Origin of the sequence: Shewanella sp. LZH-2 (assembly GCF_016859145.1) — a bacterium.
Taxonomy (GTDB): Bacteria; Pseudomonadota; Gammaproteobacteria; order Enterobacterales; family Shewanellaceae; genus Shewanella; species Shewanella xiamenensis.
On sequence record NZ_CP069350.1, the window covers coordinates 230,687 to 345,769 of the forward strand.

Below are 115,083 nucleotides of genomic sequence, written 5' to 3' on the forward strand. Positions count from 1 at the left end.
AAAAAGGGACCATCCTAGGCATGTTTAACATGTTCTCGGGTGGTGCTCTTTCCCGTGCTTCTATCTTTGCATTAGGTATCATGCCGTACATTTCGGCATCGATTATCATGCAGTTATTGACTGTTGTGCATCCTGCACTCGCTGAATTGAAAAAAGAAGGCGAGTCTGGACGTAAAAAAATCAGTCAGTACACACGATGGGGTACGTTGGTGCTGGGTACATTCCAGTCGATCGGTATTGCAACAGGGTTACCAAACTTAGTCCCTGGCCTAGTGGTCAATATTGGATTCGGTTTCTACTTTGTAGCGGTTGTGAGCTTAGTGACAGGGACTATGTTCCTGATGTGGCTAGGTGAGCAAATTACCGAACGAGGTATAGGTAACGGTATCTCGATTTTAATTTTCGCAGGTATTGTTGCTGGATTACCTTCCGCTATCGGCCAAACGGCTGAGCAGGCGCGTCAAGGTGACCTGAATGTGTTAGTGTTGTTGTTGCTCGCGGTAATTATTTTTGCTGTGACTTATTTCGTGGTGTTTGTAGAGCGTGGTCAACGTCGTATCGTCGTTAACTATGCCAAGCGTCAGCAAGGCCGTAAGGTATTCGCTGCGCAATCTACTCACTTGCCACTGAAAATAAACATGGCGGGTGTAATTCCTCCAATTTTTGCGTCAAGCATTATTTTGTTCCCAGGCACACTGGCTCAGTGGTTTGGTCAAAATGAGTCTATGTCATGGTTAAGTGATTTTTCATTGGCCGTGTCACCTGGACAACCGCTTTACTCATTATTGTATGCAGCAGCGATTATCTTCTTCTGTTTCTTCTATACAGCGTTGGTATTTAATCCACGTGAAACAGCAGACAACCTGAAGAAGAGTGGTGCATTCATCCCTGGGATCCGTCCTGGAGAACAGACTTCGCGTTACATTGATAAAGTAATGACTCGCCTAACATTAGCTGGCGCGTTATACATTACCTTTATCTGTTTAATTCCGGAGTTCATGCTAATTGCGTGGAAAGTACAGTTCTATTTTGGCGGTACTTCACTACTAATTATGGTAGTCGTAATCATGGACTTCATGGCTCAGGTTCAGACCCATATGATGTCACATCAGTATGAGTCTGTGATGAAGAAAGCTAACCTAGTTAACAAAGCGAATTTAGATCGTTTTGGTCGCTAAGTAAGCTTTACGGAGTGATGAAATGAAAGTTCGAGCTTCCGTGAAGAAGATCTGCCGTAACTGCAAGATCGTCAAGCGTAGTGGCGTTGTGCGCGTTATCTGTGTTGAACCAAAACACAAACAGCGTCAAGGCTAAAAGTGAAATTGTTCAGCCCACTGTTGGGCTGAACAAATATTGTTTGCAAATCTGTCAACTGTCGAGTATCCTTTCGGGCTTTTCGCAGTTGGCCTTTAACTTAAGGAGTGCATAGTGGCCCGTATCGCTGGCATTAACATTCCTGATCAAAAGCATACAGTCATCGCATTGACTGCAATTTTCGGCATCGGCCGTACTCGCGCTAGAGCAATCTGCGCAGCTACGTCAATTGCTGAAACTGCTAAGATCAAGGAATTGAGCGAAGCTCAAATCGACACCCTACGCGAAGAAGTTGCCAAATACTTAGTAGAAGGTGACTTACGTCGTGAGATTTCTATGAACATCAAGCGTCTTATGGATCTTGGTTGTTATCGTGGTCTCCGCCATCGTCGTAGCCTGCCTCTTCGTGGGCAACGTACTAAGACCAATGCGCGTACGCGTAAAGGTCCACGTAAACCAATCAAGAAGTAACGGGAAGGTAGACAATGGCTAAAGTTCCGTCACGTTCTCCGCGTAAGCGCGTACGTAAACAGGTTGCAGATGGCATGGCTCATATCCATGCTTCTTTCAACAACACAATTGTCACCATTACAGATCGTCAAGGTAATGCGTTGTCATGGGCTACTTCAGGTGGTTCAGGTTTCCGTGGTTCACGTAAATCTACGCCATTTGCTGCACAGGTAGCTGCTGAGCGTGCAGGCGCTGCTGCTCAAGACTACGGTTTAAAAAACCTTGAAGTGTTTGTGAAGGGTCCAGGTCCAGGTCGTGAATCAGCCATTCGTGCGCTGAACGCTGTTGGTTACAAAATTACCAACATTACCGATGTGACGCCGATCCCTCATAATGGTTGTCGTCCTCCTAAAAAGCGTCGTGTATAACGCGTTTCATTAGGATAGTTGGAGAAAGATCATGGCAAGATACTTGGGTCCCAAGCTCAAGCTCAGCCGCCGAGAAGGTACTGACCTTTTCTTAAAAAGCGGTGTGAGAGCAATCGATTCTAAGTGTAAACTGGAATCTGCACCAGGACAGCATGGCGCTCGTAAGCCACGTCTGTCAGAGTACGGTTTACAGTTACGCGAAAAACAAAAAGTTCGTCGTATTTACGGTGTGTTAGAAAAGCAATTCCGTAACTACTATAAAGAGGCTGCACGTCTGAAAGGCAACACTGGTGAAAACCTGTTGCAACTTTTAGAAACTCGTTTAGATAACGTTGTTTATCGTATGGGTTTCGGTGCGACTCGTGCAGAATCACGTCAGCTAGTAAGCCATAAATCTGTTATGGTTAACGGTCGTGTTGTTAACATTCCGTCATTCAAAGTGTCTGCGAATGATGTTGTAAGCATCCGTGAAAAGTCACGCACTCAAGCTCGTATCAAAGCGGCTTTAGAAGTGGCTGGTCAACGCGAGAAGCCTACATGGGTTGAAGTCGACAGCGCGAAAATGGAAGGTGCTTTCAAGCGTATTCCAGAACGTAGCGATTTGTCTGCGGAAATTAACGAACAGCTGATCGTCGAGCTTTACTCTAAGTAAGGCTAACAAACAAGAGAGGACACAATGCAGGGTTCTGTTACAGAATTTCTTAAACCGCGTCTCGTTGATATCGAGCAGGTTAACTCAACACGTGCCAAGGTTACTTTGGAACCGCTTGAGCGTGGTTTCGGCCACACTTTAGGTAACGCGTTGCGTCGCATCCTATTGTCGTCTATGCCCGGCTGCGCGGTTACCGAAGTCGAGATTGACGGCGTACTGCACGAATACAGCAGTAAGGAAGGCGTACAAGAAGATATCCTTGAAATCTTGCTTAATCTGAAAGGATTAGCAGTGACTATCGAGGGTAAAGACGAGGCTATGCTTACATTAAGCAAGTCCGGCGCAGGCCCTGTCATCGCAGCAGATATCACGCATGATGGTGATGTCACTATCGTGAATCCTGATCATGTTATCTGTCATTTAACAGGTAACAATGATATCAGCATGCGTATTCGCGTTGAGCGTGGTCGTGGTTATGTGCCAGCATCTGCTCGTGCACAGACAGAAGACGATGATCGCCCAATCGGCCGCTTGCTGGTTGATGCTTCTTTCTCGCCAGTCGCACGTATTGCCTACAATGTAGAAGCAGCTCGTGTTGAACAGCGTACTGACTTGGATAAACTCGTTATCGATATGACCACTAATGGTACTATTGATCCTGAGGAAGCTATCCGTCGTTCTGCAACCATCTTAGCTGAACAGCTGGATGCGTTTGTTGAGCTGCGTGACGTGACTGAGCCAGAAATGAAGGAAGAGAAGCCGGAGTTCGATCCGATTCTGTTGCGTCCTGTCGACGATTTAGAGCTAACTGTACGTTCGGCTAACTGTTTGAAAGCCGAAGCGATTCATTACATCGGAGATCTGGTACAGCGTACTGAAGTTGAGCTGCTGAAAACCCCTAACTTAGGTAAGAAATCTCTTACTGAAATTAAGGACGTTTTAGCTTCTCGCGGACTGTCGTTAGGTATGCGTCTGGAAAACTGGCCTCCAGCTAGTTTAGCAGACGACCTATAAGTCTCAGGTTTGTACAGATTTAGGTTATAAGGATTAGGTCATGCGCCATCGTAAGAGTGGTCGTCAACTTAACCGCAACAGCAGCCACCGCCAAGCTATGTTCCGTAACATGGCAAGCTCACTGGTTCGTCATGAGATCATCAAGACAACCGTAGCTAAAGCGAAAGAACTGCGTCGCGTAGTTGAGCCTCTGATAACACTTGCTAAGAGTGACAGCGTTGCAAACCGTCGTTTAGCGTTTGCACGTACTCGCGACGCTGAAGTCGTCGGTAAGTTATTCACTGAATTGGGTCCACGTTACCAGGAACGTCCTGGTGGCTACACCCGTATCCTTAAGTGCGGTTTACGTGCTGGTGATAAAGCCCCAATGGCTTACATCGAGCTAGTAGGTCGTCCAGAAGCTGCTCAAGCTGTTGATGTTGAAGCTGCTGAGTAATTAAGGTTACAAATTTAAAAGCCGGGCTCTAAGCCCGGCTTTTTGTTTCAGCTCGTTTCAACTTACTCGACCCAAGTCGTTTGTTTCTCGATTTCTTTAGGCAATGTTAAGTGCCATTTACTTAACCCTTTACGGCTAAACATAAATTGTCCTAGGTCATCTGTTACTGGGAATATGTTTTCCGGTTTCTCACCTGCGAGGATCCTTGAGGCCATTTTGGCTGCGATCTTGCCGTGCTGGTAACCATCGAGAACATAGCCGCCGATATTGCCGTTGTTGTATACGCTAAATCCCCAAAAACCAAAATTGGGTACTGGCGTGTTAGCTGAAACCCATCCTAATAATTCTTCAGCATCAACCGACTTATCTTTGTCATCCCTCACTGCATGATAAAGTGCAACGACTATCGCACTAAAGCCATTGTCTTTAGCTGCAATGACTTGCTTTTGCCATTCACTAAGTTGATTTAGTTGTAATATTTCAACTTCCACATCGCTCAACATGCTCAGTTGCTGCTTACTGATATATTCCGCTGCAAGTTTAGACGTATCACTTTGATCGAACAGAACTAAGATTTTTCGGTGCTTTGATATTGGTAATATTCGTTGCAGTAATAGCAGAGAGCGTCTGAGTAGAGGTCTTTCAAGCACACCCGTAAAACGCTTATATTCATTTAAGTGATATTCTCTTGGGTTCATATTAATGCCAAGGTATACCACTGGAATTTGGCTTGAGTTTAACCGTTGGTGTAGATAATTAACGGCATTATCATCTGCTAGGATCACTAACTGTGGTTTTTGTTGTTGAATAAATTGCCATGCCAGTTCTGCCCGTTTTGCATGAAGATTTTTAGGTAGCCGTTTTGTGTCCATTTCAAAGTGATTTACCTCATTGAGAGGTGTCAATGTATCGAGTATGGCTTGATAATACTGCTTATCCCACGTGTAACCTTGGTGATAGCTCTCGATGACAACCACCTTGGCCGCATATGCCATTGGTATGAAACATGCCAGCATTAAGGTAAAAATCTGTCGCCATCTTTTAATTAATAACTTAATTAAATTCATGGAGAGATACCTAGTGGAATATAGCTTTGAGTATAGTCCAACCTCGAGTATCCGGCGGGCAATAAAAAAGCCTCATAATGAGGCTTTAAATATTCTTTCGGCGATGTGCTTACGTTATTGTGCTGTCGCTTTCTGCTGGCTGTAATCTAGCTTCTCATGTTTTTGCCCCATTGCTTCTGCAACTTCTGGAGGCATGTAGTTTTCATCATGTTTTGCTAAGACTTCAGTTGCGGCCAACTTACCATCTTCCCCTAATACACCTTGGGCGACGATGCCTTGTCCTTCGCGGAATAGATCCGGTAATAGATCGTCATAGGTCACTAGAATTTCGCCACCTAAGGAATCGTGTACTGCAAATTGCACATGTAGGCTGTTTGGATCACGTACCATAGAGCCTACCGTTACCATGCCACCTACTCGAATACGTTGGCCCGCTTCGGGTTTAACGCCTGTATCGGTTTTACCGTTTACGATTTCTGACGGTGTATAGAATAAGTTTAAGTTGGAGTTCAACGCATACAGCAGCAGTGAAGCAATCGCGGCTACGCCACCGATTAGTGCTATAGCTAACGTCAGTCTCTTTTTGCGTCTTGGGTTCACGATTTGTTACTCCTAGTTTCTTTGAGGCGCTCTTCGCGGTTCATCTTTTTCGCTATTTCAATCAAAACCTTACGCTTTTGGCGTGCGCTAGTGATGATCAGCGTCGATACACAGAAGAAGGTCACACCATAGGCAAGCCATACATAAAAGGCATAGCCACCCATGTTGAAAAAATCACTGATAGAATCGAATTGCATTATTTGACCTCCTCAGCTTTAGCAAGTTCACGTACCCAAGGGCGCATGCCGTTTCTTGCTAAGATTTCTGCTCTAAATCTCACAATAGTGATAGCGCCTATCATAAGCCCGAAACCTAAAATATTGATTAAAAGTGGGTATAACATGTCGCTCGACATGGTCGATTTAGAGGTAATTTTGATGGTTGATGGTTGATGCAATGAGCTCCACCATTCAACGGAATATTTAATAATGGGGATATTAATTACCCCTACGATTGCCAAGATCCCTGCTGCACGTGCAGCGAGTACTTTATCCTCAAAGGAAGCGTAGAGGGAAATCACACCTAAGTAGAGGAATAGTAGTACTAATTCAGAGGTCAGACGCGCATCCCATACCCACCAAGTGCCCCACATAGGTTTGCCCCAAGCGGCACCAGTAAAGAGTGCTATAAAGGTGATGACAGCTCCTATAGGAGCAATAGACGCAGCTGCCCAGTCTGCTAATTTGACTTGCCAGACAAGACCAATAAATGCTGCTGTCGCCATACCCATGTAGGCCGCCATTGACATTGATGCAGCTGGTACATGGATAAAGATAATACGGTAGCTATCTCCTTGCTGGTAATCTGTCGGGGCAAACAATAAACCCCATACGGTGCCAACTGTAAGGAAAAGGCAGGCTAAGGTGGCAAACCATGGAAATAATGTTCCTGATAACTTATATGCGCGTTCAGGATCCGCGTAAGGGTGTAACCATTTCCACATTTTAGTTAGTACTCACTCGCAGAGATGCACCGATTGCAAAAGGTGCTAAGGTTAACGAACCGATCAACATGGCGCCAATTATAGCGAGCTGACCGTCATAGGGTAAATTCATTCCTGCCGCATCAATGGCGCTGGTCGCGAAAATGAGCACTGGAATATAAAGTGGCAGAATCAAAAGGCTTAATAGTACGCCGCCTTTACGTAGACCAACGGTTAATGCCACGCCAATAGCACCTAAGAGTGACAACACTGGGGTGCCTAAAGCCAGTGTGGCAATCAATGCACCATAACTATTAGCATCTAAGTTCAGTAGCACGGCCAGCAGTGGGGCAATAATAATCAATGGAACACCCGTAAGTATCCAGTGGGCTAACACTTTGGCTAAGACTAAAACAGACAAAGGTTGTGGGCTAAGTAGCATCTGTTCTAAGCTGCCGTCACTAAAGTCAGCTTTAAATAGACGCTCCAGCGACAACATGGATGCTAACAATGCCGCAACCCAAATAATCCCTGGGGCAATACGGGCTAGCATTTGTGGTTCTGGGCCAATGCCGAGTGGAAATAGGGTTACAACCATAATGAAGAATAATAGGGGATTAAAAATATCACCACGGTGTCGAATGGCAATCTTTAGATCCCGCTGAAGTAACGTTAAAAACGCTTGAGTAAAGCTGATGCCTCTTTTCATTATGCCAAACCTTATACGAAGCGATAATCTAGACGAATTTTACGAAGCCTATCATCTTTGATAATGCCCATATCTTGGTGAGTGGTCAGGATCACACAGCCACCATTATCCGCATGTTGAATAAATAACTGTTCAAGCTCTTCGACGCCTTTTTTATCGATTGCGGTAAAAGGTTCATCTAGGATCCACACCTTACAATCATTGTGCCAAAGCCTTGCCAATGCTGTTCGGCGATGTTGGCCCGCGGACAAATGCCCAGCAAGCGCTTCCTCAAAACCTGATAGATTTACTTTAGCTAATATGGCAGACGTATCAAAATCATCATAGCCACTGATTCTTAAATTGAAGTTAAGGTTTTCCTCAGCGGTTAATTCGGATTTCACTCCCGCAAGGTGGCCTAAATACAGTAGATCTTCGTTATATTCGTCACGACAGCGGTTGATATCTTCATTTATATAGAAGGTTTGCCCCGCATAGGGACGAGATAGACCTGCTAATATGCGTAATAAACTGGTTTTGCCGGCACCATTAGGGCCTTCAATCTGGACGATATCGCCAGCATTAATCTCAAAACTTAATTCATCAAATAGAATGCGTTCTTCACGGATGCATGTCAGCTTGCTCGCTGATAACAGTGTGTTTACTGAAGTTATATTTGTCACTGAACCCTCTATCTCAAGCCGGAAGGAAACACAAGTGATTCTAACACAAACGATATTGCGGGTTTACACTTGCTTGGGACTAGATGTCAGCAATTTGATGTGGTTCCAATAACCGCAATATTTCTCGTACAAATCGAACTTTTTTAATAGTTGCTAATATATTAACGAATTTGTCACGCTTGTCGCCTTATATCATTTGTGCTGAGATTCTAATCACAAAAAGATGAGATTTATTGAAGTTTGTAGTAATCTTAGTCCGCTATAATGAGTCTGCCTCAAAGGGCAGCGCGAGCTTTGTACGTATTTGCATTAGGAACATTGAACATGAAAAAACTGTTAGCAATGACTGCAGTCGCTGCTTTGACTATGTCAGTCAACGTTTCAGCTCAAGATGCTGAAGCTATTTTCAACAAGGCATGTACCGTGTGCCATAGCATGGGTGTTGCTGGTGCTCCAAAAGCGCACAATGCAGCGGAGTGGGAACCACGTTTAGCTAAAGGTGTTGATAATCTAGTTAAAAGTGTAAAAACAGGTTTAAACGCAATGCCACCAGGTGGTATGTGTACTGATTGTACTGATGATGATTACAAAGCAGCTATCGAGTTTATGTCTAAAGCTAAGTAATTTTTTGCAGTGTTAAAAAAAACCGGCATTAGCCGGTTTTTTTATGTCTGCGCTAAGCTGAAACTTAGTGCTAGGTGCGAATAACTTATTGCACTTGGGTATCCAGTACTAAGTTTGCCGTTTCACCCACATTAACTTTGCTGATTTTTCCTTGAATATCACCCGCCTGAGGTTTGATATTGCCATGCTTGGATAAGACGGCAATAACTTCAACGCTAGCAGTTTGGCTTAATTTTACATCGCCCCCCATGCCTGTGCTGTCGTCTAGTGTCACTGTAACAGGCAATGATTTTGCACTAACTTTGGTTGCTGCTAGCGGTACTTTAGGACCTTCAGTTGCACGTGCAAAGACAAAGATAGTGTCTTCTGGGCTCGCTTTAGCTGCAAGTTCAGGTGAAATTGAAATTTCAATACTTACTGATTTGCTTGTGACTTTTGCCTGCTTGTGTACATCATCGTTAGGCATACCTGTCGTTTCGGCTTGCATACGTAAGTTAGCTGTTTCGATGGCATTCATCAGTGCGGCGCGATCCACATCTGTGCGGTCACTATTAAGAATGGTCTGCCATGAATCAATGGCTTTTTGGTACTTAGCAGTAAAGAAAGCATCCATACCAACTAACAACAGTGTTGATGGATCCTGTGGATCTAATGCTAGCGATTCGTCTATTAAGGCTTGAATTTCTGGTGTCATTTGCTGACCGGCTTTGTAGTACAACGCCGTGGCCTTTGGTCCGATTAACTCGGCATGTTTGCCCACTAAATCCATCACTTTGTCGAAGGCCGCGACTGCTTTATCAAATTGGTTAGCCGAAATATATGCATGACCTAGACTAAACCAAGCCTGACTATTTTCTGGCTCGGCTTGCACTTGGGCTTCCATCATTTGTACGCGCTGCCCCATGATTTGCGCAGTATCCATACCAGCATGTGGGTTAGCCGCTTGGGTATTGCCAATATTTTCAAAGGCCCCTAATTGCTGATAAAGGTAACCTGAGATCGCAATCAAGCATACCGACATGACTGATGGCCAAAGGATACTTTTAGGTTTGATTTGATTGACAAGGGAATCATCGCTCGCTTGTTTGATGTCTTGGAGTAAACTGATTTCGAGTTCTTTCTTAAGCGCATCAAATTCTGCTTGGTCGAGCAGTTCTTCATTAAGTTCTTTCTCAAGGGTGGAAAGACGTTCATTGAACAATTCGAGGTTCGTTTGTTTGCGAACACCAGCTTCCTCAGTACGCAATAACTTTTGCTGTCTGAAATGTGGGATCCAGATCAGTGTTAAGCTGACCAACACAACAAGCGCAATAAAAATCCAAAATGTCGTCATTGTTTCTATATTCACTTTAGTTTGCATAAAAGCGGTTGTTACCGCTGGCTTGGAAGCAAGATTATACGTAAAGATTATTCATTGAACAGTAATATAAGACCTTCACAACTGTGAAAGCTGAGAGTTGGGCACTGGTTCACAAATTGTTCCATCTGGTAAATTTTATATGAAACTTAAGGCTCATTTATCTGTCACATGCAAAACTGTAGGCCTGCGGTGGCTCCATTTGGGCAAAAATCGAGAATGAGACAAGTCACCCAGTTTTGTATGAAAGAGGCAGACAGGAACAATAGCAAATACTAAAATGAACCAAATTTCGTGCATTTGTGTGAACAGCATGTTGTGCGTTGGTTTGGAATTTTTCTAAATCAACATATTATTAGAGACTGAGGAAAACCCATGATCCCAGAACTTGGACACTTTTCGCTGATTATAGGAGTGGCATTCGCCTTCTTGTTAACCAGCGTTCCCCTTATAGGTGTTGCCCGTAAAGACCAATACCTAGTGAGGTATGCTTGGCCGTTAGCCTACGGAATGTTCTTTTTTATTGCTTTATCCGTAGTATCGCTTGGTTATAGCTTCGCCGTTGATGATTTCTCCGTGGCCTACGTGGCACATCACTCTAATTCTCAGTTACCTATTTTCTTTAAGATTGCGGCCGTATGGGGCGGTCATGAAGGGTCTCTGTTGTTCTGGGTGTTTGCGTTATCGACTTGGGCCGCTTCTGTCGCATTATTCAGTAAAGGCTTAGAAGAAGTGTTTACTGCAAGGGTGCTGGCTGTATTGGCGCTGATTGTGATTGGTTTTAGCTTATTTATGCTGCTCACTTCTAGCCCATTTGAACGTTTATTTCCAATGCCAGCCGAAGGTCGCGACTTGAACCCAATGTTGCAGGATGTAGGCTTAATCTTCCATCCGCCAATGTTGTATTTAGGTTATGTGGGTTTCTCTGTAAGCTTTGCGTTTGCAATTGCTGCATTGATGAGTGGCCATCTTGACTCGGCTTGGGCTCGTTGGTCTCGTCCTTGGACCTTGGCTGCTTGGATTTTCCTCACTGGCGGTATTGCATTAGGTTCTTGGTGGGCATACTACGAATTAGGCTGGGGTGGCTGGTGGTTCTGGGATCCAGTAGAAAATGCCTCCTTTATGCCTTGGTTAGTGGGTACGGCATTAGTGCATTCGCTGATTGTGACCGAAAAACGTGGTGCGTTCCGTAACTGGACAGTATTGCTGTCAATCTTTGCATTTTCGTTAAGTTTACTGGGTACCTTTATCGTGCGTTCCGGCGTACTGACATCGGTTCACTCATTCGCAGCCGATCCAAGCCGCGGTATGTTTATTCTGTTATTACTTGGCTTAGCTATCGGTGGTTCGCTCACTTTGTTTGCCTTCCGCGCAAGTGAAATGAGCAGCCCAGCACGCTTCGAATTGAAATCAAAAGAAACCATGCTGTTAGTCTGTAACGTGTTGCTGACTGTCGCTGCTGGTACAGTCCTGTTAGGGACGTTATATCCACTGCTGATCGATGCTTTAGGTATGGGCAAGATCTCTGTTGGACCTCCATATTTTAATGCTGTGTTTGTACCGATCGTGCTCGTGCTGTTTGCGTTTATGGGCGTGGGTCCGATCATCCGTTGGAAGAAATCAAAAGCGGGTGAGTTAAAACGCCAATTGCTGGTGCCTGCATTAGTATCAGCCGCGATTGGTATCGTGACGCCATTTATTGTCGATGGTGCTTTTAACGTGTGGGTTGCTTTGGGTATCGCCGCTGCTGCTTGGATTGTGTTGGCAACCGCAAGAGCCGCTTACAATATCGTGAAGCCTAAAGATGGTGAATTAAGCGTGGCACGTATGGGCCGTAGTGAGCTGGGTATGATCTTAGCTCACTTAGGTATTGCTGTGTCGGTTATCGGTGCCACTATGGTATCTAACTACTCGGTTGAGAAAAGTGTGCGTATGGGGCCTGGCATAAGCCAAGAGCTTGCGGGTTATACCTTTAAATATCTTGAGACTAAGAACGTCGTTGGTCCTAACTACACCGCACAACAAGGTCAAATTGAGATCTACAAAGGCGATAAGCTGCTGACGTTACTCAAGCCTGATCGTCGCCAATACAATGTGCGTACTATGGACATGACCGAAGCCGGTATCGATTGGGGTCTGTTCCGTGACTTATATGTCACCATGGGCGATCCAATCAGCAGCACTGAATTTGCTGTGCGTTTGAACTACAAGCCTTTTGTTCGTTGGTTATGGTTTGGAGCAATATTCATGATGGTCGGTGGTTTCTTTGCCGCATCGGATAAACGCTATCGCTCAAAAGTGGCTGCTACCGTTAAGCCGCAAACTGAAAAAGCGAAATTTGCTACCGCGCAATAATTGGGGAATGTATGAAGAAGTTGGTTCTGTTTATCCCATTAGTCATTTTTCTTGGCATGGGGGTATTTTTATACAAAGGATTGTTTTTAAATCCGCAGAAACTGGATTCAGCTCTGGAAGGAAAGCCTATTCCGGCTTTCCAACTGGAACGTCTCGAAACACCAAACGAGATGATTACCAATGAGCAACTGAAAGGAAAAGTCTCATTACTTAACGTTTGGGCTACTTGGTGCCCCTCTTGTAAGTATGAACACCCTTTCTTAGTCATGCTGAAACGTCAGAATATTCTGCCTATCTATGGGATAAACTACCGTGACGAACGTATCCCCGCGCTGGAAGAATTAAAACGCCAGGGTGATCCTTACAATATTAATATTTTTGATAAGGATGGACGCTTAGGCTTAGATCTTGGCGTTTACGGTGCACCGGAAAGCTTTATTGTTGATCATAATGGCATTATTCGTTATCGCTACGCAGGGCCTATTGACCAGCGTGTATGGAGTGAAACTCTCTATCCTATGATTCAACAACTCCAAGCTGAAGCGGCGAAGGATGGTGCAGCGTGAGAATTTTGACAAAAATCATTGGTGGCTTGGTGTTAATGCTGAGTATGGTGACAACCGTAATGGCCACACCTGTAGATACTTACGAATTTAAATCACCCGAAAACCAAAAACGAGGTTTGTCATTAGCGCATGAGTTGCGTTGCCCGCAATGTCAGAACCAAAACTTGATCGATTCCAACTCGCCAGTTGCACGAGATCTGCGCCTTGAAGTGTATAAAATGGTTGATGAAGGCAAAGGTGACGATGAAATCATCGAGTTTATGACCAGCCGTTATGGTGAGTTTGTACTCTACAAACCGAAAATGGAAACTAAAACCTATATTCTTTGGTTAGGTCCAGTGGGTTTGTTATTGCTCGGTCTTATCATTGGTTTCATCTTTATCCGCAAACAACGTATCGGTGGCACGACCGAGCCTGAGATCAGTGCCGAAGATCAAAAAGCGCTTGATGCTTTATTAAAGCGTGATAATAAATGAAGTCATTTGCTTTAGCTGCAATCCTAGCGAGTTTGTCTGTTGCCTTTGCTGGTGGTGCCCATGCGTACCCCGGCATGCAGCAGGCAAATAAACCGATTGAGTCGACAGTCGATCTGATTAACGTTCTTCCACAGACTTATCCTATCGAAGTTGTTGCTTTTAGTGATGCGAATGGAAAGCCTATCGACTTTAGCCAATACAAAGGTAAAGTCGTGATGGTCAACATGTGGGCGACCTGGTGTCCTCCCTGCGTAAGGGAGTTGCCCGCAATTGAGCGTTTGGCGACAAAGTTTAAAGCGGATCAGTTTGCGTTATTGCCTATCTCTATCGATGCTGGTGGTAAGCAACAAGTGCAGCCTTTTCTCACATCATTAGGAATGGCAAACTTTAATTCCTATTACGATCCTACGCAAAACTTAGGGCAGGTGTTCCCACTGGATACCATTCCTGCAACCTTTATTCTCGATCAAAATGGCCAATTGATCGCGTTTGTGCGCTCCTTTGTCGATTGGGATGACGCAAAAGCCGTATCGCTAATCCAAAGTTTTATCGATAAAGGCGCTAAAAAGCTGAATTAAACAGCATATAGAGCGTAAATAGAGCACCGTTGTAGAAAAGATCGCCATGCGATCTTTTTTCTTTTAAAAAGCGCTTGCACAAAAAGTTTCGCTGCCTATAATGCGCATCCACTGACACGGCAGACAGCGAAAGCAAACGCGGTTACAGTGCGAATCGAATGCAAAATGTGCAGTTGATTCGAAAGCCTCAAGAAGTTTGCAAAAACGCCTTGACGCGACAAGGGAAATGCGTACAATACGCAGCCCTGACCCAGTGAGCGGTAACGCGAAGTGAATGGTCAAACGCTCTTTAACAATCTAAACAAGAAATCTGTGTGGACACTCACAGGTGTTGAGTTAATCGAAATTACTCTGCCGTTTGGCGAGTAATCAAAGAATTAAATCAATGAATGAGTGTTCATAGCAATATGTACATACAGTAATGTATGAATTGAAACGCGATGCTTCTTAGTGAGCAAAGCGAATCAAAACAGTAGAATTCATTGAGTCGTTTAACGCGAGTTAAACAAAAAACTTTTAATTGAAGAGTTTGATCATGGCTCAGATTGAACGCTGGCGGCAGGCCTAACACATGCAAGTCGAGCGGCAGCACAAGTGAGTTTACTCATGAGGTGGCGAGCGGCGGACGGGTGAGTAATGCCTAGGGATCTGCCCAGTCGAGGGGGATAACAGTTGGAAACGACTGCTAATACCGCATACGCCCTACGGGGGAAAGAGGGGGACCTTCGGGCCTCTCGCGATTGGATGAACCTAGGTGGGATTAGCTAGTTGGTGAGGTAATGGCTCACCAAGGCGACGATCCCTAGCTGTTCTGAGAGGATGATCAGCCACACTGGGACTGAGACACGGCCCAGACTCCTACGGGAGGCAGCAGTGGGGAATATTGCACAATGGGGGAAACCCTGATGCAGCCATGCCGCGTGTGTGAAGAAGGCCTTCGGGTTGTAAAGCACTTTCAGTAGGGAGGAAAGGGTGAGTCTTAATACGGCTCATCTGTGACGTTACCTACAGAAGAAGGACCGGCTAACTCCGTGCCAGCAGCCGCGGTAATACGGAGGGTCCGAGCGTTAATCGGAATTACTGGGCGTAAAGCGTGCGCAGGCGGTTTGTTAAGCGAGATGTGAAAGCCCTGGGCTCAACCTAGGAATAGCATTTCGAACTGGCGAACTAGAGTCTTGTAGAGGGGGGTAGAATTCCAGGTGTAGCGGTGAAATGCGTAGAGATCTGGAGGAATACCGGTGGCGAAGGCGGCCCCCTGGACAAAGACTGACGCTCATGCACGAAAGCGTGGGGAGCAAACAGGATTAGATACCCTGGTAGTCCACGCCGTAAACGATGTCTACTCGGAGTTTGGTGTCTTGAACACTGGGCTCTCAAGCTAACGCATTAAGTAGACCGCCTGGGGAGTACGGCCGCAAGGTTAAAACTCAAATGAATTGACGGGGGCCCGCACAAGCGGTGGAGCATGTGGTTTAATTCGATGCAACGCGAAGAACCTTACCTACTCTTGACATCCACAGAAGAGACCAGAGATGGACTTGTGCCTTCGGGAACTGTGAGACAGGTGCTGCATGGCTGTCGTCAGCTCGTGTTGTGAAATGTTGGGTTAAGTCCCGCAACGAGCGCAACCCCTATCCTTATTTGCCAGCACGTAATGGTGGGAACTCTAGGGAGACTGCCGGTGATAAACCGGAGGAAGGTGGGGACGACGTCAAGTCATCATGGCCCTTACGAGTAGGGCTACACACGTGCTACAATGGCGAGTACAGAGGGTTGCAAAGCCGCGAGGTGGAGCTAATCTCACAAAGCTCGTCGTAGTCCGGATTGGAGTCTGCAACTCGACTCCATGAAGTCGGAATCGCTAGTAATCGTGGATCAGAATGCCACGGTGAATACGTTCCCGGGCCTTGTACACACCGCCCGTCACACCATGGGAGTGGGCTGCAAAAGAAGTGGGTAGCTTAACCTTCGGGGGGGCGCTCACCACTTTGTGGTTCATGACTGGGGTGAAGTCGTAACAAGGTAGCCCTAGGGGAACCTGGGGCTGGATCACCTCCTTACCTATACGACTAACTCGATGTTTGTTGAGTGTTCACACAGATGGCTTGTTGAACTTCCTGTAAGGGAAGGGAGAGCGACATGCACCGCGAGCCGGTATGCATTGTTCTTTAACAATTTGGAAAGCTGATAGTAATTAATACAATGATGTCTGTCGTTGTGTTAATACGAAAAAAAATTGAGTTCTTAAAACACTTGTTAAGTGTCTTGAATATTCAAGTCTAAGGCGAGTCCATCTTCTTGGTCGAAGATGAGACAAGTAAAACCAGCTGGTCGCAACAATTCAAGTGGCTCACGCAAGTGAAACCTATTTGGGTTGTATGGTTAAGCGACTAAGCGTATACGGTGGATGCCTTGGCAGTCAGAGGCGATGAAGGACGTAGTAACTTGCGAAAAGCGTTGGCGAGCTAGTAACAAGCATTTGAGCTAACGATGTCCGAATGGGGGAACCCGGCCGCATAAGCGGTCATCATGTGGTGAATACATAGCTACATGAGGCAAACGAGGGGAACTGAAACATCTAAGTACCCTTAGGAAAAGAAATCAACCGAGATTCCCCTAGTAGCGGCGAGCGAACGGGGATTAGCCCTTAAGTCAGAGGGGTGTTAGTGGAATGGTCTGGAAAGTCCAGCGGCACAGGGTGATAGCCCCGTACACGAAAACTAACCTTTGATGAAAACGAGTAAGGCGGGACACGTGATATCCTGTTTGAATATGGGGGGACCATCCTCCAAGGCTAAATACTCCTGACTGACCGATAGTGAACCAGTACCGTGAGGGAAAGGCGAAAAGAACCCCTGTGAGGGGAGTGAAATAGAACCTGAAACCGTATACGTACAAGCAGTGGGAGCGGTACTTGAGACCGTGACTGCGTACCTTTTGTATAATGGGTCAGCGACTTACGTTTTGTAGCGAGGTTAAGCGAATAGCGGAGCCGTAGGGAAACCGAGTGTTAACTGCGCGTTTAGTTGCAAGGCGTAGACCCGAAACCCGGTGATCTAGCCATGGGCAGGTTGAAGGTTGAGTAACATCAACTGGAGGACCGAACCGACTAATGTTGAAAAATTAGCGGATGACTTGTGGCTGGGGGTGAAAGGCCAATCAAACCGGGAGATATCTGGTTCTCCTCGAAAGCTATTTAGGTAGCGCCTCGAGCGAATACCATTGGGGGTAGAGCACTGTTAAGGCTAGGGGGTCATCCCGACTTACCAACCCTTTGCAAACTCCGAATACCAATGAGTACTACTCGGGAGACAGACGGCGGGTGCTAACGTCCGTCGTCAAAAGGGAAACAACCCAGACCGTCAGCTAAGGTCCCAAAGTGTATGTTAAGTGGGAAACGATGTGGGAAGGCTTAGACAGCTAGGATGTTGGCTTAGAAGCAGCCATCATTTAAAGAAAGCGTAATAGCTCACTAGTCGAGTCGGCCTGCGCGGAAGATGTAACGGGGCTAAACATACCACCGAAGCTACGGGTGCAATTCATTAGAGTTGCGCGGTAGAGGAGCGTTCTGTAAGCCGTTGAAGGTGAAGGGGTAACCCACACTGGAGGTATCAGAAGTGCGAATGCTGACATGAGTAACGATAAAGGGGGTGAAAAACCCCCTCGCCGAAAGACCAAGGGTTCCTGTCCAACGTTAATCGGGGCAGGGTGAGTCGACCCCTAAGGTGAGGCCGAAAGGCGTAATCGATGGGAAACAGATTAATATTTCTGTACTTCCGCTAACTGCGATGGAGAGACGGAGAAGGCTAGGCTAGCGCGGCGTTGGTAGTCCGCGTTTAAGGTGGTAGGTGGGTGACTTAGGCAAATCCGGGTCACTATACACTGAGAGCTGATGACGAGTCCCCAAGGGGATGAAGTAGTTGATGCCATGCTTCCAGGAAAATCTTCTAAGCTTCAGGTTAGCGGGAATCGTACCCCAAACCGACACAGGTGGTCGGGTAGAGAATACCAAGGCGCTTGAGAGAACTCGGCTGAAGGAACTAGGCAAAATGGTACCGTAACTTCGGGAGAAGGTACGCTCTTGTTGGTGATGAGACTTGCTCTCTAAGCTGACGGGAGTCGCAGATACCAGGTGGCTGCAACTGTTTATCAAAAACACAGCACTGTGCAAACTCGCAAGAGGAAGTATACGGTGTGACGCCTGCCCGGTGCCGGAAGGTTAATTGATTGGGTTATCGCAAGAGAAGCTCATGATCGAAGCCCCGGTAAACGGCGGCCGTAACTATAACGGTCCTAAGGTAGCGAAATTCCTTGTCGGGTAAGTTCCGACCTGCACGAATGGCGTAATGATGGCCACGCTGTCTCCAGCCGAGACTCAGTGAAGTTGAAATTGCGGTGAAGATGCCGTATACCCGCGGCTAGACGGAAAGACCCCGTGAACCTTTACTATAGCTTGGCACTGAACATTGACCCTACATGTGTAGGATAGGTGGGAGACTATGAAGTTGGAACGCTAGTTCTGATGGAGTCGTCCTTGAAATACCACCCTTGTAGTGTTGATGTTCTAACTTGGCCCCATTATCTGGGGTAAGGACAGTGCCTGGTGGGTAGTTTGACTGGGGCGGTCTCCTCCCAAAGAGTAACGGAGGAGCACGAAGGTTGGCTAAGTACGGTCGGACATCGTACGGTTAGTGCAATGGCATAAGCCAGCTTAACTGCGAGACAGACACGTCGAGCAGGTACGAAAGTAGGTCATAGTGATCCGGTGGTTCTGAATGGAAGGGCCATCGCTCAACGGATAAAAGGTACTCCGGGGATAACAGGCTGATACCGCCCAAGAGTTCATATCGACGGCGGTGTTTGGCACCTCGATGTCGGCTCATCACATCCTGGGGCTGAAGTCGGTCCCAAGGGTATGGCTGTTCGCCATTTAAAGTGGTACGCGAGCTGGGTTCAGAACGTCGTGAGACAGTTCGGTCCCTATCTGCCGTGGGCGTTGGATGATTGAGGGGAGTTGCTCCTAGTACGAGAGGACCGGAGTGAACGAACCGCTGGTGTTCGGGTTGTCATGCCAATGGCATTGCCCGGTAGCTATGTTCGGAATCGATAACCGCTGAAAGCATCTAAGCGGGAAGCGAGCCCCAAGATGAGTCATCCCTTGGACTTTAAGTCCACTAAAGAGCCGTTCGAGACTAGGACGTTGATAGGTCAGGTGTGTAAGCGTTGTGAGGCGTTGAGCTAACTGATACTAATGACTCGAGAGGCTTAACCATACAACCCAGATGGGTTTTGCTAAGTAGCACTTAGACGAATAGAAACACTTAAGAAGTGGTACTCAATACAGCTTTCCGAATTCATTTACTGCCCACATAAGATGGGGAGTAGATACCAAATTTGCTTGGTGACAATAGCATTGTGGTCCCACCTGATCCCATCCCGAACTCAGAAGTGAAACGCAATCGCGCCGATGGTAGTGTGGGGTCTCCCCATGTGAGAGTAGGTCATCGCCAAGCGCCTAAATAAACAATGAAGCCAGCTGAATAAGCTGGCTTTTTTGTTTTAGGTGTTTGCCATCTTTAGATTGTGATTTTGAAATCACTCATTCCAATTTTCAGCCTCTTTCGCTCACACACCCCTGATGTGCGCTAAATCGCGACTGACTACCTTATTTTCTTCACACTACTGAACCATATCTCCCAAAGGTCAACTCTTGCTATTACTTCAGAGGTTACTTACCTTATGCAGTAACTTATTGGGGTAGCTAAGGATCTATGATGAAGTTAGAGATGATTTGTACTGGGGAAGAGGTGCTGTCGGGTCAGATTGTTGATACTAACGCTGCTTGGTTTGCCAGCACTATGATGGAGCATGGCATTGAGATCCAGAGGCGCGTTACAGTCGGGGATCGTCTCGAGGACTTAATTGCGGTTTTCCAAGAGCGTAGTTTGCATGCCGATGTGATTTTAGTGAATGGCGGCTTGGGGCCGACCAGTGATGATATGTCTGCCGAGGCAATGGCTAAGGCTAAAGGCGAGCCTCTGGTTGAGAATCGTGAGTGGCGTCAACGTTTAGAAGATTGGTTTACGCGCAATAATCGCGAGATGCCAGTGAGTAATTTAAAGCAGGCAATGCTGCCTGAGTCTGCGGTGATGGTGGATAACCCCGTTGGCACGGCTTGTGGATTTAGAGTGAAGTTGAATCGAGCCTGGTTGTTCTTCACTCCTGGTGTGCCATTTGAACTCAAGCATATGGTGAAGGAACAGTTTATTCCTTTTATCCGTGCAGAGTTTGACCTCGACGCTAAGGTGGCGCTGAAGAAGTTGCTGACCATAGGTCATGGCGAGTCTTCCCTTGCCGACAAAATCGAGCCATTGGAGTTGCCTGAGGGAATTACCATTGGCTATCGCTCCTCAATGCCACATATTGAGATTAAGATCTTTGCCCGCGGCGAGAAGGCGATTGCTTTGCTGCCACGGGTGACTGGGCACATCAAAATGGTGCTGGGGACTGCGGTCGTCGCCGAAGATAAAGCGACGCTTGCCGAAGAGATCCATGCTAAGTTGCTGAATTCTGGATTGACCTTGAGTGTTGCTGAGTCTTGTACGGGTGGGATGATTACCAGTCAGTTAGTGGATTTCCCGGGCAGCTCTTCCTATTTGCAACACGGTCTGGTGACTTACAGTAATGAGTCTAAGGTGCGAGTATTAGGTGTTAATCCGGCGACGTTGGACGATCACGGCGCAGTCTCTATTCCAACGGTTGAAGAAATGGCTAAGGGCGCGCGTGCTATTTTAGACAGTGATTTTGCCTTAGCGACCAGTGGGATAGCGGGACCTGATGGCGGAACCGAAGAAAAGCCCGTTGGTACGGTGGCAATTGCCTTGGCAACCCGCAGTGGCGTCTACAGCCAAATGATAAAACTGCCGCGACGTTCGCGGGATTTAGTGCGTAGCTTAAGTGCGGCGGTAGCCTACGATATGTTAAGACGTGAATTACTCACCGAAGCTGTGATTGTGGATTATCAATCGATAGGGCGTTTCAGCAAGTAACTCTTTGGATACTTACGGGTTTTAGTCAGTCTAGCTTGACTAACAAAAATGCTCCCGAGGGAGCATTTTTTTATGGCGAATGGTTTGCAACGCAAGCCGTTATTTAGTGAACTTAAGGACTAATTTGCCAGGGACGACTTGAATGCTCTCGGTCATCTTGGCCATCAGCGCTTGGTTACTATCCTTCGTATCGAGCACATAAACGGGCTGATTCTCGAGGAAATGCCTTAAGTAGCCCATCACTTGTGGTGTCGCGCTACTGATGGCTTTCTCGATATCCTTGGGTGTTGACTCGACTTTCACCAATTCAAGCTGGCGTAGGTAGACGCTGTGGGTGGCACTGTCATACCAAGGCTTGGCCTCAAAGGTTGTTGAAAGTTGCGCCTTCAACGGATAAATAGGGTTAGTGATGGACACCTGAGTGGTCGCACTTACGCTCATAGTGTCAGGCTTGTCACCGAGTCTGACACTGATGTCGTTAATGCGCACTTGCGCGCCCACGAGTTGATTACCTTGTTTCACCTCAAAATGGATCTCTTTGCTGAGATACTGCTCCATTTCATGCTCGCTGATACTGTACTGCGTGACGCAGCCGCCAAGCAGTACAGATAATCCCAAGCAAAGGCTAAGCGTGAGTTTTTTCATTAACCTGTGTTTCTCATGCCCGCCGCGACACCGGCAATCGTCAGCATTAAGGCGAGTTGCACGTGTTCGGAAGCGGGAGCTTCGGTTGTTTCCTTGCGGGTACGAGCTAATAACTCGGTCTGCAGGAAGTTTAATGGATCGATATAGGGATTGCGCAGTTTGACTGATTCGCGATTCCACGGTGTATGCGCCATTAAGGTATCCGATTTAGTCAGCTCCAGCACCACTTTAATGCCGAGATCTAAACGCTGGCGTAAAGTTTCGCCTAAGTGGTGGAGATTGGGCGGTACTAAGCAGGTTTCATAGTAACGCGCTAAGTTAGGTTCCGCCTTGGCGTACACCATTTCTAGCATGGAAATCCGCGTGCTAAAGAAGGGCCATTCGCGGTCCATATCTTGTAGCAAACCCATTTCTCCACGTTCGCAGGCAGCCAGTAATGCTTCACCGGCGCCGAGCCATGCTGGCAACATTAAGCGGTTTTGAGACCAAGCGAAAATCCAAGGAATGGCACGTAAGCTCTCGATACCGCCATCGACACGGCGTTTTGCTGGGCGACTGCCTAATGGTAATTTGCCTAGTTCAACCTCCGGAGTGGCTGCACGGAAATAAGGCACAAAATCCGGCTCTTCACGGACAATACCGCGGTAAGCACTCACTGACTCCTCTGCAATTCGCTCCATGCAATTGCGCCATTCCTGCTTAGGCTCGGGCGGCGGAAGCAGAGTCGCTTCTAACACCGCTGAGGTGTACAGGGCTAAGCTTTGCACCGCCAATTTAGGCAGGCCGAACTTAAAGCGGATCATCTCACCTTGCTCGGTGACGCGAATACGGCCATCAACTGAGCCGGGCGGTTGTGACAGAATCGCTTTGTGGGCAGGACCGCCGCCACGACCAATACTGCCTCCACGACCATGGAACAGCGTCAGCTTAACGCCAGCCTGTTTACAGACGGCGACTAACTGCTCCTGTGCGCGATATTGCGCCCAAGCGGCTGCCATTACACCCGCATCTTTGGCTGAGTCGGAGTAGCCGATCATCACCTCTTGCATGCCTTTGGTATAACCACGGTACCAGTCGATATCGAGCAGTGCGGTAATACATTCGGCGGCGTTGTTTAAGTCGCTTAAGGTTTCAAATAGCGGCACAACCCGCATTGGATGCGTGCAGCCAGTTTCTTTGAGCAGTAATAATACGGTTAATACATCTGAAGGCTTGCTCGCCATCGAGATCACATAGGAGCCCAACGCCTTAGCAGGATGTTTAGCAATTAAACGGCAAGTGTTAAGCACTTCGGCCACGTCGGCGGAAGGTTGCCAGTTGCTCGGGATCAGCGGACGACGGTTACTGAGTTCACGCAGCAAGAAGGCTTGTTTTTCGGTTTCATCCCAATGATTAAAGTCACCCATACCTAGATAGCGGGTTAACTCTGCAAGTACATCGCAGTGACGGCCGGCGTCTTGGCGAATGTCGAGCCTAAGCATATGAATGCCAAAACAAGCGAGACGGCGCAAAATGTCGAGCAGTAAACCGTTAGCAATCAAACGCATGCCGCAGTCACATAAACTCTTATACAGCATCTCTAGCGGCGCTTTAAGATCGCTTTCTTGCCAAATCAGCGTCGACTTATCCACTTCAGGATTGTGGCCCTCAATGCGGGCATTTAAGTAATCTATGGTGTCACGCAGTTTTTGTCTTAATGAGCGCAGCACAAAACGATAGGGTTCGCAGCTATTGTTGGTATAAGCCTTTAATTCATCATTGGCTTCTTCCATTGACAGTTCACCCACTAGCAACACTATATCCTTGAGGAATAAACGTGCCGCAGCATGGCGATTACGGTCTAACACTTCTTGGGTGACTTTGGCGGTCACAAAGGGGTTACCGTCGCGATCACCACCCATCCAGCTTGAGAATCGCACTGGTGCAATATCGATAGGCAATTGCTGGCCAGTGCGCTCTTGTACTTGATCGTTGAGCTGCCTTAAAAAGTCGGGGACGGCGTGCCAGAGAGATTCTTCAATCGTCGATAATCCCCAGCGGGCTTCATCCACTGGCGTTGGGCGCTCACGGCGAATTTCATTGGTGTGCCAGATTTGGGCGATTAACTGGCGCAGACGCAGATTAATTTGGCGACGTTCTCTATCGGATAATTGATCGTTTTCTTGCTCGGCGAGGCAATCCACAATCGCCGCATATTTTTGGATCAGTGTGCGGCGAGAGATTTCCGTTGGATGTGCGGTGAGGACTAAGTCGATATCAAGCGTCTTTAAGCAATCCAACATCTTGGTTTGATCGATACGGCCATTCAGCATACGGCCAAGCAACTGTTCGACCGGATCCGGTACACAAACCAGTTCATCACAGTTACGGCTAATAGTATGAAATTGTTCGGATAAGTTTGCTAGGTTGAGGAATTGGTTGAAGGCTTTGGCAAAAGGCACTAACTCTTCATCGGGGAGTGCGGTCAGCAGTTCTAGCATTTGCTCCCGTGCCGCCTCATCGCCACGGCGGGAATCTTTTGCAAGTTTACGAATTTGCTCAACCTTCTCGAGGAAAGAATCACCGAGGTGGGTGCGCATTGTATCGCCAAGGATCTGCCCTAACATACTCACGTTTGATCTTAACGACGCATACATGTCGGTCACATTGTCTGCCACATTACCTGCCATAGTTACTCCGAATAGAAAAACATCAAAATCCGCTTTGTATTAGCCCGCTAGCACAATACCCACCACAGAGGGCAATGGTCAACAGCAGAACTTATAACTTATACGACTGGCTTATCTGATATGCAACTAATCACGATAATTGCTGAAGAATATTCAATATAAATGCGAGCTAACGCAATATTTTATTATGTTTAGCCAAAGTGAATATGAACTGCATTATTTTGGCTTTGCGTACATGTATATCAGGTGTTAATAAAAAGGACTGATTTTTCAGTCTTTCATCCATAGATAACTGAGTTATAAAGAAGTTAGTGAGGTATTGTGTCATTTGCTAAGCGTGCTTGAACGAAGATTAAAGATAAAATTTAATAAAAATATATATTCACATATATTGCATAAATAGATCTTTGTGGTAGTCTAACCTGCAGTTGAGATGAGTCACCCATTGTGACCTGTAGAGTAAATATCATGATGTATAGCGTTAAGCCGTCAGTGAATAAAATAACGAGCCATTACGATTTCCCACGACGATAGTCCTGTCATCATAGATATGCGCTGTTGCGTATACGCTATTCATCTATTCTTTAAGTCTCTTTGATTTGGTTTATAAAAATACATATGAAAAATATCGCCATTATCGGCGCCAGTGGTTACACAGGTGCACAACTCACTGCTTTAGTCCATGCGGAGTCTGAATTATCAATTCAAGGCCTGTATGTCTCTGAAAATAGTTTAGATAAAGGTAGAGCTTTAGCAGATTTGTACCCTGTCTACAGCCACATTGACTTAGCTCTGTCACCATTGACTGAAGAAGCGAAGACTAAGATCGTCGCCGAGGCGGATGCCGTGGTGTTGGCGACCGAGCACTCGGTGAGTTTGCATTTAGCGGCTTGGTTCTACAACCAAGGTTTAGCCGTGTTTGACTTAAGCGGTGCCTATCGTTTCAGTGATGTGGCGCAGTATCCTAAGTGGTACGGTTTTGAGCACGAATATCCCGAGGTGCTAGCCAAGGCTGTTTATGGTCTTGCCGAGTGGAATGCCAAAGAAGTCGCCGCAACTAAGATGATTGCTGTGCCAGGTTGTTACCCAACAGCATCATTAACCGCTTTGAAACCATTAAAGAATTTACTGACCTCCGCCTATCCGGTGATCAATGCGGTCAGCGGTGTGACGGGCGCGGGTCGTAAGGCGCAGTTGCATACCAGTTTTTGCGAAGTGAGCCTCACACCCTACGGCGTATTAGGCCACAGACATCAACCCGAAATTGCCACTCAACTGGGGCAAGAGGTGATCTTCACGCCGCACCTTGGCAACTTCAAGCGCGGCATTTTAGCAACCATCACGGTACAGCTAAAACCGGGCACCACCACCGCCGATGTGGCTACGGCATACAGTGTTTATGACCAAGCTCCGCTGGTGACGGTGAAACAGAACCAGTTCCCGAAAGTGGATGATGTAGTGCTGACTCCGAATTGCCACTTAGGTTGGAAGTTTGATGAGAACAGTGGCTACTTAGTGGTTGCCAGTGCCATCGACAATTTGATGAAAGGCGCGGCGAGCCAAGCCCTGCAATGCATAAAGATTCACTTTAACCTTTAACCGTTCATCCTTAGTTAAGAGAGTCGTCAAGATGTCTACCAACAACTCAGTATTAGTTCTTAAAGTCGGCGGCGCCCTGCTGCAGTGTGAAATGGGGATGGCGCGTTTAATGGATACCGCCGCAGTAATGATCGCAAATGGTCAGCAGGTGCTGATGGTGCATGGCGGTGGCTGTTTGGTCGATGAGCAATTAGCCGCAAACGGCATGGAAACCGTCAAGTTAGAAGGCCTGCGGGTGACCCCGCCTGAGCAAATGCCGATTATTGCCGGTGCACTGGCTGGCACATCAAACAAGATCCTCCAAGGCGCAGCGACTAAAGCTGGGATTGTGAGTGTGGGCATGAGCTTAGCCGATGGCAACACGGTATCGGCTAAGATTAAAGATGAGCGTTTAGGGTTAGTGGGCGAGGTTTCTCCTAAGGACGCCACTTACCTTAAGTTTATTTTGTCCCAAGGCTGGATGCCGATTTGTAGCTCAATTGCCATGATGGACGATGGCCAAATGCTGAACGTGAACGCTGACCAAGCGGCGACGGTATTAGCTAAATTGGTCGGTGGCAAGTTGGTGCTGTTATCGGATGTGTCTGGCGTACTCGATGGTAAAGGTCAATTAATCCCTTCACTGAATGGTAAGCAGATTGCGGATTTGGTGAAGCAAGGTGTGATCGAAAAGGGAATGAAAGTAAAAGTAGAAGCTGCGCTCGAAGTGGCGCAGTGGATGGGGCAGGCGGTTCAAGTGGCCTCATGGCGTGATGCAAGCCAATTAGTCGCATTAGCAAAAGGTGAGGCCGTGGGCACACAAATCCAACCATAAGCGGAGTAGGTTATGAAGCATTTACTATCGATAAAAGAGTTAACCCAGCAGCAGTTGCTGGATCTGATTACCTTGGCCAAGACGATTAAAGCGAATCCCGCAGAATATCGCCATGCACTGGACGGTAAGAGTGTGGTGATGTTATTTGAAAAGCCATCTCTGCGTACTCGTGTTAGCTTCGATATCGGTATTAATAAGCTCGGTGGCCACTGTTTATACCTAGACCAGCAAAATGGTGCCTTAGGTAAGCGGGAATCGGTCGCTGACTTTGCTTCTAACCTGTCCTGTTGGGCCGATGCCATTGTGGCGAGAACGTTCTCCCACACGACTATCGAACAATTAGCTAAGTTTGGTAGTGTGCCCGTGATTAATGCACTTTCGGATTTATACCATCCTTGCCAAGCTTTAGCCGATTTTTTAACCTTGGCCGAGCATTTTGAAAATATCAGTGATGCTAAGTTAGCGTATGTGGGTGATGGTAATAACGTTACTAACTCATTGATGTATTGCGCGGCCATTCTCGGTGCCACCATGACAGTGATCTGCCCTGCGGGTCACTTTCCTGATGGCTACGTTGTGGCCGAAGTGCAAGAGCTCGCGAGCCGATATGGCGGCAAGGTTGTACTGACTTCAGATATTGATGCGATTGAAGGTCACGATGCTATCTATACTGATACTTGGATTTCCATGGGAGATCCAACACCGTTAGCGGAAATTAAGGATAAGTTTGCACCTTATCAGGTCAATAAGGCCTTGATGGCGAAAGCGGGTGCTCACTTCTTTATGCACTGTTTACCCGCTCACCGCGGTGTTGAAGTGACCGATGAGGTCATGGATGGCGAAGGCTCCTTGATCCTGCAACAAGCTGAGAATCGGATGCACGCCCAAAATGCAGTACTGGTAACCCTATTTAGTTAATTTAACCCTGTTTAGCAGCCTACTTTCTCCAAGGTGAGAAACGAGTTATAGGAATTTAAGATGTCTATCGAGAACAAAAATACTGGCGTGAAAAAAGTCGTTTTAGCCTATTCGGGTGGTCTAGATACTTCGGCCATTATTCCTTGGTTAAAAGAAACCTACGACAACTGTGAAATCATCGCCTTTTGCGCTGACGTTGGTCAGGGTGAAGAAGAGTTAGTGGGTCTGACTGAAAAGGCATTAGCCTCAGGCGCGTCTGAATGCCATATCGTCGATCTGAAAGAAGAATTCGTTAAAGATTACATCTACCCAACCATGGCAACGGGGGCGATTTACGAAGGGACTTACTTGTTAGGTACTTCAATGGCGCGCCCAATCATCGCGAAGGCGCAGGTTGAAGTGGCGCGTAAAGTGGGTGCCGATGCCCTGTGCCACGGTTGTACCGGTAAGGGTAACGACCAAGTGCGTTTTGAAGGTTGCTTTGCGGCATTAGCGCCTGATTTAAAAGTGATTGCACCATGGCGTGAATGGACCATGCAGAGCCGTGAAGATCTGCTGGCTTACTTAGCTGAGCGTAATATTAAGACTTCAGCTTCTGCCACTAAGATCTACAGCCGTGATGCTAACGCATTCCACATTTCCCACGAAGGTGGCGAGTTGGAAGATCCATGGAACGAGCCAAGCAAAGGTGTGTGGACGCTGACTGCCGATCCGGAAGATGCGCCAAACGAAGCAGAATATGTGTCACTCGAAGTTGAACATGGCCGTGTGACTAAAGTAAATGGTGAAGCTTTAACGCCTTACGCTGCACTGATGAAGCTGAACGCCATCGCTGCACCACATGGCGTGGGTCGTATCGATATCACCGAAAACCGTTTAGTGGGCATGAAGTCTCGTGGTTGCTACGAAACCCCAGGCGGCACTGTGATGTTTGCCGCGCTGCGCGCGATTGAAGAGTTAGTGCTTGATAAAACCAGCCGTACTTGGCGCGAGCAAGTGGGTGCCCAAATGGCACACTTAGTGTACGACGGTCGTTGGTTTACACCTCTGTGTAAGTCGCTGTTGGCGGCATCTGAGTCTTTAGCCGAGTCTGTCAACGGTGAAGTTGTGGTGAAACTCTACAAAGGTCACGCGATTGCCGTTAAGAAACGTTCGCCAAACAGCTTGTACTCTGAAGCGTTTGCGACCTTCGGTGAAGATCAAGTGTACGACCAAAAACATGCTGAAGGCTTTATCCGTCTGTACTCGTTAGCGAGCCGTATCCGCGCGCTCAACGCTAAGTAATAGGCAGACTCAAAGGGCGCCTAGCGCCCTTTTTTATATCTTAAGTTTTAATAGCTTTAACGTATTCAAAGCAGTGACCGAGGGGATTGAGCATGGCTTTATGGGGTGGAAGATTTCAGGGCGAAACCAGCGCGCTATTTAAATTATTCAACGATTCACTGCCGGTGGATTATCGTTTGTTTGAGCAGGATGTAGTTGGCTCTATCGCTTGGGCCGATGCAATTGCTAGCGTTGGCATTATCACTGCCACTGAATGCAGTGACTTGAAGAAAGCGTTGAACGAGCTGCTGGTGGAAGTGAAGGGCGATCCTGCGATTATTCTCGCCTCGGGCGCGGAAGATATTCACAGTTTCGTGGAATCTGCGTTGATCGCCAAAGTCGGCGATCTGGGAAAAAAACTCCATACGGGCCGTAGCCGTAACGACCAAGTCGCTACCGACTTAAAACTCTGGTGCCAATCCGAAGGTGCGGCATTAGTGGCTCGCCTACAAACCTTACGCAGCGAACTTATCGCGCTCGCGGAGCGTGAATTCGACGCTGTAATGCCAGGTTACACTCACTTGCAACGCGCTCAACCTGTGACCTTCGGCCATTGGTGTTTAGCCTATGTGGAAATGATTGAGCGTGATCTTAGCCGCTTAACCGATGCCTTAAAGCGCGCCAATACCTGTCCGCTCGGTTCGGGTGCATTGGCGGGCACAGCCTATCAAATGGATAGATATGCGCTTGCAGCAGCACTGAACTTTGCTTCGCCAACCTTAAACAGTTTGGATAGCGTGTCGGATCGCGACCATGTGGTTGAGCTGTGCGGAGCAGCCTCTATCAGCATGATGCACTTAAGCCGCATGGCCGAAGATTTGATTTTCTTTAACTCGGGTGAAGCGGGCTTTATCTCATTAAGTGATGAAGTGACCTCGGGGTCATCGTTAATGCCACAAAAGAAAAACCCCGATGCGCTGGAGCTTATTCGCGGTAAAACGGGCCGTGTGTACGGCAGTTTAGTGGGTATTCTCACCACGATGAAGGCATTGCCACTGGCCTACAACAAAGACATGCAGGAAGACAAAGAAGGCCTGTTCGACGTGGTCGACAGCTGGGCTATTTGCTTGGATATGGCGGCATTAGTCTTATCTGGCTTAGTCGTTAACCGCCCGAATGCGCTGTTAGCCGCGCAGCAAGGTTATGCCAACGCGACCGAATTGGCGGATTATCTGGTGTCTAAGGGCATGCCGTTCCGTGAAGCGCACCATGTAGTCGGTGTGGCAGTAGTTGCGGCGATCGCTAAGAAGATCCCGTTAGAAGGTTTTACGCTCGCCGAGTTTAAAACCTTTGCCGATATCATCGAAGATGATGTGTATCCCAACCTTACCATCGAAGCCTGTTTGGCAAAACGTGATGTCCTCGGCGGCACAGCGTTGACTCAAGTTAAGCAAGCGATTGCGGCTAAAAAAGCGGGTTAATGGCAAAGTAGGTTAATCTTAGGTGAGCAATAAAAAACGCGACTCAAGGTCGCGTTTTTTTATTGCTATTTACGGCTATTGGAACAGGTCATCCGCTGGCGCATCGATGAAGAGATTATTTTCATCTTGGCTTTCACTGATATATTCCTTCGGTTCAGTGCCCGAGATAAAGTATTCAAAATCACTGGTGTAATCAGTTTTACGAGTGAGCTTGCCTGTTGCAAGGTCGATCCGCACCGAGACGATTCCTTCTGGTGGAATCGCCGTGGTTTCTGGGACGCCTTTAAGCACGTTATTCATAAATTCGTTCCAGCCAGGCCCTGCGGTCTTAGCACCGGCTTCGGTCCCAGTGATTTGATCTTTTTCACCATTAGCGTTCCAAGCGGTTCTACCTAACTGGCGACCATGATCGTCAAATCCGACCCAGAAGGTGCTAGTTAACGTTGGGCCAAAACCACTGAACCATGTATCGCGAGATTCGTTGGTTGTACCTGTTTTACCAGCAATATCATGACGTTTGATTAATTGAGCCGCCCGCCATGCCGTACCTTGCCAGCCCGTGCCTTTGCTCCAATCACCCCCACCCCATATCACACTCTTCAGCGCTTCGGTGATCAGGAATGCCGTTTGTTCAGAGATAATTTGCGGTGCATAACGACCTGTTTGCTCAAAGCAATGGGCAACAGCTGCATCAGTTTGAGCCGTTGGTTCACCAAAGCTCATTGGATCGCTGTTAGGCTGCACTTGGCTATTGTTAGGCTTACAGGCTAAGGTCGGATTGGCTTTTTCAATCACATTGCCGAAGGAGTCTTCTACCCGCTCAATATAGAAAGGTTCAACCAAGAAGCCACCATTTGCAAACACGTTGAAAGCCGCTGCGACTTGTAAGGGCGTTACCGAAGGTGAACCGAGGGCTAAGGACTCGTTTCGTGGTAAGTCGTTAGGGTCAAAACCGAACTTAGTTAACTCGGCAATAGCTGCATCTAAACCAATATGGCGCATGGCACGAACAGACATGACGTTGATCGATTGCGCTAAGCCCACACGTAAACGCGTTGGGCCACCATAGATATCGGGTGAGTTTTTCGGCCGCCACGCAGTACCTTGGCTAATATCGGGTTTATTAATTGGCGCGTTGTTAATCAGAGTCGCGAGTGTAAAGCCTTTTTCTAATGCCGCAGCATAGATGAAAGGTTTAATATTCGAACCTAATTGGCGTTTAGCCTGAGTTACCCGGTTGTATTGGCTTTGGCTAAAGCTGTAACCACCCACTAAAGTACGGATAGCGCCATTTTCCGGATCGAGTGACACTGTGGCACTCGCTACTTCGGGGACTTGCGATAATTGTAAGTACTGGCCATTGTCGCGGATCCAAATACGTTCGCCTACTGTCAGCATGTCTGAAGCCGATTTAGGTACCGCACCTTGGCGTTTATCGTTAATAAATTTACGCGCCCATTTCAAGCCATCCCATTTGATGACTTTGGTTTCACCTTTAGCGGTTAATACACTGGCTTGCTGTCCATCAATGCTTAATACCGCGGCAGGTTGTAACTCTTGGACGGGTGTGACTTTAGCCAGTTCAGCTTTGATTTGTGCATTATCAGGCTTAGCGCCTGTCCACAAAACAGCAGCAGGACCGCGGTAGCCATGACGTTCATCATAGGCATAAACATTATTGCGTAATGCTTGCTGCGCTAACAGCTGGAGATCGGATGAAATCGTGGTGTAGACGTTATAGCCATTGGTATAGGCTTCTTCTTCACCATATTTTTGCACCATGTAATCCCGGGCCATTTCAGAAATATAAGGGGCATAGAGATCGATTTCGGCACCATGATATTTGGCTACGAGTGGCTCCTGGAGTGCGGTTTGGTACTCCGTTTTGCTGATATACCCCACTTCATTCATCCGCATCAACACCACGTTGCGACGAGCGAGAGCGCGGGAAGGTGAAGTAATGGGGTTAAGCGTTGAGGGGGCCTTTGGCAAGCCAGCAATCATACTCATTTCAGACAGAGTCAGATCTTGGACGTTTTTGCCAAAATACACTTGAGCGGCTGCGCCAACGCCATAGGCTCTTTGGCCTAAATAGATACGGTTAACGTACAGCTCTAAAATCTCATCTTTCGTTAACAACTGCTCAATATGGTAGGAAATAAAAATTTCCTTCACCTTACGAATAATGGTTTTGTCGCGGGTTAGGAAGAAGTTACGTGCCACCTGCATGGTGATAGTACTTGCTCCTTGCTTTTTTTCGCCGGTTGTTAACATGACGATTGCTGCGCGGATTACCCCGACAGGATCGATACCACCATGCTCATAAAAGCGCGCATCTTCGGTGGCAAGGAAGGCTTGTAACAGCGGTTTGGGGACTTCTTCCAGTTTTAAGGGAATACGTCGTTTTTCACCAAACTGAGATATGAGTTTGCCATCACTACTGTAAATGCGCAAAGGTGTTTGTAATTGCACATTTTTTAGTGTCGAAACATCCGGCAGATCCGGCAAAACATAAAAGTATGCTGCAACAATGGCGCCTACGCCCAAAAGGGCTAGACTGAATAGAGCTATAACAATACGTTTTAACCACTTCACCTAAATTGATCCTAATGTTCAGTTAAGTGCGACAGTATATAAGGCGCGAACGTTTGGGTGAAGCAAAAACGTGACGGCCCTAAAATAGCGTTTGTAAAATCTTGAAACATTCTATACAAATACGTATAACGGGTTGATTTTGTGCTAATCTCTCATACTGAAATATAAATAATAAAGTGACAACGGATTATGCTTTCAAATTTATGGAAGCGTCAGGCTCCGCAAATGGTCGGAATTGATATTGGTTCCCATGAAGTAAAGGCCATTTTGCTGAGTAAGACTGCTGATGGATACAAAATATTAAGTCACGTAGCGGTTCCCGTAAAAAAGGGTGCTATTAACGATCATGATATTCGTGATACCGATGCCGTTGTTGAATGCCTCAAACAGGTAAAGCGTGCTTTGCCTAAATCGGTTAAATATGCTGCGGTTGCGGTTTCTGGTTCTGCTGTAATGACTAAGGTCATCTACATGGATGCCTCGCTTAGCGAAGAGGAAATGGAAGCGCAAATTGAGATTGAGGCTGATAACTTAATCCCCTATTCCCTTGATGAAGTCAGCATTGATTTTGAAACCTTAAACGTCAACAGTACCGATCCTTCTAAGGTCGATGTATTACTCAGTGCTTGCCGTACTGACAATATCGATGCCAGAGTTGATGCGCTTGATGAAGTCGAGCTAGAGACTAAAGTCGTTGACGTTGAAGGCTATGCCTTAGGTCGAGCGGTTGAGTTAGTCCTAGGCCAATTACCTGAAGGGGCTCGCCAGAAAGCGGTTGCCATGGTCGATATCGGCGCGAATATGACTACTTTCTGCGTTGTCGAGTCTGGCGAAACTACATTTATCCGTGAACAAGCCTTTGGTGGTGAGTTATTTACTCAGTCGATTCTCTCTTTTTATGGCATGTCTTATGAGCAGGCAGAAAAAGCAAAAATCGAGGGTGATTTACCGCGTAATTATATGTTTGAAGTGTTATCTCCCTTCCAAACGCAATTACTGCAGCAAATTAAGCGAACGCTGCAAATTTATTGTACTTCAAGCGGCAAAGATAAAGTCGACTATCTCGTCTTATGTGGTGGCACATCTAAACTAGAAGGCATGGCTAACTTATTGACCAATGAGTTAGGTGTTCACACCATAATTGCCGACCCTTTCCAAGGATGCCTGCACGCGGATGAATCCGTTAAAAATATACTGCAACCTAGCATTAGCAAATATATGGTTGCTTGTGGCTTAGCCCTGAGGAGCTACGGTCAATGGCGAACATAAACCTGCTTCCTTGGCGTGAAGAAGCGAGAGAAAAGCAGAAACGCGATTATATCGGCATATTGGCTGCGGTATTTTTGGGCTCAGCAATCTTAGTCTATGCAGCGCTGGCTTTACTCGAGATGATGACTGATGAGCAGCGAGCAAGAAATGCTTATTTACAGTCAGAAATTCAGCAGCTCGAAGCTCAAATTGCCGAGATTAAAAAGATCACTGAACGTAAAAAAGATATTGAGCGTCGAACAGAAATTATTTTAAATCTTCAGCAATCCCGTAATTTGCCGACACACGTATTAGACGAGCTAGTGCGTATTGTTCCGCCAGGAATTTATCTATCGAGTCTTGAGAAAAAAGGCAGTTTGTTGCTCATTGAAGGTCGCAGTGAGTCGAATAATAACGTAGCAAATATGATGCGTAAGGTAAAAGCGTCTGAGTGGTTAACCGATCCCAATATGCAATCGATCGTTACCCAAGATGATGAGTTAAGACAATTGCAGAGCTTTAGTTTAAGGGTGAGCATCAAAGGAGCCATTGCTGAAGAGCCCGCAAAAGCGGCAAAAGGAGCGAGTAAATGAAGCTCGATCTCAGTCAGTTTAATGATATTGATTTTGAAAATATCGGAAGTTGGCCAAAACAAGTAAAAGTATTTTTCGCTATTTTGCTGGCTCTTTGCGTATTTGCAGCGGGATATTTTGTGGTGTTGTCTGATGCAATCGATGTGATTAATAATGAACAAAACAAAGAGTTACAGCTAAGAGACGATTTTCAAAACAAATATCAACTGGCCGCTAATTTAAAGCTCTATCGTGAACAACTTGCCGTAATGGAAGGGCAATTTGCCGAATTGCTGAAAATGTTACCTTCAGAAAACGAGATGCCCGGTTTGCTTGATGACTTAACCTTTGCAGCAACGGATGCTGGTTTACGGATTAAAAGTTTAAATTGGGAAGCTGAAATTCAGCGAGATTTTTATATCGAATTTCCAATTAAGATGTCAGTCACTGGTGATTATCACCAGATTGGCAATATGGTGAGTGGTGTTGCTAAGTTACCTCGTATTGTTAGTTTGCATGATTTTACGATCAAACGTGATGATAGCGGTACTTTAACCATGGACATTCTTGCTAAAACCTATCGCTTTAAAGAAGGGGCAGAGTTACCCCCCGAAAAGCCTGCTAACAAGGGGAAGAAATAATGAAACTCTTACCTCTGTTAGGGATAAGTCTTTTTTTAATCGGGTGTGTTGGCGATCGTAGTGATTTAGAGCTATTTGTTACTACAACTAAAGCACAGCATGTGGCGCATATTCCACCCTTAAAAGAACCGCCAAAGTTTGAGCATTTTGCCTACCAGGCTGAGTTAATGCGTAGTCCCTTTGTTCCGCCTTCTCGCGAATTAACCGAAGAAGTCGTTGATACCAGTAAAAACTGCTTACAACCGGATTTAAAACGTCGTAAAGGCCGTTTAGAAACTTATGCTTTAGACAACCTAAAAATGCGCGGTACGTTAAGTGAAGCTAATGTAACTTGGGCGCTGATTGAAACGAATGATGGCAGTGTATATCGGATGGGCGTGGGTGAGTATCTAGGGTTGTTTAACGGACGTATAGCGAAAGTGACTCCACAGAATGTGGAAGTTGTAGAATTAATTCCAGATGGTACGGGTTGTTGGTCAGAGCGTACAAACAACATCGAACTTTCTGGAAAATAACAAGCGAAGGATGAGGGAACAATGAAATCTTCTGCCGCGATAAAAATCCCGTTATCGTTTTTATCTTCAGGCTTAGTTAAGTCTGTTATTGGGATCGCATTACTATTTGGATTTTTGCCATCGAGCTTTGCGGCAAATCGGCTAATGGATGTGAAATACCATGCTTTAGTCGATCATCAGTTAGAGGTTGAGTTAATATTTGAGGATGCGATTTCGGCTCCACAAATTGATTCAAATGCATCGCCTGCTGAGCTGGTATTGACCTTTGATGATAGTATTTCTGGTCTTTCTAAAGATCGCTTACCGATTAATCAGGTCGGTGTTAAAGATCTAGTGACCTCGCAGCAAGATGCGCGTTTAACAGTGACTTTAGGTTTATCCAAAGTCAAACCTTATCAAGGTAGCGTAGTTGGTAATTCTTATCGCTTAACCATTAATGATGAGGTTGTGAATTCTCTGGCAACAGCAAATAGCCCATTTGTAAATAGTATTAAAAATATTGATTTTCGACGTAATGAAAATGGCGGTGGCGATTTATTAGTCTACCTAAATAGCCGCTCTGTTGCGGCCAACGTTGAGCAAATTGGTGCCAAACTTGAGGTTCAGCTTTACAACACTGACATCAACAATGACTTGTTGTATGTGATGGATGTACAGGATTTTTCTACGCCAGTTAAAAACTTTGAAACCTTTAAAGATGACTTAACGACTCGCATCATAGTTGATGTATCGGGTAATTATGAGTTCAATTATAAGCAGGAAGATAACCTCTTTAGGTTGTCGATTAATAAGGTTGAACGTACTGTAGCGACTAAAGATATTAAGAAATATAACGGTAAGACCCTTTCATTAAACTTCCAGAATATTTCTGTTCGTACCGTATTACAGATTATTGCTGACTATAACAACTTTAACTTAGTGACCAGTGATACTGTTGAGGGAGATATTACTCTTAGGCTTGACGATGTACCTTGGGACCAAGCACTGGATTTGATTTTGCAAACCAAAGGACTCGATAAACGCATCGAAGGTAATATTTTGATGGTGGCGCCGAGTGAAGAACTTGCGATTCGCGAAAGTCAAAATCTCAAAAGTAAACAGGAAGTTAAAGAGCTTGCGCCGCTTTATTCTGAGTATCTGCAGATTAACTATGCCAAAGCGACCGACATTGCTGAGCTATTAAAAGGCACTGACTCAAGTTTATTGTCTCCTCGCGGTTCTGTGGCCGTTGATGAGCGTACCAATACGGTACTCGTCAAAGATACCGCTGAAATCATCGAAAACATTCATCGTTTGGTTGAGGTGCTTGATATTCCGATCCGCCAAGTGTTGATTGAATCGCGTATGGTTACCGTAAAGGATGACGTGTCTGAAGATTTGGGTATCCGCTGGGGAGTGACTGATCAGCAGGGTGATAAAGGGACCTCTGGTTCTCTAGAAGGGGCCGGCGATATTGCCAATGGTACGATACCAAGTTTAGATAATCGTTTGAATGTGAACTTGCCTGCGGCCGTCACTAACCCAACTAGCATCGCCTTCCATGTGGCTAAGCTCGCCGACGGTACTATCTTGGATCTAGAGCTCAGTGCACTAGAGCAAGAAAACAAAGGTGAAATTATTGCTAGTCCTCGTATCACGACCTCTAACCAAAAATCGGCGTATATTGAGCAGGGTGTTGAAATTCCCTACGTACAATCCACGTCAAGCGGTGCGACCTCGGTGACCTTTAAAAAGGCGGTGTTGTCACTAAGGGTGACACCACAAATTACACCGGACAATCGTGTGATTCTGGATCTTGAGATTACGCAGGACTCACAGGGCAAAACGGTGGATACGCCGACAGGTCCAGCAGTAGCGATTGATACACAGCGTATTGGTACTCAAGTACTTGTCGACAATGGCGAAACCATTGTATTAGGTGGTATCTACCAGCAGAATTTGATTAGCCGGGTTAGCAAGGTACCTATTTTGGGAGACATTCCTTTGGTCGGTTTCTTATTCCGTAACAGTACCGACAAGAATGAGCGCCAAGAGCTATTGATTTTTGTAACACCTAAAATTGTGAATGAGAAACTCTAACTCTATGTAGTCGTTCGGATAAAGCCAGCACCACTTGCTGGCTTTATTATTTATAAAATACAATTCTTACCATAAATAGCGAGCATCACTTGCCAGACTAGACATTAAACTGAGATAATCCTCGGTCAAGTCTCATAAGAGCAAGGTAACATACAGTAGGTCGGCTTGATCATGAGTCGATATAGGCATACTTTTCATTAAGATTCAGACGTACAAGAAATGGCTGAAAAACGTAATATTTTTCTGGTAGGCCCAATGGGCGCAGGTAAAAGCACAATTGGTCGCCATCTGGCGCAAATGCTGCATTTAGAATTCCACGATTCAGATCAAGAGATTGAGCAACGCACTGGCGCTGATATTGCTTGGGTGTTTGATGTAGAAGGCGAAGAAGGTTTCCGCCGTCGTGAGGCTCAGGTTATTGCTGATCTGTCTGAAAAACAGGGTATTGTCCTTGCCACTGGTGGTGGTTCAGTTCAGAGCAAAGATATCCGTAATCATTTATCTGCTCGCGGTATTGTGGTTTATCTCGAAACCACTATCGACAAACAGGTTGCGCGAACTCAAAGAGACAAGCGTCGCCCATTACTGCAAGTAGATGATCCGCGAGAAGTATTAGAGAGCCTCGCAGAAATCCGTAACCCTCTGTACGAAGAAATTGCTGATGTGATCGTTAAAACTGATGATCAAAGTGCAAAGGTTGTTGCGAATCAAATCGTTGAGAAATTAGGTTTCTAGGCAGAATGACACAACAAATTCAGGTTAATTTAGGTGAACGTAGTTACCCCATTTACATTGGCCAGAGTTTGATGAGTGATAGCGAGACTTTGTCTCGCTATCTGCTGAAAAAACGTATCCTTATCGTCACCAATGAAACCGTCGCGCCCTTGTATCTAAACCAGGTTCAAGACACGATGGCTTCGTTTGGTGAGGTATCTAGTGTCATCCTTCCCGATGGCGAACAATTTAAAGATTTAACGCATTTAGATGTTATTTTTTCGGCTTTACTGCAACGTAATTATGGCCGAGATTCTGTGTTGGTGGCCCTCGGTGGAGGGGTGATTGGTGATATGACGGGGTTTGCCGCGGCATGTTATCAACGTGGTATCGATTTTATTCAAATCCCTACAACGCTTTTATCCCAAGTGGATTCTTCGGTTGGCGGCAAAACGGCGGTCAATCATCCTTTGGGTAAAAATATGATAGGGGCTTTTTATCAGCCACAAATTGTCATTATTGATACTGACTGTTTAAAGACCTTGCCGGCGCGTGAGTTTGCTGCGGGGATGGCGGAAGTTATTAAATATGGCATTATGTGGGATGCTGAGTTTTTTCAATGGCTTGAGGATAATGTTCAAGCACTAAAAAGCTTAGACACTCAAGCCTTAGTCTATGTGATTTCCCGCTGCTGCGAAATTAAAGCTGATGTGGTCAGCCAAGATGAAACAGAGCAGGGCGTGCGCGCGCTTTTGAACCTTGGACATACCTTTGGTCATGCTATTGAGGCTGAGATGGGCTATGGTAACTGGTTGCACGGTGAGGCCGTTGCTGCTGGCACAGTCCTTGCTGCTCAAACCGCTAAGTCTTTAGGATTGGTTGATGAGTCAATTGTCCGTCGTATTGTGCAATTGTTTCAAGCCTTCGATCTTCCTGTAAAAGCGCCGGAATCAATGGATTTCGACAGTTTTATTCAACATATGCGTCGCGATAAGAAAGTGTTAGGCGGTCAGATCCGGCTGGTACTTCCAACGGCCATTGGTCGAGCGGAAGTATTTAGTCAAGTCTCTGAATCTACCCTAGAACAGGTTATCTGCTGCGCATAAACCTTGTGTGGTGGATGAGTGACATTTCAGGGGCAAGTCTTGCTTCCCTCACAGGAAGCCCTCATACAAAGATTGCATCATGTTGCCAGTTATAGCGACCAATTGCTGGTGCTTGTTGGCGGCCAAGGTTCGGGCAAGACAACGCTGCTCACTGCATTAGCTACCGATTTTGATGATTCAAATGCGGCGCTGGTTATTTGTCCCATGCATGCCGATAACGCTGAGATTCGTCGCAAGATTTTAGTGCAGTTGATGTCATCCCCCATTTTTGATGATGAAATTCCCCTAGCCGAAACCATTCTGCGTGTAGCTCAAAATCAAAGTAAACCGTTACATATCATCATCGATGATGCTCATTTGCTCTCAAAAGAGCTATGGGCAGAATGCATCATACTCAATCAAATTCAGTGTGCGGGACAGCGGATAGCTGTGACCTTAACGGTTCCTCCAGCATTTTTAGCCGATTTATTGCCACAATTACCCGATTCTCTCCGGCGGCAGATCCTGCCTATTAGTATTGAACCGCTAAGTTTGCCTGAGCGGGAAGCACTGTATCAAACCTTGCTGCGATACAGTGACCAAAATCCATTTACTCCAAGAGACATTGTTCGCGCACAACTTGAAAAACAAACGGGTACTCCTCAGGAAGTCGTTACCTTGCTGGAACTGGCGCTACATGGCCAGAGTGAGAAGAAGTCAGCCTGGGTACAATATAAGCTAGCGTTGATTGGACTTTGCAGCTTGTTGATTACCTTTTTGATTTGGTTTGGATTAGCTCAACCCTTTTCCGATGAGCCCGTGCTCGACGTGGTCACTTATCCCGCATTGGATTCCGACGAGTTTTTAGCCCATGGTCAACGGATATTAACGCCCTATTTTAAACAACGTGAGGAGTCGTTAGCTCAGTCTTTATTATCGCAAGCGGCGCTGCAAGCCGATCCTTTGGCGGGATTTCATGGTGAAACTCCAGCCGAGAATGAGTCCGCCATAACACAACCGATTGATGAAGCCACAAGTAAGGCCGAAAACAATGTTGTGACTGCTAGTAACAATACATCACATGAAGATATCGCTAAGAACGATAACGTTCATCCAGCGAAGAACATCACGGCTGCATCAATAACTAATGTAAAAACTCGGCCAACGTCCGGTTATACCATCCAAATAGCTACAGTCTCCCAGCGTGACACAGTCGAGTCGCTGTTGAAAAAACTGCATTCTGTGCCGGATATTCGAGTCGCTAAATACAAACAATTTTGGGTGGTGCTGGTGGGGCAGTTTAGCGACAGTCAATCGGCGCAACAGGCTGCCGCAGAATTGGTCAAACAATATCGTTTGAGTCAACCCATGATAAAAAAATGGGCTGAGCTAGGTGGTTATCAATTACAAGATGCGCTTCCAAGCGGTGAAATTTCAGAATAAACAGAGTACAATCATGGCCTTTATTTTTGTCGGCATTCATCAAGTTAAATGATCAAAAAACATAGAGCCTTCCTGAAATGGGCTGGCGGAAAATTTAAATTGGTGGATGAGCTCTCGAACTATTTACCCACGGGTGAACGTTTAGTTGAGCCGTTTGTTGGCGCAGGTTCGGTATTTTTAAATACTGACTATCCCAGCTATTTACTCTGCGATATCAATCAAGACCTGATAAATCTCTACAACATAGTCAAAGAAAGGCCCTTGGAGTACATTGCGGCTGCTAAGAAGCTATTTGTCGATGAGATGAATCAGAAGGAAGCCTACTATCGCGTGCGTACAGACTTTAATAAATCTCGCGATCCTTTCCTGCGTTCGGTTTATTTCCTGTACCTCAATCGTCATGGTTTTAATGGCTTGTGCCGTTATAACCGCAAAGGCGGCTTTAATGTACCCTTTGGCTCCTACAAGAAGCCTTATTTCCCCGAAAAGGAAATCTTGGCCTTTTCAAAGAAAGCGCAACGCGCCGAATTTAAGTGCATTGGCTATGAAAAAGCCTTTGAACAAATCCGAATTGGTGATGTGATTTATTGTGATCCACCCTATGCGCCATTATCCTCTACGGCGAGTTTTACTACCTATGTCGGTGCAGGCTTTAGCTTAGATGATCAGGCGTTGCTCGCGCGTTATTCGCGGCATATGGCTCTTGAACAGCGCATTCCTGTTGTGATTAGCAACCATGATATTCCGCTGACGCGAGAACTGTATCGCGGCGCGCATCTCGCTAAGATCCAAGTGCAACGCAACATTAGCCAAAATGGTAGTGGCCGCAATAAAGTTGACGAGTTGATTGCTTTATACGATGAGACTTACGATCCGCAAGATGACTAATTACTGATGACGGAAGGTTTCAGTTATTTGCTTATCTAGCTAACGACTTGGCTAACCAGCAAAATAAGGCTGGCAACTAAGGCTATTGCTAACACGATTCCCATCAAAATGTACGGTAATGGTGAATTGGTCTGAAAGTCTTTTTGGCGATTTTTATCTGACTGCACCCCAAAGAAGGCGGCTATCGTACTGTGAAAGACTTGCCAGATCCGGCTTAGCATCAATAGGACTGTTGTGAATTGGCAGGTTTCATGTCATCGATAGGTTTATCTTGATGGCCATGGAGCAGTTCAAGCAAGTCGACAAAATGGAACTGGCTAGAGCGATTTTTGCCAGTAAGCCAAGTCTTCCAACTCAAGGTTTGTGCTTGTTCGGCACAACGGTTATTCGGATGGCTGCTAGGTAAGCTATTGTTGTAACGAGTATCACTACTGCAAGCGCAGGCGGAGGTATCGTTTCCTGCGGTCAGTTTTTCGACACCAAAGGCTAAGGAGGCGACTACCACTGCGGTAAATGCCAACATCATCGACGACTTAAATGTCACCGAGCCTAAAATGTGTGAAAACTGTGTTAACCGCCCTTTCATGATACTTCCCTTGAAATCATCAAATGATCCACGCTAGCTGCCCGAGTATAACAAACTCGCTTAGTTTATGAACAATAATTTATCAATCTTCACTAAAATCTTTCTAACGCTTCAGCTTCTCCTTGGACTTACCGTAGGTTGTGAGTACTGGAATTGAGCTTCTATCTGGCCTCAATCGCGATAAATGTGGCATTTGCTATAGAGGCATGGTCTAGCTAAGGGTAAAATAAGGCACTTTTTGTTCAATAGCAGCGAGTGTCCTATGCGCCCATTTTTAATTGCTCCATCGATTTTATCCGCCGATTTCGCCCGTTTAGGGGATGACGTTAAAGCCGTGTTAGATGCAGGGGCTGACGTAGTGCATTTTGATGTGATGGATAACCACTATGTGCCGAACTTAACCATTGGTCCTATGGTGTGTAAAGCGTTACGCGACTATGGCATTACGGCCGAGATCGACGTGCATTTAATGGTTAAGCCTGTTGATCGTATCGTGCCTGATTTTGCTAAGGCTGGCGCTTCTATTATTACTTTCCATCCCGAAGCCTCTGAGCATATCGATCGTACTTTGCAACTGATTAAAGAATCGGGTTGTAAGGCAGGTTTAGTGTTTAACCCTGCAACACCGCTGCATTATCTTGACCATGTGATGGATAAGTTAGATGTGATCCTGCTGATGTCGGTCAACCCAGGCTTTGGTGGCCAATCCTTTATTCCTTCGACCTTAGATAAATTACGCCAAGTGCGTGAGCGTATCGATGCGAGCGGTTTTGATATTCGCTTAGAGGTCGATGGTGGCGTAAAAGTGGATAACATTGCCGAAATTGCTGCCGCAGGTGCCGATATGTTTGTCGCTGGGTCGGCTATTTTTAGTCAACCAGACTATAAAGCCGTTGTCGATGAAATGCGTGCCGAGTTAGCGAAAGTCGAGGCCAAATGATGCGAGAACAGATTAAAGCGATTGCCTTTGATCTCGACGGCACACTGATTGACAGTGTGCCTGATCTGGCGGTCGCGACACAGGCGGCACTCGCCGAATTAGGTTTGGCAACGTGTACCGAGGCACAGGTGAGAACTTGGGTGGGTAATGGGGCTGAGATGCTTATGCGCCGTGCCATGAGCCACGCTTTAGGCGCAGACGTTGAGCAAACGGCATTAGATGCTGCTATGCCCATCTTTATGCATCACTATCAAGAAAATCTTGAGAAGCACAGCGCACTTTATGCCGATGTGCACCAAGTGCTACAAACTCTGTTTGACGCTGGATTTAAGCTGGCAGTGGTGACAAACAAACCCTACCGCTTTACTTTGCCGCTGCTTGAGGCCTTTAAGATTAATGATTTCTTTAGCTTAGTGCTTGGCGGCGATTCGCTGGCGAAGATGAAGCCGGATCCATTACCGCTAGAGCATTTATTAGCGCAATGGCAACTCGATAAAAGTGAGTTGTTGATGGTGGGCGATTCTAAAAATGACATTTTAGCGGCTAAAGCTGCAGGTGTTGCATCAATCGGCTTGACCTATGGCTACAACTACGGTGAAGATATTGGGCTCACTGGCCCTGACGCGGTGTGCGAGCAGTTTGCCGAGATCCTTAGCTGGCTAAATGTCGGCCAGGCAGTTTAATCGAATCTTTTTATCTTTATTTGGAGCAATGACGTAATGACCAAACCCATAGTACTCAGCGGTGCACAGCCGTCCGGCGAATTAACCATAGGTAACTACATGGGTGCATTGCGTCAATGGGTTGCCATGCAAGATAGCCACGACTGCCTTTATTGCGTGGTGGATTTGCATGCTATTACCGTGCGCCAAGATCCTCAAGCATTGCGTGAAGCCTGCTTAGATACGCTTGCATTGTATTTAGCCTGCGGCGTCGATCCAAAGAAGAGCACGGTATTTATCCAATCTCAAGTGCCGCAGCACACTCAGCTGGGTTGGGCGTTAAATTGCTACACCCAAATGGGTGAATTAAGCCGTATGACGCAGTTTAAGGATAAGTCACAAAAGCACGCCAACAATATTAACGTCGGTCTGTTTGGTTATCCTGTACTGATGGCGGCGGATATTCTGCTGTATCAAGCGAATGAAATTCCAGTTGGTCAAGATCAGAAGCAACATCTTGAGTTAACACGTGATATCGCCACTCGCTTTAACAACGCTTACGGCGAGACATTTACCATTCCTGAGCCTTTTATTCCTGAGCATGGCGCTAAGGTGATGTCGCTACAGGACCCTCTGAAGAAGATGTCAAAGTCAGACGATAACCGTAACAACGTGATTGGCCTGCTTGAAGATCCAAAAGCGGTCATGAAAAAGCTGAAAAAAGCCATGACCGACAGTGACGAGCCGCCAGTCGTGCGTTTCGATATGGAAAACAAGCCAGGCGTATCTAACCTGCTGAGTTTAATGTCGGGTATTACGGGCCAAAGCATTGCCAGCCTCGAAGCCGAGTTTGAAGGCAAGATGTATGGTCATTTAAAAGGCGCTGCGGGTGAAGCGGTAGTAGGGATGTTAGAGCCACTGCAAGAGCGTTATCGTGCGCTGCGTGCCGACCGTGCTTACCTTGATCAAGTGATGAGAGCGGGCGCTGAAAATGCCCAAGCTCGTGCTGAAGTGACGCTTAAAAAGGTGTACGAGAAGATTGGTTTGTTAGTGTAATTTGCCCTAAAAAGCGCATTACACAACACGTTATTAAGCCGACCTATTCTTAGGTCGGCTTTTTTATGTCTGTTATTCACTGGGCTGTTTGATACAGAGCTAAGCGTTTAGGCCTGCGATTTTAACCAAGATGCAAAAGCTGCAATGGCGGGTTCATTTAGGCGTCGCTGTTTGCATAAAAAACAAAATTCAAAACCCGTATGAACATCGGGTAGATTTACCGCTACCAGTCGTCCAGTACTGATATCACCGGCCACCATAAAATCAGGGGCGAGGGCGATACCTTGTCCGGCAATCGCCGCCTCAATTGCCATCACTATGTGGCTAAAAATATGCTGTTGTTCGTTATTCAGGGGGATTTTATGCGCCGATGACCACTTATGCCAATCGAGTCCAAGTGGGCCTTCATCCACAATCAGTAATGCTTGTTGCTGAAAATTGCCCAAGTTAATCTCGCGCCATTTAGGATAAAGGCTAGGGCTACATACGGGGATCAGGCGTTCCTTGTGCAGTAATTGTTGCCAATAACCCCGTTGATTGAGTTTGCCTGCGATAAAGATATCGGCCGTGCTGGTGCTGAGATCGGGGTCTTGAGTGATCATCTCGAGGCGAATTTTAACGCTGGGATATTGGCGCCGAAAATCCGCTAACCTTGGGATCAACCATTTCACCGCAAATGAGCTGTATACCGCCAAACAGAGTTGTTGATTTGGGGTGTCGCGGATTTTGAGATTAAGATCGCTTAACTCATTAAAAATTCTTTCTAACTCAATAAATAAGCTCTGGCCTTTGGGCGTGAGCTGTAGTTTACGTCCCTGACGATCAAAAAGTTGTTCACCAAAGTACTCCTCCAATACACGCACTTGGTGTGAAACCGCGCTTTGGGTAATGCAAAGCTCGGCGGCAGCCTTGGAAAAATGCTGTTGCCTCGCGGCGGTTTCAAACACTTGCAGCGCACGTAAGGGAGGAAGCTTTCTCATGATTTTCAACGTTTAAACGATTTAGTATGAATTTAATTCATCTAGCATGAGAAAGCATCATTTCAGCTTAAGTTTTGCGAGGATTATCATGCGAGCATTGAGATTTACGGATAGCTAAAATGCAGCGCCCTGTTGTTATCGGTTTGATTTTATTGATAGTGGGTAATCTATTTAGTGCTTTTTACGATGTATCGATCAAATGGTTGCCAGAAGATGCTAATGCAGCCACTTTTCTACTCGTGAGACAAATCACTTCAGTACTCATGTTAACCCCGATTTGGTTGTACTCGCAGCGACCGCAGACGGAATATATTTCGGTTCACCTTTGGCGTGCCAACATAGGCTCGGTTGGCGCGCTTTTTTTAATTATTGGTTTGATGGCATTGCCTTTAGCCACAGTCAGTTCCCTGTTTTACTCGGCCCCCCTGATGATTATTTTGATGGGATACTGGTTTTTAAAGGAGCGGATCACAACTGGGCAAGTAATATGCACAGCGTTAGGTTTTGTCGGGATCTTAATTATCCTCAGGCCGAGCGAGATGAACTGGTTTGGATTAGCGGTGTTATTTTCAGCATTTACTTTTGCTATCAATCAGTTGATGCTTAAAAAAGTGCCCAATACTGAGCACCCGGTATTAACCTTAATGCTCTATAACTTGCTGGGGATTCCTGCGACTTTAGTCATTGCGGCCTTTCAGGGGGTGGAGGGACTGAGCTGGGAATTGCTCGCGGTTGCACTACTTAGTAATGCCTTTTTACTGATTTATCATTGGTTCTGTGTACTGGCTTACCGTAAAGCGCAGGCGAGTGATATTGCGATTGCCGAATATACTGGTTTGTTATTTATCGTTTTCTTAGGCTGGCTGTTGTTTGATGAATGGCTGGATAGCTTAAGTTGGCTGGGTGCCGCTTTGATTGTGCTGCCTTCGCTGTTTTTACCTTGGATAGGAGCGTTGGTGGAGAAGTCACCCAAGATGATGGATAACATACAGGTGAAGTCTTTAGGAATTGATACCGCGGTAAAAGGCGAGCCTAAACTTTAAGTGTTTAGGCTCAATCGGTTATTCGATATATTCGAAAACCTTAACGACTTTGCGTACACCAGCAGTATGACGGGCAATGTCAACAGCAAGCTCTGCCTGTGAGCGGTGGATCAGCCCTAGCAGGAAGACTTCACCGTTTTCAGTGATCACTTTAATTCGGGTCACATCCAATTCTTTCTCGTTGAGCATACGTCCCTTCACTTTGGTTGTTACCCAAGTGTCGTTACTGCGAGTCGTGAAAGACGTTGGATTACCGATGCGGATCTGGTTGTGGATTTTACCGCCCAGCTTAAGGTCTTGTACGACCTTAACCGCTTTATCCCTCAACATCGAGTTGGGGGCTTGGCCTATCATCAGCACATTACCGTTTACCGATACACCCGTGATATTGGTTTGTTTCTTAAGATCTTCATGCTCAAGTAGCGCACTGGTGATCTTAAAATCAGTATTAGTATCATCGAGCTGCGTTTTTACCGAACGCTCATCGTTGGCCATCATGGCGCCGCTGACTGCGCCCACCATAACGGCACCGGCGCAACCTTGCAGTAGCATGCAAACCATTAACAGTGGGGCAGCATATCTCATTGCTGTTCGTCCTGTGGGAAGAGTGTGCGGTCGATATTGTCACACAGGCAATGGATCACCAGTAAGTGCACTTCTTGAATACGTGCCGTCACGTTCGAAGGAACGCGAATTTCGACGTCACCCACGCTGAGTAATCCCGCCATCGCGCCGCCGTCTTTACCGGTTAAGGCTACGATAGTCATATCGCGACTCAGTGCCGCTTCCATCGCTTTAATCACGTTACCAGAGTTACCGCTGGTGGAAATGGCTAACAGGATGTCGCCAGGCTGGCCTAAGGCTAAGATTTGCTTTGAGAAAATCTCATCGTAGCTGTAATCGTTAGCAATTGCCGTGATAGTCGATGTGTCCGTCGACAGGGCAATGGCTGGCAGTGGTGGACGTTCAATCTCATAGCGGTTTAATAGCTCGGCCGAGAAGTGCTGAGCATCACCGGCACTACCACCGTTACCGCAGGCAAGAATTTTATTGCCACCCAAAAGACATTGCACCATCATCTCCGCCGCTTTGGCGATGGATTCTGGCAGTGCTTCGGCTGCATCGATTTTAGTCTGGATAGATTCAGTAAAGCTGTCTTTAATGCGTTCTAACATGGATACATCCTTTCAGGATAAAGTGTGGCTATGATGCCATATTTCCACGGTGGAGTTGAGGCATAAGCGTTAAAAATTATTCGATTAGCTGAGTCGAGAGCCTCGTTTAAAAGGCATCGACCAGCCATTGGATCTGCGTATCTTCGATGGCGACAACGTCGAATCGGCAGGGTACATCCAATTTATGGCTCTGTAAATAATGACTGGCCGCCATGCGGATCCTGCCGATTTGTGCTTTGCTAAGTGCTTGTATTGCTCCACCAAATTGATTTGCTGAGCGGTATTTTACTTCAACAAATACCCAGTAGTTTTTGTGGCGCATGATTAAGTCTATTTCACCAAAGGGATAGCGGACATTGCGCTCAACAAAGATTAAACCTTGCTGTTCAAGGTAACCTTGGGCGAGCGACTCTGCCTGCTGTCCGAGTGTCATAGTTGGCGGAAACTGCCTCTTTGATAGCGTCCCCAGCTTAATTGGCGGTTAATTACGCCATCGGGATTGACCGATAACACGCCGCTACGACCATTGAACTGGTAACCGGTAAATGAGCGCATTTGTGCGAGTTTGCTGATTAAATCCATCGCATCATAACCCATCACAAATAAGCGTTTTTGGCCGTTGTTCCAGCCGGGCCATAAGGTATTAACCATCAGGTTTTCTTCGCCATTTTGCATCAACCAAGGTGCGTCACTCAGAGTGAGGTTATTTAAATCCTGCGCAGTTTGGCTCGATTCATTATCGATACGGCTACGGCTCGAGGTGTACAACGGCACGGGCTGAGTAAAGACGCTAAAGGTGACATCGATAAAGGCCTTGAGCAGGGTTAACTCCTGCGGCGTCGAGATCATATAAATCGCATCTATATCTTGGCGCGAGCGAAAATCGGCTTGTACTGAATTGCCCAGTAGTTCCTTGATGCGCGCAATACGGGCTTGGCTATCGCGAACGCCGAGCGCATCTTGCACCGTGGTTTTCATCTTATCGCCACTGTCGTAGTAATAGACTTCGATGGGCGTATCGCTTTTCTTTTTCCAGGCTTGAATAAAGCTCTCGGCCATACGTTTGCCGATAGCATCGTTGCTGGCGAGTAGCAGCGGCATAGTTACGCCATCTTGATACATGCGTATTGCAGCATCGGCTGCTTCTTGTGCTGGCGATAATGCAAAGTAAAACTTATTAGCATCAGCGACAAACTTGTCTGTTTGATTTAAAAACAGTTGCGGGATCGGCGCGCTTGCCGCAACAGGCGCTGCTGGCGTGCCGGTTGTAGGGGTGTTGGTCGACGAAGTGGTACCAGTGTTTAACGCCAATAATTGATCGATTTCATTTGGCAGTAGCGGGCCAATAATAAACTCAGCGCCTGCATTTACCGCTTGCTGATAAGCGGAAACGGCATCGTTAGCAGTATCGTAAAAATTCACCGAGACTTGCTCATTCGGTTTGGCTAAATAACTGGCCAAAATGCCTTGGCGAATCGCATTGGCGGCACTGGCGCGCTGGCCTGTGAGCGGCAAGAGTACAGCGATATTTTTTGGAGTATAAGGTTTGGCGTTTAACGCTTGATCTAAATCCGCGGGCAACTTCGCCGCCGCAGGATGATAAGGGTTTTGTTTTTGCCAGTCGCCTAAATAACGGACCAGTTGGTTGGGATCGACCGCATAATGCTTAGCGATATACGCCAGTTGTAACCAACCTGCAAAAACAGGGCTTTTGGCATCTTTGGTGAATGCGAGCAAGGTTTGCTCGTGCATCGGTTGCAACACTTGCCAGATCTGATTATTGACTTCATTCGCCTCGGCGGGAGGTAAATAGGTGGTCAATAAACTTAATTCGCGCACCTGTTCGATAGGCTGTTTATTCTGTTGGAATAAATGCGCTCTTAATTGATGATACGCTGCCATTTGCCAGCCGGGTAATACCCAAGTGCTTGGGTAAGTTAGCGTTTTCAGAGCATCAAGCGGCGTCGATGTATGCTCTAGCACCCGCGCAGTCAGGTATTTATGTTCAGCCACTAGCGTCGGGAACTGAGTCAGGCTTGGCAGCATCGACTTGAGCAGCTTTTGCGCCGCCGCATAGTCGTTCGCATTGATATGCGCATGCGCCGCCAGCAGCAGGTAAGTATCACGTTGCTGGGGATCTTTGCTATTAGCAGCCTGTGCTAAATACACATTTGGCGCCAATGGAGCAGAGGCTAAAGAGGTGGCCACGGTGGGCGCAGTATTCGTTGAGGTGGGCGCTTGACTGCCGCAACCCGCCAACACTGCGGATAAAATGGCCACGGAAACGAACTTAGTTGTATTCAGGCTTTTTAACACTGGGCTTCACTCTGGTAAGATGCTGCCTCTAGTTTAACCTTCTCTTGCGCTTGACGAAAGTCTTGGCACTGTCATTACAGAGGTATATATGGACCAAAGCGTCGCACTCTACATCGTTCCCACTCCTATTGGTAATTTGGGGGACATGAGCCCACGTGCTATTGACGTGCTCAGCCAGGTTGCATTAATTGCCTGTGAAGACACCCGCCATAGCGGCAAGTTATTGAGTCATTTTGGCATTTCAACTAAAACCATCGCACTGCACGACCATAATGAGCGTGCTCGCGCCCAGTGGATTGTGGATCAGCTAGCCGCAGGGCAGTCGATTGCGCTAATTTCTGATGCGGGCACGCCGCTGATTTCCGACCCCGGCTATCACTTGGTCTCCCATGTGCGCCAATCTGGGTTTAAGGTGATCCCCCTGCCTGGCCCCTGTGCGGCGATTACGGCGTTAAGTGCCTCAGGTTTGCCGTCGGATCGTTTTTCCTTTGAAGGCTTTTTACCTTCGAAAGAAAAAGCTCGCGCCGATAAGTTGCTTGAACTTAAGGAAGATCCGCGCACGCTGATTTTTTATGAATCTCCCCACCGTATCGAACATAGCCTAACGACTATGGTTGAAGTGTTAGGCGGTGAGCGGCAGGTGGTGATGGCGCGTGAAGTGACTAAAACCTTCGAGACCTTTCTCAGCGGCCCAGTGGCTGAGGTATTGGCTACCGTCAGCAGCGATCTTCACCAGCAAAAAGGCGAGATAGTGCTGATGGTGCACGGTCACCGTGCGGCCGAGGATGATGAAGCTATCCCAACCGTTGCCATCAACACACTCAAGTTACTCTGTGAAGAATTGCCGCTTAAAAAGGCCGCCGCCATTGCCGCGCAAATTCACGGTCTTAAAAAGAATGCCCTGTATAAGTTCGGTTTAGAGTCTGATTTATAAGCAGATCTAACAGATAGACACACACTGGCAGGATTAACAGTGGTACGCGCAGATTGCTTAGGCTATAATCCGCGCCGAGTTGGCCAGACAGTCGCCGCGTTCGCAAGAACGGGGAGGAAAGTCCGGGCTTCAAAGAGCGGGGTGCCAGGTAACGCCTGGGCGGTGTGAACCGACGACAAGTGCAACAGAGAGGAGACCGCCATCATAGCCTCGGCTAAGGTGGTAAGGGTGAAAGGGTGCGGTAAGAGCGCACCGTGCGGCTAGCAATAGTCCGTAGCAAGGTAAACTCCACCCGAAGCAAGACCAAATAGGGTTCCGTATGGCGTGGCTCGCGTTGGAACCGGGTAGGTCGCTTGAGCCTGTGAGCGATTGCAGGCCTAGATGAATGACTGTCCACGACAGGACCCGGCTTATCGGCCAACTCAACCTCTTTATAATAAAAGGCCTCGCAGCGATGCGAGGCCTTTTATTTTTCAGGCAATACGATTAATTGATGCATAAAGAAGATTGATAGTTAAGCTTCTGGATAAATGCTAAGAAATTGTTTTTATGTTACTTTCTGTCATAAGAGCCGCTCGTCATTTGAGTAAACTACACATCATTCCTCGTTTCGCGAGCACGAGCTTGCCAGAACGAACAAAATTTAGTCTCGAAACGTCAACACGCCCTAGCAAGGCGGAAATTTTAACTCTGTTGAAATCATCCTTTTTGCCCCAATATAGTCTCTAGTGCTGCAATCTGGTGGCGTTTATCACAGGAGTTTATGTCATGCTTTATGATTTAACGGCTGTTCAATTTAGCAAGATGCTGAAAAACTTGAGTCTTATTCTGGAAAAGGGTGAGATTTTTGCCAACTTGAAGAAGGTGGATATGGCGGTATTATTGAATTCCCGCTTAGCACCCGATCAATTTAATCTGATCCGTCAGATCCAGATTGCCTGTGATACCGCCAAGATTGGGGTCGCGCGTCTAACGGGGAATTTAGATACCGTACCTAAGCATGATGATACTGAAACGACTCTGCCAGAGTTGCAAGCGCGTATTGCTTCTGTTATCGAGTACTTAGCCCAATTTACCGAGGCAGATTTTGCCGATGCGGCGACAATTCACGTTTCTCAACCGCGTTGGGAAGGTAAGTATTTAACAGGATATGAGTTTGCGATTGAACATGCTATCCCAAACTTATATTTCCATGTGACGACGGCCTATGCGATTCTGCGCCATAACGGTGTGGATGTGGGTAAGAAAGATTATCTCGGCCCTATGCCTTATAAGTCGTAATTCCCATCGCACAGCGAGCATTTGCTTTGCTGTGCGTTTAATGCGGCTGAGGTAATGTCACGCTAACTTTTAACCCGCCAAGTGTTGAATGCGTAAAGCTAAGTTCTCCCTGATAACTCTCGACAATATCTTTGCAAATCGACAGGCCTAAACCGTGGCCTTGAACGCTCTCATCGAGCCGAATCCCTCGCTCAGTAATCACCGTTAAATCGCTATCCGATACACCTTCGCCATCGTCGCTGACCTCAATAAGATACGCTCGATTGCTGGTATTTGTCTGTTCAATACAAAGCTGTATCTGTCGACGCGCATGCTTGCAGGCGTTATCGAGCAGATTGCCAAGCAGTTCCAGTAAGTCGTCCCGGTCAAAGGGAATCACCAGTGCTTTATCAAACCGATAATCAATTTTGCGCTCTGGATAAATGCGCTGCATCACTTGGATGAGTGGCGGCAGATCGTCATTGAGCACGGTGAAACGCCCCGGAGTGGAGAGCCCGACGATTTTAGTGCGCTTAAGCTCTCGCTCAATAATATGGTGCAGATCTGCGAGCACCTTACTGCCTTCGCGTCTTTGCTCTGGCGCTAGGCTATCGAGGTAGGATTGTAGCCCTTGCAGAGGGCGTTTCATTTCGTGGGCAAGATTACCCAAGGCATTGCGTGAGCGTTGTACCCTTTGCCCCAGTTGATTCATGAGGCGTTCGATTTCCTCAATCAAAGGGCTAATTTCTGTTGGCGTGTGCTGGGTATCGATTTCTTGTCCCTGGAGCCGCAGTTGCCTGATGGCATCTGGCATTTGCTCTAGCGGTTTAAAGCCCCGCTTGAGCAACAGATGTTGGGCAAATAGCAGGATCATAATGGTCAGCAGTACCACTACCGTCGCAAAGCCTAGAAAGCGTAATTGGGTTTGCTCGAGCGAGCTAATGTCTTCGGTCACCCACAGGGTGATGGTTTGCCCATTCTTGACTATGGTTTGGCTGAACATCAGCCAGTGTTCTTGGCCAACGTATTGAGTGGCTTGTTGTTGTTCCCCAACGTTAAGATTGGGGAGTGAAACGGCATGATCAAACAGCGAGCGCGAGCGTAATAGCTGCTCACCGATGTTAATCGCAAAGTAATGACCTGAGTTGACCCTGTGATACACATTGGGGAGCCTGTCTGTACTCAGCGACCAAGTGCCATCGGCTTGCGGTTCGAGGGCGGAGATCAGGCTATCGGCATCGTGTTGCAGGCGCGAGGCGACAAAGTCTTGGGTCAAGATTTGAATGCCTTGAAATAGCAAATACAACAATAGCGCCATGGCGCAGGTGAGGGTGATAAGCAGGTTTCTAGTGAGATAGGCTTTGAGTGAATACACGCTTATGCATCCTTGAGTCGATAACCTTGGCCGCGCCGCGTCTCGATATAATCTTTGCCGAGGCGTTGGCGAAGTCGGTTGACGTACACTTCAATTACATTGCTGTCTTTGATTTGTTCCTCTTCGTAAATGCGCTCACTCAACTCAGATTTGGACACAATCTTAGTCGGGTTGGCCATTAAATAATGCAACAGGCGATACTCAATCTTAGTCAGCTCGATAACGTCTCCTTCGGCATTGGTCACTGCTTGTTTATCCACATCGAGGGAGACGCCAGCATGTTGCAGCAGGTTGTCGGCGCGGCCAAAGTGTCGGCGGATCAGCGCTTCTAATCTGGCGAGCAGCTCTTCAACATGGAAAGGTTTACCGAGATAATCATCTGCGCCGGCCTTAAGGCCATCGACGCGTTCGTGCCAAGCATCGCGAGCCGTAAGAATTAACACTGGCATCAACAGACCCTTTTGACGCCATTGGCTCAGTACGCTTAAGCCCGGCTTACCCGGCAAGCCTAAATCGAGGATCACCGCTTCGAAGGCTTCTTCCTCACCGAGAAAGGCGCCATCGATGCCGTTATTGGCATGTTCAACGGTGTAGCCCGCCTTGTTAAGGGCGGGAATGAGGCGAGCTACTAAGTCGGCATCATCTTCAATCAAGAGTAAGCGCATTAGTCGACCTTTTCCTTAAGCCATTCACCCGTTTTGGCATCAATCTTAATCTCATAGACAATGCCATCGTCGCGCAGGATTTCGAGTTCATAGATGATGCGGCCGTGTTTTTGCTCGACTTCAAGGTCGAGCAAACGTCCCTTTAACCGTGATTCATAGCGTTGCATGATGGTGTCGAAGGGTAATACTTTACCCTCCTTCACCCATTCGACCACTTTGTTAGAGAGGTCGTCATCATGGGCTAGACAGCTTGGGCTGTTAATCATCCCAGCGGCCAAAGCCAGGAATATTAACGGTATCTTCATCGAATATGCCCTTCTCTGCGAGGTTGTGGCAATTGCTACATTGGCTGAATGAGCCGACTTTGGGGTTATCTTGCACCATGCGCCTTGGGATCTCATCGTGCTTACGGATAAAAAATGCCTGCTCGGTAATTTTTTGTGGCCCCATATCAGCAATTAAAGGTTTGCTATTTTTCATCACCTTACCATTTTGCGCGGCATGTTGAACGAGATATTGCTCAATTCTAGCCGTTGCTTCAGGCGTCAGGCTGGCATCATCACCAAAGTGATTGCTTAGGTTGTTGGTAATTGCCTGCCACTTGTCTGCGGGCAGTAAATTTGCGGGGTACGCCATATGGCAGCTGCCACATTCTGCCGAGTATTCTGCATTTTGTGGGATGGCTTGATTCAGCGCGCGACCATCGTCGGCATAACCCGTGCTGGTAAAGGTTAAGCTGAGCCCTACGACGCCTATCGCCAGGGCGAGGGCAGTCAGTGTGGAGCCAGCAATCCAGCTTAGGGGATGGGCTTGTTTAGTCATGGTATTTCCTTACGTTTTGCTTACTAAAATGGATGTGGATAACGCCTTTATTGCAAACTTAGCCACAGCAGTACGTCGCCTTTTTCTTGAGGCGTGCACTCGCGTTTAAAGGTCCAGTTACAGTTGCGGTTAAACCATTTCTCAATCTTGGCCGCATCGGTTAAACGGTTGCTGGTGAGCGACGGCGCCATGGCCTCAATGGGTTTTCGGGTATTTTGATGCATACCTGGGTCTGTCACTTTGGCGGTGTGACAGCTGGCACAGCTGCGATCCTCACTCTGCTGTAGCCACAGCACTTGTCCTGCATCGGCGCTAAAGGGGCCTGCACCTTGTGCTTGATATTGTTGCAGTTGTAAGCCAATTCGCTCGGCACTGAGTGGCAAGCTGGCGACCTTGGTATTGGCGGCACTGGCATTAACACTGCTGAGTAGTAGCGCAGTGATTGCTAGTCCGATGCTGTGTTTATTCACGTAGTTCATTTCTGACTCCTTTGAACGGTCGAGTTACGGCGGTTATTGATGTTCATCTTGTTGGATCAGCGGGCGCTGCTTTTTACCTGTCAGCATGGCTCTGACGAGGTTTTCCTTATGCAGCAGGCTGCTGACAATCACGCCGCCGATATGGGTAGCTATTAGAAACAGGCTGAAGTTGGCGAAAAACTCATGTACTTCCTTCAGTGTGCCCTCGGGCCAAGTAGCGAAAAAGCTTGTGGCCAGTGGACCTTGCCCATCGGTGGCATAAAGTGCCATGCCGGAGAAGCCCGTGAACCCTATGCTGAGGATTAGGGCGACTATCATCAGTGCGCCTGCGGGATTGTGGCCGATGTAATCCTTAGCCTTGCCCGTGAAGAGTTCCTTCAGGTAAGTCCAAGCGATGTTCGGACGGGTGACAAAGTTGATAAAACGCGCATGGTGAGTGCCAATCACGCCCCACAACAGGCGAAATACCAGCAGGGTTAAGATGCTGTAGCCGGCGTAACTGTGGATGTTCATCCATTCGTCTTCGCCTTCGGTGAGGTAGGCTAAGGTAAAAAAGCCCACCAATGACCAGTGAAAGATACGGATCAAGGGATCCCAGACGTTGATGTTTTGCTGCATATTTGAGGACATGATCTGTTGCTCCTAAGGTGGTGTGCTTGCAGGCTACTAAAGCCAAACTTAAACGACGCTTAAATTTTGCGGAGTGAACTTGCCCGCTGTTCTGTTGAGTGAACTGGGCAAATAAGTGAGAAATCCATCGAACTAAGCTTGTTAAGGTATTGGTATTAAGCTAGATTTTGCCGCTTCATCTTCGAGAGGTAAGGGAGCAACCTGTTTATGCCAGTCCATCTTTTTAGCCGTCAGCCCGATCGAAAATCTTTTTTAATTTATGCGGTGCTGTTATTTATCATCGAAGTGTTGATCGCCCGTTTTGTGCCTTCGGGATTTATTCGCGGTTTTGTCGGTGACGTGTTAGTCGTGATCCTATTGTTTTGCATGGCGCGCACGCTAGTGCCCGTGGTGAATGCAAAAGGGGAATCAATCAATCGCTTTTGGCACACGCCATGGTTGGCATTGGCTGTGTTGCTGTTTGCCTTCGCTATCGAATTTGGTCAGTATTGGGGCTTAGTGGACAAGCTGGGGCTGGGCGGTAACCGCTTGGCGCGAATTGTGATTGGTAGCCATTTCGACCCACTCGATTTGCTGGCTTACTTTGTGGGATACCTGATATTGCTGGGAATTTATTGGAAGCGACATTAGCCATTTTACGGCAAAGGAAGGATACAGCATGCAGCCGATAACAGCCTTCACACTGCGAGTGTCCGATACCGAGGCGATCACTCAGCCTTTGTATTTCAATCAGCAAGCTACTGGGGTCAATATTGCGGGAAGGCAGCTTGAGGCCCAGTACCGCTGCACTTTACCCAATGGCACCCAAGGCTATCTACTGCTGACCTCCTACGATTGCCCCTTTGAAGAATCGACCGAGTGCAGCCTACTCGATGCGTCCTTTAAATTAGTGGCGAGTCGCTCCCTCTCGCAGAGCTATCATTCGTTTTTACTCTATGCCCATTGGCCAGTTGCGGATAATGGCCTGCGGCTGCATTACTACGATCAGTTAGTTTGGGATTTGCATATTCTGCCGAGCAGTTTAGGTCGGTTCGGCGGTCCGCGTCTCGAATTTAATCCAGTAGCCACCCCGGAGTGCGATCCTCGCACCGCAAGCTCGATGGCAGAACTGTCGCAGCGGTTAGCGAATATCGAGACTGACCGTTAACGCGATACTAAAAAAGGCGTCAGCAACTCGGTTAACCAAGCCATAAATACCTGAAGGCGTTTAGAAAGATGGCGTCTATGGGGATAGAGCAAGCTCACTGGCATTGAGGGTGCAGGGTAATCTGGCAAGATCTCTATCAGTTCGCCAGTTTGGAGATATTTTGCCACCCCAATATTCGGCGCTTGAATAATCCCTAAACCCGCCAGACAGGCCGCGCTGTAGGCATCGGCATTATTGACTGTGATTAGCTTGGGTAAGGCTAGGGCGCATAGTTCGTGATTATCTGGGCTTAGATACTCAAATCCTGAATCGCTACCGCCTAACTGGCCAACGTAATGGATGAGCTTATGCCCTTGGCTAAGCTCTTCTATATTCGATGGTTTGCCGTATTTTGCGATATAGCTTGGGCTTGCGCAGTTAAGCATCTTAAAGTGGCCAATCTTTTTAGCGATAACACCTTCTTGCTGCACGCTGCCTACGCGGATCACGCAGTCAAAACCTTCGGCGACGATATCGACCTTGCGGTCGGTACTGCTTAGCTCCAACTCAATTTGGGGATATTGCTCAATAAAGTCAGGAAGATGAGGAAGCACTAAGTTACGTGCAATCCCCGTGGACATATCGACTCTTAAGCGACCCGAAACTTGCGTCGCCTGCAACTGGAAAAGGCTTTCTAGTTCTTGATAGTCGGTGAGCAAGTTTTTACAGCGCTCATAACAACTTATGCCATCTTGAGTGAGGCGCACAGTACGAGTGGTACGTTGTAGTAAACGTGCACCTAACGCGGTTTCGAACTGAGCTACCACATTCGACACATGGGTTTTCGACAGACCTAGGCTGATACTGGCTTGAGTAAAACTCTCTAATTCAGCCACCCGCATAAAAATTTGCATGGCTTGCAGTCTATCTTGCATCGCAATTGTTCTCTAATAGCTAACAGTCTTGCCATTTATAGTGTGTTTATCCCTCTTTGTGCAAGTAATAAGCTGTGTGCGGCGGCATTAACATAGATGAATGAAGAGGATACACAATGAACACAACTCCCATCGCGCTGATCACTGGTGCAAGCCGTGGCTTAGGTAAAAATGCGGCCCTGACCATAGCCGCACAAGGTGTTGATATTATTCTAACTTACCAAAGTAATGCCGCTGCGGCCGCCGAGGTGGTAGCGGAAATTGAATGGCACGGACGCAAGGCTGTCGCGTTACCGTTAGATGTGGGTAATAGCCAGTCCTTTAGTGATTTTTCTCAACGCGTTAAAACCGCACTCGAACAGACTTGGCAGCGGGATAGTTTTAACTATCTAGTTAATAATGCTGGGATTGGTATCCATGTGCCCATGGCTGAAACCAGTGTGGAGCAGTTCGATACTTTGATGAATATTCATGTCAAAGGGCCTTTCTTTTTAACTCAGGCACTGCTGCCTCTGCTTGCTGATAACGGCAGTATTATCAATGTCTCTACAGGGGTAACGCGCTTTGCTATCCCAGGGTTTGGCGCCTACGCCACCATGAAAGGCGCGGTCGAAACCATGACCAAATACTGGGCGAAGGAGCTTGGTCCACGGGGCATTCGCGTTAATGTGCTGGCTCCCGGTGCAATCGAAACGGACTTTGGCGGTGGTGCGGTGCGGGATAACCCTCAGATGAATGAGTTTTTAGCGCAGCAAACGGCGTTGGGGCGTGTGGGATTACCCGAGGATATTGGCGGTGCAATCAGTGTCTTGTTGTCACCCGCCGCGGCGTGGATAAACGCACAACGTATCGAGGCATCGGGTGGTATGTTTTTATAGTTCTACCCGATAAAAACAAAGAAAGGGCTAATCGCCCTTTCTTGTTATTAAGGCAAGGTTTCAGCTCGGTTAGAAGAAACCGAGCGGATTGATATCGTAGCTGACTAACAGGTTTTTGGTGTTTTGATAGTGATTGAGCATCATCTTGTGGGTTTCACGGCCGATGCCAGACTTTTTATAACCGCCAAAGGCCGCGTGGGCAGGATAGGCGTGGTAGCAGTTAATCCAAACGCGACCCGCTTGAATGCCTCTGCCCATACGTTGGGCACGGTTCATATCCCGAGTCCACACGCCTGCGCCTAGGCCATATTCGGTATCGTTGGCAATTGCTAAGGCTTCGGCTTCATCCTTGAAGGTGGTGACCGAAATAACCGGACCGAAGATTTCCTCTTGGAAAATCCGCATCTTATTATGGCCTTTCATGATCGTTGGGCTGATGTAATAGCCTTTGCTTTGATCGCCTTCGAGCTGGCAGAGCGAGCCGCCTAAGAGCACCTGCGCGCCTTCATCTTTACCAATGGCAAGGTAACTTAAGATCTTATCGAATTGTTCCTGTGAGGCCTGCGCGCCCACTTGGGTGGCGGTATCCAGCGGGTTGCCCTGCTTGATGGTTTGCGCACGGGCGAGCACTTTTTCGATAAAGCGATCGTAAATCGACTCTTGGATCAGCACCCTTGATGGGCAAGTGCAGACTTCACCTTGGTTGAAGAAGGCCAGCAACATGCCTTCGACGGCCTTATCTAAATACTCGTCTTCGTGGTCCATCACATCGGCGAAATACAGGTTAGGCGATTTACCGCCGAGTTCTACTGTCGATGGGATCAGTGATTCGGCGGCACATTTTAATATGTGGTAACCCACTTCGGTGGAACCAGTAAAGGCAAGTTTAGCGATACGTTTGCTGGTGGCGAGGGCTTGGCCCGCTTCGGCGCCAAAACCGTTGACGACGTTGAGGATGCCGGGTGGCAGCAGATCTTCAATCAGTTCGAGTAGCACAAGGATAGAGACCGGCGTTTGCTCGGCGGGTTTGAGTACCACACAGTTACCTGCGGCGAGCGCGGGGGCGATTTTCCATGCTGCCATCAACAGCGGGAAGTTCCACGGAATGATTTGCCCGACGACACCTAAAGGTTCAGGGAAGTGATAGCTGACGGTGTTGCCATCAATATCGGCGGCGCTGCCTTCCTGTGCTCGAATGCAGCCAGCGAAGTAACGGAAATGGTCTACAAACAGAGGCAAGTCGGCGTTGAGAGTTTCACGCACCGCTTTGCCGTTTTCCCAGGTTTCGGCAACGGCTAAGTATTCGAGATTTTGCTCAACGCGATCGGCGATACGCAGCAGTAAATTCGCACGCTCGGTGACCGAGGTTTTTCCCCAAGCATCCTTAGCGGCGTGGGCCGCATCGAGCGCCAGTTCGATATCGCGATAGTCGGAGCGGGGAATTTTACAGAAGTTTTGACCATTGACGGGGGAGCGATTATCGAAGTATTCGCCGTTAACTGGGGCGACCCATTTGCCACCGATAAAGTTGGCGTATTTTTCTTTAAAGTTAACGATGGCACCAGGAGTTCCGGGTTGAGCATAAATCATAGTGTTATTCCTTCTGTGGCTGCCGAAAACGCTAAATGTGTAGCGTCTCAGCATGGGTCTTGTTGAAATAGGTTTGAGCACTGTTGTTATTTTTTTCCTTTGCCAATCGGATTGACTCACAAAGTTGTTGATTAAGTTGGTGTTCTCTTACGCAACACCTGAGCGCTGCGTATAAACGGGTATCGCAAGGACAGTGCCAAACTGGCAGGAGTTGTACACTTGTTGAGCTAACAGTATGATGAAAAGCTAATTTTGCAGATCCAAAACAATAGGGCATTCAAGGATGGAAAGTTGCCCTGTGGTCATTTTGTCATCCAACGACACACCATGGGTGTGCCGAAATGGAACAGCGCTCGGGGAGCATGGCTATGACAGTAAAACCGCATTTTCCAACCACACAGGCATGGTTAGCCGATTCATGGCAGCGCAGCTTAGGTGCTGGCTTATCAGAGTTTCGTGCTGGTGAGGATCTCAGACTCACGCGCGCGGAGCTTAAACATAAACATGAGCAATATCAGCAGCTCATCGAATTAGTACAATCCCATGCCTTACCGCTGTTTAATCAACTGATGGCACATTCCAATAGTCGATTATTGCTCTCCGATGCTGACGGTTATGTGCTGAAACATTGGGGCGTGAGTCGTTATTCCAGTAAGTTAGCTGATGTGGCGCTCGATATTGGGGTCAACTGGCTCGAAAAGTATAAAGGCACCAATGCAATAGGCACCGCGCTCACGGCCAAACAGGCGGTGTCAGTGGTCGGTGAGCAGCATTTTATCCGCCAAAATCGTTTTATGAGTTGTACTGCTTGCCCGATTTTTTCACCCCAAGGCGAGATGCTCGGAGTGCTCGATATCACCAGTGAGCAACAGCGGCATTCACAGCAGACTTTAATGTTAGTGTCGAGTCTGGCGCAGCAGGTTGAGACTGCGTTGTTGTGTCATCTGCCCGATAGTCACTATCGGATTGATTTAGCAGCCGAGCCGAGTTTATTAAGTTCTGGCTGGCAAGGCATAGTGATTGCCGACAGTGATGGACGAATTGTGGGTTGTAATCCCATGGCAAAACAATTGCTGACTCAAGCCAAGCTGGGCGATAGCCTAGAGCTGCATTTGGGAGATAGCTGGGCGCGAGCGGGGGGCTTCAATCGGGATTTGGCCCTGCACTTACAGACTCAGGCGTTGGGTGTTACGCAGACCAAAAGTGCGAAGACGATTCAAGATAAGCCGCAGAGTCAATTGGGGGTAAGATTTCGCGATCCCTTGCTTGAGCGGGCTTGGCAGCAAGCTAATAAGGTCATCACTAAACAAATCCCTTTGCTGGTGCTCGGTGAAACTGGGGTGGGGAAAGAGCAGTTTGTCAAAAAGCTCCATGCCCAGAGCTCGCGCCGCGCGCAGCCGTTAGTGGCGGTGAATTGCGCCGCCTTGCCCGCAGAGCTGGTTGAGTCTGAGTTATTTGGCTATCAGGCAGGGGCTTTTACTGGTGCTAATCGAACTGGTTTTATCGGTAAGATCCGCCAAGCCCACGGTGGTTTTTTGTTCCTCGATGAAATTGGCGAGATGCCGCTGGCGGCGCAAAGCCGGTTACTCCGGGTGCTGCAGGAGCGTGAGGTCGTCCCTGTTGGCAGTAATCAAAGTGTTAAGGTCGATATTCAGATCATCGCCGCGACCCATATGGACTTAGAGTCGCTGGTGTCGCAGGGGCTGTTCCGTCAGGACTTGTTTTATCGCCTGAATGGATTGCAGGTGCGCTTGCCTGCGCTGCGTGAGCGGCAGGATATTGAGCGCATTATCCATAAATTGCACCGCCGTCACCGCAGCGGCCCACAAACCTTGTGTACTGAATTATTGGCGCAGCTAATGCGTTACGATTGGCCCGGCAATCTACGGGAGCTGGATAACCTAATGCAGGTGGCGTGTTTGATGGCCGAAGGTGAGGTTGTACTCGAGATCAATCATCTCCCCGATTACCTTGCTCAAAAGCTAATGGATCTGGCGTTTGAGCCGCACACATTAACTGAGGTTGTCGACGCGGAAACCACGGCGCATCCGCACGAACTGTCCGAGCCTAGCTCCGCCACCATCGACTCGCTCCATGGAACCATAAATCTGAACGTGTTGCAGGCTTACCGCGCCTGTGAGGGTAATGTGAGCCAATGTGCTAAGCGTTTGGGGATTAGTCGTAATGCCTTGTATCGCAAATTAAAACAGCTAGGGATTAAGAATTAACGGTAGTTGACTGTTGATGATATAAGCCCCGCTAACTGTGTTAGCGGGGCTTATGTTTTTAGGTCGGTAAACTGATATTGACTTCAAGGCCGTGGGGCTGGCGATTCTCGGCTCTGATTTTACCTTTATGGGCGCTAATGGCCGCTTCGGTAATGGCGAGCCCCAGCCCCCAGCCACCGCTTTCCCGCTGCCTTGCCGAATCGGGGCGATAGAAGGGTTTGAAAATCGCTTCAAGCTCAGCAGGATCAATCCCCGGGCCATCGTCTTTAATGCTGATCAGTACTTGGCCGTTGGTTTGGCTCGCGCGCAGGTGAATATCGCTCTGGGCATAACGAATCGCGTTGCGCAGCAGGTTTTCTATCGCTCGGGACAGGGATTTCGGATAATGGCTGAGTTCGATGGCTTCATCGATATCGATAGTGATCTTTTTACCCTGTTGATCGGCTTCAAATTCGGCATCGTCCAATACTTGGCTTAGCGACTCGGCTAAGCCAAGGCGTACCTTAGTCTCATTGGTGCTAAGTTTGACCCGCGATAGCTCCAGCAGCTCGGCAATCAGTTGTTCTAATTGCTCGGCCTCGTAGGCAATGCGGTCGGTTTCTGTAGTTTGTTGGCCTTTCTTACGGGCCAGTGCCAGTGACAATTGCAGGCGGGTCAGTGGGGTGCGCAGTTCGTGGGAAATATCACCCATTAATCGCTGTTGATTTTTGACCATGGCCTCAATCGAATCCGCCATGCTATTAAAGGCGGTGGCGAGCTGGCCGATTTCATCGTTCCGTTGAGTGGTCGCCTTATCGACGCGATTGCTGAGATCACCTTCGGCGAGGGCATCGGCACTTTTCTTGAGTGAACTGAGTGGCTTACCCAAATGCCAAGCGAGTAGGGCGCAGAGTAATCCCGACATCAGTATGGCCAAACTGAGGGTGAGTAGTTTGTTTTCGATGAAGAAGAAGAACCAGGGCCGAGGATGAATATCTGGCAGTCGACCATAGAGAAAATAGGTTTCTCCCTCCAGAGTAAATTGGTGTGGGCCAAATACTAATTCATCTTTAAATTGGTGGCTAATTGGCTGTTTTTCTTCATCGGCCATCAGCATAAAACTGCGTACACCACGGCTGATTCTATTGGTGTTAATCACTTGGCCTTGGCTATTGGTGAGATACAGCCGCAGCGGTTTGCCTTCCATATCTCGATGCCTCTCCCAGCGGCGCAGAAAATCGGACTTAAGCAGAGTTGGATTTTCTTGAATGCGCTGCGCTACGGTCGCCAGTACTTTTTGCAGGTGGGGCGGTATTGGGGCGCGGTCGTGATTTTGTTGCAACAAAGGCAACAGCCCGACTAAGGCAATAATCAACGAACTACAGAGCCAAAATCCGAGCAGTAATTTGATAAATAAGCGATTAGGCACAGTTGTTCCCGCCGTTATGGTAACCAGATATAACCTTTGCCACGAATAGTTTTCACCCTGGGTCTGCCATCGCTGCGCTCGGGAAGTTTTTTACGTAGATTCGAGAGGTGCATGTCTAGGCTGCGATCGAATGGCATCAATTTTTTACCCAGCACAATTTCATTGAGCTCTTCTTTATTCATCAACTCGCCAGCATGGAGCGCTAAGGTGTGCAGTAGGGTAAATTCTGTGCCCGTGAGGATGATCAGTTGCTCATTGCAATAGGCCTCTTGGCGAGTGGGATCTAAACGCAAATCACCAAACTCTTGCGCGGGTGTTGCATGAATTTCTTGGGCAGTTAAGTGTGAGCGGCGAATGATGGCGCGAATACGGGCGATAAGCTCCCTGTCGTTAAAGGGTTTCGGCAAATAGTCATCGGCACCGATTTCAAGCCCCACCACGCGGTCAATCTCATCACCTCTAGCCGTGAGCATCAGCACCGGTGTTTGCTTGTGTTGCCGCAGGGCGCGAAGCACTTCAAAGCCATTTAATTTAGGCAACATGACATCGAGTAAGATCAAATCGTAATCTGCAGCCAAGGCAAGTTCTAAGCCTTGCTTACCATCGTAGGCTAACGTGAGTTTAAACCCTTCGAGTTCGAGTAATTGTCCAAGGAGTTCTGACAAACCGAGATCATCATCGATTAATAATATCCGACTCATAGTGTTCCTTAATCTGGGTGAACGGGTGCTGCAGACCGGCATGGGCTCAGTAAATCGCAGGCACTTTTAGTACTTTGCCTGAGTATACCCCTTTTGATGTCAATTGCTGTGTAGCAATGTAAGCCAAAGTAAAGAATAGAGAATCTGTTTTACCTAAGCGAGTTCCAGAGTCGAGTTTCTGCTCCTTAAGGTGATTCGGGTATGGTTATTGGCGCAACTTTACACTGATTTACTCAGGTCACGCCCTCACTTACATATGAGGCTTTAGACTGTTATCGTCGAAAGTGATTCGGCTTTTAAAAGGGTCGTCACTATTTCTTATCTTTACAACATGAAGTTGAATTATTGAGGTTAATATGATGAAAACATTATCTCCTTTAAAAGCAGGTCTATTTGCCATCTTAGCAAGCTCCGCAGTATTGGCGACAGCAGTGAGTGCTGAGCCTAGCCAAGGCTGTGATCATTCTCGTGGTGAGTTTCATAAACGTGGCGATCGCATGGAGCATGATGGCATGCATAGAATGTTCGAAGGATTAGACTTAACTGATGCACAAAAAGCGGACATTAAAAAACTGTTTGCTGAGCAACGTGCAGCACGTAGTGATGATAGACCTTCGAAGGAAGAGCGTTTAGCGCACCGAACTGAAATGCATGGGTTGATCACCTCGGCCACCTTCGATGAGGCGCAAGCTAAGGCACTGCTGAGTGCTCAGCAGGAAAAACGTCTAACGCAAGCGATTGAAAGGATGAAGATGCAGAATCAAATTTACAATCTGCTGACGCCCGAGCAACAAGCTAAGTTTAAAGCGCGATTTGAAGCACAAGCTGCTAAAGAACCTCGCAGTTAAGCTTGTAAGCTGATATACAATAGAGTCATAGCTTCCCGATATAGACCCCTATGACTGAAACTTCCCAATACGATTTTTGGGTCAAATTAGCTAGTCGCGCTTCCGTGGCTACTGCTTTGACCCTTATCACAATCAAACTGTTAGCTTGGTTGTATTCCGGTTCTGCCAGTATGTTGGCATCCTTGACGGATTCATTCGCCGATGCACTCGCCTCGATTATCAATTTTATTGCCATTCGCTATGCTCTCGTTCCCGCAGATCATGACCACAGATATGGCCACGGTAAAGCTGAGCCATTAGCCTCGCTAGCGCAATCGGCTTTTATTATGGGTTCGGCATTTCTGTTGCTATTTTATGGCGGCGAACGTTTGCTAAATCCTTCACCCGTTGAAAATGCCACCTTAGGCGTAGTGGTTTCTGTAGTCGCAATTGTGCTGACACTCGCCTTAGTTTTGCTGCAAAAACGGGCGCTAGCGGCAACGAATAGCACTGTGGTGGAAGCCGATTCGTTGCACTATAAGTCAGATTTATTTCTCAATGCCGCAGTGCTTTTAGCACTCATATTGTCTCAATATGGCTGGTGGTGGGCGGATGGTCTATTTGCAGTACTGATTGCCTGTTACATAGGCCGGCAGGCTTTTGATTTAGGTTACCGCTCGATTCAAGCATTGTTAGATCGTGAGTTAGATGAAGAAACCCGTCAGCGGATAAAACAAATTGCTAAGGAAGATCCAAGAGTATTAGGGCTTCATGATTTACGGACGCGCCAAGCAGGTAAAACCATTTTTATTCAATTCCATTTGGAGTTAGACGGCCATTTAAGCCTAAACGAGGCCCACAGTATTGCTGATACCACAGGGCTTAGGGTAAAGGCCGCCTTTGAAGATGCCGAGGTGATTATTCACCAAGATCCCGTACAAGTGGAGCCAATGACTCAATAACCGCGGTAAAACACTAAAGCGATTATTGACATACCAAAGGAGTGGTTATGCCATGGATGCAGCGGCAGTCTCACCTGTTTGATGCTAATACGCGGCTCATCTGCCGTTATCATCGATTGTCGACTCGCTTTGAGTTGATTGCCGAGCATGTCCCCAGCGCGAGCGGGGGACTTGACTCAAACCTCTCTGATCATAATCTAGTGAATCTTCCTATGGGCGTTTGGAGCGAGCTTATCCTGCGTCAATCCTTATATTATTGGCCGAGAATTATTCCGTTCAATATTGCGCAGCGGGAGTATCGACTACATGTTTGGCCATTATTAATGTGGCGCAGCCGGGTAATTTGTGCACAATCGGGAAAAGTCATGATTAGTGAATGCCTCGATGAGCGAAAACCTCGTTCCCTTATTCTCTAGTGTTATTTCGCGATTATGAATGTATTGCGAGTCGTTAGTTAATGCTTAAGTCTCTTCTCATACATGCTCGTTTTATTTAAAGCTGAATGCTTTCTGTATAAAGTGTATTTAGCCTTTACAAACTATTACTCTTATTTTGTGTTTGTTATATTATTCGCGGCGTTTACTACTTAGGTTAACTCATTAGGGAAATGTAATGAAAAAACTATCTTTAGTTGCGGGTTCTTTACTAGCAGTATTAGTGACAGGCCAAGCTGTAGCGGCAGCTGACACCACAGGTTTTTATGTGGGTGGTGCACTAAATCGCGTGACTGTTGATGTGCTTGATGATGGAGAAACAGGGACAGGTTTCGGTGTATACGGTGGTTACAACTTTAACGAATGGTTTGGTTTAGAGGCGAATTTATTTGCAACTGGCGATTTAGGCGATAAGGATGTCGATATTTCTGCGGGTGCACTTACTTTTACACCTAAGTTTACTATGCAAATCAATGATATGTTCTCAGCTTATGCAAAGGTCGGTGTTGCATCTATGGCTATGAATATTGACGGTTTTGGTTTTGATGAAGATTTCACAGGCTATGGCTGGACCTACGGTGTTGGTATTAACGCTGCTGTGACAGAGCATTTAAATGTTCGCTTGAGTTACGATGTTACTAGCGGTGATTTAGACGCTGACCACAATTATTTAAATGTGAAAGATATCGATACCGATATTAAACAACTGGCGATTGGTGTGCATTACCAGTTCTAATTATTTATATTTAATCTAAATAATAAAAAAGGGATATCACTATCCCTTTATTGCTTTTAAATGGATGGTTAATCCATAGACAATTCTTTCAGTTTTCGCGTTAAAGTATTTCTTCCCCAGCCTAAACGTTTTGCCGCTTCTTGTTTATGCCCTTGTGTATGTCGCAATGCGGTTTCGAGTAATATTCGCTCAAAGGCAGGCTGTACTTCGGTTAATAAATCGCTATTTCCCTCAGACAGTTTTTGGTCGATCCACTCGGTGAGTGCCGATTGCCAATCTTGGCTACCTTTCGCCATTGGATTAATACTGGTAGGTTCCTTAAGTAACTCGGGCGGCAAGTCTTGGGGCAGGATTTCTTGTCCTGAGGCCATGACGGTGAGCCAGCGACAAGTGTTCTCTAGTTGCCTAACGTTGCCCGGCCATGGCAATTGCGATAGCTTAGCGGCGGTCTCCTTGGTGAGGATTTTTGCTTCGACACCAATCTCCTTGGCGGCGGAGGCTAAAAAGTGGCTAGCAAGCTGAGGAATATCCTCACGGCGTTGTGACAGCGGTGGCAAATGGATACGAATCACATTGAGGCGGTGGAATAAGTCTTCCCTAAATCCGCCTTTTAGGACTAATTGTTCTAGGTCTTGGTGGGTGGCAGCAATGATGCGCACATCCACTTGTACAGCACTGTGGCCGCCGACTCGATAAAACTGTCCATCGGCGAGAACCCGTAGCAAACGGGTTTGCACGTCTAGCGGCATATCGCCGATTTCATCTAAAAACAGGGTGCCGCCGTTAGCTTGCTCAAAGCGCCCTTGACGCACGTTAGCCGCACCAGTAAAGGCGCCTTTTTCGTGGCCAAACAGTTCTGATTCGATTAAATCCTTGGGAATCGCCGCCATATTCAAGGCGATAAAAGGTTTATCCTTGCGCGGACTGTGCTTATGCAGTGCGCCTGCAACTAGCTCTTTACCTGTGCCTGATTGGCCATTGATCAGCACGCTGATTGAAGAGCGCGACAACCTACCAATGGCACGAAACACTTCCTGCATCGCAGGGGCTTCACCGATAATTTCGGGGGTTTTGACTTGAGTTTCCTGCGCAACTGGCGTTGGACTTTGCTCTGTTGCATGGGTCAGCGCGCGCTCAACGAGTGAAATCGCCTCATCAATATCAAAGGGTTTAGGTAAATACTCGAACGCCCCAGCCTGATAGGCACTCACTGCACTGTCTAAGTCCGAATGCGCCGTCATGATGATAACGGGAATATGCGGATAGTGGATTTGCAGTCTTTCAAGCAGGGATAAGCCATCGGTGCCCGGCATACGAATATCCGAGACGATGACCCGTGGTTGGGAGATTTCTAATGCTTGCCAGAGTGATTCTGCTGCAGCAAAGCTGGCGGTGCTAAGTTTAGCGCCTTGGAGCGCTTTTTCGAGCACCCAACGTATTGAGCTGTCATCGTCGAGGATCCACACTTGTTCACTGATTCGCATTTTGCTTCCTCATACGGTATGTGTTGGTTTTGCTTGATTATTTGGCACTTAAAATCGGTAGCGAGATAATAAATTCTGTATGTCCTGGGCTGGAGACGCAATCAATCCTGCCCGAGTGTAATCTGGCAATGTTGTGGGCAATCGATAGACCCAGCCCCGAGCCCTGTTCGCGACTGGTGACCATGGGATAAAACAACGTGTCCATCAGCTCTGGTGGTATACCTGGGCCATTGTCGATAATAGACAGGGTCAGTACGAGCTTGTGGCGCTGCGAGCCAATGGTGACCTGATGTTGCGTGCGGGTGCGGATCAGGATTTCACCGCCGGTATACTCGAGGGCTTGCACCGCATTCTGCAATATATTCAACACCGCTTGCTGCATTTGATCTGGGTCCATCTCGATATCGGGGATCGAGGGATCATAATCCCGCTTCAACTGGATATTGGCTGGCAGTGCGATTTCCACCAGTTTATATACTTTTTGCACCACTTGATGAATGTTATGCAGGCTATGTTGAGTGGGGCGCTGCGGGCCAAGTAGCCTATCGACTAAGCTACGCAGCCGATCAGCTTGTTCGATGATGAGATTGGTAAATTCCTTTTGCGCGGGATCGTCGAGTTCCCGCGAGAGCAATTGCGCTGCACCACGCAAGCCGCCTAAGGGGTTTTTAATCTCATGGGCTAAGTTACGCACTAAGAATTGTGCCGCCTGCTGCTGTGCATCTTGGCTAAGTTGCTGGTGGATACGTCGTTGTTGATCGACTTGCCTAAGTTCAAGCAGGCTCAGCTGTGCTTCATCCTCGAGCGGGATCAGTGTCAGATCGACGGTGTGATGCTGGGCATCTAAGGTGACTAACGTCGCGGTGTTAACGGTGAGACTTTGCCCAGCTTTTACCGCATCGCTAAGGAGCTGAGCCTCGACACCGAGCGCTTGATAATGCTCGGGTAATGCTTGTTCGACCAGCCTGTGGCTACCGACACCTAACAGTTGCTCTGCAGCGGCGTTGGCATAACAAGGCTTAAGATCCTTATCGATGACCAGTACCGCGGTCACTAAATGATTGAGCAGAGTCTCTTTATCCATCTACCGTTCCTGAAAATAGGGTTGCACCCTTATGTTGCACCGATTTGGTGCATGCTGCAACTCGGCTTCATCAAACGGTTTAATCTGTTAGTGACAACCTAACTATTTATTATTAAACCATTTAATTGGATCTTGGCTGCTTTTTAGGTGCTGGAGTCATCGCCGCTTGATGAAGAAATATCTTTCTTGGAGAGCTAGATGCAAAGACTTTGCCGTTTTGAGTCATCGCATCGACAACAATGGTATGTTCACCTCTGTCGATGTTGCTTAACTGAAATGTGCCGCCGATTTGGGGTTGGCCGATGGTTTTGCCATCGAGTTTAAGGGCCATGAGATATTGGCTCTTGATTTCAGGGGTTACTGTGGCTGTGACTTGGAAATCGCCATTATTATCCCTGACGGTTTCCTCTTCTTCAGGGGAAGTTATGACGACTTGGTATTTGGTTTGTTCAATGGCTTGCGAGTCATTTGTATCAGGGTTTACGGGGGGAAGAGTAATTTGGTTTAGCGTTTTTTCTTTTAATTCAACAATCTCAGCATTTGGATGTGGCTCATCGGAATAATGAACTTTACCGTCCTTATCGACCCACTTATATACTGTTGCCTGCGCGAATAAGCTAAGCAGCACTAAGCTGATGAGAGTAAATAAACGCATGCAAAAATCCTTTTATCAGTAAGATAAGATTATCCAAGAGTAGTCGTTTTTTCATCAAAAATCATGGTGTTTGTGCATCAGTAATGAGGATTTATCGGCGATAAACGGGTTTACAAGATGACAAGGTGTGACTGATTGATGTCGCTAACGCCATTACAAATATTTCTTTAAAACTTGATGCCCCTAAGTGTGAGTACCCTTTGCCCCGTTTGAGGGAATATCAACGCACCATTATGGTGCGTTGATGGCCTTAAGCCTCACGGTCGCATGGGATTGCAGAGGTGTGAGATTGAACTATAAGGCGAGGGTTAAAATATCGCGGCTCATGGCGGGATCGATATTGCCATGTTCACCTAAAGCAACCATGCCATGTTTCTCGAGTTGAGCAACAACCGCATCGACAGCTTCTTTACCTAAATCATAGCCAGATAAGTGCGTTGCAATGCCCATGGCTTCGAAAAATGCTTGGGTTTTCGCAATCGCGGCCTCGATTCGTTCGTCTTCGGAGCCTGTGGTGATATGCCATACTCTGTCTGCAAATTGCAGTAATTTTTCACGTTTAGCCGTTTTAGTGCAGCGTAATAGTGCTGGCAAGACAATAGCTAAGGTACGGGCATGGTCAATATCATAGAGTGCGGTGAGCTCATGGCCAATCATGTGAGTTGCCCAATCATGCGGAACGCCTGTGGCAATCGTGCCATTGAGTGCCATAGTCGCGACCCACATCAAGTTAGCGCGGATATCGTAATCTTCAGGCTTTGTGAGTGCTTGTGGGCCTAATTCAATCAAAATTTGCAGTAAACCTTCGGCAAATCTGTCCTGTACCGCGGCATTGACTGGGTAAGTGAGATATTGCTCGGTGATATGCACAAACGCATCGACAACACCGTTCGCCACTTGTCTTTCCGGTAGGGTAAAGGTTTTGGTGGGATCGAGGATGGAGAATTGTGGATACACTAAATCGTTACGGAATGGCAGCTTTGCTTTCAAAGATTTACGGGTCACCACACTGGCGTTGTTCATCTCTGAACCTGTGGCCGGTAGGGTTAATACCGAGCCAAATGGCATGGCTTTGGTCACCTTGGTGCCCCAGCTCGTGAGAATATCCCAAGGCTCGCCTTCAAATACCGCAGCCGCGGCAACAAACTTAGTGCCATCGATGACCGAACCGCCACCAACGGCGAGTAAGAAGTCGATATGTAATTCACGTACTTGCGCGACCGCTTGCATCAGAGTTTCGTAGGTTGGATTGGGTTCGATCCCCTCAAATTCGACCACAAAACGATTTCCAAGCGCTTGTTTTACTTCAGCTAAGGTACCTGTACGTTTAGCGCTGCTGCCGCCAAATAGCACCATAACTCTGGCATTGCTAGGCACTAAGGTGTCGATTTCAGCTATGGTATTTTTACCAAAATGAATGCGAGTTGGATTGTAGTAGGTGAAATTAAACATACTGCTATTTGTCCTATGGTTGGAAAATAAATTTAGTAGACCAGTCGTCTATATTTGTTTGGCTACTAAATGATAAATCAAGCCGACGAGGCGATATTTCATTGTTCATTAACGGGTTGCTGATTAATTTGTGTGCCAGTGTTGCTGGCATTAACCCATGGTTTTAGTCTTTAAAATAGATTCGGTCATTGCAAGGGCGCGCTCTAAAGCTGCGCGGCTGTGGCCGAGTTTATTCATCAAACTGGCGCCGAGCCACATGTGATACAACAACTCTGCTGTTGCCTGAGCATTCTGTTCACAGATGGATTTATCGGCAATCCCCACTTGAATGCACTGGGTTAAGCGCTCAATGATGCCAGCCGACCCCTTTAAAAGCACAAGGCGCATAGCCTCAGAGAGATCGGCCACCTCAGCACTTAACTTAACGACTAGGCATTTTTGATCGACACAACCGTCCTGCTGCACGTGCAACCATCTTTGCCAGTATTGCATTTGGCGATCAAAGCCAGAGAGCTGTGGGTTGGCAAATAAGCTATCAAGCTCTGTTTGGTATTGCTCAAAATAACTGGTTAACAGTGCCTCACCGAATTGCTCTTTGGATTCAAAGTAATGGTAAAACGAGCCTTTTGGTACTTGGGCGGTCTTGAGTAATTGGGCTAACCCTAGACACGAAAAGCCTTGCTTAACGATCAGCGAGTAACCGACGTCGAGAATATGCTGACGGGTTGATTGGGTTTCTGTTTTCATGGCGCATGAGTCTATAGCAAATTAGACCAGTCGTCTAGTGGTTGGTTTTTATACAGACGTATTATGTAAACAGCGGAATGCTCAGTTGACTAAGCATTCCATCGACTTGAACGCTATAGATAGCTGCAGCAATATTCTGCGATATCGCTATTGCGAATTTTAAAGCTGACATTGGCCGCAAGCTCAAACTGGCTGCCTTCGCTAAATATTTGCCAAGTTGAGCTATTTGGCAGTAATACCTCAAAACTGCCGCTGGTGACTTGCATGATTTCACCCTGCGAGGTGGAAAACTCGTATTCTCCAGGAAGCACTACGCCTAGGGTTTGTTTACTACCGTCACTGAAAAATACACTGCGGCTAGCGACTTTACCCTCAAAATAGATATTGGCTTTTTTGGCTACTGCTACTTGCTCAATTCGTTCCATCCCGTGCTCCAATTACTTTATGTTTTATGAATATGTATGCAATTCAAAGTTATTTTAATTCTGTCGTCAATATGATTTTTTTCTCTTTAGCTGCTTAATAAATAAGATGTTGTGCACGCAGGATTTGTTTTTGGTGTAAGTGCATAAAATTTCTAAGTTATTACTCGTTGGTGCTGGCATACCCAATAAAATAATCTGGCTTAGCACCCATAGTGCAGGTGATGGCTGGATGAAGTACTTTATATTAGGTTCAAGACTTCTGATAGAGCTACATTATGCTTCGCCTTGCCTAAAGCACTTTGAACTCGCGCTGAATGAACAGATGTTTTATGCCATTGGTATTAGGGCGTGTTCACGTTTCGAGATTAGATTTTGTTCGTTCTGGCAAGCACGTGCTCGCGAAACGAGGAATGATGTGTCGTTATTCTACTGAAACGTCAACACGCCCTAGTAGAGGAATACAGTGCAGTGATAAGCCTAGTCGCTTCCTGAAGAGAGAGTTTATTGGCTTAGTAAATCAACTTGGTTATCGGTAAGCAATATCAAAAGCAGATCCTTGCCATTGGAGGCCGCGAATGTCACAGAGCTGTCTGTTATGCATCCGCCAGAAGTGATTCTCTGGCGGATTTTTTCTTAAATGTTTTCGGTTATCGTTTACGCCAGATCGTCATTTCTGAGAGGGAATGTTGGAACTTGCGTTTAGTTTCACGGATTACAAAGGGGATTTCCTTAACCGCGACTAGCTCAAATTGGCCGATCAAGGTTTCGGTCAACCCATCTAAAGTGGTGAAGTTTTCCCCTTTTACTTTAATACCTCCGAGCCATTTCTCTTTTGGTGTGTAATCCTCAAGCCAAGTATAAGGTGATGCAATCACTAGGTAGCCACCTTGGTTAATACGTTGGCCAATACTGGTGAGGAAATGTTTGGGATCGTTCAACCTGTCGATAAGGTTTGAGGCATAAACTAAGTCGTAACTTGTGTAGATGGGCTTAAGATTACAGGCATCACCTTGCATGAAGTTGACTTTTTTGGCTTCTTCTTGGTAGCCCAGTTTAGCAAGGCTGACACTCTTAAACTCTTGTAAATCGCCCTCGGTGCGGATGGTATAGCGTTTTTCGCCTTGTTCAGTCAGCGTGTAGGCTTGTTGAATAAAACGGGCCGAAAAATCGATACCATCAACATGGTCGAACACTTTAGCTAACTCAAAGCTGGCTCGGCCCACCGAACAGCCGATGTCTAATACCTTCGCGGTATGCTCAAGTTGGATTTCGTTTAACGCCTGTTGAACGCCATTAACGCAGAAATTCGGGACGCCAAAATATTGAGCGCCATAATGGAATTCTAAATATTGAGAAATCAGTTCATCGGTTTCGTACACATTAACCTCGGCCATTTGCTCTGGGTTTTGCAGGGACTCCACATAACGAAATCCGGCATGTTGGTAGAAGTGACGGCGAAACGCGTAGCGAGAGGCTGCAATGGCTTCATTGCCCGTCGAGATCCAAGAGCCCCCTTTAATCAGGTTATGTTTACCATCGAAAGTTGGCGTTGAAAAATCATCGTAGAGTGGATGCACTGCAAAGCCATTAAAACCATCGATAGCAGTTTCGGTCCATTGCCAGACATTACCGACAATGTCGTAAAATTCATTATGTTTAAAGCGATTTACCGGACAAGAGGAAGCGTAGTAGGCCAGCGAGATATTCCCTGGTACTTCTTGCCAGTCGGGGGCATCGGTTGGAATATTTTCTCGTAAAATATACCATTCCGCCTCAGTCAGAAGGCGGATGTTGCTTTGAGTCTGGCGCGCTTTCCAATAACAAAACGCTTTAGCTTCGAGTTGATTGACTTCAACTGGCCAATTAAGGGGAAGTGGAATTTCGCTGGTAAGATTTCGTTGCCACCATTGGCCCTCATAACGGCGCCAAAAACGTGGCATCTGGGCTTGAGTGTAAGCCAGCCATGCACGACCTTCTTCATTCCAAAACTCGGGCGATTGATAGCCTCCGGCTTCAACAAAGCTTAAATATTCTTGATTACTCACTAAATACTTTGAGGCTTTAAAGTCTGCCACTTTAAAACTCTTATTGCCGTATTCGTTGTCCCAGCCGTAGGTTTCATCTTGCTCTTTTTTACCTAAAGTGATTTTTTTGCCCGCCACAGCAATCAGCTGGTTAGCGTCTATCGTTCCATAGTCTTGGCACTCAGGCCAGTGAACACTTGGGGATACTTCCTCTAAAGGCAACTGACGGATAATGACTGATGAGGTTTCTAAATGGATACGTTCATGCTCAATCCCCATCAAAATGACCCAAGCAGGGCTGTCCTGAGTGATAGGCAAGGTGATTGGCATAGTATCAATTAATTGGTTAACAACGCGATTTACCTTGTCTCGATAGTCTTTTACCTCGGTGACCGTTGGCCATTGGTAGTGGGTTTCATTGAGATCGTCCCAAGACATCTCGTCAACACCAATGGCAAACATCGACTCAAAATGATCGTTGACTCTCTCCTCAAGATATTTGCCCAGTTTGAGCTTATTGATGTAGAAGGTCGCGGTGTGGCCAAAGTAAAAAATCAGCGGATGGCGTAAAGGCTCGGCTTTTAAATAATAGGCATGGTCGTGTTTTATCAACTCGAAGAGCGACTCATAGCGCGCCCAAGTTTGGTTGAAGTAGTGCTTAAGCGCTTGACGTTTTAGCGTTTCATTATCACCCGTAAGTTTGAGTGTTTGCAAAACAGGCATGTTCGATTTCTCCATAGGGCAAGCGGGTGCCATTGTTGTTGCCATGGGTTGTCAGGCTCAATACGTCACGGTTGGTTATCGGATCACTTTACCAACAAAATGTGGCAGTTATTTATCTGAGTTTTCAAGCTAACAGAAACCAAGCCTGAGATGAAACTAGGATTGTATTTTTGTACTCAAGATTGATAGAGACAAAAGACGATAAAACGATCGATTGTAAATAAAATGTTTCTTAGCAGGTTCGATTCAGTTTTAATGAGCATAGTAGGGTTGAGTTGTGAATAGGTCTTATATGCAGCAGTTATTTGTTCAATTATTAGAAGAGCGTTATTTCAATCGTTTGCCTGAGGCGTTAGTACTTAAGTTGGCAACTGAGTCGGCTGATTTTGTGCGTTTTTGGTTAGTTCACTGCATGCGTAGCATGGTTTCTGAAAGAGAGCTGGCCATCGCTTTGTTTTTCAGTGCTGAGTGGGTGTTAGAGGAACTGGCGAGTTTAAAATCGTTCTGGGGTTCCTATGTTTTGATGGAAGATCCTCTGCAAGCGCAAGAGGTTAAAGCGCAATTTTGTTATTTCGTACCTTGGCTAAAAACGATTACGCCCCGCCACGCTGATGCGATCAATGTGTTTGCTGCGCTATTGGCTTTTGAGCGCAGGCCGACTTCAGCCGGGAAGCAACTGCAATCGGGAACGCTGTCCCAATCCCAACTACCTGTGAATTTACTAGACGATATCAAGAGGTGTTCATTGCCTCATTTACGGCCTATTACTGTGTATGGACATCAGGGAAAGGGGAGTGTCGAAAGTGGTATCCGCAACAACATGCATTACCCCACACCGATTCCTAATGACAATCTTGCAATGGCTTGTGTTGAAAGAGTCATTGCCAAGTTTGCAGGGGTTAAGTTGGCGTTTGCGGAACCCATAGTTGTACTTCGGTACGAACCTGGCCAGTTTTATCACTGGCATTATGACGCAATACATACATATACCGCTGAAATTGAAGCTGAATTGGAGCGTTTTGGCCAAAGGTCAAAAACGGCTATTTTGTATCTTAATGATGACTTTGAAGGAGGAGAAACAGAGTTCAAGGCACCTTACATACAAGTTAAGCCTGAGACCGCCGCGATTTTGGTTTTTGACAATACGGATCAAACTGGCAAACCCATTCCTTCCTCATTGCACCGCGGCTGTGAGGTGATATCAGGGCAAAAATGGGTTTGTACCCAGTGGTTTAGAGATAAGCCGTTTTGGTTAAGAGCGGGCTTGTTCGGCTAGCTTTATCTGTATTTGATAAAGGAATTGCCGTTTACAGGACTGCCCAAGGATAAAATTATTTTATCCTTGGGCAGTATTTTATCGGCCAAGGTTAAGGCAGAATGTTCACGTCCGTAAAATTATTATGCAGGATATAACGGGATGGCAATGAACGCATTATGGATACCCGCTTGGTATGAGCTTGATCCGTCGATCGTTGTGGGCGTGACTGAAGAGTTTATATTTCATAAACCCGCTACCAATGAGGCTTTGAGATTTTACAGCGGAGCGAAAAAAACGGAAGCAGTTAAGGCGACTGGGGCAATTGCAAGCATTCACCACAAGGTCTTGGGGGATATTGAAAGTGTGGATGCACAGGGGCTTGATTATACAATTGTTTTAAAAGATGGCCGTCGTTTATTGGTGAATGCTGAGGAAGATCCTGGCCTACTTTACGAATGGGTTGATGACAGTTGGCAACCGTCGGAGATGGTCATTCAGGATTGGCAACTTGAGGTCAAGTTTGCATCACTTTCGCCATTTAAGGCGGTTGACTAATTCTCGTGTTATTTTTCAGAGCAGTCAGGCTCACTTTGTTGAATCGACTGCTCTTCAAACAAGATTTGTAGTAATCGATATTCGTATTGGATTTTAGCTACATAATCATCATGAAAGTCCAGCAGATTAAATTCCTCTACGCATTGTCGATAACGGCGTAATTGTTCTTCGCCATCCATATCCTGATGTAGCCAGCCCATTAACATACGAATTCTTTTCGTCTTTATCCTTGGCACCAAGTTTAACCTTTTTCTAATTTAAGGCTCGCTTGAATCTTGGTGACATTTTTATGTTTTCATGAGTAAAGCTTACGTTTTTCAAGATTATTCATATTATTTATCATGTTCTTAATCGAACATCGTCTTTAACTGTTTAGCCTGAATGTGTGGTGTTGCTGAATTTGATTATGGTCAAGGTCTTACAACAAAAGCCCGTTTAAGCTGACATTTGATGAATAATAGGTATTAGATACTCAGATTGTGCCACCTCGCATTTTGGTCTAGATTGGGGCTCTTTTAGCCCCAAACGTGTCCCGGTTGGGCGTGGTATTCTCTTTCAATGGAGCCTTGTCATGGCAAATATTTTGCTGGTGGCCAACCTTAACTGTGACCGTGTGTTAATCCTTGATAAACCTTTAAAAACCGGTGGTCGCTTTCATTATCAAGATGGCGGTCAACGCCTAGGCGGCGGTGGGGCGAATACGGGGCTTGGACTTGTTTGGGCAGGTCATAGAGTTGCATTAGTCAGCCAAGTGGGTAGGGATGAAATGGGGGATTGGGCTATCGCCGAGGCTAGTACCCAAGGGCTTGATTGTCGTTTAGTGCAGCGCCGCGCAGGGAATACCTGTGAGATGCTGCTGGTGATGACTCCTGACGGTGAGCGCACCATTATCCGCCCGCAGCGGCCAGTTTTTGAGTTATCGGTTCCACCAAAATGGCAGCATTGGGATGCGTTGTATTTTAATACATCAGCGGAAGGGACAGTAAGTTGGGCTAAAACTGCACTGGATCATTGCCTTGTGATCGCCCAACTTGCCAAGGATGATAGACCACGCCCTTGCCATGTACTACTTGCTTCTATGAGTGATATGCATGGACGATGTGATGTCGCCTCTTGGGATTACGGTGTAAGCATTGGTGGTGAATCATTACGTTATTTTGTGGTGACTGATGGTGTCCGTGGCGCGAAGGTTTATACCCAAGATGATGTGCAGCATGTGCCTGCGGTGCCTGCTGAGGTTGTCGACACCACGGGTGCAGGGGATGCCTATGCTGCTGGGCTTATTCATGGACTCTGTGCTGGCAAATCTATCACTCAAGCAATGTCTGAAGGTGCTGTTTGGGCGGCTTTTGCAGTCGCAACAGACAGTTCTATTCCTGGTGAAGCTTTAAAACAGTATTTAGAAGCATAATGCTGGAAATGGGCTGCAAGTGTTAAACAATTTGGACGTCATTTTTCTGTCATCTTGGATTGATAAAGTGTGCACAGTGACGGAGAGCTCTTGTCCTTTAACGTTTGCTTGCGCTTTTCTCCCATTTTGTTGGTTCGCTTGTTTGCCTCGTTTCCCCAACGGGGCATTTTTTTACCTCGAATAATGTTATTTCGTCGAAGAACATTCATATAGCGGAAATATTGTGCGGTCATTGAGGGATTGCGTTAACATTTAGGTAACTCACCACGCTACTACAAAATAATAAGCCTACTGCTGTTGGAGTTGGAAATGGGCAATCACGTTTGGAATGATAAAAAGAAGTTTATTTGGCTACTTTCTGTGTTGTTGCTAGTTGCCTTTTTAGTGACCAGTGGTATTAGCTATAAAGTGGCCCATGACTCTTTGAGTCAGCAAATTGAAAGTAATACTTTACCTTTAACAAGCGATAATATTTATTCAGAAATTCAACAAGATCTACTACGTCCGATCTTTATTTCCTCCCTTATGGCACAGGATACCTTTGTGCGTGATTGGACATTAAACCATGAGCAAGAGCCTGAAAAGCTGATCCGTTATCTGAAAGAAATCCAGGATAAGTACGATACTGTCACCAGCTTTTTTGTTTCAGAACAGAGTCGCAACTACTACCACTCATCGGGGGTGTTAAAGAAAATCCAAGATATTGAGCCTAATGATGCTTGGTATTTTCGTGTCCGTTCGTTACCAGAATCAGAACATTATGAAATTAATATCGATGCTGATACCGCTGATCGCACTAAAACAACCGTATTTGTTAACTATAAAGTTTTTGATTTTGAAGGTAAGTTTATGGGGGTTACTGGCGTTGGCCTTGCAGTTGAAAAGGTCAAGGCGCTGATTGAACTCTATCAAAAGCGTTATAACCGTCGGGTTTTTTTCACCGATAGACAGGGTAATGTCACTCTCCATGGTGATGAATATGATGGCGCTAATTCACTGCAAGCCAGCACTGGCTTGGAGCAACTATCAACGCGCATTTTAACTAGCCCAAGCGCCGCATTTAGCTATCAGCGCAACGGTAAAACGGTCTACTTAAACAGTCGATTAGTGCCTGAGTTCAAGTGGTATTTAATTGTTGAGCAAGAAGATGCTCCGCAAGAACAAGAACTGCTTAATACCTTTTGGGGGAACTTAGCCCTAAGTTTGGTCGTGACCATAGGTATTTTGTTTATTTCAAACATGACCTTAGGGCGCTATCAGCGCAAACTTGAGGTTATGGCATCAACTGACAAACTCACTGGTGCAGCTAATCGACAAGTCTTTGAAGAGTATTTCCATCAGGCATTAGACAAAGCTAATTTGTCGCAAACTCCTATTTCAGTTCTCCTTGTCGATATCGACCACTTTAAAAAAGTGAATGATAGCTATGGTCATAGTATTGGTGATTTAGTGCTCAAAACGGTCACTAACCTGCTACGTAGCCAGCTAAAACAGCAAGATATACTTTGCCGTTGGGGTGGGGAAGAGTTTTTGGTGTTATTGCCAGAGATGGATTTAAGCCATGCGGCAGAGTTGGCGGAACGTTTCCGTGATTCGATTTCTCAGCGCGAGTTGAAGGTCAATGGAGTACATATTGCTATCACAGTCAGTATTGGTGTTGCAGAATATCAAAAGCTTGAACCGGCAGAGGATTTAATAAAACGAGCCGATTTAGCTTTATATCAAGCGAAAGAAGCTGGCCGTAATCAAGTAGTGTTAAATCAGTGATACCCAGATTTTAGAGCACGCTCTATTTGTTTAGAGTATGTAATACTTAGCGTTTTTATTTGGCCCCGTGTGGCGACAATGATGGGAGTAACCAATGTCGACCTTATTGGTAAACAGATTATCGGGTTTGTATTTAGGGGCGAGCCTGCAAGAAATTCGCGGCATTTCAACTGGCATTGACGGTAAAAAATCGGCGCAGCAGTTAGTGGTAAATGTCGACCATGTGGAAGGCGATGCACAGGCTGATCCTAAACATCATGGCGGACTTGACCGAGTATTGCATCATTTTCCCCGTGAGCATTATGGTCAATACCGTCGTTGGGATTTAATCACCCAACTCGAAGATGCACCGAGCATGGGTGAAAATATCAGCACGGTTGGCTTAAATGAAACCGAGGTCAATATTGGGGATGTGCTGCAAATCGGTGCCGTCACAGTGCAAGTGACTCAGCCGCGCTCACCTTGCTTTAAATTGAACCTGCAATTTGGCCATAGAGACTTTGCCCTTGCCATGCAGCAGAGTCAGTTATGCGGTTGGTTTTACAGAGTATTAACCCCAGGTGTGATTCAGTTAAGCGACAAGATAGAATTAGTCGAGCGTAAAACTGATATCAGCGTTGCCGAGGCGATGGCGCTGTATTTTTCTCCTCAATATAACGCTAAAGCCTATGATAGACTCGCCTCCTGTGAAGGGCTGGCACAAAGCTGGGTGAATAGCCTGCAGCGCCGCTTAGCAACGCAGCAGGTCGAAGATTGGCAAATGCGTTTGTATGGGCCAAAGAGCTAATAACTTTTATATTTCAAACAATAATACAGGGAAAGTGTCATGATAGAGTCAGTGACGAAGAGCGAGAAAGATTTTGGTTTACTGGTGTATGCCTCTAGTTTAATCGGGTATTTAGTACCATTAGGCTCCATCCTTGGTCCGCTCATTTTGTGGCTCATGAAGCGTGAAGAGTCGGCTTTTGTCGACCAATGTGGGCGCAGCTGTCTGAACTTTAAGCTAAGCCTACTAATCTACGTGATCATCAGTGGGATATTAGCGTTTGTAGGCATTGGATTTATCTTGCTTATCATCCTCGGCATTTTGGACTTAGTCTGTACTATCCTAGGCATAGTTAAGGCCAGTGAAGGGCAGGTTTATCGCTATCCACTGACGATCAAGTTTCTCTCCGATAACTAATCGACGTTTACGGTCAGTAATAAAAACGCCTTAGGGAGATCCTCTAAGGCGTTTTTGTTTCTATATCAATATCTTTGTGTTTGACAATTACACTTTAAACTTAGCTACCAAGGTATCCAAGCGGTGGGCGAGTTGATTTAACGCTAAACTGGCCTGTGCCGCAGCTTGGGCTGTGCTCGCGGTGCGTTGGGTAATGTCGTTAATTTCGGTCACGTTACGGTTAATATCTTCGACCACTGTTGATTGCTCTTCTGTTGCCGCCGCGACTTGAATGTTCATATCACTGATAAGACCAATACGATCGCTAATGCCAACCAAAGACTGGCTAGCCTCATCAACCGCTGTGACACCTTCGTGTGAGCGAGCGCGGCTCTGTGCCATGGCATTAACTGCGCGGCTTGCTTCAGATTGCAACTTGTCGATCATACCTTGGACTTCGTTAGTAGAGGCTGCGGTACGTGATGCCAGATTACGGACTTCATCTGCTACTACGGCAAAGCCACGTCCCGCTTCACCTGCGCGTGCAGCTTCAATCGCGGCGTTGAGGGCTAATAGATTGGTTTGCTCCGAAATAGCACGGATCACATCGAGGATGCCACCGATAGATTTGGTATGAGTCGCGAGGGATTCAATCACTTCACCTACTTGTTCCACATCATGGGAGAGCTGATTGATAGTGTCACGGGCACGCGTTACCACCACTTGGCCGCTATTGGATTCTGTATCGGCATCTTTCGCGGCGACAGCGGCTTGGGCTGCATTACTGGCGATTTCATTTACGGTTGCCCCCATCTCATTGATGGCCGTTACCACCATCATAGTGCGGTCTTTTTGTTCATGACTATCTTCAAGGGTTTGCTGCGCTTGATTAGATACATCTTTCGCCGAGAGGCCGAGTTGTTCACTGGTCTGTGCTACCTCAATCACGGAATCTTGGATTTTGCTGATAAAGCTATTAAACCCTTGGGCAAGTTGGGCAATTTCATCTTCACCATTTACAGGTAAGCGTTGGCGTAAATCACCCTCACCTTCACCGATATCATGGAACATTGCTGCGACTTGGGCGATAGGACGGCTCACTGAACCTGCTACCACAATGGCGAGCATGATAAAGCCCGCGGCAATGATTACGGTCCAAATTAGGATCTGGTAGGCGGCATCTGTCAGCAGGGCGAAGACTTCGGCTTCAGGTACTTGGGCAACCAAATACCAATCCATCGACGGAATATAACTGCTGGCAACAAAGGTGTTTTCACCTTGGATATCAGTATTAATAAGATTGAAATCACTACGATTGAGTAATGAGCTCATGTTGGCGCCCGAGTACAAACTCTTGAGGCTGCTCTTGCCAATTTGGCTGGCGTCTGGATGTAGTTTTACCTCGCCTTTGGCATCGACTAAGTAGACAAACCCGGTTTTTTCAATCTTAAAAGAGTCGAGGAGTCGCACCATATCATCGAGGGATTTGGCGAGACCAACAAGTCCGCGACCGTTAGGTTGTTGATAGTTTATAAAGAGTTTTACCTCACCATTGGCTTCGGTAAATACGTTTAACATCCGCTCTTGGCCGCTATCACGATAACCAAAAAACCACCCATCTTGGGCGGGCGTGAGTACGCGTAAAAAACCGTCCTGAGTATAATAGGCGGCGGTTTGTCTATCGGCGTAGGAGGCTTGGGCCAAATGATATTGGCGGGTGATGTCCTTTAATTGGGCAACGACGTGGGGCTCTTGCTCCGTTGGGCGGCCATTTTCAAGCCATTGCAGTAACATACGGCTGCTGGCGAGTTGTTCAGCTGCATTCATTAAGCTCGAAATATCCAGCTCAATCTTGTTGCGGATTTGCATCATTAGGCTAGGCATTTCCGACCCGAGCATACGTTGCTGAACCACATTTTTAGCACTGCGTTGGCTGAGCACGCCCACCAGAATGGTTGATAGCAGCACTGCAAATGCCACTGTCAGCAGAATTTTCTGCTTAATAGTAAGGTTATTAAATATCATAAATATCAATATGCCTGTGTTATACGTTTAGAAATATCGGTCGACGTTTTCTACCAATGACTTAGTATCGGACAGAAATGTTAAAAGTTAACCTTAGTTTTGGTCTAATGCCGAATAAAACAGCGTACAAGACATTTATTTGGCCTAACCTGTTGCTCTTGCGGTAGATCTTGTTATGTAGAGTATAGATGGAAATGAGTTGCTGATTTGAAGCATGTGATTTTTATGGTGCAATTGTGGCCAAAATGTAGGGGTAAGGCAAGTAAAAAGAAGGCGCTCAATGAGCGCCTTCTTCGGTAGAGATTACATATTCGGGTAGTTTGGACCGCCGCCGCCCTCGGGCGTCACCCAAGTAATATTTTGGCTAGGATCTTTAATGTCACAGGTTTTGCAATGGATGCAGTTTTGCGCATTGATAACAAACTTCGGTTGACCCGCTTCCTCAACAATTTCGTACACGCCAGCAGGGCAGTAACGCTGGGCGGGCTCGTTAAATTGCGTCAGGTTTATCCCGAGCGGAATGCTGTTGTCTTTTAAGCGTAGATGGCAAGGCTGGTCTTCCTCATGATAGGTGCTCGACAGGTAGACTGAAGAGAGCTTATCGAAGCTGAGTTTGCCATCGGGTTTGGGGTAATCAATCTTGTTGTAGGCGCTTACTGGGGCCATTTGTGCATAGTCTGGGTGTTCATCACGCAGGGTGATCGGGAACTTACCACCGAACCAGTTTTGATCTATGTAGTTAAATGCACCGCCAAGGAAAGTGCCAAACTTATGCATTGCCGGGCCAAAGTTGCGCGACTTATATAGCTCTTCGTGTAACCAGCTTTCTTCCAGATGGGTTTGGAAACAATCCAGATCTTTACCGCCTTCGACCTCGGCCATCATTGCCTTAGCTAAGGTTTCAGCCGCAACAATGCCGCTCTTCATGGCGGTATGCGTGCCTTTGATCTTGGCAAAGTTTAAAGTGCCCGCATCGCAACCAATCAGCAAACCGCCGGGGAAACTCATCTTCGGCAGTGAGTTCAGGCCGCCCTTAGTGATTGCGCGAGCACCATAGCTCAAACGTTCACCGCCAGTTAAGTATTTGGCGATGACTGGGTGAGTCTTATAACGTTGGAACTCATCGAATGGGCTTAAATGGGGATTTTTGTAGTTGAGGTCGATAATCAGACCCACGGCAATTTGGTTGTCTTCCATATGGTAGAGGAAGCCACCACCCGAGGCGCCATCGGTTAATGGCCAACCACCTGTGTGCACCACTTTACCTTGTTCGTGTTGCTCGGCGGGCACTTTCCAGATTTCTTTAAAGCCTAGGCCGTAATGTTGTGGTGTTTTACCATTATCTAAGTGGTATTTCGCGATCAGCTGTTTGCCTAAGTGACCACGGCAGCCTTCTGAGAACACGGTATATTTGGCGTGAAGCTCCATGCCGGGCATAAAGCTGTCTTTGGGTTGGCCATCGGCGCCGACGCCCATATCGCCAATCAGGATACCCTTCACGCTGTTATCTTCATTGAAGAGTAATTCGCTGGCGGCAAAGCCGGGGAAAATTTCTACGCCGAGTTCTTCAGCACGGGTCGCGAGCCAACGGCAGAGATTACCTACGCTGACAATATAGTTGCCTTCGTTGTGCATGGTTTTCGGCACAAATGCATTGGGCATGAGTTTGCTGTCGGTAGCGGAGTTGAGTAGATAGATTTCATCGTGGGTCACGGCTGTGGTGACGGGGGCACCTTTATCACGCCAGTCGCTGAATAGCTCGTCTAATACCCTTGGTTCGAATACGGCGCCTGATAGAATATGCGCGCCCACTTCGGAGCCTTTTTCTACCACGCAAACGGTAATTTCTTTACCTGAATCCTTTGATATCTGCATTAATCGACACGCAGTCGCCAAGCCAGCTGGGCCAGCGCCGACGATAACAACATCGAATTCCATTGATTCGCGTTCCATCAGTTCACCTTTTCCTTCGCTTATCCCCAATTTATATCGGGTGTTGTAGTTTGTTTGTAAACGGGCGTTTTATTACTAATGTCCACCTTACCTCAAAATCACCGCATGGCACAGGGGCTAAGCAGGCTGTTTAGCCTAAAGAATGACAAATCTTTGGGTGAGCACTGTCACAGATTGTTCACGCTCAGTTGAAGCGGATCAAGAAATACCTGTTTAGGGGTATAGCTAGCCAATACTTTCGGCTTATAATCACGGCTGACGGTTCTCCGAGCTTGCCTACCTAAGTCAACAGATATGGTGGTGTAGCCGTGGCAATAAGGCCACTGGGGTGAGTAAAGAAATGCACTCGCCTCCCACACTTGGAAAGGTGATCATGTCTCAATTACAAGACAATTTTGGTCGTAAATTTCATTACTTACGGATGTCTGTCACTGACGTTTGTAACTTCAAATGCAGCTATTGCCTCCCCGATGGTTATCATCCGAATGGCAAGCAACAGTTTTTATCTCTCAGTGAGATAGAAAACCTAGTATCCGCATTTAGCCTCGTTGGCACTCAAAAAATCCGTATTACTGGCGGCGAACCCACGCTGCGTAAAGATTTTACCGATATTATTCGAGTCGTTGCCGATAATCCGCGTATTCATACCGTAGCCACTACCACTAATGGATATAGGCTCGAGAAGCATGCCCAAGAGTGGTTCGATGCTGGTCTGCGCCGCATCAATGTGTCGGTAGACAGCTTAGATCCTAAGATGTTTTACCAGATCACCGGCGAGAATAAGTTCGACGAGGTGATGCGTGGTATCGATGCTGCATTATCAGCAGGCTTTGAGCGCGTAAAAGTCAATGCGGTATTACTCAAAGGCATGAACGATAAAGATTTACCGCGCTTTTTGAATTGGATTAAGCATACGCCCATCGATCTGCGTTTTATTGAGTTAATGGAAACCGGCCTTGGCCGCGAGTATTTCCAAGCCCACCACTTAGCGGGTGCCGATATTAAAGCTCAGTTGCTTGCCAACGGCTGGCAATTGGATACGCCCCGTGCCGATGATGGCCCTGCGCAAAACTTCAGCCACAGTGACTTTAAGGGCCGTATCGGCTTGATCATGCCCTACGCCACTAACTTCTGCGCGAGCTGTAATCGCTTGCGGGTCTCGGCCAAAGGTAAGTTGCACTTGTGCCTGTTTACCGAGTCCGGTATTGATTTGCGTGATCTACTACAACACCCGAGTCAGCAAGCGGAATTAATCGAGCGGTTACACGGTCAACTGGCACAGAAGAAAGAAACCCATTATCTGCATCAGGGCATTACTGGCGTAACTCAGCATTTGGCCTCGATTGGCGGTTAATCTAACTTAGGTTTTAGTCTGCTTATCGCGTTATCTTTCATTTAGTTAGGTTTCGCTATTGCGCTCAATTTCCCACATGCTTGAATTTAGCAGTAGTTTAAAGGATCGCTTCAATGAGCAATGTATTTACCCATATTAATGCCGACGGCAATGCCCACATGGTCGATGTGACCGAGAAAGCCGTGACCGAGCGTGAGGCCCGTGCCGAAGCCTTTATCGAGATGGCGAGCACGACCCTCGAGATGATCATGAGCGGCAGCCACCATAAGGGCGATGTGTTTGCCACCGCGCGTATCGCGGGGATCCAGGCGGCGAAAAAGACTTCAGATTTAATTCCGTTATGCCATCCATTAATGCTAACCAAGGTCGAAGTCGAACTTGAGGCTCAGCCTGAGCACAATCGTGTGCGCATTACCAGCCTGTGTAAATTGTCCGGCAAAACCGGTGTCGAAATGGAGGCGCTCACGGCGGCCTCTGTTGCAGCGCTGACGATTTACGACATGTGCAAAGCCGTGCAGAAAGACATGGTGATTTCACAGGTGCGCCTGCTCGAAAAACGCGGCGGCAAGTCGGGACACTTTAAAGCTGAATAACGTAAAGCGAGATAAGAATATGATTAACGTGTTGTTTTTTGCCCAAGTTCGTGAGCTTTTAGGTACGGCACAACTGAGTGTTGAAGCGAGCGAGCAGACACAAACTGCGGAAGGATTACGGGCAACTTTAGCGGCTAAAGATGATAAATGGGCCAAAGTGTTAGCCTCGGACAAATTACTGGTGGCGGTAAATCAAACCATCAGTCAGTGGGATACCCAAGTGAGTGATGGTGATGAAGTCGCCTTCTTCCCACCTGTGACCGGAGGTTGATATGCGTTTACTGCCAAATGTACGGGTGCAAACTGTTGATTTTAATGTGGCCGATGAATACCACCAATTAGCCCAAGATAATAGTGATGGCGCGGTTGTGACTTTTGTTGGTAAAGTGCGCGACTTTAACGATGGTTCAGTGGTGACTGACCTGACTTTAGAGCACTATCCCGGTATGACGGAGCGTGTTCTTGAGCAAATCGTTGCCGAGGCGCGTGAGCGTTGGCCGCTCAATAACGTTACGGTTATCCACCGTGTCGGCACTATGGCGCTGGGTGAGCAAATTGTGTTTATTGGTGTCACCAGCGCTCATCGCAAAGCGGCCTTTGCGGCCTGCGAATTCTTAATCGACTTTTTGAAGACCAAAGCCCCTTTCTGGAAATTAGAAGCAGGGGACAAGGGCAAGAATTGGGTCGAGGCCAAGGATGCCGACGAGCAAGCGGCGCAAGTGTGGCAACACAAAGACTAACGTAAGACTGAGCTAGCAGCAGGCGAGACTGAGAGGTGAGTTTATGCACGGTGTGACAGGGTTAGGCAAAATCTGGAGTCTAGTATTTTCTCTAGCATTGTCGTTCAGTGTTGCCTTGATGCCTGCCGTTAGCCGCGCCGAGACTGTGCCTGCGATTGCGGCCGCCGCCAATATCAAGTTTGCCCTCGATGATATTGTTAAAAACTTTAGCGCCGAAACTGGGCTCAAGGTGCGAGTCTCCTACGGCTCATCGGGTAATTTTGTCGCGCAAATTCAACATGGTGCGCCATTTGAAATGTTGCTCAGCGCCGATGAGCGTTATATCCATGAGCTGCAAAAAGCGGGCTTTACCCGCGATGAAGGCGTGCAATACGCAGTGGGTCGCCTAGCCTTAGTCGCCCCAAACAAGTCCCCTTTAACCTTGGATACTGAACTTAACGGCGTAAAAGCCCTACTCGCCGCGGGTAAGTTGGAGCGCTTTGCGATTGCTAATCCTGAGCATGCGCCCTATGGCGAACGCGCCCGTGAACTGTTGCAAAAATTAGGCTTGTGGGATGGTCTACAAACCAAGCTAATCTTGGGCGAAAATGCCTCCCAAGCGGCGCAATTTGCCGTGAGTGGCTCCACTCAAGGCGGTATTATTCCGTTATCGCTTGCCTTAGCGCCCCAGTTTAAAGCATTAGGCCAAGCAATTGCTTTACCCGAAGATCTTCACGGCCCACTTTATCAGCGTATGGTGCTAACGCCTAAAGCGGGAGCAACCGCAGAGCGTTTTTATCAATATCTTCAATCTGATGCCGCCAGAGCCGTATTCCTGCAATACGGATTTGGTCTACCCGCTCGGTAAGGCCAGACATGGATTGGCAGGCGCTTTGGTTATCGGTCAAACTCAGTAGCATCACAGTCTTGGTGTTGATCCCGCTGGCGATTCTGGCGGGGCGAGCCTTAGCCTATCGTCAGTTTGTGGGTAAGTCCTGGGTTGAAGCTTTAATCATGGTGCCCTTAGTCTTGCCGCCGACTGTGATTGGTTATTACTTGCTGGTGGGGCTTGGCAGCCAAAGCTGGTTAGGGCAGTGGTTAGAGCATCTGACTGGGCAGCAGTTAGTGTTTCATTTCTCGGGGTTAGTGCTGGCATCCGTGCTGGTGAATATTCCGTTTGCGTTGCAACCGATACAACGTGCCTTTGAGGCGGTTCCACACGACGTGCGCGATGCTGCAGCCTGTTGCGGCATGAGCAAACTTAAAATTCTGCTGAAAATTGAATTGCCTATGGTCTGGCCTGGGGTGTTGACCGCCTTAGTGCTGTGTTTCTCCCATGTACTCGGTGAGTTTGGGGTCGTGTTGATGATGGGCGGGAATATTGCCGGCGAGACCAAAACTATCTCGATCTCCATTTATGACAGCGTGCAGGCCTTCGATTTTGGCGCAGCAGGTACTATGTCTCTGGTATTGCTGTTATTTGCGATTACCGCATTGGCTCTAACTACCAGTTTGTCACGGCGTTTAGGAGGTCAGGGTGGCGCAAATCATCGCTGATCTGCATTGCCAGATCCAAAACTATAGGCACATTAAACTGAGCGCCGAATTTAGCTGTAAGGCGGGTGAAGTGTTAGCGGTCGTAGGGCCTTCTGGCGGCGGTAAGACGACGTTACTGCGGATGATCGCAGGGCTTAATCATCCCGAGACGGGCAGTATTGTGTTTGGTGAAACGCCATGGTTTGACCATCAAAGTCGCACCGCGCTAACGCCGCAGCAGCGCCATATTGGCTATATGCCACAGCATTTTGGCTTATTTCCCAATCTTACCGCGCTCGAGAACGTGGTTGCAGGGCTTGACCATATTCCCAAGTCGGAGCGAGTTGCTAGGGCGAAGGATTGGTTAGAACGGGTTAATTTACATGGTTTGCCCGATAGACTGCCTATGCACCTCTCCGGTGGTCAACGCCAGCGGGTTGCGCTTGCTCGCGCCCTTGCCCGTGAACCTTCAGTGCTACTGCTCGATGAGCCATTTTCAGCGGTGGACAGAGAAACTCGTGAGCGTTTGTATCTCGAACTTGCTCGACTCAAAGAGCAACTGCTTTGCCCAGTGATTATGGTGACCCACGATTTAAACGAAGCACTGCTGCTGGCCGATTCGATGATCTTGATTAGCCAAGGCCAGATGTTACAGCAGGGTGCGCCGTTTGAGGTGTTATCGCGGCCACGTAACGAGGCTGTTGCGCGGCAGATGGGCTTAAGGAATATTTTCGATGGCGAAGTGATGTTCCAAGACCGCACTAAAGACATCACCTGGCTCAAATTTGGTGAGCAGCTGATTGCCAGCGATTTTGGCAAAGACCGCAGTGTTGGCAGTAAAGTTCGCTGGGTCATCCCCAATCAGGGTATTCGATTTAACGCCATTTCAAATGGACGTTTATGCCGTAGTTTTAATAAGTTAGATGTGACAATCGACTCTTTACTTGTGATGGGCGAGTCAGTGCGGGTAGTCTGTTATGCTACCGGGACTAAACTACAGCTTAATACGGAAGTGTCATTTCATCTCGCACAGAAGCTTGGCCTAACCAAGGGGATGCAAACCACGGTTGCGCTCAAATCTGAGCAAATTCATATTTTAGAATAAGTTAATGACGTTTTTTACCGAGTAATCCCATCCAAAATGTTCCTTCCAACAGCATACCTAAGATGATAAACGTCACAGCGCTTGTGGCGCTGCCATAGGCGTAGGCGCTTAATGCTCCAAGCAGTAGCAAACTTAAGCTAATCCAGCGTGTAATTGGTTTCATATGCACTCCGATTTAAATAGCCGTTTAGTTGACTCTAGAACAATGGGATTGCATTGCCAATCGTACTTTTTGACGACACAGATGCGCTAAAATACCAGCTGAAATTCAATTAGTGTGATTTTAAATGGCTAAATGATGGCGTTTTACGGTAAATGTCATGCTTCAAAATCCCCAGATGATCAAAGCTTAATCTTGTTTCCATCGGTGTTTCAGTCGCTATTAGGTAAACTGAATGCATTCGTCAGTGTTTGCTGAGTTTGAATCAAGTGGATTGAGCAATTCACATGAGTGATGAACTAGGCGCCATCATGGGCAAACAGGGATAAAAGCGATGGGATTTTGGTACGCCATCGACATCTAACTGATTGTCTCATAAGATACAAACTTAGCCGATTTTTATGGAGGAACCATGAGACTATGGTTGCTAGGATTCATGTTGGTATCTGGGATTGCTACCGCAGCCCAGAGCATGTATTCGATGCTTTCGAGCGGTGAGTATCAGCCGCCGTTAAGCGTGATGCAGCAAATTGAGAAGGAGTTTCCTGGCGTGATTGCCGAGTTTGAAATGGAAATGCAGGAAGGCGAATTGGTCTACCAGTTTGAGTTGATTAATCCGCTGGCGAATGCAATTACCCGCTTCGAATATCGGGCGCGAGATGGTAAGTTATTGAAACAAAAAGCGGGTAAAGTCACAGCCGATGATGTCGGCGAGGTGGAAGCCGCACGCCTTATCAACACTAAGCATCAAACCTTCTCCGGCATTATTGCAATGGCGACTCAGGATCATAAGGCCTTTCTGACCGATGCTAAATTAGACCATGACTTAGGTATCAGTTACTTAGAGTTAAAGTTGCTGGACGATACAGGCAAGTATAAATTGGCATTCGATATTGAAAATTTACGACAGTTACCTTTACTTAAGTGGGATTAGCACGCCGAGTATTACCGCTAAGTGAAGACAGGGGAGCGCAGCATACAGATGAAAATACTTTTAGTTGAAGATGATGCGACAACGATCGACTACATCGTTAAAGGATTTCTTGAGCAGGGACATAATATTGAGACCGCCAGCGATGGTCATCAAGGTCTACTGCAAGCCACGAGTGGTCAGTACGACCTCTTGATTCTCGACCGCATGTTGCCCCAACTCGATGGGTTGAAACTGCTGGCCGCCCTTAGAGCAACTGGCAACCAAACTCCAGTGCTTATCCTGTCGGCGCTGGCCCATGTGGATGAAAGGGTAAAAGGTCTGCGTGCGGGTGGCGATGATTATATGACTAAGCCCTTTGCCTTTTCGGAGCTGCTTGTACGTGCCGAAAAGTTGATGCAACGGGGCCAATCCGTACCTATTACCACAGATCTGGTGGTTGGTGGCTTAAAAATGGAGCTGCTAACACGTAACGTGACCTTAGATGGCCACGATTTGATGCTGCAACCCAAAGAATTCCAACTGCTTAAGTATCTGATGGAACACGCTAATCAGGTTATTAGTCGGACGCTATTATTTGAAGCCGTGTGGGATTATCACTTTGATCCCCGTACTAATGTGATCGACGTGCATATCGCCAAGTTACGTCGCAAGTTTGAAGAGTTAGGCCACGGTGAATTGATTGAAACCGTAAGGGGAGCGGGTTATCGCTTACGCCAAAGGCATTAAGCCTTACCAAAGCAGCGCCTGGCGCATCACTATTATCTTCTCGACCTTAGTGACTGTGATCATAGGCGCTTTGCTGTTTGCCCTTTATCGGCAACTCATTATCGAACAGCAGTACCAAGTGACTCAGTATCTTGAGTCCGAAACCCAACGCTATCAGCAGCTTGCTCTTACTGTCGACCGTCGCAGTTTTGCGGCGCAAATTCGTGCCGCCGATCCGCAGACGGCGCTTATCGCCTGGCGCAATAGCTATGATATGGTTGGCGCCTTAAGCTTTATGCCTGAAGGCATGCCCATGCTGCCGCAAACGCGGGATTTCCCGATTTTGACTGGCGGCCCTGATAAGTTGCATATCCTTACCGGCGGTCTAGTGATGACTCGCTATGGCCCCGTGCTCATCGCCACCCGTACCGACAACTTAGCTACACTCATTGATAAATTTATCAGTGCGGCGGCCACGGCCGTGATGTTGACCATAGTGTTAACCTTAGCGCTGGGCTATCTGTTTTCTAAAGCAATTTTACGCCGTTTAGTGCAGTACAACCGTTTAAGTGAGCAAATTGAGCGTGGGCATTATGATACGCGTCTGCCGCTCAGTTGGCGTCAGGACGAGTTTGATATGTTGGCGCTGCAATTTAACAACGTGCTGGATATTCTTGAGAATAACCTGATGGCGGTGCGTGGCGTGACTGACAATATCGCCCACGATTTGCGCACGCCTTTATCCCATATTCGCATTGGTCTTGAGGAATTAGCGGCCAAATCTCCCGATGAAATCAGTGAAGGCTGTGCGATTTTGACCGAAGAGCTTGACCACTGCCTTGCGACCTTCGATGCCATGCTCTCGCTGACACGCATTGAGGAAGGGCAGCAAACCTTAGATTTGCAGGAGCTGAGTTTGGCGCAGCTATGTACTGATTTGCTGGAAATGGCTGATGCAGTTGCGGAGTCGAATGAGCAAACCTTGAGCCTGTCGCTGCTATCTGACCATAAAATTTATGGTGACAAGTATCTGTTGTTCCAAGCCTTGTATAACTTGGTCGACAATGCGATGAAATATTCAGGCCAAGGCGCACGTATCGATATTATTCAATCCGGTGCCCAAATTAAGATTTGCGATAACGGTCCTGGGATCCCCGATGACAGCAAGGAAAGGGTGTTTGAGCGTCTAGTGCGGCTCGACCCCAGCCGCCATTTGCAGGGTACAGGTTTAGGATTATCTATGGTCAAAGCGATTCTGTCGCGGCACAATGCGCAAATTACTCTTTCGGATAATCATCCCGGCCTTGTGGTTACTATCCAGTTTTAGGCCAATATCCGCGTGACAGTGTTAGGAACCCCATGTACCGAATCATAGCCAATGAGGCTGATTTTCTTGTTATTTCTAAATCGCCGAATGTGCATTTTCACAGCCAAGATGGCACTGCGGGTGTCGTTGCGCAGTTGGAGCAGGATTTAGGGATAAAACTCTTTGCCGTGCATCGGCTCGATACCCCTACCTCAGGGCTGTTACTGTTAGCCAAACATTCGGCGGCAGCTCGGCAGTTGACTGAGCTTTTTCGCGCCCATCGAGTGCAGAAATACTATCTTGCCCTCGCCAAAGGTAAGCCTAAAAAGAAGCAAGGCTGGGTGATTGGCGATATGGCCAAATCCCGCCGCAGTATGTTTAAGTTACTACGTACCAAAGAAAATCCAGCGATTACCCAATTCTTTTCCGTCAGTGTTGGCGATGGGCTAAGGCTGTATTTGCTCAAACCCCATTCGGGGAAAACCCATCAGTTACGGGTCGCGCTTGCTAGCCTTGGGGTACCGATTTTAGGCGATGCCCTCTATGGCTCCGATGTCGCCGACCGCTGTTATCTGCACGCCTATTGCCTGCATTTTCGTTATCAACATGGAGATGGCAGTTGGCAGGATTATGCGTATCTTGATATGCCTGAGCAGGGTGAGCTCTTTTTAACTGAGACTGTCAGTGAGGCGCTGACATTTTGGCAAGCACCAGAGACTTTAGATTGGCCTGAACGATAGGTGTTTATTGGGAGGGGAATGCTTGGCAGATCCGGTCGCGCCCCTCAGATTTTGCTTGATACATGGCATGATCGGCTTCAATCAATAGTTTGTCTGGCTGACATCCTTGGTAAATCGTGGCGTAACCCACGCTTGCGCAAAGTTGGACTTTTTTATCCTGCCAGTGAATTGGGTTTTCCCTCAGTATCCGATGTAATTTATCCGCAACGGCTCTTGCGGATGGTGCGCTTGTGGCTGGCAGTAAAACCAAAAACTCTTCCCCACCATGACGACACAGGACATCGTGTTCCCGTAATACCGAGTTAAATAATCTTGCCGCCGTCAGCAGGGCGAGGTCACCAACATCATGACCATAGTGATCATTTATGTGTTTGAAATGGTCGAGATCGAGCAAGATCACGCTATAAGGCTCTGCATTTTTCTGCCAGCGTTGGTGGGTTGTGGTGAGTCTTTTTTGCATTGCGCGTCGATTCCACAGCCCTGTGAGCTGGTCTTTTTCAGCCAACATTCTGATTTTACTCACCAGACGAGTCATCGCATTACCTATCATCAGGATATTGATAAGTAAGGCTAAGAACACATAAAACCACAGCACAGGAATGGCTTCAATCGTGTGCATGGCAATAAATATTGGCGTTTCACTCGGCGATAACAGGGCGATGAAAAACCGAATCATGAAGATGATAGCCATCGCGATTAAGGGGGTGATCATGGCAATCGCTATCTTATTGCCAGTCTCTCTGCGGATAGCGTAATAGTTATCTCGACTGAGCATCACAAAAGATAGTGCTGCATTGGCTGAAAAAATCATGGCGAGTATCGGCTGAGATTGGACATTTGGGGGAACCATCAACATGAGTGCTGCGGTGATTGCGAGCATAGTGAGATCGAGTTTAGTGCTGTGCTGTAAGCGGAACAGATATTGTGTGCCCCAACGCAGCATGATAAATCCGAGTAAGATAACAATATCTGCGCAAAACCAGTAGAGGTAACTATTTGATTCGGTTCTTAGAGTGTTGAGAATGATGCCGATAAACACACAGATATTCGCAAGGGAAAAACGTATGCTGGCTAATTTGGCAATGTTCAATGGTTTGGCGATTAATCCCCATGCAATAGCGGCTGTACCTGTCAGTAGACAAATAAATTTAATCAGTAAAAGCGCTTGGGGATCAAATTCCATGGCGGCGTTCAATTTTCCTTTAACTATAGATGGCTTTTGGCATTTTTGTTGAAATGGGCTGAATGTTAAGTGAAGACCTGTGCCACAACGCCCAAGCCACAGGTTGATAATGCAATGGTTGCAAACCGGTGGGCTAACGACGAAGTTAAAAACTGCTTACTCGTCATTTATTACGGTTTAAGGATGGCCTGCTGTCGATATAAACAAATGACTATGAGTCATTATTGCGATTCTATTGCCTCCCGTTGTGGTATTTTTAAACGCGGGCGTAGGCAAAGATCTGTTAATTATCATAGTGCTGTGTTTATTTTTCGGGTTTCTGCCTTACCGTTGTCACTAAGGCATAGCGTGTTTCAATGAGCCAATAAAAAGCGCAACCTAAGTTGCGCTGATTATCAATTCAACCCGAGGCATTTATTAAAACGCTACGGTATAACCTATAGTGGCAGTACGACCCATACCTTTGAAATAACGATCATTTGTACCCATGGTTTGTGAGTAGTAGTTGAAATAGTCCTTATTAAACAGGTTTTGTACACCAATGCTTAAGGTACCCGTGTAGAGCGGCATTGAAAATGACGCGTCGACAGTGGTGTAACCATCAAACTCGGCATATTTAGCACCTTTGGCATTTTCAAAATCACGGTCCATAAAGTAATTTGCTTGAACACGTGTCGACATTTCATTATCGAAGTTGTGGGTCCAGAATAAGTTGATACGATTCGGGGAAATATTGGCGCCATCGAGATCGGTATCGACCTTATTATCGCCGTTTACATCGTATTCGCCCCGTTGCAGTGCGATGTTCATGCCCAAATCATCATTGCTTGTCAGATAAGCGGTGACATTCGCTTCGATACCATCAATGACGCTTTTTTCACGTTTTACATCATAGAAACCGTCGCTGTTTAAGGCTAAACGGGCACCAAAATCGGTAGCAGAACGGTAGTAAGCAATCTTAGCACTTAAGAAACTACCTTGATAATCGGCACCCAATTCAACGTTATCCGTCACGATTGGAGTTAAGGCTAAAGAGTCACTAATGCTTGGATTGGCGCCGGGGAAACTGTTTCCGTCACGCAGAATACGGCCAATGTCCGGCATGCCAAAACCTTGGTTGTAGCTAGTGTAGACGCGGATATCCGGCGTGATTTTATAGGATAAACCGACATTGAATAAGGTTTCATCAAAGGTGGCTTCGCCCCCCGCGATTTGCTTATTGCCAGCGCCATAGAGGGTTTTGTAGTCATCAACATTGAGGGTAGCGTGTTCGTAACGCACACCGGTTGATACGGTTAAATCTTTAATTAAATCATAGTCTAACTGTAGATACGGTGCGAAGTTATCATAGGTGCTTTCAGGTACCCAAGAGAACCCAGTTTTCACTAAGTCCTGTTCAGTCGTATCGCGGAACAAGTCGATACCATAGGCCGCATCGATGCCAGTATCTGCAATGTTTTTCGCGATTAACGAAGTTTTTAGGCCCCATTTAACCGAAGAGTTGCGTGATTGCTCGTAGTATAAGTGCTCGCCTTTGCTATTTACGCCACATTGAACCACTTGATCGCTGCCTTCAAAGGAAGGATCGTAGAAGCTATCGAAGCAACCACCGCCGTACACCGCTTTAAAGTCTTGATTAAACAACTGCATGTTGAGCTGTTGGCCTGCAATGTTTTCGTGGCTATAGGTCAAACTGGTGGTGGTGACTTGGTTATTAGCCGCTTCCCAGGGCTGTTTTTGTTCCACGGCACCGGTTGGAATACCATTGGGTTTATTACCTGCTACGGCCATCCAGTCGCCATTGTTATCCATGTTGTAATGGTTAACCATCAGCTCTAGGCGTGACTCGGTAAAGTTGTGGCCTAATTTGATGAAGAAGTCCTTACTCTGGCTATCCATGGACTCGCCTTGCGTGGTATCCACCCCAATCACATCGTGATTGGCATCGTAGTAAACCCCGTTATTGCGATAGCTGACCGAGCCTAGCATATCGATCAATTCTGACTCGCCTGAAAACGCATAGCTGGCACCAAAACTGACACCGTTAGACTTGAGTGAGTCAGGGACTGTGACATCAAAGCTAGCGACGTGCTGGTTATCACCCGTGGGCTTTTTGGTGATGTAGTTGATAATACCGCCCTGTGCGCCTAGGCCGTGCATCGCATTGGCGCCGTGAATAATTTCAATGCGTTCAATCATTGCAGGATCGATAGTTTGTCCTGAACGACCACCGCTGCGCAGCGGGTTCGATTGCGGCACGCCATCGATCATAATTAATGGTGCACGACCACGCAGGGTTTCACCCGTATTACTCATCTTTTGGCGGCTAGGTGAAAAGCTTGGTGCTAAGTTGCCGATAATGGTCGACAGATCTTTGGTGGTGCGGAACTGTTCTTCGAGTTGCACGCGGTCGATAATGGTCACTGTATTAGGAATCGAGCTTGGGGATTTGTCCATACGGCTCGCGGTCACGGTAATTCTTTCTATTTCTTTGTTTTTATTTATTTCCGTGTCGGATTTTTCTTGTGCAATAGCGGATTGGGTGAGTGCTGCAAAGACAGCGAGAGCAACAAACGAGGTTTTGAACGTCATATAACTTCCTGCTAAGGGCGTGTGAATTTGCTACACCGAATTCCTTGGCATCAGACTCTTCCGTTAAACAACATTGCAAATGATAGTGATTTTTATTAACTGCGAATAATAAGGAAGTCATTCAAGGTTGTCTAGTCGATCTGTAAATCAAACGAGCTAAAATGTGGCGTTTTTTTGCAACTTGTGACTCGGATAGCAATTATAGGTGTATTAAGATTGAGGGTTTATCTTCATCCTACTGATTTGTTGCTGTGGCTAAGGATGACTATAATAGCGGCTTTAATTGTGCCTAAATACAACCCTTATGAACCGCAAAAAGAAAATTAATCAAACACTTAAGCAGAAGGCGAAAAAAGCTAATGCCAAGCTTCACACCAGTAATAAACCTAAATATATCGCTAAGGCCGAACGAGTTGCACAGGCTCTCGCGGCAGAAAATGAGCTAGAAGTGCCTGTCGAGTTAGCCGTTAATCTCTAACAGCTAAATCCTCAATAAAGCTTACTTAGCCTCTAAATACTCAATGGGATTGAGATAAAAAGCCTTTTTATATCCTTGGGTTGAAGTGTCTATTCGCCAAGGTCTTGGGAACAGGCTTAAAATGGAATAGTGCAAATGGGGTGGTTTACCTTGAGCATTGCCAGTCGTGCCGACTGTGCCTAGTGTTTCTCCACGTGTCGCGAATAAGCCTGTCGATGCTTCAATGCTGCCTAGGTGCGCAAAATAATGAATTTGCCATTTAGGGCCGAGTCCAACAACGACTTTTCCGCCTTTAAAAAAGTCACCTTTGTACAGCAGTAGCATGGGCGTTGGTGCGATAACCGGGGTACTCGTGACCGCAAAAATATCGATACCCTTGTGTGTGCCCGAACTTCCCCAAGGCTCATACCAAAAGGTTTGGCTATTCCAATCCTTATTCGTGGCACCTTTTACGGGGATGATAGGTTGTTCAGGTACCAAGCATCCGGCAAGGAAAAAGAGTGCGAGAGTGAATGCGGTATATTTCAGTTTCATTATTATCTCTTACATAAATCTTTTAGTGAAACTCACTGAATTCTCGCCAGTTTGTCGGATATTGCAGGCGCTCGGTTTCACCAAGTGATAACCAATAGGGTCGCCAAAACGCATCGCACCAAAACTCAAGGTTCCCTTGCAAACTCCCTAGTGTATCAGGATCAACATCGGGAAAACTTTCCCAAGGAGCAGGCGGCGCGGCCTTAAAGGTAATAAGCTGTTGCAATAGATTGATATCATTGGTGATGAGCAGTACGCAGAACCCCGCAAAATCTGCATATTGCTGTAAAAATACTGTTGTCTGTAGGTGGGTGTGATGCAGTACGCCATTAAATGGCGCGTCAGAATCTACATGTTCGAATCCCGCCTGGCAAAGTAAAGTGTCGAGTCGTTGTTTATCTTGTTCATTCAACAAGCAATGGAGTTGATAGGCGGATAATTCAGTCTCAGTTGTTGGAGTGACGAGGGGGTAGTCTTGGTGGCTAGGCAAAGTGAGACTCGCAGTTGCCTCGCCACCAAAGAGTGCTTGAAGATCCGTTGCCTGCGAGCGAGTTGTCGCTTTTATGGCAAATAGCTGTTTTACCCAGTTAAAAATCCCCATAGCTTATTCCTTAATGGCCATCGCAGGGTCGATAAAGCCGCCTGTTTCTGTTATCACCTTAGGGCTTATTGCCTCCCAGCGTAACCATCCTTTGGCGCGTGGTGCGTTTATATACCAGAGTCCAGCCCGTTGTTCTAAAACGAAATATTCCCTTGATGGGGCAAATGGGCCGGGGTTTTGTTGGGCGATTTCGATACTGTTGTCCGTGACGGCCGCGATAATGGCGACATGGCCATAGGGATTAAACATCCATGGGGCAAAGACCAGTAAATCATCAGCCACAGGTTTGCTTTGGCTGCCATTGGTAAATTGGCGCAGCGCACGTTTTTCATTCCAACTGCCATCAGTGAGCAGATTATCGAAGAAGTCCCTGGCATGCCCAAAACTGTCAGGCATTTTGTGTTGATATCGTTGGTAAAAGTAGCGCTTAACAAATTCAACGCATTGATATTTTATGCCGAGGTTATAGCCGTCGAGGGAGATGTTGCGTCCCTCATTCGTATTGACGCCACCGTTATAGTAAATCTCGATTCCATTGAGGGAGTCGATAATATCACCCACTTGGTGATCAGTGTTGAAGTGATAGCGTGTAAGCAACTGATAGCCGAGAAAACTGACGCTAAGCCCTAGGCCCACAATCAGCATCCATAAGCGAAAACCTTTAATCATCTTTAGTACGACATTCTCAAAAGATAAATTGATTCAGCATGATATAAGGCGGGATTGTATGCTGCTGTTGCTAAAGACGTCTAGCTGATAAGGGAGTGTGGCGGGAGCTTAATACTTTCGTACTGAGCGCTTGCACATCTTTAATTCGTCAGGCCGATAGCGTTAATGTGCTATCGGCCTGATGATATGTGCTTATTAACGCAAACTAACTTTACAGTAGCGCAGTTGCCAACAGATAGCCCACGGTTGATGCGGTACTAACACCAATCAGTCCTGGGATAATAAAGCTGTGGTTAATGATGAACTTACCAATTTTAGTGGTACCTGAGCGATCGAAACCGATACAGGCCAAATCGCTTGGATAAGTGGGCAGCACAAAGTAGCCATAACTGGCGGGTAAAAAAGCAATTAATAGCTTAGGATCGACACCTAAAGCTAATCCCATCGGTGCAATCGCCGTGAGCGCGGCCGCTTGGCTATTGACCAGTTTGGAGATTAAAAACAGCACTAGGGCATAGGTCCAAGGCTGGTTTTGCACCACGTGGGAGAGGTTTTCCTTCAGTACATCCATATGGCTGATAAAGTAAGTATCGCTCATCCACGCCACGCCAAATACCGAGAATATCGCCACCATACCCGCTTTAAAAACTGGACCATTGGCAATTTCAGCTGGCTTGACTTTGCAGCTCATCAAAATAAAAGCGCCTGCAATCAACATCATCATTTGGATCACTAGGTTCATCGACAGTGGTGCGAGCTTGCCTTTCTCTTCAAACACTGGACGCAGCTCGCTAAAGGAGCCAAGTAACACCACTGCGGCGATAGCGGCAAAGAAGATCCCTGTTGCCCAATACGCTTCTTTGGGGAAGGTTTGATTCAGCAGCGTTTCGCCCTTGTCGTAGATAAAGGCTCTTTGCACAGGATCTTGAATTCGCTCTTGAAACTCTTCGTCTTTATCTAAATCTTTGCCGCGACGTAGGCTCCACAGTGCCGCCACTAACACACCGCAAAGAGAGGCGGGCACCGACACCATTAAAATGTCTAGCATGCTGTAGGCATGGCCGACACCGTGCTGCGCCGCCAAAATCGATACCATAGAAACGACTGCGACTGATACAGGGGAGGCGCAAATCGCCATTTGTGAGGCGACGGAGGCGACCGCCATTGGGCGTTCTGGGCGAATGTTTTTCTTCAGAGCAATGTCAGAGATAATCGGGAACATGGTGTAAACCACATGGCCTGTACCGCACAAAAAGGTGAGCGTCCATGTAGTTAACGGTGCCAGAATGGTGATGTACTGTGGATGGCGGCGCAGTAAACGTTCGGCAAACTGCATCATCACATCTAAGCCGCCTGCGGTTTGCAATACTGCGGCACAACCAATAACCGCAAGAATGGTTAACATCACTTGCACTGGTGGCTGTCCGGGGGCGAGACCAAAGACAAACGTCAGTAAAAATAAACCTATACCACTTATCAACCCGAGCCCCATACCACCATAGCGGGTGCCCAGTAGCAAGCAGCCGAGTACGACAATAAATTCCATTAAAATCATTTTGATTTACCCCTGCGGAACCTGCCGCGCTATTTGTATTAGGACTAGCTGTATTTGGCGTTATTTTGCGAGGCGATTGACTTTGATAACTTGCGCTGGCGCAAGGTGTAAATAAAAAGTGGCATTAGATTTTTCATAAATTTGAGCTAGCGCTAGAAACGTGTCGCCAGAAGTTGCATCCTTGTTAACTCGGAAGCGCTAATGACGCCTGTAGCCAAGTGAAACATGCCCTAGTACTTGCTCCGGTAAAAATAACCATAACAATCGCCAAGGATGTCCAAGTGAAACCTGCCACCTATAATACCGAAGCCTTCGATGAGTGGATCCGCAGCCGCTTTGTAGAACTCAACTCGCAGCTCGAACAGCTTTATGACCAGCAGACCGACCGTGCCAATGTGCAGGGGATTGGCACTGAGCTTAAGCACACTTTGGAAAGCGAAGGGCGAGAGCTGATTAAAGCTTTGCTCGATGAGGGTAATACCGACGAAGGCTTTGATAGTGCTTTTGATTTACTGGGCAATGTTGGCCTGTATATGGCCGCCTGCCGTCGCCATGAAATTACCGAACCCACGCGGGAAACTACCTCGCCACTTCTTGAAGCTTCAGCATTGGCGATGCATATCGGCGCCTCAATTGGAGTCACGCCGCGCTTTGCTACCGCCCATTTAACCACCCATAACCGCGCCCATAATGGTATCTACAAACGTTTTACCGATCTGCCCGATGAAAAACTGTTTGTGGATTACAACACTAAAGGCATTTTGGCCTATAAACGTGCCGCTGATGCGCTATTAAAAATCCAGCCTTTGGGGATTTCTCATCCAATTAGTCACGATTTACTGCGCGTCGCTAAGCAGGCATTGCAGGATGTGATTGATTCGAATACGCAGTTATTCAATCGTTTAGATACGGACCGTTTCTTCTACTGTGTCCGCCCATATTACAAACCCTATCGGGTTGGTTCTGTGGTGTATCGTGGCGCCAATGCGGGCGACTTTGCCGGGATTAACGTTATCGATTTAACCCTAGGTTTATGTTTTGCCAACGAAGCATCTTATTCGCAAATGCTGGTGGATAAGTTTTTATACATGATGCCGGAGGATCAGCAAATCTTGCGGGAATGCATGCGCCGCCCTAATTTGATGGATGACTTTTTGCAGGCCAAGGGCTGTGTGCATCAGGACTGGTATCAAGAAAATCTCAAGCTGTTTATCGAAGTCTGTGAATTACATGGGCAAACTGCGATTCAACATCACAATGAATTAGTGACTAAGTATATTGCTGAGCCTTCGGTCAGCATGGGACAACAACATTTAGCCAAAGTGACCGCCAGCGGCCCACCATTGCATGTACTGCTTGCCTCCCTTGAGCGTTTAAGGGATAGACGCGCGGCCGTATTACGTGACGATATTCGCACCCGTTATTATGATTTGAAAAAACTCAAAGACAGTTTGAGGTAAGGCCATGCTGCTAAATGTAAAACAGGACTTTTGCCTCGCAGGCCCTGGATATCTGCTTAACCATTCCGTGGGACGACCACTTAAATCGACTGAACAGGCGTTTAAGCAGGCGTTTTTTGCACCTTGGCAGGAGTCTGGCCGCGAGCCTTGGGGTCAATGGTTAGGTGTCATCGATAACTTTACCGCGGCGCTGGCAAGCCTTTTTAATGGTCAGCCGCAGGAATTTTGCCCGCAGGTGAATCTATCGAGCGCATTGACCAAGTTGGTGATGTCACTGGATAGATTAAATCGCGATGGCGCCGTGGTGCTGATGAGCGAGATTGATTTTCCCAGCATGGGATTCGCCCTTAAAAAGGCATTGCCCGCAAGTTGTGAACTGCGCTTTATTCCCAAGGGCTTAGATGTTACCGACCCCAATGTGTGGGACGCACATATCAGCGACGATGTCGATTTAGTCTTTGTTAGTCACGCCTATTCAAACACGGGACAACAGGCCCCCCTCGCGCAGATTATTCCCCTTGCCCGTGAGCGGGGCTGTTTGAGCCTTGTGGATGTGGCGCAATCGGCTGGGATTTTGCCGCTGGATTTAGCCAAGTTACAACCGGATTTTATGATTGGCTCGAGTGTGAAATGGTTATGCTCCGGCCCCGGCGCTGCGTATCTGTGGGTTAATCCTGCCATCTTGCCCGAATGTCAGCCACAGGATGTGGGTTGGTTTAGCCATGAAAATCCCTTCGAGTTTGATATTCATGATTTTCGCTATCATCCAACAGCGTTGCGGTTTTGGGGCGGCACGCCTTCTATCGTCCCCTACGCTATTGCCGCCCATAGTATTCAATATTTTGCCAATATTGGCTCACAGGCGATGCGTGAGCATAACTTGCAACTGATGGCTCCAGTGGTACAGGCATTGGACAATGAGCTCGTCTCGCCGAGGGCAATCGATAAGCGTAGCGGTACGCTGATTTTGCAATTTGGCGAGCGGCAAGCGCCGATCATGGCGGCATTGGCTGAGGCGAATATCAGTGTCGATGCCCGCAGTTTAGGGATACGCGTATCGCCACATATTTATAACGATGAGGCCGATATCCTAAGGTTACTGGAGGTAATAAAAGCCCATCGTTAACGGATTGAATTTGGCTTACTCAGCCGACATGGCGTAATAGCCTTGAACAGGGAGCATGGCTCTGGGGCACCAAGGCGCCCCCTAATGCCGATGTCGTTAACCCATGCCCTGAGGCTGAGGTCATTTATGGGGGTGAATATGCTTAAATGCTGTAGCTGTAGTGGCAGAACATAGAACGCGGGGTTCGGAGCTTGGGATTACTGGGCGTGATAGCCAAATCGACTGGCAGCATCACGGTATCGACGATCAGCGAGCTACCCATATCGACCAGTGTCAGAGGGATAGTAAACAGTAGCAGTGGCGGGGCGGATAACGCAGAAACTATCGCACACTCCTCGCCATTATCAACAGCCGTTTGAACACTGGAGAAAGAATGCCCCCAAGTTGAATTTTCTCCCATCCTCGATGTTATTGTTGCACATCCCGTGAGAGAACAGCACACGACCAAGCAAGTCAACCAACGCATAACCACTCCATTGTTTATATGTGAAAAACCGCATTGTTTCGGTATGAGCGACTCGCTTGATTAACTTTGGGCGTTAGTCTTATGGAACCCGAACTGGTTTTGTTCGACACCGATATATTCAGTTTTAGCAAGTCGGCATTCTAACCACATGAATATATGTGTCAATTATTCAGCAGCAGTAATGAGACAACAGTAAAGAGACTCCCAACTTTAGTGTCGCTGTAGTTAACGCCTCTGCCTATAAGTTAGTTTTATATCGCGTTTAGCTCAGTCTTAAACGACATCTGTCCCTATTGTTGTTATTGCAGTGGTGTCTGCTGGTATGCTTTCTTTTGATGATAAATAAGTGGTTGGCTATGTCGCCATTTAGAGAAAAGTGTTGGTCATTGCACTAGCATGAAAGTAGCGTATACCTTCAAGAAACAAAAAGCCCCATCAGCAAAACTGTTGGGGCTTTGATACTTTATGCATGCATTTATACAGTGAGTAATTGCATGCATCTAGCCATTACAGGCTGTAGTACATTTCAAACTCTAATGGGTGAGTTGTACGGCTTACACGCTCAGCTTCTGCAGATTTCAGTGCAATGTAAGACTGGATGAAATCTTCGCTAAATACACCGCCGCGAGTTAAGAACTCGTGGTCAGCTTGCAGGTTTTCAAGGGCGTTTTCTAATGAAGTCGCTACTTGTGGGATTTCAGCCGCTTCTTCTGCTGGTAGATCGTACAAGTCTTTATCCATCGCTTCGCCTGGATGGATCTTGTTTTGGATACCGTCGATACCCGCCATCAGCAGTGCTGCGAAACCTAAGTATGGGTTTGCATGTGGATCTGGGAAGCGAGTTTCGATACGACGACCTTTAGGGCTTGGTACCACTGGAATACGGATTGAAGCGCTGCGGTTACGTGCTGAGTAAGCTAACATCACTGGCGCTTCGAAGTGTGGTACTAAACGCTTGTAAGAGTTAGTGCTTGGGTTAGTGAAAGCGTTCAGTGCGCGAGCGTGCTTGATGATACCACCGATGTAGTACAGTGCAGTTTCACTTAAACCAGCGTATTTGTCGCCTGCGAACAGGTTTACGCCATCTTTCGCCAGAGATTGGTGAACGTGCATACCGCTACCGTTGTCGCCAACGATTGGCTTAGGCATGAAAGTCGCAGTCTTACCGTAGGCGTGAGCCATGTTGTGTACTACGTACTTCAGAATTTGGATTTCGTCCGCTTTCTTAGTCAGAGTGTTGAAGCGAGTTGCGATTTCGTTTTGACCCGCAGTCGCCACTTCGTGGTGGTGAGCTTCAACTACTTGACCCATTTCTTCGAGCACTAAACACATAGCGCTACGTAAGTCTTGTGATGAGTCAACAGGCGCAACTGGGAAGTAACCGCCTTTCACGAATGGACGGTGACCAGTGTTGCCACCTTCGTAGCTAGTGCCAGAGTTCCATGCCGCTTCTTTAGCGTCGATTTTCACGAAACAACCAGACATGTCAGTACCGAAACGAACATCGTCGAACAGGAAGAATTCTGGTTCTGGTCCAACTAATACAGTGTCAGCGATACCGGTAGAGCGTAAGTATTCTTCCGCTTTTTTCGCGATAGAACGTGGGTCGCGGTCATAACCAGTCATAGTGCCTGGCTCGAGAATGTCACAGCGGATCAGTGCAGTGGTTTCTTCGGTGAATGGGTCCAGTACAAACGTCGTTGGGTCTGGCATCAGTACCATGTCTGATTCGTTAATGCCTTTCCAGCCAGCGATTGACGAGCCGTCAAACATTTTACCGTCTTCGAAGAAGTCAGCGTCTACCTGATGAGCTGGAATAGATACGTGCTGCTCTTTACCTTTGGTGTCGGTAAAACGTAAATCAACAAACTTAACTTCTAATTCTTCAAGTTGCTTTAAAACTGATTCAACTGACATTCTCAAGTCTCCGGTAGGGTAAAGGGATGTCCCTTCTATAATCTTTTAACTCAAGTTGTGCTTGAGCAAAACTTACTAGCTATAAAGCGATATCTATGCCAACAATTTAAATTATTGATAATTAATGAATATGTGTTTTATTTCACTATCTTTAACTCTGTGTTGCACTTTATTGGTGCGCTTTGATGTGGCATTTTGGTGCATTAATCCATTTTGGTGCGCGCCATTCGCCCCCATTTTAGTGCAGTGACGATGAGCATCGGCTTGCTTGGTTAATTCATACCCATATTCAAGCTGAGCAGCATACTCGCTGTTAGCCTGTTACTATCCATTAGGCTCAGCAAAGCAGAATGAATTTAGCATATAAATAAGTCTAGATAACCGCGTAAGGTCACTGTTTTCAGTGCTCGCCATAATGTCACAAAACAGTGAGATGCTAAGCTGTTTTTCTGATAATGATTTTGGCTTGTTTTCATTGCTTATCATTAAAAATCAATTGATTAGTCTTGTTGTTCTTAGGTGGGAATAGAGTTTATTGAAACTGCGTCTAAAGCCATTTATTGAGGCTATCGAGAAAATACTTAGGTAGCGGTTTGGCATACTGATGTGTTTGGACGAAAAAACGGGTCTGCCGAATTGGGGTTATTCGCTATACTTATGGCGGCCTTAAGCGCATAGTCTGCTACGCCATTCCCCTGAAGAATAGTTATTTCAGCTGGTTAGTCGTACTGACGTCGAAATAATATGGCAAATTGCCTGCGCTGAAACGGTGCATTTGGGTTATTTGTCTTATCGCCATAACTGATTCGTTAGCATAGGCCCTAAAAAATAGTTTTATAAGTGTTCAAAAATAATCCTGTGCGATATGGCCGCTCTGGAGTAGAATGTCACGCTTTTTTATGGCGACTCAACGTAGATTGCTGTAACGAATATTGTAATATCCCTAATTTTGTTTGATGGTAAGAGGTTTATCCGTGCTAGAGAATTTACGTAACATCGCCATTATTGCACACGTTGACCATGGCAAAACGACCCTGGTGGACAAGTTGCTGTCGCAATCAGGAACCCTTGCAACCCGGGGAGAAGCTACTGAGCGGGTGATGGACTCCAACGATCTTGAAAAGGAGCGTGGAATCACGATTCTGGCAAAGAATACTGCCATCAAGTGGAACGATTATCGTATCAACATCGTTGATACCCCTGGCCACGCCGACTTCGGTGGTGAGGTTGAGCGTGTTCTGTCTATGGTTGACTCAGTATTGTTGCTGGTTGATGCCGTTGATGGTCCAATGCCACAAACTCGCTTCGTAACCAAAAAAGCGTTTGCCCAAGGCTTAAAGCCAATCGTTGTTATCAACAAGATTGACCGTCCAGGTGCTCGCCCTGATTGGGTTATCGACCAAGTATTCGACCTGTTCGATAACTTAGGTGCAACTGACGAACAATTAGATTTTCCAATCGTTTATGCTTCTGCATTAAACGGTTTTGCAACCTTAGATCCAGATGTTGTCAGCGAAGATATGACGCCACTGTTCCAGACTATCGTTGAAAAAGTGTCATCACCTGATGCTGATGCGGATGGTCCATTCCAGATGCAAATTTCTCAGCTCGATTACAACTCTTACGTGGGTGTTATCGGTGTGGGTCGCATTAACCGTGGTAGCATCAAGACTAACCAACAGGTGAGCGTGATCGGTGCCGACGGTAAAGTACGCAACGGTAAAATGGGCCAAGTATTAGGTTACATGGGCTTAGAGCGTACCGAAGTTGATGTAGCAAATGCGGGCGATATCGTGGCGATCACCGGTTTGGGTGAGCTTAAAATTTCGGACACAGTGTGCGCCGCTGGCAATGTAGAGGCGATGCCGCCTTTATCTGTTGACGAGCCAACGCTGACCATGACTTTCCAAGTTAACACTTCACCTTTTGCGGGTAAAGAAGGTAAGTACGTGACTTCACGTAACATTCTTGAGCGTCTGCAACAGGAATTAGTGCACAACGTGGCACTGCGTGTTGAAGAAACCGATAGCCCAGACCGTTTCGCGGTATCTGGCCGTGGTGAATTACACTTATCTATCCTGATCGAAAACATGCGTCGTGAAGGTTACGAATTAGCGGTTTCTCGCCCAGAAGTTATCTTAAAAACCATCGATGGCGAACTGTGTGAACCATACGAAACCCTGACCGTTGACGTTGAAGAAGAGCATCAAGGTACAGTCATCGAGAAGCTGGGTATCCGTAAGGCTGAGATGAAAGATATGCAGCTTGACGGTAAAGGCCGCGTGCGCGTTGACTTTATCATCCCAAGCCGTGGCTTAATTGGTTTCCAAACTGAGTTCTTAACTGCAACTTCTGGTACTGGTCTGATTTACCACTCATTCGATCACTACGGTCCGCACAAAGGTGGCGATATCGGTCAACGTGCTAACGGCGTATTGATCTCTAACGCTACGGGTAAGGCGCTGACATTCGCACTGTTCGGTCTGCAGGACCGCGGTCGTCTGTTTATTGGCCACGCAGCCGAAGTTTACGAAGGTCAAGTTGTGGGTATTCACTCACGTTCTAACGACCTGACAGTTAACTGTTTGAAAGGTAAGCAGCTGACTAACATGCGTGCTTCTGGTACTGACGAAGCTCAAGTACTGACTACGCCAATCACCTTAACTCTTGAGCAAGCGCTTGAGTTTATTGATGATGACGAATTAGTTGAAGTAACACCTAAGAGCATCCGTGTTCGTAAGAAACACTTAACTGAAAACGACCGTAAGCGCGCTAGCCGCGGTTAATGGTGGTTGTGGTGGGCACGTAAAGTGACTGCCATACAGTGAATAAAGCCCTGCTAAGGCAACTTAGCGGGGCTTTTTAATGGCTATATTTCAGGTTCATGTACTGAGCGTATGCAGTTACGACCTGCGGACTTCGCCAAGTAAAGGGCGGTATCTGCTTGGTGGACTAATTCTAAGGCATTATGTTTATCTGAGGGGAGTAAACACGCAACACCCACGCTGACCGTGACAATTCCTATGTCTGTTTTAATATGGGGTATAGCAAGCGATTGAATAAGTTGATGTACGTGCTTGGCGGTGTCGAGTGCGCTTTGGTGATCCGTATTGGGGAGTAAAATAACAAATTCTTCGCCGCCATAGCGTGCAACTAATTCACCTGCCCGACGACCTGATTGAGATAAGCTGTTCGCCAGCATCTTGAGACAGTCATCTCCTGCGAGATGGCCATAAAAATCATTAAATAATTTAAAGTGGTCAATATCGAGCATGATAAGCGAGAGTGGCGTGTTGTTGCGTTGCCCACGACTCCATTCCTTTTGCAGCATTTGATCAAACAATCTACGGTTGCCAATATTGGTTAACCCATCGGTATTGCTGAGTTTTTCGAGTCTGTTGTTCGCTTCGGCAAGTTCATAGGTTCGCGCTTGTATAATGGACTCTAGCTCTCGATTGCGCTCTTCTAAACTCGTCATCGGGTAAATTTCGCCTTGTTTTGCTAAACCATAGGGAATGGATATTCCACTATGGACGATTTTCCAATCGTTGCTTTCTTGGCGAAAAATCAGCACTAACCTTGCGGTTTCTTGGCTGAGTATCGAGTCTGGAATAGGGAGGTGTATATGGAAAAACGCTGTAATAACAATAATATCTTCGGCAAGATCCTGTAGTGAAAGATCTAACACTTCAATATGGATCCGTTCGGGGACTTGGGCGAAGTCCTGACGGGTTATTTTTACCCATTCATCTTTACTGGTGACAAGAATATCGCTGCTACCTGCATAACCACTAAAAGTATCGCTAAAGCGGGCTGTGAGTTTGTCATCCCGTGCAGCGTACATCTCAATATATTCATCAAAAAGTGACTGCATAAGTTGCAAGCGTCTCTGTCGCATAGATTCACCTCAAGTAAGAATATAAGCGTTTTATTTTTCTTATTTGAGATGAGTATTAGTGATAAAACCATCTTCCGTTCTGATTAAAATCAAGATAGTGATGTAAAAACCACCAATAGTGTGATCTGTGCCCGCTTTTTGAGCTAGGGTTTGCTGTTCTTGTTACAGTTACCTAGCTTTAGTGGCAGAAGTTTGAAATGTTGTCATTTTGCTTGTTTAGTATACAGACCGAATGGTGCATTAATCGTCATTTTGGAACAGTGCAGAAGGGATTAATGCAAACGATAAACGTTTTAGAAGACGTCCAAACCAGATAAGCCTAATGACGCCTTATAGGGTCATTCCCTTCGTTAGCCATAAGTAAAGGAATATTCCATGGACAAGACTCAACACTCTCAAGGTAAATGCCCCGTGATGCATGGGGCAAATTCAGCCGTTGCCAGCAACAATATGGATTGGTGGCCTAAGGCACTTAATCTCGATATTTTGCATCAGCATGATAAGAAGACGGATCCCATGGATCCCAACTTTAATTACCGTGAAGCCTTTAAGACCCTTGATCTCGCTGCCGTGAAGCAGGACTTGCATTCCCTTATGACCGATAGCCAAGATTGGTGGCCAGCCGATTGGGGGCATTATGGTGGCTTGATGATCCGCATGGCATGGCACTCTGCGGGAACCTATCGCATTGCCGATGGCCGTGGCGGTGCGGGGACGGGTAATCAACGCTTTGCCCCACTCAATAGCTGGCCCGATAACGCCAACCTTGATAAAGCCCGCCGTTTACTCTGGCCGATTAAGAAAAAATACGGCAACAAACTCTCATGGGCAGATTTGATGATCCTCGCGGGTAATGTGGCCTACGAGTCTATGGGCTTAAAAACCTATGGATTTGCCGGCGGTCGAGAGGATATTTGGCATCCTGAAAAAGACATTTATTGGGGCTCTGAAAAACAATGGCTTGCGCCAAGTGATAATCCTAACAGCCGTTATTCGGGCGCGCGTGACCTTGAAAATCCCTTAGCTGCCGTAATGATGGGGCTGATTTATGTGAATCCTGAAGGGGTTGATGGTAAACCCGATCCACTGCGCACCGCTCAAGATGTGCGTGTCACTTTTGCACGAATGGCGATGAATGATGAAGAAACCGTGGCCTTAACCGCCGGTGGTCATACGGTGGGCAAATGCCATGGCAATGGTAAGGCACAGGATCTTGGCCCTGAACCCGAGGGCGAAGAACTTGAGGCCCAAGGTTTGGGCTGGCTCAACAAAAAAGGCCCAGGCACTGGCGCGAATACCGTTACCAGTGGTCTCGAAGGCGCTTGGACGACTCATCCCACTCAATGGGATAACGGTTATTTTCACCTACTGTTAAATTACGATTGGGAATTGAAAAAAAGCCCCGCGGGCGCCTCTCAGTGGGAACCTATTAATATTAAAGAGGAAGATAAAGTCGTCTCAGTGGGCGACCCGAATCGCAAGTTTAACCCCATCATGACCGATGCGGATATGGCGATGAAAATGGACCCCGAGTATCGCAAGATCTCCGAG

Annotated in this window: 112 protein-coding genes, 3 rRNA genes, 1 other RNA gene and 1 riboswitch (2 of these 117 only partly in view); of the genes, 69 read left to right on the forward strand and 47 right to left on the reverse strand. The window is 47.0% G+C overall.

Going from position 1 to position 115,083, the window contains the following annotated elements:
* From secY to rplQ, 7 genes are all read left to right on the forward strand, one after another.
* A protein-coding gene (gene secY, locus JM642_RS01105; RefSeq protein ID WP_011621032.1) for a preprotein translocase subunit SecY crosses the window boundary here: on the forward strand, positions 1-1,178 show its 3' portion. Its footprint begins 163 nt before the window's first position; 1,178 of the gene's 1,341 nt are visible here — the last part of the coding sequence; the start codon falls outside the window, past its left edge; its stop codon occupies positions 1,176-1,178.
* A gap of 22 nt (positions 1,179-1,200) precedes the next feature.
* Positions 1,201-1,314 (forward strand): 50S ribosomal protein L36, encoded by a 114-nt coding sequence (gene rpmJ / locus JM642_RS01110; RefSeq protein WP_006083579.1) that lies wholly within the window; start codon positions 1,201-1,203, stop codon positions 1,312-1,314.
* A 114-nt stretch (positions 1,315-1,428) separates the two neighbouring features.
* A complete protein-coding gene (gene rpsM, locus JM642_RS01115; RefSeq protein WP_011070630.1) occupies positions 1,429-1,785 on the forward strand; it encodes a 30S ribosomal protein S13 in 357 nt (118 codons plus the stop codon).
* Positions 1,786-1,799: 14 nt separating this feature from the next.
* Positions 1,800-2,192, forward strand: coding sequence for a 30S ribosomal protein S11 (gene rpsK / locus JM642_RS01120; protein ID WP_006083577.1), 393 nt, complete (start codon positions 1,800-1,802; stop codon positions 2,190-2,192).
* Positions 2,193-2,223: 31 nt separating this feature from the next.
* A complete protein-coding gene (rpsD, locus tag JM642_RS01125; RefSeq protein WP_037421477.1) occupies positions 2,224-2,844 on the forward strand; it encodes a 30S ribosomal protein S4 in 621 nt (206 codons plus the stop codon).
* A gap of 24 nt (positions 2,845-2,868) precedes the next feature.
* A complete protein-coding gene (gene rpoA / locus JM642_RS01130) occupies positions 2,869-3,858 on the forward strand; it encodes a DNA-directed RNA polymerase subunit alpha (RefSeq protein ID WP_011070632.1) in 990 nt (329 codons plus the stop codon).
* 40 nt (positions 3,859-3,898) lie between these two features.
* Positions 3,899-4,294, forward strand: coding sequence for a 50S ribosomal protein L17 (gene rplQ, locus JM642_RS01135; protein ID WP_007644470.1), 396 nt, complete (start codon positions 3,899-3,901; stop codon positions 4,292-4,294).
* A 62-nt stretch (positions 4,295-4,356) separates the two neighbouring features.
* Here the strand turns inward: rplQ and JM642_RS01140 are convergent, their stop codons facing one another.
* The 6 genes from JM642_RS01140 to ccmA all read right to left on the reverse strand — a co-directional run bounded on the left by JM642_RS01140 (position 4,357) and on the right by ccmA (position 8,254).
* Complete coding sequence (locus tag JM642_RS01140) at positions 4,357-5,361, reverse strand: ABC transporter substrate binding protein (protein ID WP_203432530.1); 1,005 nt, start codon at positions 5,359-5,361, stop codon at positions 4,357-4,359.
* A 114-nt stretch (positions 5,362-5,475) separates the two neighbouring features.
* On the reverse strand, positions 5,476-5,961 hold the full coding sequence (gene ccmE / locus JM642_RS01145; RefSeq protein WP_037422767.1) for a cytochrome c maturation protein CcmE: 486 nt from the start codon (positions 5,959-5,961) through the stop codon (positions 5,476-5,478).
* Entirely contained in the window at positions 5,958-6,158 is a 201-nt protein-coding gene (gene ccmD / locus JM642_RS01150; RefSeq protein WP_037422771.1) for a heme exporter protein CcmD, read from the reverse strand. The genes ccmE and ccmD overlap by 4 nt, the downstream gene beginning before the upstream one ends.
* Positions 6,158-6,904 (reverse strand): heme ABC transporter permease, encoded by a 747-nt coding sequence (locus tag JM642_RS01155; RefSeq protein ID WP_037422774.1) that lies wholly within the window; start codon positions 6,902-6,904, stop codon positions 6,158-6,160. The genes ccmD and JM642_RS01155 overlap by 1 nt, the downstream gene beginning before the upstream one ends.
* Position 6,905: 1 nt before the next feature.
* Positions 6,906-7,592: a heme exporter protein CcmB gene (gene ccmB / locus JM642_RS01160; RefSeq protein WP_037422777.1), complete on the reverse strand. Its 687-nt coding sequence runs from the start codon at positions 7,590-7,592 to the stop codon at positions 6,906-6,908.
* A gap of 11 nt (positions 7,593-7,603) precedes the next feature.
* A complete protein-coding gene (gene ccmA, locus JM642_RS01165) occupies positions 7,604-8,254 on the reverse strand; it encodes a cytochrome c biogenesis heme-transporting ATPase CcmA (RefSeq protein WP_037422780.1) in 651 nt (216 codons plus the stop codon).
* A gap of 324 nt (positions 8,255-8,578) precedes the next feature.
* Between ccmA and scyA the strand changes: the two genes are divergently transcribed.
* Positions 8,579-8,878: a monoheme cytochrome c5 ScyA gene (gene scyA, locus JM642_RS01170; protein WP_037422782.1), complete on the forward strand. Its 300-nt coding sequence runs from the start codon at positions 8,579-8,581 to the stop codon at positions 8,876-8,878.
* Between the two features lie 85 nt (positions 8,879-8,963).
* Here the strand turns inward: scyA and ccmI are convergent, their stop codons facing one another.
* Entirely contained in the window at positions 8,964-10,211 is a 1,248-nt protein-coding gene (ccmI, locus tag JM642_RS01175; protein ID WP_037429823.1) for a c-type cytochrome biogenesis protein CcmI, read from the reverse strand.
* A 399-nt stretch (positions 10,212-10,610) separates the two neighbouring features.
* Between ccmI and JM642_RS01180 the strand changes: the two genes are divergently transcribed.
* From JM642_RS01180 to JM642_RS01215, 8 genes are all read left to right on the forward strand, one after another.
* A complete protein-coding gene (locus tag JM642_RS01180; protein WP_203432531.1) occupies positions 10,611-12,590 on the forward strand; it encodes a heme lyase CcmF/NrfE family subunit in 1,980 nt (659 codons plus the stop codon).
* A gap of 11 nt (positions 12,591-12,601) precedes the next feature.
* Positions 12,602-13,156, forward strand: coding sequence for a DsbE family thiol:disulfide interchange protein (locus tag JM642_RS01185; protein WP_037422791.1), 555 nt, complete (start codon positions 12,602-12,604; stop codon positions 13,154-13,156).
* A complete protein-coding gene (gene nrfF, locus JM642_RS01190; RefSeq protein WP_037422794.1) occupies positions 13,153-13,632 on the forward strand; it encodes a heme lyase NrfEFG subunit NrfF in 480 nt (159 codons plus the stop codon). The genes JM642_RS01185 and nrfF overlap by 4 nt, the downstream gene beginning before the upstream one ends.
* Complete coding sequence (locus JM642_RS01195; protein WP_037429821.1) at positions 13,629-14,210, forward strand: TlpA disulfide reductase family protein; 582 nt, start codon at positions 13,629-13,631, stop codon at positions 14,208-14,210. Before nrfF ends, JM642_RS01195 begins: the two co-directional genes overlap by 4 nt.
* 517 nt (positions 14,211-14,727) lie before the next feature.
* Positions 14,728-16,270 (forward strand): 16S ribosomal RNA (locus JM642_RS01200).
* 320 nt (positions 16,271-16,590) lie between these two features.
* A 23S ribosomal RNA gene (locus tag JM642_RS01205) occupies positions 16,591-19,483 on the forward strand.
* A gap of 124 nt (positions 19,484-19,607) precedes the next feature.
* A 5S ribosomal RNA gene (gene rrf / locus JM642_RS01210) occupies positions 19,608-19,723 on the forward strand.
* Together the 16S, 23S and 5S rRNA genes form the textbook arrangement of a ribosomal RNA operon.
* A gap of 261 nt (positions 19,724-19,984) precedes the next feature.
* Positions 19,985-21,259, forward strand: coding sequence for a CinA family nicotinamide mononucleotide deamidase-related protein (locus JM642_RS01215; protein WP_088586507.1), 1,275 nt, complete (start codon positions 19,985-19,987; stop codon positions 21,257-21,259).
* Between the two features lie 99 nt (positions 21,260-21,358).
* Here JM642_RS01215 and JM642_RS01220 read toward each other — a convergent pair whose 3' ends face one another.
* Together JM642_RS01220 and ppc are read right to left on the reverse strand one after the other, a co-directional pair.
* Positions 21,359-21,904: a DUF1439 domain-containing protein gene (locus JM642_RS01220; protein ID WP_037424130.1), complete on the reverse strand. Its 546-nt coding sequence runs from the start codon at positions 21,902-21,904 to the stop codon at positions 21,359-21,361.
* Positions 21,904-24,573, reverse strand: coding sequence for a phosphoenolpyruvate carboxylase (ppc, locus tag JM642_RS01225; RefSeq protein WP_172589139.1), 2,670 nt, complete (start codon positions 24,571-24,573; stop codon positions 21,904-21,906). The genes JM642_RS01220 and ppc overlap by 1 nt, the downstream gene beginning before the upstream one ends.
* Before the next feature lie 618 nt (positions 24,574-25,191).
* Between ppc and argC the strand changes: the two genes are divergently transcribed.
* The 5 genes from argC to argH all read left to right on the forward strand — a co-directional run bounded on the left by argC (position 25,192) and on the right by argH (position 30,648).
* Entirely contained in the window at positions 25,192-26,172 is a 981-nt protein-coding gene (gene argC, locus JM642_RS01230; RefSeq protein WP_203432532.1) for an N-acetyl-gamma-glutamyl-phosphate reductase, read from the forward strand.
* Between the two features lie 31 nt (positions 26,173-26,203).
* Positions 26,204-26,986 (forward strand): acetylglutamate kinase, encoded by a 783-nt coding sequence (argB, locus tag JM642_RS01235; protein WP_203432533.1) that lies wholly within the window; start codon positions 26,204-26,206, stop codon positions 26,984-26,986.
* Positions 26,987-26,998: 12 nt separating this feature from the next.
* Complete coding sequence (locus JM642_RS01240; RefSeq protein ID WP_203432534.1) at positions 26,999-27,904, forward strand: ornithine carbamoyltransferase; 906 nt, start codon at positions 26,999-27,001, stop codon at positions 27,902-27,904.
* Positions 27,905-27,964: 60 nt separating this feature from the next.
* On the forward strand, positions 27,965-29,188 hold the full coding sequence (locus JM642_RS01245; protein WP_088586511.1) for an argininosuccinate synthase: 1,224 nt from the start codon (positions 27,965-27,967) through the stop codon (positions 29,186-29,188).
* A 92-nt stretch (positions 29,189-29,280) separates the two neighbouring features.
* A complete protein-coding gene (argH, locus tag JM642_RS01250) occupies positions 29,281-30,648 on the forward strand; it encodes an argininosuccinate lyase (protein WP_069454021.1) in 1,368 nt (455 codons plus the stop codon).
* A 75-nt stretch (positions 30,649-30,723) separates the two neighbouring features.
* Here argH and JM642_RS01255 read toward each other — a convergent pair whose 3' ends face one another.
* Positions 30,724-33,243 carry a PBP1A family penicillin-binding protein gene (locus tag JM642_RS01255; protein ID WP_203432535.1) on the reverse strand — a complete coding sequence of 840 codons (2,520 nt, stop codon included), beginning with the start codon at positions 33,241-33,243 and terminating at the stop codon, positions 30,724-30,726.
* A gap of 189 nt (positions 33,244-33,432) precedes the next feature.
* On the opposite strand from JM642_RS01255, the gene JM642_RS01260 reads away from it, so the two are divergent.
* From JM642_RS01260 to JM642_RS01300, 9 genes are all read left to right on the forward strand, one after another.
* Complete coding sequence (locus JM642_RS01260; protein ID WP_037424154.1) at positions 33,433-34,512, forward strand: pilus assembly protein PilM; 1,080 nt, start codon at positions 33,433-33,435, stop codon at positions 34,510-34,512.
* Entirely contained in the window at positions 34,500-35,084 is a 585-nt protein-coding gene (locus JM642_RS01265; protein ID WP_203432536.1) for a PilN domain-containing protein, read from the forward strand. The genes JM642_RS01260 and JM642_RS01265 overlap by 13 nt, the downstream gene beginning before the upstream one ends.
* Positions 35,081-35,704, forward strand: a complete 624-nt coding sequence (locus JM642_RS01270; RefSeq protein ID WP_144345254.1) for a type 4a pilus biogenesis protein PilO — start codon at positions 35,081-35,083, stop codon at positions 35,702-35,704. The genes JM642_RS01265 and JM642_RS01270 overlap by 4 nt, the downstream gene beginning before the upstream one ends.
* Positions 35,704-36,219, forward strand: coding sequence for a pilus assembly protein PilP (locus JM642_RS01275; RefSeq protein WP_169548316.1), 516 nt, complete (start codon positions 35,704-35,706; stop codon positions 36,217-36,219). The genes JM642_RS01270 and JM642_RS01275 overlap by 1 nt, the downstream gene beginning before the upstream one ends.
* 21 nt (positions 36,220-36,240) lie before the next feature.
* Entirely contained in the window at positions 36,241-38,298 is a 2,058-nt protein-coding gene (locus tag JM642_RS01280; protein ID WP_203432537.1) for a type IV pilus secretin PilQ family protein, read from the forward strand.
* 219 nt (positions 38,299-38,517) lie between these two features.
* Complete coding sequence (aroK, locus tag JM642_RS01285) at positions 38,518-39,033, forward strand: shikimate kinase AroK (protein ID WP_037424170.1); 516 nt, start codon at positions 38,518-38,520, stop codon at positions 39,031-39,033.
* Between the two features lie 5 nt (positions 39,034-39,038).
* A complete protein-coding gene (gene aroB / locus JM642_RS01290; RefSeq protein WP_099457283.1) occupies positions 39,039-40,118 on the forward strand; it encodes a 3-dehydroquinate synthase in 1,080 nt (359 codons plus the stop codon).
* Between the two features lie 18 nt (positions 40,119-40,136).
* A complete protein-coding gene (locus tag JM642_RS01295; RefSeq protein WP_144376023.1) occupies positions 40,137-41,540 on the forward strand; it encodes an AAA family ATPase in 1,404 nt (467 codons plus the stop codon).
* Between the two features lie 48 nt (positions 41,541-41,588).
* On the forward strand, positions 41,589-42,428 hold the full coding sequence (locus JM642_RS01300) for a Dam family site-specific DNA-(adenine-N6)-methyltransferase (protein WP_037424184.1): 840 nt from the start codon (positions 41,589-41,591) through the stop codon (positions 42,426-42,428).
* A 35-nt stretch (positions 42,429-42,463) separates the two neighbouring features.
* Here the strand turns inward: JM642_RS01300 and JM642_RS01305 are convergent, their stop codons facing one another.
* Together JM642_RS01305 and JM642_RS01310 are read right to left on the reverse strand one after the other, a co-directional pair.
* The gene (locus tag JM642_RS01305) at positions 42,464-42,649 is read right to left on the reverse strand and encodes a DUF2970 domain-containing protein (RefSeq protein WP_037424187.1); all 186 of its coding nucleotides are present in this window, start codon (positions 42,647-42,649) and stop codon (positions 42,464-42,466) included.
* Positions 42,649-43,014 carry a hypothetical protein gene (locus JM642_RS01310; RefSeq protein ID WP_037425148.1) on the reverse strand — a complete coding sequence of 122 codons (366 nt, stop codon included), beginning with the start codon at positions 43,012-43,014 and terminating at the stop codon, positions 42,649-42,651. The genes JM642_RS01305 and JM642_RS01310 overlap by 1 nt, the downstream gene beginning before the upstream one ends.
* A gap of 262 nt (positions 43,015-43,276) precedes the next feature.
* Between JM642_RS01310 and rpe the strand changes: the two genes are divergently transcribed.
* Genes rpe through trpS form a run of 3 tightly spaced genes read left to right on the forward strand, consistent with a single transcriptional unit; the run spans position 43,277 to position 45,672 of the window.
* Positions 43,277-43,954, forward strand: a complete 678-nt coding sequence (gene rpe / locus JM642_RS01315) for a ribulose-phosphate 3-epimerase (protein WP_037424193.1) — start codon at positions 43,277-43,279, stop codon at positions 43,952-43,954.
* Complete coding sequence (locus JM642_RS01320) at positions 43,954-44,637, forward strand: phosphoglycolate phosphatase (RefSeq protein ID WP_086904102.1); 684 nt, start codon at positions 43,954-43,956, stop codon at positions 44,635-44,637. Before rpe ends, JM642_RS01320 begins: the two co-directional genes overlap by 1 nt.
* A gap of 36 nt (positions 44,638-44,673) precedes the next feature.
* On the forward strand, positions 44,674-45,672 hold the full coding sequence (gene trpS / locus JM642_RS01325) for a tryptophan--tRNA ligase (protein WP_011718615.1): 999 nt from the start codon (positions 44,674-44,676) through the stop codon (positions 45,670-45,672).
* Between the two features lie 107 nt (positions 45,673-45,779).
* Here trpS and JM642_RS01330 read toward each other — a convergent pair whose 3' ends face one another.
* Positions 45,780-46,652, reverse strand: a complete 873-nt coding sequence (locus JM642_RS01330) for a LysR substrate-binding domain-containing protein (protein ID WP_037424198.1) — start codon at positions 46,650-46,652, stop codon at positions 45,780-45,782.
* 119 nt (positions 46,653-46,771) lie between these two features.
* Here JM642_RS01330 and JM642_RS01335 point away from each other — a divergent pair, with 119 nt between their 5' ends.
* Positions 46,772-47,695, forward strand: coding sequence for a DMT family transporter (locus JM642_RS01335; RefSeq protein ID WP_144376025.1), 924 nt, complete (start codon positions 46,772-46,774; stop codon positions 47,693-47,695).
* Between the two features lie 18 nt (positions 47,696-47,713).
* Here the strand turns inward: JM642_RS01335 and dolP are convergent, their stop codons facing one another.
* The 4 genes from dolP to JM642_RS01355 form a co-directional block, all read right to left on the reverse strand.
* A complete protein-coding gene (gene dolP, locus JM642_RS01340; RefSeq protein ID WP_037424203.1) occupies positions 47,714-48,280 on the reverse strand; it encodes a division/outer membrane stress-associated lipid-binding lipoprotein in 567 nt (188 codons plus the stop codon).
* Complete coding sequence (locus JM642_RS01345) at positions 48,277-48,870, reverse strand: phosphoheptose isomerase (RefSeq protein WP_011070670.1); 594 nt, start codon at positions 48,868-48,870, stop codon at positions 48,277-48,279. The genes dolP and JM642_RS01345 overlap by 4 nt, the downstream gene beginning before the upstream one ends.
* 106 nt (positions 48,871-48,976) lie before the next feature.
* Entirely contained in the window at positions 48,977-49,303 is a 327-nt protein-coding gene (locus tag JM642_RS01350; RefSeq protein ID WP_047536234.1) for a YraN family protein, read from the reverse strand.
* Positions 49,300-51,186, reverse strand: coding sequence for a penicillin-binding protein activator (locus JM642_RS01355; RefSeq protein ID WP_203432538.1), 1,887 nt, complete (start codon positions 51,184-51,186; stop codon positions 49,300-49,302). The genes JM642_RS01350 and JM642_RS01355 overlap by 4 nt, the downstream gene beginning before the upstream one ends.
* An 88-nt stretch (positions 51,187-51,274) precedes the next feature.
* On the opposite strand from JM642_RS01355, the gene rsmI reads away from it, so the two are divergent.
* The 3 genes from rsmI to JM642_RS01370 all read left to right on the forward strand — a co-directional run bounded on the left by rsmI (position 51,275) and on the right by JM642_RS01370 (position 53,401).
* Entirely contained in the window at positions 51,275-52,120 is an 846-nt protein-coding gene (rsmI, locus tag JM642_RS01360) for a 16S rRNA (cytidine(1402)-2'-O)-methyltransferase (protein WP_144376028.1), read from the forward strand.
* Positions 52,121-52,195: 75 nt separating this feature from the next.
* Positions 52,196-52,549: RNase P RNA component class A (gene rnpB, locus JM642_RS01365), an RNA gene on the forward strand.
* Positions 52,550-52,888: 339 nt separating this feature from the next.
* A complete protein-coding gene (locus JM642_RS01370) occupies positions 52,889-53,401 on the forward strand; it encodes a DUF1993 domain-containing protein (protein WP_037423051.1) in 513 nt (170 codons plus the stop codon).
* A gap of 37 nt (positions 53,402-53,438) precedes the next feature.
* Here JM642_RS01370 and JM642_RS01375 read toward each other — a convergent pair whose 3' ends face one another.
* From JM642_RS01375 to JM642_RS01400, 6 genes are read right to left on the reverse strand one after another with little or no spacing between them, the layout of a single operon-like run.
* A complete protein-coding gene (locus JM642_RS01375) occupies positions 53,439-54,755 on the reverse strand; it encodes a sensor histidine kinase (RefSeq protein ID WP_203432539.1) in 1,317 nt (438 codons plus the stop codon).
* 2 nt (positions 54,756-54,757) lie between these two features.
* On the reverse strand, positions 54,758-55,420 hold the full coding sequence (locus JM642_RS01380; RefSeq protein ID WP_023265941.1) for a response regulator transcription factor: 663 nt from the start codon (positions 55,418-55,420) through the stop codon (positions 54,758-54,760).
* A complete protein-coding gene (locus tag JM642_RS01385) occupies positions 55,420-55,686 on the reverse strand; it encodes a PepSY domain-containing protein (RefSeq protein ID WP_037423059.1) in 267 nt (88 codons plus the stop codon). The genes JM642_RS01380 and JM642_RS01385 overlap by 1 nt, the downstream gene beginning before the upstream one ends.
* Complete coding sequence (locus tag JM642_RS01390; protein WP_088586514.1) at positions 55,679-56,242, reverse strand: diheme cytochrome c; 564 nt, start codon at positions 56,240-56,242, stop codon at positions 55,679-55,681. The genes JM642_RS01385 and JM642_RS01390 overlap by 8 nt, the downstream gene beginning before the upstream one ends.
* Before the next feature lie 47 nt (positions 56,243-56,289).
* On the reverse strand, positions 56,290-56,721 hold the full coding sequence (locus JM642_RS01395; protein ID WP_203432540.1) for a DUF1924 domain-containing protein: 432 nt from the start codon (positions 56,719-56,721) through the stop codon (positions 56,290-56,292).
* Between the two features lie 33 nt (positions 56,722-56,754).
* Complete coding sequence (locus JM642_RS01400) at positions 56,755-57,351, reverse strand: cytochrome b/b6 domain-containing protein (protein WP_037425122.1); 597 nt, start codon at positions 57,349-57,351, stop codon at positions 56,755-56,757.
* A gap of 207 nt (positions 57,352-57,558) precedes the next feature.
* On the opposite strand from JM642_RS01400, the gene JM642_RS01405 reads away from it, so the two are divergent.
* Both JM642_RS01405 and JM642_RS01410 read left to right on the forward strand, forming a co-directional pair.
* Positions 57,559-57,981, forward strand: coding sequence for a DUF2809 domain-containing protein (locus JM642_RS01405; RefSeq protein ID WP_069454033.1), 423 nt, complete (start codon positions 57,559-57,561; stop codon positions 57,979-57,981).
* 28 nt (positions 57,982-58,009) lie between these two features.
* Complete coding sequence (locus JM642_RS01410) at positions 58,010-58,498, forward strand: hypothetical protein (protein ID WP_203432541.1); 489 nt, start codon at positions 58,010-58,012, stop codon at positions 58,496-58,498.
* Here JM642_RS01410 and JM642_RS01415 read toward each other — a convergent pair.
* Positions 58,495-59,412 carry a LysR family transcriptional regulator gene (locus tag JM642_RS01415; protein ID WP_099457290.1) on the reverse strand — a complete coding sequence of 306 codons (918 nt, stop codon included), beginning with the start codon at positions 59,410-59,412 and terminating at the stop codon, positions 58,495-58,497. The two genes, JM642_RS01410 and JM642_RS01415, sit on opposite strands and share 4 nt — an antisense overlap.
* 116 nt (positions 59,413-59,528) lie before the next feature.
* Between JM642_RS01415 and JM642_RS01420 the strand changes: the two genes are divergently transcribed.
* A complete protein-coding gene (locus JM642_RS01420) occupies positions 59,529-60,290 on the forward strand; it encodes an SDR family oxidoreductase (protein ID WP_203432542.1) in 762 nt (253 codons plus the stop codon).
* Positions 60,291-60,359: 69 nt separating this feature from the next.
* Here JM642_RS01420 and JM642_RS01425 read toward each other — a convergent pair whose 3' ends face one another.
* Positions 60,360-61,880, reverse strand: coding sequence for an aldehyde dehydrogenase family protein (locus JM642_RS01425; RefSeq protein ID WP_099457292.1), 1,521 nt, complete (start codon positions 61,878-61,880; stop codon positions 60,360-60,362).
* A 368-nt stretch (positions 61,881-62,248) separates the two neighbouring features.
* On the opposite strand from JM642_RS01425, the gene JM642_RS01430 reads away from it, so the two are divergent.
* Positions 62,249-64,108 (forward strand): sigma-54-dependent Fis family transcriptional regulator, encoded by a 1,860-nt coding sequence (locus JM642_RS01430; RefSeq protein ID WP_203432543.1) that lies wholly within the window; start codon positions 62,249-62,251, stop codon positions 64,106-64,108.
* A gap of 58 nt (positions 64,109-64,166) precedes the next feature.
* Here the strand turns inward: JM642_RS01430 and JM642_RS01435 are convergent, their stop codons facing one another.
* Positions 64,167-65,516 carry an ATP-binding protein gene (locus tag JM642_RS01435; RefSeq protein WP_037423086.1) on the reverse strand — a complete coding sequence of 450 codons (1,350 nt, stop codon included), beginning with the start codon at positions 65,514-65,516 and terminating at the stop codon, positions 64,167-64,169.
* Positions 65,517-65,530: 14 nt separating this feature from the next.
* Positions 65,531-66,217 (reverse strand): response regulator, encoded by a 687-nt coding sequence (locus JM642_RS01440; RefSeq protein WP_037423088.1) that lies wholly within the window; start codon positions 66,215-66,217, stop codon positions 65,531-65,533.
* Positions 66,218-66,576: 359 nt separating this feature from the next.
* On the opposite strand from JM642_RS01440, the gene JM642_RS01445 reads away from it, so the two are divergent.
* From JM642_RS01445 to JM642_RS01460, 4 genes are all read left to right on the forward strand, one after another.
* Positions 66,577-67,065 carry a Spy/CpxP family protein refolding chaperone gene (locus tag JM642_RS01445; RefSeq protein WP_050991289.1) on the forward strand — a complete coding sequence of 163 codons (489 nt, stop codon included), beginning with the start codon at positions 66,577-66,579 and terminating at the stop codon, positions 67,063-67,065.
* Positions 67,066-67,115: 50 nt separating this feature from the next.
* Positions 67,116-68,006 carry a cation diffusion facilitator family transporter gene (locus JM642_RS01450; protein ID WP_047538636.1) on the forward strand — a complete coding sequence of 297 codons (891 nt, stop codon included), beginning with the start codon at positions 67,116-67,118 and terminating at the stop codon, positions 68,004-68,006.
* Between the two features lie 47 nt (positions 68,007-68,053).
* Positions 68,054-68,422, forward strand: a complete 369-nt coding sequence (locus JM642_RS01455) for a hypothetical protein (RefSeq protein ID WP_203432544.1) — start codon at positions 68,054-68,056, stop codon at positions 68,420-68,422.
* Between the two features lie 196 nt (positions 68,423-68,618).
* On the forward strand, positions 68,619-69,176 hold the full coding sequence (locus JM642_RS01460; RefSeq protein WP_047538633.1) for a porin family protein: 558 nt from the start codon (positions 68,619-68,621) through the stop codon (positions 69,174-69,176).
* A 68-nt stretch (positions 69,177-69,244) separates the two neighbouring features.
* Here JM642_RS01460 and glnG read toward each other — a convergent pair whose 3' ends face one another.
* The 6 genes from glnG to JM642_RS01490 form a co-directional block, all read right to left on the reverse strand.
* The gene (gene glnG / locus JM642_RS01465; protein ID WP_047538629.1) at positions 69,245-70,660 is read right to left on the reverse strand and encodes a nitrogen regulation protein NR(I); all 1,416 of its coding nucleotides are present in this window, start codon (positions 70,658-70,660) and stop codon (positions 69,245-69,247) included.
* Positions 70,661-70,697: 37 nt separating this feature from the next.
* Positions 70,698-71,744 carry a nitrogen regulation protein NR(II) gene (gene glnL, locus JM642_RS01470; protein ID WP_047538626.1) on the reverse strand — a complete coding sequence of 349 codons (1,047 nt, stop codon included), beginning with the start codon at positions 71,742-71,744 and terminating at the stop codon, positions 70,698-70,700.
* 121 nt (positions 71,745-71,865) lie between these two features.
* Positions 71,866-72,399 carry a DUF4124 domain-containing protein gene (locus JM642_RS01475; protein WP_172588322.1) on the reverse strand — a complete coding sequence of 178 codons (534 nt, stop codon included), beginning with the start codon at positions 72,397-72,399 and terminating at the stop codon, positions 71,866-71,868.
* 294 nt (positions 72,400-72,693) lie between these two features.
* The gene (locus JM642_RS01480) at positions 72,694-73,851 is read right to left on the reverse strand and encodes an iron-containing alcohol dehydrogenase (RefSeq protein ID WP_037425092.1); all 1,158 of its coding nucleotides are present in this window, start codon (positions 73,849-73,851) and stop codon (positions 72,694-72,696) included.
* Between the two features lie 150 nt (positions 73,852-74,001).
* Complete coding sequence (locus JM642_RS01485) at positions 74,002-74,598, reverse strand: TetR/AcrR family transcriptional regulator (RefSeq protein WP_172588321.1); 597 nt, start codon at positions 74,596-74,598, stop codon at positions 74,002-74,004.
* Between the two features lie 113 nt (positions 74,599-74,711).
* Positions 74,712-75,023 (reverse strand): pyrimidine/purine nucleoside phosphorylase, encoded by a 312-nt coding sequence (locus JM642_RS01490; RefSeq protein ID WP_037423109.1) that lies wholly within the window; start codon positions 75,021-75,023, stop codon positions 74,712-74,714.
* 229 nt (positions 75,024-75,252) lie between these two features.
* Between JM642_RS01490 and JM642_RS20315 the strand changes: the two genes are divergently transcribed.
* Positions 75,253-75,456: a hypothetical protein gene (locus JM642_RS20315; protein WP_239000476.1), complete on the forward strand. Its 204-nt coding sequence runs from the start codon at positions 75,253-75,255 to the stop codon at positions 75,454-75,456.
* Positions 75,457-75,670: 214 nt separating this feature from the next.
* On the opposite strand, the gene ovoA is transcribed toward JM642_RS20315, so the two are convergent.
* Entirely contained in the window at positions 75,671-77,770 is a 2,100-nt protein-coding gene (ovoA, locus tag JM642_RS01495) for a 5-histidylcysteine sulfoxide synthase (RefSeq protein ID WP_203432545.1), read from the reverse strand.
* Positions 77,771-78,062: 292 nt separating this feature from the next.
* Here ovoA and JM642_RS01500 point away from each other — a divergent pair, with 292 nt between their 5' ends.
* Positions 78,063-79,046: a 2OG-Fe(II) oxygenase gene (locus JM642_RS01500; RefSeq protein ID WP_203432546.1), complete on the forward strand. Its 984-nt coding sequence runs from the start codon at positions 78,063-78,065 to the stop codon at positions 79,044-79,046.
* A 141-nt stretch (positions 79,047-79,187) separates the two neighbouring features.
* A complete protein-coding gene (locus tag JM642_RS01505) occupies positions 79,188-79,583 on the forward strand; it encodes a hypothetical protein (RefSeq protein ID WP_203432547.1) in 396 nt (131 codons plus the stop codon).
* An 8-nt stretch (positions 79,584-79,591) separates the two neighbouring features.
* Here JM642_RS01505 and JM642_RS01510 read toward each other — a convergent pair whose 3' ends face one another.
* Positions 79,592-79,789 (reverse strand): hypothetical protein, encoded by a 198-nt coding sequence (locus JM642_RS01510; protein ID WP_037423119.1) that lies wholly within the window; start codon positions 79,787-79,789, stop codon positions 79,592-79,594.
* A 365-nt stretch (positions 79,790-80,154) separates the two neighbouring features.
* Between JM642_RS01510 and JM642_RS01515 the strand changes: the two genes are divergently transcribed.
* The 4 genes from JM642_RS01515 (at position 80,155) to JM642_RS01530 (ending at position 83,944) form a co-directional block, all read left to right on the forward strand.
* Entirely contained in the window at positions 80,155-80,994 is an 840-nt protein-coding gene (locus tag JM642_RS01515) for a PfkB family carbohydrate kinase (RefSeq protein ID WP_169548282.1), read from the forward strand.
* Positions 80,995-81,303: 309 nt separating this feature from the next.
* Positions 81,304-82,761: a sensor domain-containing diguanylate cyclase gene (locus tag JM642_RS01520; RefSeq protein WP_047538607.1), complete on the forward strand. Its 1,458-nt coding sequence runs from the start codon at positions 81,304-81,306 to the stop codon at positions 82,759-82,761.
* Positions 82,762-82,855: 94 nt separating this feature from the next.
* Entirely contained in the window at positions 82,856-83,548 is a 693-nt protein-coding gene (locus JM642_RS01525) for an MOSC domain-containing protein (RefSeq protein ID WP_203432548.1), read from the forward strand.
* 39 nt (positions 83,549-83,587) lie between these two features.
* Positions 83,588-83,944: a DUF4870 domain-containing protein gene (locus tag JM642_RS01530; protein WP_037423127.1), complete on the forward strand. Its 357-nt coding sequence runs from the start codon at positions 83,588-83,590 to the stop codon at positions 83,942-83,944.
* An 87-nt stretch (positions 83,945-84,031) separates the two neighbouring features.
* Here JM642_RS01530 and JM642_RS01535 read toward each other — a convergent pair whose 3' ends face one another.
* Together JM642_RS01535 and JM642_RS01540 are read right to left on the reverse strand one after the other, a co-directional pair.
* Entirely contained in the window at positions 84,032-85,948 is a 1,917-nt protein-coding gene (locus tag JM642_RS01535) for a methyl-accepting chemotaxis protein (RefSeq protein ID WP_047538600.1), read from the reverse strand.
* A gap of 303 nt (positions 85,949-86,251) precedes the next feature.
* Entirely contained in the window at positions 86,252-87,901 is a 1,650-nt protein-coding gene (locus tag JM642_RS01540) for an electron transfer flavoprotein-ubiquinone oxidoreductase (protein ID WP_172588051.1), read from the reverse strand.
* Between the two features lie 252 nt (positions 87,902-88,153).
* Positions 88,154-88,287: riboswitch (molybdenum cofactor riboswitch) on the forward strand.
* Here JM642_RS01540 and moaA point away from each other — a divergent pair.
* From moaA to JM642_RS01575, 7 genes are all read left to right on the forward strand, one after another.
* The gene (gene moaA, locus JM642_RS01545) at positions 88,275-89,255 is read left to right on the forward strand and encodes a GTP 3',8-cyclase MoaA (RefSeq protein ID WP_037425068.1); all 981 of its coding nucleotides are present in this window, start codon (positions 88,275-88,277) and stop codon (positions 89,253-89,255) included. (Overlaps the previous riboswitch by 13 nt.)
* Positions 89,256-89,368: 113 nt before the next feature.
* Positions 89,369-89,848 (forward strand): cyclic pyranopterin monophosphate synthase MoaC, encoded by a 480-nt coding sequence (moaC, locus tag JM642_RS01550; protein WP_011074083.1) that lies wholly within the window; start codon positions 89,369-89,371, stop codon positions 89,846-89,848.
* A gap of 19 nt (positions 89,849-89,867) precedes the next feature.
* Positions 89,868-90,119, forward strand: coding sequence for a molybdopterin synthase sulfur carrier subunit (moaD, locus tag JM642_RS01555; RefSeq protein ID WP_037423143.1), 252 nt, complete (start codon positions 89,868-89,870; stop codon positions 90,117-90,119).
* 1 nt (position 90,120) lies between these two features.
* Positions 90,121-90,588, forward strand: coding sequence for a molybdopterin synthase catalytic subunit MoaE (gene moaE, locus JM642_RS01560; protein WP_088586523.1), 468 nt, complete (start codon positions 90,121-90,123; stop codon positions 90,586-90,588).
* A gap of 43 nt (positions 90,589-90,631) precedes the next feature.
* A complete protein-coding gene (gene modA / locus JM642_RS01565; protein ID WP_203432549.1) occupies positions 90,632-91,435 on the forward strand; it encodes a molybdate ABC transporter substrate-binding protein in 804 nt (267 codons plus the stop codon).
* An 8-nt stretch (positions 91,436-91,443) separates the two neighbouring features.
* Positions 91,444-92,124 carry a molybdate ABC transporter permease subunit gene (gene modB, locus JM642_RS01570; RefSeq protein ID WP_203432550.1) on the forward strand — a complete coding sequence of 227 codons (681 nt, stop codon included), beginning with the start codon at positions 91,444-91,446 and terminating at the stop codon, positions 92,122-92,124.
* Positions 92,105-93,208, forward strand: coding sequence for an ABC transporter ATP-binding protein (locus tag JM642_RS01575; protein WP_203432551.1), 1,104 nt, complete (start codon positions 92,105-92,107; stop codon positions 93,206-93,208). Before modB ends, JM642_RS01575 begins: the two co-directional genes overlap by 20 nt.
* A 1-nt stretch (position 93,209) precedes the next feature.
* Here the strand turns inward: JM642_RS01575 and JM642_RS01580 are convergent, their stop codons facing one another.
* The gene (locus JM642_RS01580; RefSeq protein ID WP_037423154.1) at positions 93,210-93,371 is read right to left on the reverse strand and encodes a hypothetical protein; all 162 of its coding nucleotides are present in this window, start codon (positions 93,369-93,371) and stop codon (positions 93,210-93,212) included.
* Positions 93,372-93,780: 409 nt separating this feature from the next.
* Between JM642_RS01580 and JM642_RS01585 the strand changes: the two genes are divergently transcribed.
* From JM642_RS01585 to JM642_RS01600, 4 genes are read left to right on the forward strand one after another with little or no spacing between them, the layout of a single operon-like run.
* Entirely contained in the window at positions 93,781-94,302 is a 522-nt protein-coding gene (locus JM642_RS01585) for a hypothetical protein (protein ID WP_037423157.1), read from the forward strand.
* A gap of 48 nt (positions 94,303-94,350) precedes the next feature.
* The gene (locus JM642_RS01590) at positions 94,351-95,028 is read left to right on the forward strand and encodes a response regulator transcription factor (protein WP_011621087.1); all 678 of its coding nucleotides are present in this window, start codon (positions 94,351-94,353) and stop codon (positions 95,026-95,028) included.
* Positions 95,029-95,077: 49 nt separating this feature from the next.
* Positions 95,078-96,334 (forward strand): HAMP domain-containing histidine kinase, encoded by a 1,257-nt coding sequence (locus JM642_RS01595; protein WP_037423161.1) that lies wholly within the window; start codon positions 95,078-95,080, stop codon positions 96,332-96,334.
* Positions 96,335-96,366: 32 nt separating this feature from the next.
* A complete protein-coding gene (locus JM642_RS01600) occupies positions 96,367-97,053 on the forward strand; it encodes a TIGR01621 family pseudouridine synthase (protein ID WP_203432552.1) in 687 nt (228 codons plus the stop codon).
* A gap of 4 nt (positions 97,054-97,057) precedes the next feature.
* Here the strand turns inward: JM642_RS01600 and JM642_RS01605 are convergent, their stop codons facing one another.
* Positions 97,058-98,236, reverse strand: a complete 1,179-nt coding sequence (locus JM642_RS01605) for a GGDEF domain-containing protein (RefSeq protein ID WP_037423166.1) — start codon at positions 98,234-98,236, stop codon at positions 97,058-97,060.
* 220 nt (positions 98,237-98,456) lie between these two features.
* Here JM642_RS01605 and JM642_RS01610 point away from each other — a divergent pair, with 220 nt between their 5' ends.
* Positions 98,457-98,576 carry a YqaE/Pmp3 family membrane protein gene (locus JM642_RS01610; protein WP_229777800.1) on the forward strand — a complete coding sequence of 40 codons (120 nt, stop codon included), beginning with the start codon at positions 98,457-98,459 and terminating at the stop codon, positions 98,574-98,576.
* Positions 98,577-98,653: 77 nt separating this feature from the next.
* Here the strand turns inward: JM642_RS01610 and JM642_RS01615 are convergent, their stop codons facing one another.
* Entirely contained in the window at positions 98,654-100,828 is a 2,175-nt protein-coding gene (locus JM642_RS01615) for a TonB-dependent receptor (protein WP_037423169.1), read from the reverse strand.
* Between the two features lie 304 nt (positions 100,829-101,132).
* Between JM642_RS01615 and JM642_RS01620 the strand changes: the two genes are divergently transcribed.
* Positions 101,133-101,306: a DUF2986 domain-containing protein gene (locus JM642_RS01620; protein ID WP_037423172.1), complete on the forward strand. Its 174-nt coding sequence runs from the start codon at positions 101,133-101,135 to the stop codon at positions 101,304-101,306.
* A gap of 21 nt (positions 101,307-101,327) precedes the next feature.
* Here JM642_RS01620 and JM642_RS01625 read toward each other — a convergent pair whose 3' ends face one another.
* From JM642_RS01625 to JM642_RS01640, 4 genes are all read right to left on the reverse strand, one after another.
* Entirely contained in the window at positions 101,328-101,840 is a 513-nt protein-coding gene (locus JM642_RS01625) for a M23 family metallopeptidase (protein WP_203432553.1), read from the reverse strand.
* A gap of 22 nt (positions 101,841-101,862) precedes the next feature.
* Entirely contained in the window at positions 101,863-102,441 is a 579-nt protein-coding gene (locus JM642_RS01630; protein ID WP_203432554.1) for a hypothetical protein, read from the reverse strand.
* A 3-nt stretch (positions 102,442-102,444) separates the two neighbouring features.
* The gene (locus tag JM642_RS01635; protein WP_172589164.1) at positions 102,445-103,110 is read right to left on the reverse strand and encodes a CHAP domain-containing protein; all 666 of its coding nucleotides are present in this window, start codon (positions 103,108-103,110) and stop codon (positions 102,445-102,447) included.
* 211 nt (positions 103,111-103,321) lie between these two features.
* On the reverse strand, positions 103,322-104,665 hold the full coding sequence (locus JM642_RS01640) for an anaerobic C4-dicarboxylate transporter (protein WP_037423187.1): 1,344 nt from the start codon (positions 104,663-104,665) through the stop codon (positions 103,322-103,324).
* A 281-nt stretch (positions 104,666-104,946) separates the two neighbouring features.
* On the opposite strand from JM642_RS01640, the gene JM642_RS01645 reads away from it, so the two are divergent.
* A complete protein-coding gene (locus JM642_RS01645; RefSeq protein ID WP_203432555.1) occupies positions 104,947-106,125 on the forward strand; it encodes a monodechloroaminopyrrolnitrin synthase PrnB family protein in 1,179 nt (392 codons plus the stop codon).
* 4 nt (positions 106,126-106,129) lie between these two features.
* Positions 106,130-107,251 (forward strand): aminotransferase class V-fold PLP-dependent enzyme, encoded by a 1,122-nt coding sequence (locus JM642_RS01650; RefSeq protein ID WP_172588049.1) that lies wholly within the window; start codon positions 106,130-106,132, stop codon positions 107,249-107,251.
* Between the two features lie 142 nt (positions 107,252-107,393).
* Here JM642_RS01650 and JM642_RS01655 read toward each other — a convergent pair whose 3' ends face one another.
* Together JM642_RS01655 and glnA are read right to left on the reverse strand one after the other, a co-directional pair.
* Complete coding sequence (locus JM642_RS01655) at positions 107,394-107,651, reverse strand: YceK/YidQ family lipoprotein (protein WP_229777784.1); 258 nt, start codon at positions 107,649-107,651, stop codon at positions 107,394-107,396.
* 573 nt (positions 107,652-108,224) lie between these two features.
* On the reverse strand, positions 108,225-109,634 hold the full coding sequence (glnA, locus tag JM642_RS01660; protein WP_037425030.1) for a glutamate--ammonia ligase: 1,410 nt from the start codon (positions 109,632-109,634) through the stop codon (positions 108,225-108,227).
* 974 nt (positions 109,635-110,608) lie between these two features.
* Here glnA and typA point away from each other — a divergent pair.
* The gene (typA, locus tag JM642_RS01665; RefSeq protein ID WP_203432556.1) at positions 110,609-112,420 is read left to right on the forward strand and encodes a translational GTPase TypA; all 1,812 of its coding nucleotides are present in this window, start codon (positions 110,609-110,611) and stop codon (positions 112,418-112,420) included.
* A gap of 83 nt (positions 112,421-112,503) precedes the next feature.
* On the opposite strand, the gene JM642_RS01670 is transcribed toward typA, so the two are convergent.
* Positions 112,504-113,532 carry a diguanylate cyclase gene (locus JM642_RS01670; RefSeq protein WP_037423204.1) on the reverse strand — a complete coding sequence of 343 codons (1,029 nt, stop codon included), beginning with the start codon at positions 113,530-113,532 and terminating at the stop codon, positions 112,504-112,506.
* 375 nt (positions 113,533-113,907) lie between these two features.
* On the opposite strand from JM642_RS01670, the gene katG reads away from it, so the two are divergent.
* Positions 113,908-115,083 carry the 5' portion of a catalase/peroxidase HPI gene (gene katG, locus JM642_RS01675; protein WP_047539714.1) on the forward strand. The gene runs 1,011 nt beyond the window's last position, so only the first 1,176 of its 2,187 coding nucleotides appear in the window; it begins with the start codon at positions 113,908-113,910; its stop codon lies off the right edge, out of view.

Coding starts and splice junctions, on each gene's coding strand:
- JM642_RS01615 (WP_037423169.1), bottom strand. CDS start 100,828: ATGACGTTCAAAACCTCGTTTGTTGCTCTCGCTGTCTTTGCAGCACTC.
- JM642_RS01140 (WP_203432530.1), bottom strand. CDS start 5,361: ATGAATTTAATTAAGTTATTAATTAAAAGATGGCGACAGATTTTTACC.
- JM642_RS01385 (WP_037423059.1), bottom strand. CDS start 55,686: ATGATTAACAGCCCAAGCTGTCTAGCCCATGATGACGACCTCTCTAAC.
- JM642_RS01215 (WP_088586507.1), top strand. CDS start 19,985: ATGAAGTTAGAGATGATTTGTACTGGGGAAGAGGTGCTGTCGGGTCAG.
- moaE (WP_088586523.1), top strand. CDS start 90,121: ATGCGTTTACTGCCAAATGTACGGGTGCAAACTGTTGATTTTAATGTG.
- rpsK (WP_006083577.1), top strand. CDS start 1,800: ATGGCTAAAGTTCCGTCACGTTCTCCGCGTAAGCGCGTACGTAAACAG.
- JM642_RS01350 (WP_047536234.1), bottom strand. CDS start 49,303: ATGACACTCGGACAGCAGGCAGAGTCGCTCGCCCAAGGTTACCTTGAA.
- rplQ (WP_007644470.1), top strand. CDS start 3,899: ATGCGCCATCGTAAGAGTGGTCGTCAACTTAACCGCAACAGCAGCCAC.
- rpoA (WP_011070632.1), top strand. CDS start 2,869: ATGCAGGGTTCTGTTACAGAATTTCTTAAACCGCGTCTCGTTGATATC.
- JM642_RS01510 (WP_037423119.1), bottom strand. CDS start 79,789: ATGTTAATGGGCTGGCTACATCAGGATATGGATGGCGAAGAACAATTA.
- JM642_RS01600 (WP_203432552.1), top strand. CDS start 96,367: ATGTACCGAATCATAGCCAATGAGGCTGATTTTCTTGTTATTTCTAAA.
- JM642_RS01300 (WP_037424184.1), top strand. CDS start 41,589: ATGATCAAAAAACATAGAGCCTTCCTGAAATGGGCTGGCGGAAAATTT.
- JM642_RS01330 (WP_037424198.1), bottom strand. CDS start 46,652: ATGAGAAAGCTTCCTCCCTTACGTGCGCTGCAAGTGTTTGAAACCGCC.
- JM642_RS01590 (WP_011621087.1), top strand. CDS start 94,351: ATGAAAATACTTTTAGTTGAAGATGATGCGACAACGATCGACTACATC.
- rsmI (WP_144376028.1), top strand. CDS start 51,275: ATGGACCAAAGCGTCGCACTCTACATCGTTCCCACTCCTATTGGTAAT.
- glnA (WP_037425030.1), bottom strand. CDS start 109,634: ATGTCAGTTGAATCAGTTTTAAAGCAACTTGAAGAATTAGAAGTTAAG.
- argC (WP_203432532.1), top strand. CDS start 25,192: ATGAAAAATATCGCCATTATCGGCGCCAGTGGTTACACAGGTGCACAA.
- JM642_RS01280 (WP_203432537.1), top strand. CDS start 36,241: ATGAAATCTTCTGCCGCGATAAAAATCCCGTTATCGTTTTTATCTTCA.
- JM642_RS01580 (WP_037423154.1), bottom strand. CDS start 93,371: ATGAAACCAATTACACGCTGGATTAGCTTAAGTTTGCTACTGCTTGGA.
- JM642_RS01475 (WP_172588322.1), bottom strand. CDS start 72,399: ATGCGTTTATTTACTCTCATCAGCTTAGTGCTGCTTAGCTTATTCGCG.
- JM642_RS01430 (WP_203432543.1), top strand. CDS start 62,249: ATGACAGTAAAACCGCATTTTCCAACCACACAGGCATGGTTAGCCGAT.
- rpsD (WP_037421477.1), top strand. CDS start 2,224: ATGGCAAGATACTTGGGTCCCAAGCTCAAGCTCAGCCGCCGAGAAGGT.
- JM642_RS01540 (WP_172588051.1), bottom strand. CDS start 87,901: ATGGAACGCGAATCAATGGAATTCGATGTTGTTATCGTCGGCGCTGGC.
- JM642_RS01345 (WP_011070670.1), bottom strand. CDS start 48,870: ATGTTAGAACGCATTAAAGACAGCTTTACTGAATCTATCCAGACTAAA.
- JM642_RS01195 (WP_037429821.1), top strand. CDS start 13,629: ATGAAGTCATTTGCTTTAGCTGCAATCCTAGCGAGTTTGTCTGTTGCC.
- JM642_RS01415 (WP_099457290.1), bottom strand. CDS start 59,412: ATGCAAGATAGACTGCAAGCCATGCAAATTTTTATGCGGGTGGCTGAA.
- JM642_RS01185 (WP_037422791.1), top strand. CDS start 12,602: ATGAAGAAGTTGGTTCTGTTTATCCCATTAGTCATTTTTCTTGGCATG.
- argB (WP_203432533.1), top strand. CDS start 26,204: ATGTCTACCAACAACTCAGTATTAGTTCTTAAAGTCGGCGGCGCCCTG.
- JM642_RS01525 (WP_203432548.1), top strand. CDS start 82,856: ATGTCGACCTTATTGGTAAACAGATTATCGGGTTTGTATTTAGGGGCG.
- JM642_RS01270 (WP_144345254.1), top strand. CDS start 35,081: ATGAAGCTCGATCTCAGTCAGTTTAATGATATTGATTTTGAAAATATC.
- JM642_RS01490 (WP_037423109.1), bottom strand. CDS start 75,023: ATGGAACGAATTGAGCAAGTAGCAGTAGCCAAAAAAGCCAATATCTAT.
- JM642_RS01425 (WP_099457292.1), bottom strand. CDS start 61,880: ATGATTTATGCTCAACCCGGAACTCCTGGTGCCATCGTTAACTTTAAA.
- JM642_RS01265 (WP_203432536.1), top strand. CDS start 34,500: ATGGCGAACATAAACCTGCTTCCTTGGCGTGAAGAAGCGAGAGAAAAG.
- JM642_RS01655 (WP_229777784.1), bottom strand. CDS start 107,651: ATGGGAGAAAATTCAACTTGGGGGCATTCTTTCTCCAGTGTTCAAACG.
- scyA (WP_037422782.1), top strand. CDS start 8,579: ATGAAAAAACTGTTAGCAATGACTGCAGTCGCTGCTTTGACTATGTCA.
- JM642_RS01390 (WP_088586514.1), bottom strand. CDS start 56,242: ATGACTAAACAAGCCCATCCCCTAAGCTGGATTGCTGGCTCCACACTG.
- aroB (WP_099457283.1), top strand. CDS start 39,039: ATGACACAACAAATTCAGGTTAATTTAGGTGAACGTAGTTACCCCATT.
- rpmJ (WP_006083579.1), top strand. CDS start 1,201: ATGAAAGTTCGAGCTTCCGTGAAGAAGATCTGCCGTAACTGCAAGATC.
- JM642_RS01380 (WP_023265941.1), bottom strand. CDS start 55,420: ATGCGCTTACTCTTGATTGAAGATGATGCCGACTTAGTAGCTCGCCTC.
- JM642_RS01625 (WP_203432553.1), bottom strand. CDS start 101,840: ATGAAACTGAAATATACCGCATTCACTCTCGCACTCTTTTTCCTTGCC.
- JM642_RS01220 (WP_037424130.1), bottom strand. CDS start 21,904: ATGAAAAAACTCACGCTTAGCCTTTGCTTGGGATTATCTGTACTGCTT.
- JM642_RS01335 (WP_144376025.1), top strand. CDS start 46,772: ATGCAGCGCCCTGTTGTTATCGGTTTGATTTTATTGATAGTGGGTAAT.
- JM642_RS01535 (WP_047538600.1), bottom strand. CDS start 85,948: ATGATATTTAATAACCTTACTATTAAGCAGAAAATTCTGCTGACAGTG.
- JM642_RS01520 (WP_047538607.1), top strand. CDS start 81,304: ATGGGCAATCACGTTTGGAATGATAAAAAGAAGTTTATTTGGCTACTT.
- JM642_RS01240 (WP_203432534.1), top strand. CDS start 26,999: ATGAAGCATTTACTATCGATAAAAGAGTTAACCCAGCAGCAGTTGCTG.
- JM642_RS01500 (WP_203432546.1), top strand. CDS start 78,063: ATGCAGCAGTTATTTGTTCAATTATTAGAAGAGCGTTATTTCAATCGT.
- modA (WP_203432549.1), top strand. CDS start 90,632: ATGCACGGTGTGACAGGGTTAGGCAAAATCTGGAGTCTAGTATTTTCT.
- moaC (WP_011074083.1), top strand. CDS start 89,369: ATGAGCAATGTATTTACCCATATTAATGCCGACGGCAATGCCCACATG.
- JM642_RS01630 (WP_203432554.1), bottom strand. CDS start 102,441: ATGGGGATTTTTAACTGGGTAAAACAGCTATTTGCCATAAAAGCGACA.
- JM642_RS01370 (WP_037423051.1), top strand. CDS start 52,889: ATGCTTTATGATTTAACGGCTGTTCAATTTAGCAAGATGCTGAAAAAC.
- JM642_RS01515 (WP_169548282.1), top strand. CDS start 80,155: ATGGCAAATATTTTGCTGGTGGCCAACCTTAACTGTGACCGTGTGTTA.
- JM642_RS01275 (WP_169548316.1), top strand. CDS start 35,704: ATGAAACTCTTACCTCTGTTAGGGATAAGTCTTTTTTTAATCGGGTGT.
- trpS (WP_011718615.1), top strand. CDS start 44,674: ATGACCAAACCCATAGTACTCAGCGGTGCACAGCCGTCCGGCGAATTA.
- aroK (WP_037424170.1), top strand. CDS start 38,518: ATGGCTGAAAAACGTAATATTTTTCTGGTAGGCCCAATGGGCGCAGGT.
- argH (WP_069454021.1), top strand. CDS start 29,281: ATGGCTTTATGGGGTGGAAGATTTCAGGGCGAAACCAGCGCGCTATTT.
- JM642_RS01445 (WP_050991289.1), top strand. CDS start 66,577: ATGAAAACATTATCTCCTTTAAAAGCAGGTCTATTTGCCATCTTAGCA.
- JM642_RS01260 (WP_037424154.1), top strand. CDS start 33,433: ATGCTTTCAAATTTATGGAAGCGTCAGGCTCCGCAAATGGTCGGAATT.
- modB (WP_203432550.1), top strand. CDS start 91,444: ATGGATTGGCAGGCGCTTTGGTTATCGGTCAAACTCAGTAGCATCACA.
- JM642_RS01620 (WP_037423172.1), top strand. CDS start 101,133: ATGAACCGCAAAAAGAAAATTAATCAAACACTTAAGCAGAAGGCGAAA.
- rpe (WP_037424193.1), top strand. CDS start 43,277: ATGCGCCCATTTTTAATTGCTCCATCGATTTTATCCGCCGATTTCGCC.
- JM642_RS01310 (WP_037425148.1), bottom strand. CDS start 43,014: ATGAAAGGGCGGTTAACACAGTTTTCACACATTTTAGGCTCGGTGACA.
- ccmI (WP_037429823.1), bottom strand. CDS start 10,211: ATGACGACATTTTGGATTTTTATTGCGCTTGTTGTGTTGGTCAGCTTA.
- JM642_RS01650 (WP_172588049.1), top strand. CDS start 106,130: ATGCTGCTAAATGTAAAACAGGACTTTTGCCTCGCAGGCCCTGGATAT.
- JM642_RS01460 (WP_047538633.1), top strand. CDS start 68,619: ATGAAAAAACTATCTTTAGTTGCGGGTTCTTTACTAGCAGTATTAGTG.
- moaD (WP_037423143.1), top strand. CDS start 89,868: ATGATTAACGTGTTGTTTTTTGCCCAAGTTCGTGAGCTTTTAGGTACG.
- JM642_RS01635 (WP_172589164.1), bottom strand. CDS start 103,110: ATGATTAAAGGTTTTCGCTTATGGATGCTGATTGTGGGCCTAGGGCTT.
- JM642_RS01480 (WP_037425092.1), bottom strand. CDS start 73,851: ATGTTTAATTTCACCTACTACAATCCAACTCGCATTCATTTTGGTAAA.
- JM642_RS01395 (WP_203432540.1), bottom strand. CDS start 56,721: ATGAACTACGTGAATAAACACAGCATCGGACTAGCAATCACTGCGCTA.
- JM642_RS01485 (WP_172588321.1), bottom strand. CDS start 74,598: ATGAAAACAGAAACCCAATCAACCCGTCAGCATATTCTCGACGTCGGT.
- JM642_RS01585 (WP_037423157.1), top strand. CDS start 93,781: ATGAGACTATGGTTGCTAGGATTCATGTTGGTATCTGGGATTGCTACC.
- JM642_RS20315 (WP_239000476.1), top strand. CDS start 75,253: ATGAAGTACTTTATATTAGGTTCAAGACTTCTGATAGAGCTACATTAT.
- JM642_RS01180 (WP_203432531.1), top strand. CDS start 10,611: ATGATCCCAGAACTTGGACACTTTTCGCTGATTATAGGAGTGGCATTC.
- JM642_RS01305 (WP_037424187.1), bottom strand. CDS start 42,649: ATGCTAAGCCGGATCTGGCAAGTCTTTCACAGTACGATAGCCGCCTTC.
- JM642_RS01505 (WP_203432547.1), top strand. CDS start 79,188: ATGGCAATGAACGCATTATGGATACCCGCTTGGTATGAGCTTGATCCG.
- glnL (WP_047538626.1), bottom strand. CDS start 71,744: ATGGATAAAGAGACTCTGCTCAATCATTTAGTGACCGCGGTACTGGTC.
- JM642_RS01400 (WP_037425122.1), bottom strand. CDS start 57,351: ATGTCCTCAAATATGCAGCAAAACATCAACGTCTGGGATCCCTTGATC.
- ovoA (WP_203432545.1), bottom strand. CDS start 77,770: ATGCCTGTTTTGCAAACACTCAAACTTACGGGTGATAATGAAACGCTA.
- JM642_RS01530 (WP_037423127.1), top strand. CDS start 83,588: ATGATAGAGTCAGTGACGAAGAGCGAGAAAGATTTTGGTTTACTGGTG.
- JM642_RS01450 (WP_047538636.1), top strand. CDS start 67,116: ATGACTGAAACTTCCCAATACGATTTTTGGGTCAAATTAGCTAGTCGC.
- JM642_RS01405 (WP_069454033.1), top strand. CDS start 57,559: ATGCCAGTCCATCTTTTTAGCCGTCAGCCCGATCGAAAATCTTTTTTA.
- JM642_RS01420 (WP_203432542.1), top strand. CDS start 59,529: ATGAACACAACTCCCATCGCGCTGATCACTGGTGCAAGCCGTGGCTTA.
- JM642_RS01410 (WP_203432541.1), top strand. CDS start 58,010: ATGCAGCCGATAACAGCCTTCACACTGCGAGTGTCCGATACCGAGGCG.
- JM642_RS01440 (WP_037423088.1), bottom strand. CDS start 66,217: ATGAGTCGGATATTATTAATCGATGATGATCTCGGTTTGTCAGAACTC.
- moaA (WP_037425068.1), top strand. CDS start 88,275: ATGTCTCAATTACAAGACAATTTTGGTCGTAAATTTCATTACTTACGG.
- JM642_RS01320 (WP_086904102.1), top strand. CDS start 43,954: ATGCGAGAACAGATTAAAGCGATTGCCTTTGATCTCGACGGCACACTG.
- JM642_RS01245 (WP_088586511.1), top strand. CDS start 27,965: ATGTCTATCGAGAACAAAAATACTGGCGTGAAAAAAGTCGTTTTAGCC.
- JM642_RS01605 (WP_037423166.1), bottom strand. CDS start 98,236: ATGGAATTTGATCCCCAAGCGCTTTTACTGATTAAATTTATTTGTCTA.
- JM642_RS01455 (WP_203432544.1), top strand. CDS start 68,054: ATGCCATGGATGCAGCGGCAGTCTCACCTGTTTGATGCTAATACGCGG.
- dolP (WP_037424203.1), bottom strand. CDS start 48,280: ATGAGATATGCTGCCCCACTGTTAATGGTTTGCATGCTACTGCAAGGT.
- ppc (WP_172589139.1), bottom strand. CDS start 24,573: ATGGCAGGTAATGTGGCAGACAATGTGACCGACATGTATGCGTCGTTA.
- ccmB (WP_037422777.1), bottom strand. CDS start 7,592: ATGAAAAGAGGCATCAGCTTTACTCAAGCGTTTTTAACGTTACTTCAG.
- JM642_RS01640 (WP_037423187.1), bottom strand. CDS start 104,665: ATGATTTTAATGGAATTTATTGTCGTACTCGGCTGCTTGCTACTGGGC.
- ccmD (WP_037422771.1), bottom strand. CDS start 6,158: ATGCAATTCGATTCTATCAGTGATTTTTTCAACATGGGTGGCTATGCC.
- JM642_RS01155 (WP_037422774.1), bottom strand. CDS start 6,904: ATGTGGAAATGGTTACACCCTTACGCGGATCCTGAACGCGCATATAAG.
- glnG (WP_047538629.1), bottom strand. CDS start 70,660: ATGCGAATCAGTGAACAAGTGTGGATCCTCGACGATGACAGCTCAATA.
- JM642_RS01670 (WP_037423204.1), bottom strand. CDS start 113,532: ATGCGACAGAGACGCTTGCAACTTATGCAGTCACTTTTTGATGAATAT.